This is a genomic window from Pseudomonas sp. MM213, from assembly GCF_020423045.1.
GTDB classification, from domain to species: domain Bacteria; phylum Pseudomonadota; class Gammaproteobacteria; order Pseudomonadales; family Pseudomonadaceae; genus Aquipseudomonas; species Aquipseudomonas migulae.
This window is the reverse complement of the sequence record NZ_CP081943.1, coordinates 2008581-2123923: the sequence shown is the minus strand read 5'-3', so window position 1 is coordinate 2123923 and position 115343 is coordinate 2008581. Positions and strand designations below refer to the sequence as shown.

Genomic DNA, 115343 nt, shown 5'->3' with positions numbered 1-115343 from the left:
ATGTGGCGAATTTTATCCATGCGTTTTCTGAATGGCTCGATGATTTTATAACGTTGGTTGTATCACTACAGGCCTTATAGATTCTAGCTCTGGCGAGCGTTTTCCGGAAACGTCCATGCGATTACAGCATGCGCTCGCAGAATGACAGTCAATGAGGTGAGGCATGACCAATGAATGTGGCTGGATTGCGCAGGCGGGAAGTTCAGCCGCTCGCGGTCCTCTCAAAGGCACGGTAAAAGCCGACTGGCTGATTATCGGTGCCGGTATCACCGGGCTGAGTGCCGCGCACTCGCTCGCGCAATTGCACCCTCAGGCGCGGATCGTGATCGTCGATCGGCAACGCGCGGCGCAGGGCGCTTCGGCGCGCAACTCAGGCTTCGTCGTAGGTCACGAACACCCGACCAGGGACGAGTTGATCGGCAACCACGGGTTCGCCGGTTATGAAGTGGACACCGCGATTTCACGGGCTGCCAGCGACGAAGTGCGCCAACGCATCGCCCGTCACGGTATCGAATGCGACTTCAGGGATTGCGGTTACTTCTTCGCGGTCAGCGACCCAGGCAAGTTGACCGATGTCGAAGGCAAACTGGCGACGCTACGCGCCGTCGGCGCTTCTGCTGAGTTTCTGCAAGGTGAGCAACTGAGCGAAAAACTCGGCACCCGGCACTACCAGGCCGCGATCTGGTGCGGTCAGGGCAACGCGCTGCTGCAACCGGCGAAATACGTGAAGGGCTTGCTGGATGCACTGCCGGACAACGTGACCGTGTTCGAGAACACCGACATCACCGGCCTGGAGCGTCTGGGCAAAGGGCGAATTCGCGCCAATGGCATCGCTGGCAGTATCGAGGCGCCGCAAGTCCTGGTGTGCCTGAACGCGTTCATTCCCCGGTCGGGCATAGAGGACAGCGGAACCTTCCCGATGGAACTCAGCGCCAGCCTTACCCGGCCGCTCAGCGATGAAGAGTTCCAGTCCATCGGCGCCGTCGAACCGTGGGGCGTGCTCTCCACCCGGCCGCTCGGCGCCACGGTGCGCCTGACCCCGGACCGTCGCGTGATGATCCGCAACACTGCGGAGTACCGCTCTCGTGACCTGACCGACAGTGAACTGCTGCATCGGCGCAAACACCATGTGCTCGGCTTGCAACGGCGCTTTCCGTTTTTGGGCGAGCAAGACATCCAGTACACCTGGACCGGACATTTGAGCGCCTCGCGCACCGGGCAACCCTTTTTCTGCAAGGTCGAAGAGGGCGTGTATGCGGTGGCTGGCTGCAATGGTTCGGGCGTTGCGCGCGGCACGCTGTGGGGGCGATTGCTCGCCGAAATGGCCTCGGGCACCTGCTCGCCGATCCTCGAATCGGTCATGCGCAGGGCGCAACCGGGCTGGCTGCCACCAAAGCCCTTGCTCGATATCGGTGCCATGCTTCGCATGCGCGTGGAGGCGATCAGGGCCAGAACAGAAATCTAGAAACCCCGGCGATCAAAAAACAACAAAAGCTCATCAATAAGGTGATTGAACATGCGCGCGAACACAATTCCCCTGATGGTTGTACTGACCACGTTGTCGGCCGCCACGTACGCCGACGAAGTCGTCAATATTTCCAACTGGAACGGCTACATCGCCGACGACACCCTGACCAGCTTCACCCAGGCAACCGGGATCAAGGCGACTTACGATATCCACGACAGCAACGAAGTGCTGGAATCGAAGCTGATGACCGGCAACACCGGCTACGACGTGGTCAGCCCTTCGAACCATTTCCTGTCGCGCCTGATCAAGGCCGGGGCCATTCAGAAACTCGACCGGAGCCAGCTGCCGAACTGGAAAAACCTTGACCCGGCGTTGATGAAAAAACTCGAGGTCAATGACCCGGGCAACCAGTACGGCTATCCGTACATGTGGGGCACGGCGGGGATCGGTTACAACGTCGAGAAGATCAAGGCGATCTTCGGCAACACCGATGTCACCCATTCCTGGAAGCTGTTTTTTGAAGAAGAAAACATCAAGAAACTCAGCCAGTGCGGCGTGGCGATCATCGATAACCCGACGCAAATCCTGCCAATCACCCTCAATTACCTGGGCCTGCCGCCCCATAGCCACGAACCGGCGGACTACAAGAAAGCCGAGCAGGCGCTGCTGAAAATCAGGCCGTACGTGCAGTACTTCCATGCGTCCAAGTACATCAGTGACCTGGCGAACGGCAATGTCTGCGCGGTGATCGGCTTCAACGGCGACATCGTTCAAGCTGCCGCCAGCGCCAAGGAAGCGAACAACGGCATCGACATCGCTTACTCGATTCCTGATGAAGGCTCGACCCTGTGGTTCGACATGGTGGTCATGCCCAAAAGCGCGCCGCACGAGAAAAACGGCTACGCCTACATGAACTATCTGCTGACACCGCAAGTCATTGCCAACATCAGCAACAGCATCCACTACGCCAACCCCAACCTCACTGCGGATCAGTATGTGACCCCGGCCGTGAAGCAGGACCTGGCGATCTACCCGCCGAAGAGCGTGCTGGACAAGCTGTTTACCGTCGAGGAACTGCCGGCGGCGATTGCGCGGCTGAGCACGCGTCTGTGGACCAAGTTGAAAACCAATACCTGAGGTTGATTGCCCCTTCCTTGACTGTGCGAGTCAGGGAAGGGGCGGTATCAGCGGGTCAATCCCGGTCAATGGCGCTCAAAAGTCATCCAGCAATCCTGCAACTGCTCCCACCGCGACGGCCACCATTTTGAGTCCGTGCAACGCGCCGCGCATCCATGCAGGCGTCTTCCTGAAATGAACTGATTCACTGTTGTATGCCGCCATTCCAACCATGGCCTACGCTTATCCCGAGATGGCTGTTCAACGATCCGGATTTATGTCCGGACCGACGTTCAGCCGGCGCCCCATAAAAACAAAAGTCCCGGGAGAAAACGCATGTTCGCATCGTTACGTCGATCCACCCTTTGCCTCGCGGTTGTCGTCACTGCCGCTGTGCTCACAACGCCTGCCTTTGCGCTGGAAACCGTCAAGTTCATGGCCCCAGGTTCGGTGGGTGGCGGTTATGACCAGACCGCACGCGTGCTGGGCAAAGCCTTGGTTGAAGCCAATGTGGCCAAATCCGTCACCTTCGAAAACAAGGGCGGCGCGGGGGGCACGCTGGGGCTAGCGCAGTTTGCCAACAGCACCAAGGGCGATCCGGATGCGCTGCTTGTGATGGGCGCGATCATGGTTGCTGGCATTGAGCAGAACAACCCGCAGATTACCTTGAAGGATGTGACGCCGATTGCCCGGCTGTTTACCGAATACAACGTGATTGCGGTGCGCAAGGAATCCGAATTCAAAACCCTGGACGACTTGCTGAAAGCCTTCAAGGAAAAACCGACCAGCATTGCCTGGGGCGGGGGCTCCAAGGGCTCGATCGATCACATCGGTATTGCTGAACTGGCCGCGAAAATGGGCGTCCCGGTCAACAAGGTCAATTACGTTGCCTTCGCCGGCGGGGGGGAAGTGGTTGCCCAGGCGTTGGGCGGGCAGATCAAAGTCATCACCGGCGGTTATGCCGAACTTGGCCAATACATCAGGAGCGATCAGTTCCGTGTACTCGCCATCGGCGCACCGGAGCGCGTTGCAGGCATCGACGCCCCGACGCTTAAAGAAAGCGGGTATGACGTGATCATCGGCAACTGGCGTGGTGTTTACGGTGCCGCGGGCCTCACGCCCGAGCAGCGCAAGGAAGTCACCGACGCCGTGGTGGCGGCCGCCAACAGCAAAGTCTGGAAAGACAACATCGAAACCAACAAATGGTCGCCCAACATCCTCACCGGTGACGAGTTCGGCAAATTCGTCGATGCGGAGCACGTGCGGCTGCGGGCAATGCTGGTGGAAGTGGGGCTGGTCAAGCCATGAGTCAATCGCGTGCAATCGTGCCGGTGCAACTGGCGATTGGCGTCGGTGTGCTCGCCATTAGCGCCATGCTGGGCTACGGCGCCTTCCTGTTTCCCGAGGAGATGGGGTTCGTCATCCTGGGCGCGTACGTCTATCCCTACGCCGTGGCGGTATTCCTCGCGGGCGTGGGGGTGGTTCTGTGCTTTCAAGCCGTCACCGGCGGTTTTCGCGAACTGGCCGATCACGATGACGAGTCCGCCAAAGTGGTGCCCGGCGGCAAAGCGGGGGTGGCCTGGGTGACGGGGGGGCTGCTAGGCGTTGCCGTGCTTATCAATCTCATTGGCTTTGTCCTGTCGGCCGCGCTGTTGTTTGCCTGTTCGGCGCGGGGTTTCGGCAGTCGTCATCCGCTGCGCGATCTCGCCATCGGCATTGCCCTGACGCTCCCGATTTACTGGCTGTTCAATGCAGGGCTGGGGGTTTCCCTTCCGCCGCTTGTCAACGCCTGGATCTGATTCAGGCCGCAGGAGATCAACAGGGTGGATATTCTCGCAAGCCTGGCAATGGGGTTTTCCTCGGCCCTGACGCCGATCAATCTGATGTGGGGGTTCATTGGTTGTCTGCTCGGCACCGCCATCGGCGTCTTGCCGGGCATCGGGCCGGCGCTGACCGTGGCGCTGTTGCTGCCCATTACCGCGAAGGTCGATCCCACCGGCGCGCTGATCATGTTCGCCGGCATCTACTACGGCGCTCAGTTCGGCGGCTCCACGACCTCCATTTTGCTCAATACCCCAGGGGAATCGTCTTCCATGGTCACGGCCCTGGAAGGCAACCTCATGGCCCGCAATGGCCGGGCGGGGCCGGCCTTGGCCACGGCGGCCATCGGGTCCTTTGTGGCGGGCACTATCGCCACGGTTCTGCTGACCTTGTTCGCGCCCATTGTGGCGAAACTGGCACTGAAGTTCGGGCCTGCGGAGTATTTCGCGATTCTGGTGCTGTCGTTCACGACGGTGTCTGCGGTGCTCGGGGCGTCAATGTTGCGCGGCTTTGCATCCCTGGGGATTGGCTTGACCATCGGTTTGATCGGGCTGGACTCGACCTCGGGTATCGCTCGTTACACCTTGGGCGTACCGGAACTGGTCGATGGCATCGAAGTCGTGCTGGTGGCGGTCGGGCTGTTTGCGGTGGGCGAGGCGTTGTACAGCCTGCTGTATCAGAAAGAAGAGGCCTCCGGTCGACACCGCATGTCCTCGTTGTGGATGACGCGCGCCGACTGGAAACGCTCGGTTCCCGCCTGGCTGCGAGGGACGCTGATCGGTTTTCCCTTCGGTTCGATTCCGGCCGGTGGTGCGGAGATCCCGACGTTCCTGTCCTATTCGACCGAGCGCAAACTCAGCAAGTATCCGAAAGAATTTGCCGCCAACAAAGGCGAGGGCGCCATCGAGGGCGTCGCCGGCCCTGAAGCGGCGAACAACGCAAGCGCCACCGGTTCGTTGGTGCCGTTGCTGACGCTTGGTATCCCGACTTCCGCCACGGCAGCCATCCTGTTGGCGGCGTTCCAGAACTACAACCTGCAACCGGGGCCGCTGCTGTTTGAAACCTCGGGTGCACTGGTCTGGACCCTGGTGGCCTCGCTGTACATCGGCAACGTCATCCTGCTGGTGCTGAACCTGCCGTTGGTGGGGCTCTGGGTCAAACTGCTGCAAATCCCCCGGCCCTATCTGAATGCCGGGATCCTGGTGTTCGCCACCATCGGCGTGTATGGCATGCGTCACTCATCTTTCGACCTGTTGCTGATGCTGGCGATCGGGTGGGGCGGGGTGTTGATGCGGCGGTTCGACTTCCCCGTCGCGCCGGTGATCGTGGGCATGCTGCTGGGACCGATGGCGGAGAAACAGCTGCGTAACGCGTTGTCGATCAGCGAGGGCGACTGGACGGTGTTTCTGACACAGCCAATCTCAGCTGCGTTTCTGGCGTTGACGTTGCTGGTGCTGGTGGTGCCGCATCTGCTGCATGCCAGGGGCATCAAGTTGCATGAGGATGATTGAGCGTGTGCGGTGGCGACCTGATTCTGCGGGTGTACTCGTTCCCCTGTAGGAGCCGGCTTGCTGCGGGCGGCGTTCCGACGATGGCGGTGGGTCAGTCAACTATTTATTGACTGGACGGACGCCTTCGCCAGCAAGCCGGCTCCTACAGTTGATTTGTGTCATGGTCGAGTACCGCGTCCGCATGAAGTTGCCGCCCCCCCGTTGTTTTTGCTGATGAATACATTCGCATCAACGTTATGTCCGTTAGGCGATATCTACTGGCTTGTTAGCGTTAGTCGGTAATCGGCAGGCGCGTTAGAGTCGACCCACGCCCCTCGCCACCACCGGATAATACCGATGACCCGCCCCCGTTTTTTACCCGACAACTTCACCCTGACCCTGATCGGCGTGGTGATTCTCGCCAGCCTGCTGCCCGCCAGTGGTCAGGTCGCGGTCGGTTTTGGCTGGCTGACCAACATCGCCATTGCCCTGCTGTTTTTCCTGCATGGCGCCAAACTGTCGCGTGAATCGATCATCGCCGGGGCCGGTCACTGGCGCCTGCATTTGCTGGTGTTCAGCCTGACGTTTGTCCTGTTCCCCTTGCTTGGGCTGGCACTCAAACCCTTGCTGTCGCCGATGATCGGCGCCGACCTGTACATGGGCATGCTTTACCTCTGCGCGCTGCCCGCTACGGTGCAGTCAGCGATTGCGTTCACGTCCCTGGCGCGCGGGAATATTCCTGCGGCGATTTGCAGTGCGGCGGCCTCCAGCCTGTTCGGGATTTTCCTCACGCCGTTGCTGGTGACTTTACTGCTGAATGTGCACGGCGAAGGCGGCTCGACGCTCGATGCAATTCTGAAGATCAGCGTGCAACTGCTGCTGCCGTTCATTGCCGGACAGATCGCCCGACGCTGGATCGGCGCCTGGGTTGCGCGCAACAAGAGCTGGCTGAAATTCGTCGACCAGGGCTCGATCCTGTTGGTGGTTTACGGCGCGTTCAGCGAGGCGGTGATCGAAGGGATCTGGCATCAGATACCACTCTGGGAACTGGCCGGACTGGTGGTCGCTTGCTGCATTTTGCTGGCGTTGGTCTTGCTGGCGTCCACCGTGCTGGGCAAGGCGTTCGGCTTCAATCAGGAAGACCGCATCACCATCCTGTTCTGTGGTTCGAAGAAGAGCCTGGCCACCGGCGTGCCGATGGCCCAGGTCCTGTTCGCCGGCAGCACCATGGGGGTGTTGATCCTGCCGTTGATGCTGTTCCACCAGATTCAACTGATGGTCTGCGCCGTGTTGGCGCAGCGCTATGCCAATCGCAAGGAAACCATCCCTGAACTCATGGCTCAGGTTGATCCTTGATCTCCGGTCGGGCTGACAACTACTGCCCGTCCACCAGCCGAGGCAGCCCCAACGGGTTGAAATCACGCAGTGCCTCAGGCAACAGCGCGTCCGGAAAACCCTGGTAAGCCACCGGCCGCAGGAAGCGTTCGATCGACGTCATGCCCACCGAGGTGAAGCGACTGTCCGAGGTCGCCGGAAACGGTCCGCCGTGAACAGTGGCGTGCGTCACCTCTTGCGGATGGGCGAAGGCGTTGACGACGATGCGCCCGGTTCTGCGCTCCAGCACCGGCAACAGGCGCCGGGCCAGTGGCAAGTCAGTTGTTTCGAGGTGCAGGGCGGCGCTGAGTTGGCCTTTGAGCGAGCGGGCAATGGCGAGCAGTTCAGCCTCGTCCTCGACGGTCACCAGCAGCGCCGATGGGCCGAAGACTTCCTGCGACAGGGCGGCTTCCTCGAGGAAGCGTTGGCCGGTGACCTCCAGCAACGCCGATTGGCCGTCAACGTCGGCGCTGGCGGCCGTGCCTTCGGCGATGCGCTGCGCACCGGCGTTTTCCATCGCGGTGAGACCGTTCAGGTAAGACGCATGGATCCCCGGTGTCAGCATCGTGCGGGCTGCAGCCTCGCTGACGCGCTGCACCATGGCGGCGCGCAGCGCTTCAAGGCCGGCGCCTTTGATCGCGATCAGCAGCGCGGGCCTGAGACAGGCTTGCCCGACATTGACCAGCATGCGCTCGATAAAGCCATCGCCGATCTGCGCGCCGCGCTCGGCCAGGGCTGCGGGCAGGATGAACGTGGGGTTGATGCTGGTCATTTCGGTAAACACCGGGATGGGATCGGGCCGCAGCTGCGCACGCCGATACAGCGCCATGCCGCCTTGTTCCGAACCGGTAAACGTCACGGCTTTAATCAAAGGATGATCGACCAGCGCTTCGCCGATGGTGTTGCCGCTGCCGCGTACCATCGAGAAAACCCCCTCATGCAACCCGTGCTCCTGCACGGCCTTTTGGATGGCCCGAGCCTGGATTTCCGAAGCACCCGGATGGGCGTTGTGTGCTTTGAGGATGACGGTCGCGCCGGCGGCCAATGCCGAAGCGGTGTCGCCACCGGCCACGGAATAGGCAATCGGAAAGTTGCTCGCACCGAAAATGGCCACCGGGCCGATGGCCATTTTCTGCAGGCGATGGTCCATGCGCGGGCGAGGTTGACGATCAGGTTGTGCCGGATCGATGGCCAGTTGCAGGAAGCGGCCTTTGCGCACGACCTCCGCGAACTGACGGAACTGGACGGCGGCTCTGCTCGCTTCGCCCTCAAGCTGAGCTTCCGGCAGGCCCGTTTCGAGCGCGGCCCGTGCCGCCAGCTCCTTGCGGGTGGCCTCAAGATTGTCGGCAATGCTCTCGAGAAACGCCGCGCGCCGTGCGAGCGACGTATGGCTGTAACTGTCGAACGCTTCGTCGGCGAGCGTTGCTGCCTGGTGGACTTGCGCGACGCCGCCGAGGGCAAAATCCGGTTCGATCAACGTGTTGGTCGCGGGGTTGAGCGCTTTCATCGTTCCTTCGGTGGCCGCGACATCGTGGGTCCCGATGATCAGGTTTCCTGTCAGTTTCATCATCGGTTATTCCTGCCCTGCGAGGGCGGCGACGAGTTCGTCCGTGGTCACAATCGAATGGGCAAACGTGGGGCCGTTCAACTCGTGGGCGGCATGCATCATTTCCGGGCGGAAGGCGGCGGTCGCATCGCGCACCAGGGTGACGTGGTAACCCATTTCCGATGCATAGCGGGCGGTCGCTTCGATGCAGGTGTTGGCCAGCAGACCGACGATGATCACGTGGGTGACGCCTTTTTGCTTGAGGCGAAAATCCAGGTCGGTGTTGGCGAAACCGCTCGAACCCCAATGCTCCTGCACAACGATGTCACCGTCCTTTGGCGCAAAATCCGGATGCCATTCGCCGCCCCATTCCCCGCGAGCAAAGTGGTGCATGTGCATGATCTTGCACTGGGTCGGCGTTGGATGGTCCCAGCCCTCGTAGTCGCCGTGTTCCCAGCGATGGTGCGGTACGATGACGACCGGAATGTCGAGGGCGCGAACCGTGCGGTCGAGCGTGCGCAGGTTGTCGAGCAGGCCGACTTGCTCGGCGATCGGCTTGATCAGGGGAAAGACCTTGCCGCCTTCCGAGAGGAAATCGTTGTACGGATCGACCAGCAGATAGGCGATCCTGTTGAGCGGATAAAGGGCGTTCGACATGACGATGTTCTCCACAAAAGTTGAGTGACCGGTGCCGGGGACTTGCCTGGGCATCTTGTTGATATGATAATCATAGTTACAGAGAAAGAGGCAAGCCCGTATGTCGACCAACATTGCTGCTCCCGACACTCTATGCCCGATTGCGCGGGCCGAAACAGTCGTGGGCGACCGCTGGACCGTGCTGGTCCTGCGTGAGTTGTTCATGGGAAGTCATCGATATGACGAGATCCAGGCGCAGACCGGCGGCACCCCGCAAATGGTCGCTACACGCCTGAAAAACCTGGAAGCCGATGGCCTGGTAGAACGCCGCCTCTACAACGAACGGCCACCGCGCTACGAGTACCACCTCACCGCGAAAGGGCAGGCCTTCTACTCGGTGGTGTTGGCACTGCGTGCCTGGGGCGAAACCTGGTGCAAGTCGCCGGAAGAAGGGTTGGCGGTGGTGTACACCCACAAAACCTGTGGCGAGCCCGCCGGGTTAGGGCCGCTGTGCGCACATTGCGGTGAGCTGTTGCGCCGCGAAGAGTTGATCAGTGAGCAGAGCGCGGCATACCGCGCAGAGAGGCAGGCGCGGCGTGAGGCGTTCAAGGGCAGTCGAAGCGCGTAGCCACCCGACAGAAAAAGCAGCACGTTGGCGTGCTGCTCTGTGGCGGGTTATTCCGCAGCGAGTGCTGTACGGGCAACTTCGGCGAAATAGTGCGCCCCCGTGGCCAGCACATTGTCGTTGAAGTCATACCTGGCATTGTGAAGCGGAGTCCCCCCTTCATCCGCTGTGTCACCGTTGCCGATAAACACGAAATTGCCGGGTACGACCTGCAGGAACGCGCCGAAATCCTCTGAAATCATCATCGGCTGGATGTCCGCATTCACCCGGTCCGGGCCAACAATTCGGGTCGCCGCTGCGACAGCGATGGGGGTGCACTTTTCCCAGTTCACGGTGGGCGCGAATTCATGGGTGTATTCGAACTCGCACGATGCGCCGTGGAGCCTGCAAATGCCTTCGCAGATGTCTCGCATGCGCCTTTCCAGCATGGCCTGGACTTCGGGCGCGTAGCTGCGCGTGTCGCCCTTGATGACGACGTGGGTTGGAATCGCATTGCGGATGCCGTCGGTGATGAACTCTGTGCAGGAAATCACGGCCGGAACGCTCGGGTCGAGGTTGCGGGAAATCACCGTTTGCAGCGCCAGCACCACCTCGGAAGCGATGACGATCGGGTCAACCCCCATGTGCGGTCGTGCCGCGTGCGTGCCCTGGCCCTTGATACGGATAACGAAGTTGTCCTCACTGGCCATGATCCCTCCAGAGCGCGTCGCGATTGTGCCGGCAGGCAGCCCCGGCATGTTGTGAGCGCCGTAGATCGCATCCACCGGGAAACGATCAAACAGGCCATCAGCGATCATCGCTTTGGCGCCACAGCCGTGTTCTTCGGCGGGCTGGAAAATGAAGCGTACCGTTCCGTTGAAATCACGAGTGGTGGTCAGCAGCCTGGCGGCGCCGAGGATCATGGACATGTGGCCGTCATGACCGCAGGCATGCATTTTTCCTGCGGTTACCGAGGCGTGATGCCGCCCCGGAGCATCTTCGTGAATGTGCAGTGCATCCATGTCGGCCCGAAGCCCCACCACCGCCGGACTGTCTCCGACCTTCAAACTGGCGACCAGGCCTGTGCCGCCAATGCCCCGATGCACCTCAAGGCCCATCGACGCGAGCGCATCAGCCACGTAGTCGGAGGTGTGGATTTCCTCGAAACCGACTTCTGGATGTTGATGGAGGTGGTGACGCCAGCTGACCAGCTGCGCGTGAAACTCGTGGTCGTCGATCACTGCATGGGCTCCTGCGTTCTGTTGATCACACATTTTTTTGTAGTTGCCATTGGTGCTGACGGGCAGTGACCGCTTGCGCGGATTCACCCACCAGACGCTCGTAGACCGACGGGGCCGTCGCACCCTCGGTACTGATGATGAGCACTCGGGAGTCTCGGTCGATGCCGACCGTTTTGGCGGTCGCCGAATCGCGTAGCAGGATTTGAAGCGCTGCCAGGCCGGCCACCGCCGACTCACCGGCCACCACAGGAATGTCGGTCGGACTGCCGTGAGCCAGCTGCTGCATGGCAGACACGGCGTCGTCGTCGCTGATGGTCATAAAGAAATCTACGCACGGTTCGAGGAATCGCCAGGCGAGGGGAGAGGTTTCGCCGCAGGCGAGGCCAGCCATGACCGAGTCCACCGAGCCTGTTGCTTTGGCGGGCAGGCCCTGAACCGCACTTTGGTACAGGCAATCCGCTTGCCGGGGTTCGACCATGACGAAGACGGGACGCTGTTCCTGGTAAATTTCCCAGAGGTAACTGCTGATGCCCGCTGCCATTCCTCCCACCCCCCTTGCAGGAACACGTGGGTGAAAGGGCAGGTCGCCTGGGCCTTGCCCGTGGTTTGCTCGATCAACTCGGCGGCGATGGTGCCGTAGCCTTGCATCACGTCGCGAGGGACGATCTCGTAGCCCTCATACGAGGTGTCCGACACCACGGGCCAACCGTTTTGCTCTGCCACGGCGGCGGTATGTTCCACCGACTCGTCGTAGTTACCTTCAACCCGGATGATGCGGGCGCCATACGCGGCAATGGCCGCCTCGCGCTCCGTACTCACGTTGGCATGCAAAACGATGACGCATTGGCAGCCGACGCTTTGTGCCGCAGCCGCCAGGGCTCGCCCGTGATTGCCGTCAGTGGCACTGATGACCGTGAAATCATGCAGGCGCTGCCGATATTGACCGGTGATGAGCCCTTTGGGATCAAAGGATTCATGGGGCATCAGCCGCAGAATCAGCCGGATCAACGCGATCGGTGCGCCGAGTGCCTTGAAGCTGCCCAGGGGTGAACGTGTCGATTCGTCCTTGACCCAGAACCCGGCCACGCCGAGTTCTTCAGCCATGCCCGGAAGTTCCCACAGCGGTGTCGCCTTTTGGTTCAGGTGTTCCCAACTCGATAGCCAGTCTCGTGACTCATGGGCCGCGTCGACACTCATGATGTCCTGAAGGTGTTTTGGGTAGGTGCTGCGAGAGGCGCGTGGGTTAGCGAAAAACATAGCGGTTCCTTGTAACGCTGGAGAAAAGGCGTGCGCGTTTTGGCGAGTTCCAGGGGCAGTCATGCCGTGGTCGTTCTGTAACGCCCCAAAAATTGCCGAACGCGTTCACTGTCTGAGTTGGTAAAGAATTTTTCCGGTGCGGCTCTTTCAATGATCTGTCCTTTTTCAATGAACACGACCTCGTTGGAGACGGCGCGGGCAAATTCCATTTCATGGGTCACGATGACCATCGTGAAACCGTCCTCGGCCAGTGAGCGCATCACCGCCAGGACTTCCCCGACCAGTTCTGGATCGAGCGCAGATGTCGGTTCATCGAACAAGATGACTTGCGGGTTCATCGCCAAGGCTCGCGCAATGGCAACCCGCTGTCGTTGGCCTCCTGACAACGACCAGGGATAAGCATCGTGCTTGTGCGACAGGCCGACTTTCTCCAGCAGCGCAACCGCCTGATCGTTGGCCTCTTTGCGACTGACACCCATGACGTGAATAGGCGCCTCGGTGACATTCTGAAGCACCGTCAGATGGGGCCAGAGATTGAAGCTCTGGAACACCATGGCGGTTCTTGCGCGCATCGCCGCCAGTTCGCGATTGGACATGGCTTTGCCGCCGCCACTTTTAACGCCCATGCGATCACCGCCGATGTAGATTTCACCGGTATCAGGCACTTCCAGCCAGTTGATGCAACGCAACATGGTGGATTTGCCTGAGCCGGAAGAGCCCAGAATGCTGACAGTCTGTCCTCGCTCGACCTTGAGGTTGATGCCGCGAAGCACCTCAATGCCGGCGAAGTGTTTATGCAGGTCGCGGATTTCAACGACCGGGGCGGACTTATTCATGGACCAATCCTCTTTTCTGCGCTCGGCGACCCAGGCGACGAAGTAATGCCTCAACCAACAGGGTGATGGACCAATACAGTGCGATCACGAATATGAAGGGCGGCAACGGAACAAAATATTTGGCTTGTACAGCAGAGGCCGCAGCCGTCAGATCCATCAATGTGATGATCGACAGGAAGGCGGTGTCCTTCAGCAGGCAGACCAATTGGTTGCCAAAGAGCGGCCCGGAACGCATCACCATTTGCGGGAGGAGAATCCTCCAGTACATGTTTGAGTTGACGAAGCCGTGGGCATAGGCCGCTTCCGCCTGGCCTGCGGGCAGCGCGGTTCTTGCCGCCCGCAGGATCTCGGCGAAATAGGCACCGTGATACGTAATCAGGGCAATGAAACCCGCCGACCATACATCCAGGCTGATACCCAGGTTGGGAAGCCCGTAGTAAAGGAGGTACAGGAAGATCAGGAAGGGCAGCATTCGCATCAGGTCCAGCGCCCAGCGAACAAGCCGTCGAAACAGGTTGTCCTGTCCTTCCAGCAGGAAAGCGATAACGCAGGCCAACATAAATGAGCAGGCAGACGACACGCCAAAGAGTATGAGTGTGTTCTGCAGCCCGGCCGCGAACACGTCCAGGTTGTCCCACAGCATTTTGATTCCGTTCATGGGAGCCCCTACATGGCCAGGCGCTTGGCGCGCGAGTCTGCAATTCTCTGGAAGCGGACAAGTCCACCGATGATCACGATGTAAAGCAGGCCCGCCGCGAGGATGGGAGGAAGCGGATCGTAAGTGACGGCAGCGATCCGATTCGTCACGCGCGTCAGGTCCACAATGCCGATCATGGCGATCGCGGGACTGCTTTTGACCAACAGGGACATTTCGTTCACAAGCCCGGGAAGGCTGGTGGTCAACATCTGCGGGAGCATGATGCGGCGAAGTGTCAGCCCCGTGGTCATGCCGGCGGCTTTTGCCGCTTCCAGTTGTTCGCGCGAGAAACTGGTCAGGGCGCTGCGCCAGATCTCGGCGTTGAACGCCGTGGTGTTGAGGGTCATGGCCGCAATGGCCACCACCCGGGCGTCGACTTCCCAGCCGATGGAGGGCGCAATCACAAACAGAAACAGCACCAGCGTGACCATCGGTGTCGCTCTGATCAAACTGACATAGACCGCGAGGGCCTGGCTCAAGACCGGGATTTTTGCCGCCCGCAACATGGCAACAACCAGCCCCAGAATGATGCCAAGCACGATAGAAATGCCGGACACCCAAAGGGTCGTCCAGGCCGCGTACACAAGCGTGATCCAGTCACTGCTTTGCATTGAAAACATCCTTCGAACAAGTCTTTTGGCCGTCGGCTACCTGCCGGGTCAAAAGAACAATCTACTGACCTGACCATCGCTGACACTTCTTGCGCCAACGATGGCGGCTCTCAGGTTATTTCGCGGTCAGTTGAGTGAACTGTGGCGCAGAGGTAATTGGCTCGCGGGGCAGGTCATCGAACGACTGTCCGAGCCATTTTTTCTGCAGTTCGGCGAGCTTGCCGGTGTCACGCAAGTGGTTCACAAAACCACTCAGGTAATCGAGCAGTTCCTTGTTGCCCTTGGCCACTGGCCAGGCGATGTAGCCCATGCTTGAAGTGGCCTCGCCAACGGCGAACACCTGTGGACGTTCCTTCACCAGCATGTTGGCGGGCACGATCGAGTTCACAACGTAGTCGAGCCGGTGGTTCGCCAGGTCGGCATACGCCTCCGGGTAGGATTGGTACTGCACGATCTTGCCAATGGAACCGCCGGAGGCTTTGAGCTTTGCATCCAGCTGCGTCAATCGGGCCAGTTGCGCACCACCGGCCTGCACGCCGACGATCAACCCGGAAAGGTCCGAGACGCTTTTGATGCGGTCATCGTTTGCGCGCTTGATGTAATGCGAGACCTCAGGGGCGACCGGTGCCACGAAGTCAAAGGCGCCCAGGCGCTCCTCCGTAACACCGGCGCCAGTGATGGCGGCGTCGTACTTCCCTGAGGTGATACCCGCCAGCAGGCCGGTCCAGGGCATGATGTCCTGATTCACTTTGAATTGAGCGTACTTGCGCAGCTCCGCGATAACGTCCTTATGGAAACCCTCGGACTCACCGTCCTTTATAAATTCGAAAGGGTAATAACTGTCTTCGGTTGCAACGTTAAGTGTGCCGCGAGTGTTTATCTCTGCCAGGCTGGCTGCACTCGCTGCGCCGGTAATACCGAGGCTGAAGATAAGACTGGCTGCGCCAACGATAAGAAAACGACCGGCCTTTGAAATGATACGGCGGTCAACTCGACTTTCTTGAGCACTGTTCATCGTGAAACTCCCATCGGTTAAGTGGTGGGGCAGTACCAAACTAAAAGCTGCGATTGGGGGTGAGATGGCGTTAGTCATGCTTTCTCCGTTTTTATTGTTTTCGGCGGGTGGAGCGCAGCCCTTGCCTGACAAGCAGGTGGGATAAAACGATGCTAATGCTCAGGGGGCGCACGATTGCTCGAAAATCGCGGCGTCAAACGCACCATCGTTGCGTTTTCAGCATTTTGTTGCGCGGCGCTCAGGTCAAGTGCGTTGGTACAAGGGCTTGTGCGCAACGAATGAGCGTCCAGGTGCCTTTTCTGCTGTAATGGCTGGGCCCCCGGTGAAGGAGTTCCCCTATGCAGCTAGATGCCTATGACCGCAAAATTCTCAACTTCCTTCAGGAAAACAACCGGATTTCCCAGCGGGAACTGGCTGAGGGCGTGAACCTGTCTCCCTCGGCAGTCAATAGAAGAATTACCGCCCTCGAAGCGGCGGGAGTGATCAGATATAACGTGAGCATTGTCGACCCGGCAGCGGTCGGCCGACCGATCACCGTTATCGTCGAAGTTAAACTAGAGAATGAAAGACTTGATTTGCTGGATGAGATCAAGCGGCGCTTTGTGAGTTGTCCGCAAGTTCAGCAGGTTTATTATGTGGCGGGGGATTTTGACTTTTTGCTGGTGTTGAATGTACGAGACATGAGTGAGTACGAACAATTAACCAGAGAGTTGTTTTTCTTCGGAAACATCAAGCAGTTCAAAACGTTTGTCGCGATGCAGAATAATAAAAGAACGTTTGCGATACCTTTGGAAATTGAATGACCCTGAAACGGCCCTCCCTGCGACAGCAGCCGGAAGGAGGGCGTTGATGATCGATCGGCGGTGTTAGAACTCCGGCGTGTATTTCACGCTGAACATCACGTTGCGTGGTTCACCGTAGTTGTTGTTGCCGTTGATCTGGTTGTAGGCCGCCGTGTAGTAAGTCTTGTCAAACAGGTTGTTGGCGTTCATCGCCAGCTCGATCTCCGAGGAGAGTTGGTAACCGACACGGGCATTCCAGACGGTGTAACCCGGTACGTTGACGACGTGGTCGTAACCCAGCGTATGGCTTTGGGTCGTGAAGCCCAGGCCGGTACTCACACGGCTCCAGTCGCCACTGAACTGGTAGTTACCCCAGACGCGCAGCATGTGTTTCGGCGTCCACCAGCTGAAGACTTTGCCTTCGTTGTCCGGGTCCTTGAGGTACTTGGTGGTGTTGTAGGTATAACCGGCAAACAGTTGCAGACCGTCCAGCACTTCGCCGCTGATTTCGGCGTCGAGACCCTGGCTGCGTACTTTGCCGGATGCCTTCGAGCAGTACCAACCGTCGCAGTTTTGCCCACCGTCCATATCGAGCGTGGCGCGGTTTTCCTGGTCGTAACGGAACAACGCCAGGGACGTATTGACCCGGCCCTCCATCAACTCGCCCTTGAGACCCAACTCGTAGTTCGTACCGATGATCGGTTTGATTACCGAGCCGCTTGTACTGCGTTCGGTTTGCGGCGTGAACACGTCGGTGTAGCTGGCATAGACCGCCCATTCGCGACTCAAGTCATAGACGATACCGGCGAAGGGGGTGACTTCACCGTTTTCGTTGCTGGTGCTTTCAGGATCGGCGGTAATGCTGGTCGCGTCCTGGCGCCACGCTTGATAGCTGTAGTCGTACCAACTGACCCGTGAGCCGAGCACGAGGGTCAGCGGATCAATCGGTTTGACCCGCCAGCTGCCGTAGAGGCCTTTTTGGCGGATGTCATATTTGCTCGGTGTCCCACGGCCACCGGGGCTATTGAGCAAACCGTCGTAGCTGATTTCGGGACGGTTGTGATCAATGTCGAAGATGGTGTCGGCACTGTTATTGAAGGTTCGGGCGAATTTGTCGTCTGACGTGTATTTGGAATAGTTGCCGCCCACCATGATTTCCTGCTGCATGGACAAGGCTTCGAATTTGCCGTTGAGGTTCATGTCCAGAGCAACTTTGGTGGAGTCCATGTCCGTCACGAAGTCAGCGTACTGCACGCCGCTGCCATCGGCATTGATGCCGTTGCCACTGGATTGCACCCGTTGGTTTTTCGCTTTATTGGTTTCAGTCATGCGCACGGCGCCGACCTTGAAGGCCCAATCGTCGTTGAAACGGTGTTCCAGGTCGGTGTAGAGCGTGGTGACATCGATGTCCGAATGGTTCCACTTCGCCCCGGTGTACGTGCTGCGCGGCAGGTCGATGGGTTTACCGCCGGCGTAGCGGGGGAAGCCGCGCACGTTCGAGCGCGATTCGCCGTCGGACTGGCTGACTGCCAGGCCCAGGGTGGTGTCTTCACGCAGGTCGAAGTCCAGCGCGCCGTACAGCGAGGTGGTCTTGTACCATTCGGAATCGACGAACGAGTGGCTGTCGTCCTGGTCGGCAATGAAGCGCCCGCGCACGGTGCCGGCCTGGTTCAGCGGCCCGCCGGCGTCCAGTTGCAGACCGTAGTGGTCCCATGAGCCGGCCTTGCCGGTGAGGGTCACTATCGGTGCGGCCTGGCCGCGTTTGCGTACCAGGTTGACCGCGCCGCCAGGGCTGCCGGTGCCTTGCAGCAGGCCGGACGCGCCACGTAGCACTTCCATGCGATCGAAGAAAATCAGGTCCTGCGTGGCCCAGTTGCCCAGCGAGTAATAGTTGCGCGGAATCGGCACGCCGTCGTATTGCCAGTCATCGATCTGGAAACCACGCGAGCTCAGGATCAGGCCTCTGCCTACGCCTTGAGCACCGACCAGGCCGGTGGTCTTGTTGGCCGCGTCCTTGAGATCGACGATATCCTGATCGTCCATTTGCTTGCGGGTCATCACCGTGACCGACTGCGGGATTTCCTTGAGGGTGTGGGTGCCCTTGCCGATGGTCACCGCCCGCGCAGCGTAGGAGCCTGAGCCTTCGGTGGTGGCGTCGGTGCTGCGTTCGACGATGTTGGTCACGCCCAGCTGCAACGCTGCGCTGTTGTCCGGGGCTGGCTCGACGCTGAAGTTACCTTGCCCGGTCACTCGCAATTGCAGGCCGCTGCCCGACAACGCCTTTTGCATCGCCTGTTCCGCAGGCATCTGGCCGACCACTGCCGGGGCTTGTTTGCCCTGCACCAGCGAAGGCTCCAATGAAACGATATGGCCGCTCTGGCTGGCGATGGCATTCAGCGTGCTGGCGAGTGGGCCGGCCGGTAGGTTGAACATCAGGTCTTGCGCCTGCGACAGGGCAGGGCTCGCCAGGGTTGCCAGGGCGACAGCGGCGGAAAGGGCATGGGGCCACGGGTTGAACACAGCGTTCTCCTGAAAATGTGGAAGTGTCAGGAGATAGGTGGGACGAGAAATGAAAACCGGACACGAATGAGAGTTATTTTCAAAAAAATTTATCAGCGCGACTCTTTTGCACGTATCAGCGTCAACCATGGGCTGTAGCGATCCACGCGAATCGGCAGGGTTTCCGCCAGGGCCGTGAACACCCGATCCGGATCGTTCAACGGGAATACGCCCTGGACGCGCAAGCCGCGAACCTCGGGAGCCACGCGGACAAAACCCCGGCTGTACGGGCGCAGCGCATCGACGACCTGTTCCAGGGGATCGTCCAGCACGTTCAATCGCCCGCTGAGCCAATCGGCGCGATGACGCTGATCGCCGGCCACCGGGACAATTTTCCCTGCATACAACAAGGCCGATTGACCTTCCTGCAGGTCAAGTGTCGTGCCGTCGAACAGACGGGCTTCGATGGAGTGTTGCAGCACCACAACGCGAGTCGCGTCTTGTTCCTGAGCCACCAGGAAACGGGTGCCCAGTGCCCGTATTTCACCTTGAGCGGTGCGCACCCGCAGCGGACGCAGGGGGTCGGCCGCTACCTGAATCACCAGCTCGCCGTGGCGCAGAATCACCAGCCTTTGCTTGTCATCGAAGCGCAGGTCCACCGCGCTGTTCGCGTTCAGACTCAGGCGGCTGCCGTCGGCTAGCGTGAAGTCCTGACGCTGGCCACGGCCGGTGTGCAGATCCGCCAGCAGCGAGTCACCCAGCGGGCTGCGGATGCCGAGCCACGCGCCGCCGCCCAGCAGGCCCAGGCCCGCGATCACGCGGAGCGCATCGCGGCGTGAACCGTGGGGCTGCAACAGTAGTTGCCGCGCTTCGTTGGCTTGACCAGGCAGGCGCCGATCCAGGGCACGAATCGTGTTGAAGGAACCGCCAAGGCGTTCCTGCAAGGTGGCCCAGGCCCGGGCGTGTGCGGGGTCCATCGCCAGCCATGCGTTGAACCGTTCTTGCAGTGCGGCATCGGGCTTGCCGGCACGAAGGCTCACCATCCAGTCGATGGCCTGCTCGCTGACCGGATCAAGGCGCGGCGTGCTCATGGCGTCAACTCGCTCAGGTAGCACTGACGCAATGCCTGTTTCATGTAGCGGCTGACCGTGCGTTCCGAAAGCCCCATTTTGTGGGCAATCGCCACGTAGCTCAGACCGTCCAGCTGGCTGTAGAGGAACGTGGCTTTGACGACCAGTGGCAAGCCGTCGAGCGCCCGGTCGATCGCGACCAGGGCTTCGATCAGTTGCAACTGTTCTTCAGGGGAGGGGGCAAACGCCTCGGGCAGCGTGGACAGGCGTTCGAGGTAGGCCAGTTCCAGCTTGCGCCGGCGATGACGGTCAAAGATCAGTCGTCGGGCAATGGTCGACAGGTACGCGCGAGGTTGTTCGATGCTGTCGGGGTCTACCCGGGCCACCAGCATCTGGCAAAACGTATCGGCGGCGGTGTCCTCAGCGTCCGCGTGATTGCGCAGGCGCCGCTGGATATGCTGCAGCAGCCAGCGATGATGGTCGCTGAAAAAGAAGCCCAGCTTGCTGGTCGGAGGAACTTGCACCGGTTGGCTTTCCAGATGTTAGTGTGAATCGTTCTCAATACTACCTTTGAGAGGATCGCCACTGCAATCTCTGACTTCGCTGGATGCCATCCGGCCAACGCTGCCTCGACCTGGATAGGGGAGGCGGTGAGGTGTACGCGTCTTACGATCCGGGCGATGTCGAAGACGGCTCAATCATCAACCGGATCTGTTTGCTCAGAAGGCCGCTCGTTATCGGGCTCGGCGGCCGTTTCTGCGCTTGGTCGAAGCTTGAACCGGCAGACGTTACCGCCGCGCACCATGCATTCCGTGTGATCGACTTCTGCGCCGCCCAGCGTGCCGATCAAGGCCAGGTCCAGTTCACAGACCACCGGATGGGCCTCTGCGAGTCGGTGAAAAACGCAGTTGTGCGCGACGATTTCCGGGTCACCGCTGGAGCGAAAGAACACCTCCGACTGGTATCCCGCCTGGTTCATGTGTTGCACGATCCTGGCTTCGTCGACCACCTGTGATTCACGATCCAGCGCCAGTTTTCGGCCCATGCTGCGCATCAGCGTGGCCAGCGCTTCGGGACCGATGATGCCGGCCACTTCATCGATCAGCACACTCGCCAGCATCTGATACTGGCGAGGAAACTGCTCCTTGGCATGGTCGGTGAGCCGGTACAGTTGCTCTGGACGCCGGCCCGTCGGCCGGGTTTCGCCCCGCAACACCAGGCCGTCACGCTCAAGCGCCGCCAGATGCTGGCGAATCGCAGTGCGCGTGACGGCCAGTTGTTCGGCCAACTCGTCAATGCTCATGCCGCTCGCATGGTGCAGCAGCGCATTGAGCAGGTCTTGCTGTGTCCGGCCCAGTCCTTCCAGCATGGTGTGTCCTCGCCCGACGTCAGAACTTGTCCGGGAACTGCTTGACCAGTGCCGCCGTCAGCGCGTCGGCCAGCGCCAGGATATGGCCACGCATCATGTGCCAGGTCCGCGCTTCGCCCGCGTAATCGTGTGCGGCGAGTTCATCGATCTGCGCGACATGATGACCCCCGTGAGCACCGAGCATGGCAACCAGCGTGGCTTCAGGCAAGTTGGGGTTGGCTTTGGCCAGGAACGCGGCAATCGCCTTGGCATTGCTGGTCAGGTCCGCGACGGCGGCTTGCTTGCCTTTGCCGTCTTTGGCGACCGTTGCATCGCTATAGTGCTTCACCGCGCCCCAGTGGCCGGCCAGCAATTTGAGCAACTGATCGGCAGCAGGCTGACCGTAGAGCGGGGCGATGCTATTGGCGATTTTGGTCGCATTGTCGACCACCTGATCGGCGGCGACTTTGGCTTGCTGCTTGTCGGCAGCCTGATTGGCGATGGCGTAGTTTCTGATCCAGAACACATGTTCGACCCACAGGTCGCGCAAGGCCAGGCGTGTGGTCAATGCAACGCTGTCAGGCGCAGCCGTTGAGGCGGGCGGCGTCTGACTCCAGACCGGTTGAGCACAGAACGCCAACAGCATTAAAGCCAGGATCTTGATATTCATGACGGCACCCTCGGGAAGTGGGATTGTTCGACAATATCAATTTAAGCATAAAAATATGTTTTTATCGGGCGCACGCCCCGCGCGCAGATCAACGGTCATTGTAGGAGCGAGCCCGCTCGCGATGAACGTCAACGATGACGCAGTTTGCCTGAATCAACGCGGCGCTTATGGGGGCATCGCGAGCGGGCTCGCTCCTACACAACCCAAATCAGAACTTGAACGCCTGACGCCCGACCAGCAGCCAGTGGCCTTTCTGTTTCTGCCAGATCTGGAAGTTCTCGATTTCGGTCGGAATCACTTCAGTGCCTTTCAGCGCCTGTGCCGAGAAATGGTTGCGAACCAACGCCACGTCACCGGACAGGGTGATGGTCTGGTTTTGCATTTCGAGGGTCTTGAAGGCGCTTCGACCGGTTTCGATGTCGGCGATGTATTCCTGCTTGTTCTGGATTTTCCCGCTGGAATGCCCGTAGGTCAGGTTTTCGGCGGTCAGAGCGTTCAGTTCGGAAATGTTCTTTTTCAGCATGGCCTGGGTCAGGTGGTCGACAGCCTGGGCCACGTCTTTTTCAGCGGCGGACGGGGCGGCCGCGACATAGCCACTGAACAGGCACAGAAATCCAACCACCAATTTCGCTTTTTTCATGGGTGTTTCCTTGTTGTTGTGGGTGATCGAGTGATGAACATAAAGATCATTCATCAGTCGTCGTACAACCTAGCATGCGCTGAGAAAAAAACGAACATGGCCAGGGGGAATTACCGCATGTCGTAAAAACCGCACGAACGCAAACAGCCCTTCAATTGCGCTGTGGCGCAGTCAATAACCTGTTCAGAAACCATGCGCGAATGGCCGCACCCACTGACAGGAGACCCACAGAGTGTCGATAAATTTACGATTGCTCTTGCTGATCGGCACCGGCCTGCTCACGGCCGTGATCATTAGCCTGGTCAGTTACCTGGGAAATTCGCAAATGGCGACCGCAGTGAATGACAACGAGGTCAGCATGACCGCGCTGCGCAATCACCTCGAAGCCGACATGATGCATGACGCGTTACGCGCGGATGACCTGTCGGCGATGGCGGGGAAATTGTCGCAGTCGGTGGATCGGTTTCGCCTCTGAAAATGAACGCGACCCTGTAGGAGCCGGCTTGCTGGCGATAGGAGCAACGCGGTTTGACGGGATACCGCGTTGTTAGCATCGCCAGCAAGCCGGCTCCTACAAGTATTTGTCGGTGACGGCACCCTCGACGACGGATGATCTGTCAGCGCTGGCGGGGAAATTGTCGCAGTCGGTGGACCGGCTTCGCCTGTGAAAATAAACACGCCCCTGTAGGAGCCGGCTTGCTGGCGATAGGAGCAACTCGGTTTGATGGGATACCGCGTTGTTAGCATCGCCAGCAAGCCGGCTCCTACAAGTATTTGTCGGTGACGGCACCCTCGGAGGCGCTGGACACCGTCTTCGCATACTTCGCCAACACCCCGCGTTTGTACCTGGATTCCGGTCGCACCCAGCGCGTTTTGCGCTCGGCCAGTTCGGCATCGGAAACGCCGACCGTGATCTGCCGGGTTTCGGCATCGATGGTGATTTTGTCGCCATCTTCGATCAACGCAATCGGCCCGCCATCAAACGCTTCCGGCGTGATATGCCCCACCACAAAACCATGGGAACCCCCGGAAAAGCGGCCATCGGTAATCAGCGCAACATCCTTGCCCAACCCCTTGCCCATGACCGCCGACGTCGGCGAGAGCATTTCGCGCATGCCCGGGCCACCCTTGGGCCCTTCATAGCGAATCACGATCACATCGCCCGCTTTCACTTCGCCATTGAGAATCCCGGCCAGCGCACCTTCTTCGCCGTGGTAGACCCGCGCCGTACCTTCAAAGCGCAAACCTTCCTTGCCCGTGATCTTGGCCACCGCGCCGGTGGGCGAAAGGTTGCCGCGCAGCACCACCAGGTGCGAGTCCTTTTTCACCGGCTGGTCGAAGGGCAGAATCACGTCCTGGCCTTCCGGATAATCCGCCACGTTTTCGAGGTTTTCCGCGAGGGTCTTGCCGGTCACCGTCATCGCATCGCCATGCAACATGCCGGCCGCGAGCATGCGCTTCATCAGCGGTTGAATGCCGCCGATGGCGACCAGTTCGCTCATCATGTATTTGCCGCTGGGGCGCAGGTCGGCCACCACTGGCGAGACTTTGCCCAACTCGACGAAATCATCCAGCGTCAACTCGACATCCACCGCGTGCGCCATGGCCAACAGATGCAGCACCGCATTGGTGGAGCCGGCGAGGGCGATGACCACGCGGATCGCATTTTCGAAGGCTTTGCGGGTCATGATGTCGCGAGGTTTGAGGTCCAGCTTCAACAACTCCATGACCTGCTGGCCGGCGCGGAAACTGTCCGAGGCCTTGTCGCTGCCGACGGCATCCTGAGAGCTGGAACCGGGCAGGCTCATGCCCAGCGCTTCAATGGCCGAGGCCATGGTGTTGGCCGTGTACATCCCGCCGCAGGAACCGGGGCCGGGAATCGCCACTTCCTCGATCTGCTTGACCTGGATTTCGTTGATGTCGCCACGCGCATTCTGGCCCACGGCTTCGAACACGGAAATGATGTCGGTGTGGCCGGCGCCGGGCCGAATCGTCCCGCCATAGACGAAGATGGAAGGGCGGTTCAGCCGCGCCATGCCGATCAGGCAGCCCGGCATGTTCTTGTCGCAACCGCCCACGGTCACCAGGCCGTCGAAGCCTTCGCAACCGGCCACGACCTCGATGGAATCGGCAATCACCTCGCGTGACACCAGCGAATACTTCATGCCTTCCGTGCCGTTGGCGATGCCGTCGGAAATGGTGATGGTGTTGAAAATGACGCCCTTGGCCCCGGCGGCATTCGCGCCTTTCTCGGCTTCGACCGCCAGTTTGTCGATGTGCATGTTGCACGGCGTGACCATCGCCCACGTCGAGGCGATGCCGATCTGCGGCTTCTTGAAGTCCTCGTCGGTGAAACCCACGGCCCGCAGCATCGAGCGACCGGGCGCACGCTCCACGCCATCGACCACTTGAGAGGAATATTTGCGCAGATCGTTTTTATCGCTCATGACTGCTCCTCACCGGTTCATCGAAAAAACAGGTTGAGTATAGTGGCCCCGGCGCGCGTGTTCGGACTATCAGGTCGGGAACAGACGCGCGGGTTTGCTCCGGCGTGATATTCTTCACCTCAACTTGGTTTGACCTATTCAGTTTGCGTGTCCTCGAGACGCGCCAACAGAATCACTGTCGCTCAAGTAGCTGAAGCCAATAAAGATAAAAAGTCAGTTCAGTAGGGACATATAAACTGAGGTCGATGGATCACGTCGGCCTTGTGTGCCCACCCTCCGGATCTCATGTGCGAGCCCCCACGACATTTGCCTGAATGCCGTGTGAAACAAGGGTTTCGTCGTGAGGATGGAAGGGCGGATGACGTTTTATCAAAGGTGCTACAAGATGTTTAAGAAAATGAACACGGCCCTGCTGGGGCTGGCTTTGTCGATGGGGATCACGTCCGCTCACGCGGAAGAGGCAAAGAAAGTCGATGTGCTGCTGATCGGCGGCGGCATCATGAGCGCGACCCTCGGTGTATGGCTCAATGAGCTGGAACCTGGCACCTCGATGGAAATGATCGAGCGCCTCGACGGCGTCGCCCTGGAAAGCTCCAACGGCTGGAACAACGCCGGTACCGGTCACTCCGCCCTGGCCGAGTTGAACTACACCCCGGAAGACGACAAGGGCAATGTCTCGATCCCGAAAGCCGTTGAAATCAACGAAGCGTTCCAGATCTCCCGTCAGTTCTGGGCCTGGCAGGTTCAGCAAGGCGTGCTGAAAAACCCGCGTTCGTTCATCAACTCCACACCGCACATGAGCTTCGTGTGGGGCGATGACAACATCAAGTTCCTGAAAAAGCGCTATGAAGCCCTGCAAGCGAGCCCGCTGTTCGCCGGCATGCAGTACTCGGAAGACCCGGCGCAGATCGCCAAGTGGGTTCCGCTGATGATGGAAGGGCGCGACCCGAACCAGAAAATCGCGGCCACCTGGTCCCCGATCGGCACCGACGTGAACTTCGGCGAGATCACCCGCCAGTTCGTTGCGCACCTGCAAACCACCCCGAAATTCGACTTGAAACTGTCTAGCGAAGTGCAAGACATCACCAAGAACGAAGACGGCACCTGGCGCGTCAGCTACAAAAACCTGAAAGACGGCAGCAAGTCCGAAACCGACGCCAAGTTCGTGTTCATCGGCGCGGGCGGCGGTGCCTTGCACCTGCTGCAGAAGTCCGGCATTCCTGAAGCCAAGGAATACGCAGGCTTCCCGGTCGGCGGCTCGTTCCTCGTCACCGAAAACCCGACTATCGCCGAGCAACACCTGGCCAAGGCCTACGGCAAAGCCTCCGTTGGCGCACCGCCGATGTCGGTTCCGCACCTGGACACCCGTGTCCTGGACGGCAAGCGCGTGATCCTGTTTGGCCCATTCGCGACCTTCAGCACCAAGTTCCTCAAAGAAGGCTCGTACCTGGACCTGCTGACCACCACCACCACGCACAACGTGTGGCCAATGACCAAGGTCGGCATCAAGGAATACCCGCTGGTCGAGTACCTTGCCGGTCAGCTGATGCTGTCTGACGAAGACCGCCTCAACGCCCTGAAAGAATACTTCCCGAACGCCAAGGCTGAAGACTGGCGCCTGTGGCAAGCCGGCCAGCGCGTGCAAATCATCAAGCGTGATGAAGCCGCCGGTGGCGTGCTGAAACTGGGCACCGAAATCGTTGCTTCCGCTGACGGCACCATTGCCGGCCTGCTGGGTGCTTCGCCAGGTGCTTCGACTGCTGCGCCGATCATGCTGACCGTGCTGCAGAAAGTGTTCAAGGACAAGGTCGCTTCGCCGGCCTGGCAGGAAAAACTGCACCAGATCGTGCCGAGCTACGGCACTCAGCTGAATGGCAGTCCTGAGAAGGTTGCACAAGAGTGGGCTTACACCGCCAAGGTCCTGCAACTGACCCCGCCACCGGCGATCGGTCAAGTAGCGGCCCCGGCAGCTGCCCCGGCTGAAGCGCCAAAAGCGCCGAAGGCAAACGCTGCAACTGATATGGCTCTGTAACTAGACGCCCAGTCAAAAAGCCCACTGCACCGGTGACGGTCAGTGGGCTTTTTTGTGTCTGGAATTCGGGGCTGGCGGGTAGCTTTCGCGTGCCCTCACGCAACTTGCAAAAGCAATGCGAATGGGGCTAGATCGCCTGCAAACGGCCATTCACCACAGGGATCTGTCTATGCCGCTGAGTTTCCATAAGATGCACGCCAATGGCGACGACTTCGTGGTCGTGGACGCGCGAAACTCGGCCAATCCAGTGACAAGCGCCCTGGCTCGGCGAATGGGGGATCGCCACCGCGGCGTCGGTTTCAATCAACTCGCCGTGGTGCTCGATTGCGAGGACGCCGATGCGCGATTGATGTTCTGGAATGCCGATGGCTCCACGCTGGATGTGTGTGGCAGCGCAACGCGGGGGGCTGCGGACAGGCTGATGCGCGAATCGAATTCGACGTCGATAACGCTCCGCACCAACCGGGGGCTGCTCACTTGCCAACGAACCTCTAACGGCAACATTTCCGTCAGCATGGGGCCGCCGCTGTTCGGCTGGTCGGATGTTCCTCTGGCTCATGAAATGGATACGTTGGTTCTGCCCCTTGATGGCGGCCCGGCGGCGTGCAGCATGGGCAATCCACATTGCACCTATTTTGTGGATGACCTGACGGCGATTGATATTGCGGCCATCGGACCGACCCTTGAAACCCACCCGCTGTTTCCGCTCAGGACGAATGTGCACTTCGTTCAGGTCATTGACCGCAAGCATATTCGGTTGCGCATTTGGGAGCGTTGGGGCGGGATTCCGCTGGGTTCAGGTTCGTGCTCTTGTGGCGCTGCGGTTAACGGGATTCGTCGGGGGTTGTTGGACGATACCGTTGAGGTTGAATGTGATGGCGGGAGTGTCACGGTTCAATGGGATGGTGTGGGGCCGGTGTTTCTTATTGGACCGGTGGAGGCTGTTTTTTCGGGGGCAATTGCAGATAGCTTGTTGAAAGATTGATTACTGCTTTGTCGTGAAAGACGGAGGAGCCCCCATTGGGCTTCGAAGCAGAGCTGAGTGGGCCCATTCACTCATCTTCATACATGAGCTCCAAGGCCTTGATCCACTCGTCTGTAGCTTCAAATTTTGCGTAATACGCCTGTCTTTCTGTGTCACTCAATTGAGTGAAGAAGGGGAGGAAGTAGTTGTCGTTGTAGTAACCCTGGGTGCCTTGAATATGGCCTCCCCACCAGGAAGAGTTGTAGCCTTCGAACGAGACCCAGGGAGGCGGTACGGAGAATTTTTCACGAACGATGAGATCCAAAAAACCAGCGCTATTGGTGACAAGTCGTACAGTTGACGGCTGCACCGATCATGCTGACCGTGCTGCAGAAAGTGTTCAAGGACAAGATCGCTTCGCCAGCCTGGCAGGAAAAACTGCACCAGGTTGTGCCGAGCTACGGCACCCAGTTGAATAGCCATCCTGAGAAGGTTGCAGAAGAGTGGGCTTATGACTCAGCCACTAGCGATCACTTAGGTAACAGCCCCGGCTGATGCGCCGAAGGCTAATGCTGCTAGCGATATGGCTGTGTAAGTAGAAGCGTAATCGGAAAGCCCACTTGATCGGTGACGGTCGAGTGGGCTTTTTGGTTTTTGCGGTTTAGTGTTTGCGGGGGGAGCTGGAACGCAGAGCGGTCGCTCGGGCAGGGCAGCAATCGGCCAAAAGTAGCCAGTCATTACCGGCAGAGAACGGCCATAAGCCGATGTTCAGAGCACAGAAATAGACCCCTCCCCATTTCCGACGATCCCCATTTACCCCAGGTCGGGTTAAAGCTACCGCCATCACTGCCGATAATCCAATCCATGGATTTGCGTACCGCCGGTACGACTGTGATGACTGACCTTGCGACCAAAGTGCTCTACTTTCCGGACGCGTCATTTAAGGAAAAGTGATTGTGATCATTGGTATCGACCTGGGCACCACCAACAGCCTCGTGGCTGCCTGGGACGGCGAACATGCCCGGATACTCCCCAATGCCCTGGGTAACCTTCTCACGCCTAGCGTCGTTGGCCTCGACGACCATGGCCAACTGGTCGTCGGGGATATCGCCCGCGAGCGGTTGCACACCCACCCGTACCTCACCGCGTCTCTGTTCAAGCGCTACATGGGCAGCGCCCGGGAAACGCTACTTGGCGCACGCGCCTACCGCGCGGAAGAACTTTCGGCGATGCTGCTGCGCAGTCTCAAGACCGACGCCGAGCGCGCGTTGGGCGAGCCTGTTCACGAAGCGGTGATCAGCGTACCCGCGTACTTCAGCGATGCTCAACGCAAGGCGACGCGCATTGCTGGCGAACTGGCGGGGCTGAAAATTGAAAAACTGGTCAACGAACCCACCGCCGCCGCCTTGGCCTACGGCCTTCAACAGCGAAACGAAGCGACCTTTCTGGTGTTCGACCTCGGCGGTGGGACCTTTGACGTATCCATTCTGGAGCTGTTCGAAGGCGTCATGGAAGTCCGCGCCAGTGCGGGAGACAACTTCCTCGGCGGTGAAGACTTCGATGACCTGCTGGTGGAGCATTTCATCGCTAAAATCGGCGCCGCTGACCTGCCAGACACCAGCCTTCCTGCCATTGCACAGCGGTTACGGCGTGAAGCGCAACGGGTTCGCCATGCCTTGGGCCAGGTGCAGACCGCACGCTTTACCCTTCGCGAGCAAACGCGTGAGTGGAGTATTGAACTGACCCAGGGCGAGCTTGCTGACATCGTTCGCCCATTGCTGGACCGCTTGCGTGCTCCGATCGAACGTGCAATGCGTGATGCCCGGATCAAGGTCGCGGACCTGAACGAAATATTGCTGGTGGGCGGCACGACACGCATGCCGCTGGTGCGCAAGCTGGTGGCGTCCCTGTTCGGGCGAATCCCGGCGATGCAGCTCAACCCGGACGAAGTGGTCGCGCAGGGTGCGGCCATTCAGGCGGCACTTCAGGCTCGCCATGCCTCCCTTGAAGAAGTGGTGCTTACCGATGTCTGTCCCTACACGTTGGGCATCGAGACGTCGGTACAGCAAGGTGGAGGTTTCCAAAGCGGTCATTACTTGCCGATCATCGAGCGCAACACTGTGGTGCCGGTCAGTCGGTCCCGTACCGTGTCCACCCTCAGTGACAACCAGAAAGTGGTCAATCTGGGTATCTATCAGGGCGAAAGCCGGCTGGTGAGCAACAATATTTTCCTGGGTGAGCTGGAAATCCCGGTTCCGCCGCGCAAGGCCGGTGAAGTCACCCTGGATGTGCGCTTCACCTACGACAACAACGGCTTGCTCGAAGCTCAAGTGCATTTGCCGATCAACGGCGACACCCGCCGGCTAGTGATCGAGAACAACCCAGGTGTACTGCCTCCCGAGGAAATTGCCCGGCGACTGGCCGCCCTCGAATCGTTGAAGGTGCACCCCCGGGATCAGCAGATCAATACCCTGCTGTTGGCCCGGCTGGACCGTTTGTACCAGGAAAGCCTCGGTGATGGCCGGGAGCATATTGCCGGGCTGGCGAACTATTTCCAGCAGATGCTCGATACCCAGGACGAACACCAGATACGTGCAGCCCGCAGTGAAATCACTCAGCGTCTTGCTCATTTCGAACGGGAGGGTTAAGCCACCATGAGCCACTGGAAATTGCTCGACCTTACCCCGGACGCGGACGAACGCAGCATCAAGCGCGCCTATGCGCGGTTGTTGAAAAATCACCGCCCGGACGAAAATCCCGATGAGTTTCAGCGCCTGCGCGAAGCCTATGAAACCTCGCTGGCCGAAGCTCGCTGGCGTGCGCAGGTTGATGAGGAGGTCGTTGATGCGCCGTCAGCCGTCAGCGCACCAACCCCGGAATACTCCTCACTGGTCAGCCCCTTGGAGCGCGTTGACTCCCAGATCGCCGTCAGCCCTCCAGAACCGTCCCTGGAGCAAATGAAGCAATGGTTGGCCGAAGGTAAAGACCGTCAGGTAATGGACGCGTTGCGCCACTGGCTTGCCAGCGACTGGCTGATGCCTTTCGAGCATCGCGAGCAATTCGAGCAGAGCGTATTGGATTGGCTCGAATCGACTGCGCAATGGTCGCCTGCCTTTTTCGATGGCGTCTGCCAAGCCATGGGGTGGGACGAAGCCCAGGGTAATTTACCGTGCGAGTACTGGCGCTGGGACCGCCTGACCCGGCGATGCGACATGCACGTCATGGAAGAATCCGTACGCAGCGACCTAGCCAGATTCGACGCCGATAAAATTCATGGGCAGGCCGCCGCCTTGCTGTTCAAACCCATGAGTGACGGCCGCCGTCGTGGATTGGCCGACTACTTCTCCAGCCTCGACTGGCAACGTTTTGCGCAGATTGCGCAATCCATCGAATACCAGTACCCCGAGTTGCCTCAACGTCTCGGGCTAAAACCACTGGACAACTGGCGGGATTGGTTGCCGCCCGGAAGCTTTCGAGGGGTGTACCTTTTCCTGTGGCTCGCGTTGTCCGTTGTAGTTATGCCTTCGATACTTGCCGGAACTGCAAAAAGGGAAGGACTGGCCAGTCTGCTGGTCATGCCGCTGTTCCTTCCGATAGTGATTTGGTTGGGCATGAAGGCCTATAGGATATGGTCCCTCGTGGCAGTGTCTGCGGGGTCGCTGGATGTGCTGCTCAGCCGTGGGTTACTCCCGCGCCGTTGGTATCGGCAAGGCGCCGGGCTCCTGATACTCCGCCACATACTCCCCAGTGCCATGCCCGCCGCCCTGTCAAGCTTATGGTCCGGTCATGTGCCATGGATGCAGTGGGGCAGCCCGGTGGTGGTGTTTCTGGGCACGCTTTATTTCACGAATATGGCGCTGTGCGGCGGGAAGGTCTCGATGTGGACTCGAGCGCTACAAGCGATCAGACACAAGGTTGGGCAGTTACTTTTGCGAGTACTGCAGCGCGAAGTCTTCGTGGTTTTGATCATCATGCTGGTGATGGGTGTTTCGACCTATTCGCGCATGAAGCCTGGTCTTTAGGAGATGAACCCAACTCTCGACACGGCAGCCAACGGACACCTGACATTCAGTTTCAATGAGTTGTCAGACTCTGGTTGGCTATCGCTAGCTGAAAACCTGGTCAAACTCCAAGGGTTCAAACGATTGGGTTCACACGTCCTGGGCGTTGATGAACAAATTCACCAAAGTTTCCAGAGTGCCGAGTTCTGCCTCGCAGCCGGCTGGGACAATTGATCTGGGCATTACTTGCTTTCAGACTCAGTGGCGGGCGATGTATTTCTGCAAAAGCTATTCGACCAACTGCGCGTTTTACAGGCGACTCAAGTCATTCATCCCACAAATTGGGAGTGCGTTTCTGAGCATTTGCAATTGACTGGAATGGGTAGATTGCAGTCCTTCGCGACAGGCTGCAATCGGCCAATAGCTGCCTCTTGAGAGTAGGGAAAACGCCTAGCGCATATGGGAGCGATGGCATACTTCGCCGGCGCAACGCGTCCGCCCAAGAACTGGACCGCCTCCCATCCAAAACGCGGCTCGCTTCCGTTTGCCCCTTCGCATACTGCCGAAAAACCAGATAGGAAACCCGCTATGCCACGCACCTTTTTTTTCGCTGCGCTTATCGCTGCTACCTCGCTGCTTCAGGGCTGCGCCAGCGCCCCGTCCTTAGAAGGGCAACCGTTCTACCAGGCACCGGCCGAGGTCAGCGCAAACAGCGCAACGGTCTATTTCCTGCGGCAACCGAATACAGTCGGGGCTGGGGTGGCTGAAAATATTGAAGTGGATGGTCTGCACGTTGGGATGCTCCCTTCCGGTGGTTTCTTCACGGTCACGCTGCTGCCTGGCACGCATGCAGTACAAGCCAAACGGCAAAACTTTCTAGCTGGCGATCTGGGTGATGGCAGCTTCACAATTACTGTCGAGAAGGGCAAAACCTACTTCATCGCCAATCAAACCAGCACGGTTCCCTATCGAGACAACTGGGCTGTCACTGAGGTTAAGGATGGTTCATTCCGGCTCGAGAAGTTCTATTTCCGCTGGGCCAATGTTCCCCAAAACGATGCGGAGAAAATGCTCAAAACCACTCGGCGTGTGCCTAGTGAAAAGTTGCAGTAAAGGACAGCTACTGGCCAATTTCTGCCTGTGCTAACAGGCAGCAACCGGCCAAAAGCAGACGAACGCTGCCTTGGTCGCTATCCTGCTGAGGTGTTTGTCGACGAAGCTAAATTATTCGAAAAGGATCCCGCGCCATGGAAAGCAATGTCGCGTTTCAGACTTCAGCCACTATGGGATCAATCGCTAGCGCCTTCCCGCCCCCTCTGAAATTGCAGACAGATGGCGTGGGCTTGGTTATGGGCAATACCAGCTTTGCTACCCATCAGGGCATAGAGGTCAAAGTAGGTGAAGATCACTTGGTCATTCCTTACCGAATTCACCACGAAGGCAACGAACTGTCTGGTAAGGCACTGAATGGAACGCAAAGCATAATGTACTCGTGCCTTTTAACCAGGCACCACGATGGCCATGTGCGCCAGCGTCAACTTGAACGTGTCCTCCCGGTCTCCGAACCTTGGGTTGTTCCATTTGTTTTTCAGCTGACTGGCGAGTATGTAATCGAGATTCTCGACGCTTGTGAGGCCCAGTTCCGAATGCTTGACCCTATGCTTTACGGCACCTTCATTCGGGACAATCCGAAGTATTTTCAGGCCACACGAGACCGCATGATTAGCTACTGGGATTGCTATTATCGGTGGCTGTACCAGCGTAGGTCTGATTATGTCGGGTTCCGACTTTTTGACCGGTTTCAAGAATTTGCTTCGCGTTTGTGAACACCTGATTGGCGTATTAACAGGCAGCTTTGGGTCGATTGCAGCCTTTCACAATTGGCATAATCTGCCTGCCACTGACGAGATGTGGCGCCGGCATAGGGGGGTAGCAACTACTCCTTCCCAGCCTTGATTCTGGAGTTTGGAAGGTGGCTTGGCTGGACGCACCAGGGGGTCATGCCCCCACATCATTGATCAGTTGGCGCCAGACATCCTTTGCCTTCTGCTCAGAAGTAAAGACTTGTATTTTTGGATGCCAGAACTCCCCCTCATATACGATGCATTCCAGAGTGGAGTCCTGGAACGTAAAGACATAGTGAATGGCATCCTTTAGAAACCGCTGTTTATCATGTCGCGGATGAATAGCGTTTCTCTGCTCAAGCTCTGCCAGCCAAGGCGAATTATCTATACGGTGAATTTGATAATGCTTGAGACCAAGTCCAATAAGCGGATGGCCGCCCAATGCCTCGTCGTTTGGTGAGCCGAACTTAATTTTTTTAACAAGCGGAAAATGGATTACAGCTATTTCTTCCCCTGCGGTGCAATACCGCAAACATAGCTGCGTGTCCGTGGCGAACACGATGGGTTCGGGCGATGTACTTGGTTGTGGCCAGGAGTCGAGCAGCACTACGGTCGCGAATGGCATGAGGAAGCCTTGTGAAGAAATAGGGACTAAAACAGAGTGGGAAAAGGGGACAGATTTATTTATTCGCGCTCACAAGAAAACTTGCTTCGGCCGAAATCAACCCCTACAGATTCGGCGCCTAACTCCATCGAAATTTCCTACAACCTATTAGGCTTGCACCTAGGAAGCAACCTTACTAACCTCCCTCTGCCGCTGCCAATACAGCGACCGGGTGTGGTAGCCCGTCTTTCTCATAGGAGCCCAGTTCATTGGAGTTCCAAATGCTCGACGAAAACGTTAACCCATCCGAAACTTCTGAATCCCCACCCCGCAAACCCGCCGAGGCCGAGCGCCGCCCAAACCCGATCTTCGCCGTCGTCCCCACCGCAAGCACTGAAACCTTGTTGGTTCACGCCTGCGAAACACTCGCTTCTGCAAGCGTTATGGCCAGTGAGCTGGCGTTCATACTCGAAGGCCCCAAATGCAATTTGGCACTGGGCATTCAGCAGATGATTGCGTTAGCGGAATTGACGGTGAATCGGGTGCTGGATCAGGTTGACCCGCAGGAGTAGGCGAGGGCGTTGATATAACGTGATGCGCCAACAGAAGCTCTGCCCCATTTAGTCGGGGCAGGGCTTTTTTTGTTTTTGGATTGAAGCCACAGCATCAGAGATCGCCAACCCTGCGTCTTCATCACTCGGAAAAGAATGAGTTAGGATCATCAAAGCCTAGAAACGGAACCTCTCAACCAAAGGACGCGACACTCATGGAAACCCCCTTTTCTCAAATCAGCGAGCGTTTGAACAATCGCCGGTTTACCGTCGCGAATAACGCTCAAGGGCTGTCCGGTGCCGGCACCGTGTTTCACTACCACGTCGAGGGGAATGCCATTTCGAGCACTTACCAGGGCGGACGGATACGCATCGGTCATCAAGTCGGGCGTGTGACAGGTCCCGATACCATTGAGCTGCTTTTTCAGTGTTTGACGGCGGATGGCGAGATGCTTGCCGGCTGGTCTCGTGGCACGGTGGGCGTTGATCACGCAGGGCGTACCACTCTGGCCTTTGTTTGGGGTTGGTTGTCGGGCGCGACGGGTGGTGGGGAGTCGAGCTACGTCGAGCTTACGGCGTAGCGGTTAAGGTTTATGATCATTGCGTCGACACCCGTGCGGCAGTCGCTCCGACTCGTTCAACAGTCCGATCCGTAATCAATAACGCGCCACTTTCATTGAGGAGAATGACCGTTCATGACGACGCAAACCGAAACCGCCATCCTGGCCGGTGGTTGCTTCTGGGGTATGCAGGATTTGCTGCGACGTTACCCCGGCGTGCTGTCCACACGGGTGGGTTACTCGGGAGGCGATGTGCCGAACGCGACTTATCGCAACCACGGCAATCACGCGGAAGCCATCGAGATCGTGTTCGATCCGCAACAAATCAGCTATCGCCAGATTCTCGAGTTCTTTTTCCAGATTCATGATCCGACCACCCAAAATCGCCAAGGCAACGATGTCGGCGCGAGCTACCGATCTGCGTTGTTCTACCTCAGCGATGAGCAGAAAGAGGTTGCCGAAGACACCGTGGCCGATGTCGAAGCTTCCGGCCTTTGGCCCGGCAAGGTGGTCACTGAAATCACCCCGTCCGGGCCGTTTTGGGAAGCGGAACCGGAACACCAGGATTACCTCGAACGGCTTCCCGACGGTTATACCTGCCACTTCATCCGACCCAACTGGAAATTGCCCAAACGCGGGTAATCAAGTACAGGGGCGGCTCGAATGAGCCGTCTCTGTTCAGCCGCTTTGAGGCAGGTTCAAACCCGCTTCAACACACTATCCCCCGCATCCTTGGGCAACCTGATCACATCAACCAACGCCAACAACCCCAACACCGCCACACCCACAAACGCCACTCGAAAGTCAGTAACCTGCGCCTGCAACTCATGGCCTTGCACCGACATCGACACTCGCAACAACAACGCAGCAACCGTCACCCCCAACCCCATGGCCAGTTGAAAGAACATGCTGAATAACGCCGACGCTTCGCTCATGCGTGCCTTGGGTACGTCGGCAAAACCGATGGAGTTGTAGCAAGTGAATTGCATGGATCGCGACAAGCCGCCGATAAATAGCACGGCGGCAATCACGGCAAAGGGTGTCTGTGGGGTGAAGAAGGCACAGGCGACAATCGAGATGACGCCGATGACACCGTTGATCAGCAGGACTTGGCGAAAGCCATAACGCTGCATGATCGCCGTGGTGAACGGCTTCATCGCCAGGTTGCCGGCGAACACTGCGAGCACCAGCAGGCCGGCGTCGACGGGCGATAAGCCGAAGCCAACCTGGAACAACAGCGGCAGCAAAAACGGCAAGGCGCTGATGGCCAGGCGAAAGAGTGATCCGCCGAAGAGGCTGACCCGGAAGGTGTTGATGGACACGGTGCCGAGCGGCAAAAGCGGGTGGGTGTGATGTCGGCAGTGGTGCACGGCCCACACGGCGAGGATCATGCCGGCGATCACTAGCGCGAGTCCTGCGTACATGGCGTTGCCGTGCTGGCTGCCCAGCCATTCCAGACCGCCCAGCAGCGAGGCGCAGGCGCCGGCCAACAGGGCGAAGCCTTTGCCGTCGAACGGGCGGACGTGTTCTTCGCGTCCTTCGGGCACCAGCCACAGTGCGGCAAATAGCGCCAACGCACCGAGCGGCAGGTTGACGTAAAAGATCCACGGCCATGATGCGTGGGTGACGATCAGGCCGCCCACGATTGGCCCGAGAATGGGCGCTACCAGGCCGGGCCAGGTAATCACCGCGATCATTTTTACCAGGTCTTTTTTGTCGGTGTTGCGCAGCACGGCCAGACGTCCTACCGGCACCATCAGTGCGCCGCCGATGCCCTGGAGCACGCGGGCGAACACGAACATTTCGATGTTCTGGCTGAGCCCGCACAGGAGCGAGGCGAGGGTGAAGACGATGATTGCGCCGGCAAACACTTTTCGCGCACCAAAGCGGTCGGCGATCCAGCTGGACAGCGGGATGAAGATCGCCACGGCAAGAATGTAGGCAGTGATGCCGATGTTCATGTCGACCGGCGTAATGCCGAACGCGCTGGCCATGGTGGGCAACGCGGTGGCGATGACCGTCGCGTCGAGGTTTTCCATGAAAAAGGTCACCGCCACCACCAGCGCGATCAGCCGGGTTTGCAGGCGCAGGCCAGACTCGGCTGTGACACTTGAATCTGGCGTGGCGGGTGACTTCACCGATGTGATCCTTTTTCGAGGCCATTCAAACAAAAAACAACGCCACGAGTTTTACCATTCCGGGACCACTCAGTCTCTAGCTCCGAGGCTTGAGACGCTCGACGATTGCCTTGCCCACGTCCAGCGCGGAACCCGGGTTTTGGCCGGTCACCAGTTCGCGGTCGATGACGACGTTGGAGGCCCACGGCGAGGTGTTGCTGCGATAGACGCCGCCCGCGTGTTCCAGCGCTGTTTGCGGATAGAACTTCATCGCGCCGCCATTCAACAAGCCCTTGGCCAATTCCTCTTCCTGATTGCTGATGACGGTGAATTTGTAGCCGGCGTAGGTCCAGCCTTTGGTGGAGGCTTTGCCAGCGGTTTCGAGTTGTCGGGTGAATGCGACGGGATCGGCCAGGGTCGACAGCAGGGCAATCGGGCCGTGGCAGACGAGGGCGGTGGTCTTGCCGTTGTCATGGAAGTTGTTCAGCAGTTTTCCCAGCGCGGCGCTGTGCAGCAGGTCTTGCATTGGCGCGTGGCCGCCGGGGACGTAGACGGCATCGAAATGCTCGTAGCCGATCTGTTCGACCCGCGCCAGGCTGATGACTGGCGACTCGCCTTTTGAAGTGACTTTTAGCTGATCCAGCAACGCCTTGTGCGCCTGTAAGGCCGCCACGTCATTGTTGAAATACATCTTGTCGTTGGACGATTGGTCCAGTGTCGGCGCCTTGCCGGTCGGCGTGGCGAAGGTGACCGAGTGCCCGGCATCGAGCAGCAGTTTCACCGGTTGCATCAGTTCGTTCAGGTAGAAACCGGTGGCGAATACCTTCTGGTCCTTGAGGTCGAGGTGGTCGGAATCGGACAGCACGATCAGGACATTGCTGGCCTGTGCGTTGAAGGCAGCCGCGGAAATGGTCATGGCGAGGGCGAGTCGGGCAATAGGGCGCATGGGAGCTTCCGAACAGTGAGGTGATCGATCGGCGGTCGCCGGATCGTTGATTCACTATATTCATGCCTGTATGGGCGATAAACTCGCTGCGAAGGAAATCACTTGTTCTTTGGAGGTAAGAGTGACCCGTCGATTCGATTATCTCGCGGACGTTGAAGTGTTCGTTACCGTGGTGGAAAAGGGCTCGTTGAGCGCCGGGGCGGTGTTTCTGGCGACCACGCCGTCGGTGGTCAGCCGGGCGATTTCGCGCCTGGAAGCGCGCCTCGGCGTCCAGCTGTTGCGGCGCACGACCCGGCGTCTGAGCCTGACCGAGGCGGGCCTGCTTTACCTTGAACAATCCCGCGCGGCGTTCGGGTTGATCGATGATGCCGAACGAACGATCCAGGGGCAGGAAGGCGAGTTGACCGGGCGTGTGCGGCTGAGTGTGCCGACGACCTACGGGCATTACCGGTTGCCGCCATTGCTGTGCCGATTTACCCGGCAGTACCCGCAAGTGCGCATCGAGTTGAGCATCAGCAATCGCAATGTGGATTTGGTGGCGGAAGGGTATGACCTGGCGATTCGTCTCGGGCAATTGCCGGACAGCGGCCTGATCGGACGCAAGCTGGAGGACGCGGGTTTGTGCCTGGTCGCCGCGCCGGACTACCTGAAACGTGCCGGCACACCGCGCAGTGTCGACGAGCTGGCGGCGCATGCCTGCCTGCCGTTTGTGATGCCCAGCAGCGGCCGCGTCGGGCCCTGGCTGTTTCGCGAAGAGGGGGTTGATCGGGAGTGGATACCTGAGGCGAATGTGCAGGTGTCCGACGACGTGCTGGGCATTGTGTCCCTGGCCGAGCATGGCATGGGAATCTGCCAGAGCTACGATTTCATCGTTCGCGAGCGCATTCAAAGTGGACGCCTGGTGCCGCTGCTTGAACAGTCGGGCGGACGCTCCCGACCGTTCTCGGTGATCTATCCGCCCCATCGCCAATTGTCAGCGACCGCGCGGGCCTTGATCGACTTTCTGACCCGGGAAGTGGCCGAGCCAGCCGGCGAGCCGTCCCGGTAGGTTTCAGCGTACTTGATGCACCGCAGCGCCCGGATCGCCAGCAAGCCGGCTCCTACAGGTTTTGCGTAAACCCTCAATCCCGAACACACCCACAATTTGTAGGAGCCGGCTTGCCGGCGATGGCGATCTCACGGACGCCATCGCCAGCAAGCCGGGCTCCTACAGGTTTTGCGTAAACCCTCAATCTCAAACACCCCCACAATTTGTAGGAGCCGGCTTGCTGGCGATGGCGATCTCGCGGACGCCATCGCCAGCAAGCCGGGCTCCTACAGGTTTTGCGTAAACCCTCAATCCCGAACACACCCACAATTTGTAGGAGCCGGCTTGCTGGCGATGGCGATCTCACGGACGCCATCGCCAGCAAGCCGGGCTCCTACAGGTTTTGCGTGACCCCTCAATCCCGAGCACACCATCAAACCTGTAGGAGCCGGCTTGCCGGCGATGGCGATCTCACGGACGCCATCGCCAGCAAGCTGGCTCCTACAGGTTGGATGGTGTCTCGCCCGGGGTCTTGTTCTGATCCGTATTTTTCTGCGCTATCTGCATCTGTCATGTACTCGGCCTGCGCCCCACAATGGCCGCACGGTCCGCAGTCGCGGTAGCCACTGAACCGCAAACTCATCATGTAGGAGGCCCCATGCCCAAGATGGCCATTTTTCTGGGTGGATTTCTGCTGTTAACCATTTTGATCGGTGCCTTGGCCACGATCTCTCCGACCTGATTCCTTCCTTCAATGCGCAATAAGCACAACGCCTCCACTTGGGAGGCGTTGTTGTTTCAGCGGTACCGTTTATTTACAAGAATCCATCGATGAACCCCGTAACCTGTAGGAGCCGGCTTGCCGGCGATGGCGTCATCACGGCCGCCACCGCTTCGCCAGCGAGCTAGCTCCTACAGGTCAAAACGATCCAGGTTCATCACCTTCGTCCACGCCGCTACGAAGTCTTTGACGAATTTCTCCTTCGCATCACTGCTGGCATACAGCTCGGCCAAGGCCCGCAGTTGCGCATTCGAGCCGAAGACCAGATCGACCCGCGTCCCGGTCCATTTCACTTGGCCGGTTTTGCGATCGCGCCCTTCGAACTCCTGATTGGCGTCCGACACCGGCTTCCATTCCACCCCCATGTCCAGCAGGTTTTTGAAGAAGTCGTTGGTCAACGCCTCCGGTTGCTGGGTGAACACGCCGTGTCGGGTTTGTCCGACGTTGGTGTTCAACACCCGCAAACCGCCCACGAGCACAGTCATTTCCGGTGCGCTGAGGGTCAGTTGTTGCGCCTTGTCGATCAACAGGTGCTCGGCCGTTACGCGGTAGCGGGTTTTCAGGTAGTTGCGGAAACCATCGGCGATGGGTTCGAGGAAGCCGAAGGATTCGACGTCCGTCTGCTCTTGCGAGGCGTCCGTCCGTCCCGGTGTGAACGGCACCGTCACGCTGTGACCGGCATTTTTTGCGGCTTGTTCGACACCGGCGCTGCCGGCCAGCACGATCAGGTCCGCCAGCGAGATTTTCTTGCCGCTGTTGTTGAACTCACGCTGAATGCTTTCCAGTTTCGCCAGCACGCTCGCCAGTTGTTCGGGTTGGTTGGCTTGCCAGGAATTCTGTGGCGCCAGTCGCAGGCGTCCACCGTTGGCGCCGCCACGTTTGTCGGAGCCACGGAAGCTTGACGCCGCCGCCCAGGCCGTTGATACCAGCTGCGAGACACTCAGGCCAGAGGCGAGGATTTTGCTCTTGAGTGCAGCGACGTCACTGTCGTTGACCAAGGCATGGTCGACCGGCGGAATCGGGTCTTGCCACAACAGTTCTTCGTTGGGCATTTCCGGGCCGAGGTAGCGCGAGAGCGGGCCCATGTCGCGGTGGATCAGCTTGAACCAGGCGCGGGCGAAGGCATCGGCCAACTGATCCGGATTGGCCAGGAAGCGCCGGGCAATCGGTTCATAGATCGGGTCCAAACGCAGCGCCAGGTCCGAGGTGAGCATGGTCGGGTTACGCCGCTTGGACGGGTCGTGTGCATCCGGAATGGTGCCGGCCCCGGCGCCGTTTTTTGCCACCCACTGGTTTGCGCCTGCCGGGCTTTTGCTCAATTCCCACTCGAAGCCGAACAGGTTTTCCAGGTAGTTGTTGCTCCACCGGGTGGGCGTGGTGGTCCAGGTCACTTCCAGCCCGCTGGTGATGGTGTCCGGGCCTTTACCGGTGCCGAAGCTGTTTTTCCAGCCAAGGCCCTGGGCTTCGAGACCGGCGGCTTCCGGCTCGGCACCGACGTTGTCGGCAGGGCCGGCGCCGTGGGTTTTACCGAAGGCGTGGCCGCCGGCGATCAGGGCCACGGTTTCTTCATCGTTCATGGCCATGCGGCCGAACGTTTCGCGGATGTCCAGGGCCGAAGCGACGGGATCGGGATTGCCTTCCGGACCTTCCGGGTTCACATAGATCAGGCCCATCTGCACGGCGGCCAGTGGGTTTTCCAGATTGCGCCCCTCATCGGTACGGCTGTCTTCATTTCTCCCGGGCTCGGCCACCAGTGGAACATCGCCGGGTGCTTGCACGGGTTTTTGCGCTTTGTCGTAGCGAACGTCACCGCCCAGCCATTTGTTTTCCGAGCCCCAATAAACGTCTTCATCGGGTTCCCAGACGTCTGCGCGGCCACCGGAAAAACCAAAGGTCTTGAAGCCCATCGACTCCAGCGCGACGTTACCGGTGAGGACGATCAGGTCGGCCCAGGAAATGTTGTTGCCATACTTTTGCTTGATCGGCCACAGCAGCCGGCGCGCCTTGTCGAGGCTGACGTTGTCCGGCCAGCTGTTGAGCGGGGCAAAGCGTTGCTGACCGGAACCGGCACCGCCACGACCGTCACCGGTGCGGTATGTGCCGGCGGCGTGCCAGGCCATGCGGATGAACAGCGGCCCATAGTGACCGAAGTCTGCTGGCCACCAGTCTTGTGAGTCGGTCATCAGTGCCGTCAGGTCGCGCTTGACCGCGGCAAAGTCGAGTTTTTTGAACGCTTCGGCGTAGTTGAAGCCCTCGTCCATGGGGTCTGACAGGGACGAGTGCTGGTGCAGGATCTTCAGATTCAGTTGGTTCGGCCACCAGTCACGGTTGGTGGTGCCACCGCCTGCGGCATGATTGAACGGGCATTTCGATTCGTTTGCCATGTGCGAGCTACCTTTGGTCGTGTTCATCCGGCTATCGGGCCCGGGGCGGGCGTTAAATAGCAACGAGCGGAATCAAGGACATAGGCTGCAGGGCCAGCAGTTGGATCAACTGATTGTGGTGACCACACGGGAATTCTGAACAGCGGCAATCAGGTTGCCAGCGCGGTGGCCCACGGGTGGCCTAGTCAAGCTTCGGGCTCATTCCTGTCTCCTTTTCAGCGCTAATCCGGCCGGCTTATGGCGCCAGCGCAGACTAAGGTTAGACCTGAGTCGGGAAGTCAGCTAATAGGGCGAGTGTTGGGGCGTGATAGACGTACTCTTTCAATCTGGCGCCCGGAAACATTTCAAGGCCTCGGTTGTTTGCGCTACTGGCTGGGTGCCACAATACTTCTTTGACGAAGCATCATGATCAGGCGGATCAAATGGAAGGACTCGGACCCCGGTATGACCCGGATGCTTTGATAGCAGCGCAGGTACGCACTGATCGCCTGCACCAGTTGTTCCATCAGTCGGTGACGGCGATTCCGGGCAGTGTCCTGGCGGCGATCATGCTGTGCCTGCTGTGTTGGGAGCGCTTCGATCACCACGTCATTTTTTGGTGGATGGGCATTCTGACGGCGTCGACCTCATTGCGCGTCTCGATGTTCATCGCCTATTTCCGCAGCGACAAAAGTACGCGCACACCTGAGCAATGGGAGTGGAAATACTGGAGCACGCTGGTGTTGTCTGCCGGTATCTGGGGCGCAGGCGCGCTGGCATTGATGCCCCCGGACGATATTCTGGCTCAGTCACTGGTCATGCTTTTTACCGTCGGGATGTCGGTCAGTGCGGTGTCCTGCTATTCGGCCTACCGATACATGACGCTGGTGTCCATTGGCCTGGTGTTGTTGCCGTGCACGATATGGCTGTTGTTCCAGCCGTCAGCGATGCAAGTCGGCATGGCGCTGGCGGTGCTGGTGTTTGCCTCCTTCGTGGCCAGCGCCACCCGCAAACTCTCCGATGCGGTGGAAACCGCCTTTCGATTGACCCGTGAAATGGAACAGGCGCACCGCATTTCCAATCTTGCCGCGCAGACCGATGAGCTCACTGGCCTGAGGAATCGCCGGGCTTTTTCGAGCACGCCCAGCAGTTGCACAGTTACTGCAAAAACAATCAGCTGCCGCTGTGCGCCGTGATGCTGGATATGGATCACTTCAAACACATCAACGACACCTATGGCCATCAGGTCGGGGACCAGGTGCTGAGTCAGATGGGCCTGGTCATCAGCACCTCGTTTCGTGAAACGGATGTCTACGGCAGGCTGGGGGGAGAGGAGTTCGCCATTCTGCTCCCGGACACCTCGATTGAAGAAACCCTGAACATTGCCGAGCAACTCATCCGCTCGATTGCCGAATTGATGACCGGGCCGGTGCATTGCATAACGGCCAGCCTCGGTGTCGCGTCGATGGACGCCTCCGACCTTGATTTGCACAGCTTGATGAACAACGCCGATAAGGCCCTGTATCGAGCCAAGGCCCGTGGCCGAAACCAGATCGCCGTTTCCGAGTGATGCCGTGCAAGGCTTGTGACCTCGCGGTCATTCAAGTTGCACCGGCAGAGTGCGCTTCTATATAGTGGCAAAATAATATCAACTATAAATAATTTGCCAGCAGGGCTGCATTCACACCGTTGGGCGCTCCGTGCTGGTTGACGAATCGCGCACTTGAGAATGTCCATGCCTAATCGCTCTCTGCACTTCAAGCTGTTCTGGACGGCCCTGATCGGGACCGTCGTCGTCATGGCGCTGCTGCTGGGCTCCATCGCCTATATCGCTTATGGCTCCTCCATCAAAGAAACCGCCGAGCTGGTCGACACGGTCGTCAAGGCCAATGCCAAGGAAGTGGAAGTCGAACTGGGTGTCGGTTTTACCGTCGCCGAATCGCTGGCCAGTGTCGCAACGGCCATGCAGCAACAGCACGTTGATCGCAAGACCGCCGATGCCGTGACCCGCCAACTGTTTGAAGCCAATCCGCAACTTTTGGGCCTGGGGCAGTATTGGGAAACCAACGCCTTCGATGGCAAGGACAGCGAATTCGCCAACCAGCCGAATCACGACGCCACCGGCCGTTACCTGACCTACTGGAACCGTGCGAGTGGCTCGGTGAAATCGGAAGCGCTTAGCGGTTATGCCCCGGAAAATGCCGATAACCAATACTACTATCAGCCGCTGCACAGTCGTCAGCCGTGGGCTTCCGAACCGTTTGCCTACAGCACGGGCAGCGGCCAGAAAGTCATGATGGTGTCGATCATGGCGCCACTGTTGCAGGGCGGCAAAGCCCTGGGCGTGGCGGGTGTCGATATCCCGCTTGAAAGCATCAATCGCCAACTGGCGAAAATCGATGCCTACAAAGGTTATGGCGCTCTGGTGTCGAGCAACGGCCTGTACGCCAGCCACCCTGATGCGAAGCGTTTGAGCCAGCCGGCCGACGATTTGCCGACGGCGGCCAAAGAGGCGATCAAGGCCGGTCAGCCGTATGACTTCCAGCGCGATGGCTGGGGTTATGTGTTGCAACCGGTGCGCATCGGCAAAGCACCGAACACCTGGGCGCTGATGGTGGCGTACCCGCTGGCCGAAGCCATGGCGGGCATCAATCAGTTCCTCTGGACCGCCGTCGTCATCGGCCTGGTGGCGCTGTTGGCATTGGCCATCGTGCTCTGGCATTTGCTGGCGTGGCACATTCGTCCGCTGTCCGGCCTGACGGTCGGCATCCAGGCCTGGGGCGGCGAGTTGGGCCTGAGATTTGAACAACGCAGCGGCGATGAAACCGGCAAACTGGCGGGCGCGTTCAACCAGTTTATCCAGCGCCTGGGGGATCTGGTGGGGTCGATTCGCCACAGCAGCGGCGCCCTGATGCAGATCTCCAATCACCTGGGCGATACCACTCAGGCCGTTGCCGACCGGGCGACGTCGCAGCACACCGCAACCGAAGAAATGGCCAGCGGCGTCACCGCGCTGGCGCACTCGGTCACCGAGATGTCGCAGCAAGCCGAAGACGTGGAGCAACTGGCGCGCAACACCGAAGAGCTGACCAAGCATATCTCCGGCGATATGAACCAGACCCTGGCCGGGATCACCCACATCGACCAGACCATGGACGACGTTGCCGGCACTGTGGGCGACCTGGAAAAACGCTCGCAGCAGATTGCCGGGATCATCGCGGTGATTCGCAGCATCGCCGACCAGACCAACCTCCTGGCCCTGAACGCTGCAATCGAAGCCGCACGGGCAGGGGAGCAGGGACGCGGATTCGCCGTGGTGGCGGACGAAGTGCGGCAACTGGCAGAACGCACCAGCCGCTCGACCGGTGAAATCGGCGAGATGATCGGCGCCATCGGTTCGGATGTGCGCAACACCGTTGCCAACGTCCAGCAAGTCGGCGAAGCGGTGCGTCTGGGCGTGGTGCAACTGACCACCTCGGCGCAAGGTGTTGATCAGATTCGCCAGCATGCCCAGGACATTCTGACGCGCATCAGCGAAGTGGCGCGCCAGACCCAAAGCCAGGCCGCCACCGGTGAGCAATTGTCTGTCGCCATCCAGGGTGTCAGCCGCATCTCCGAGCAGAACGATCACGCGATCCGCAGCCTGCTCGATCAGTCGCTGCAATTACGCGATCAGGCCGGGTCGTTGAACCAGCAACTGACGCAATTCAAGGATTGAGATCAACCGTCGGAGGGATGTGATCCCCTGTAGGAGCCGGCTTGCTGGCGATGAGGCCCTTAGGTTTTGCAGTGAATTCGAGGCCGCCATCGCCAGCAAGCCGGCTCCTACAAAGTTTTTGCGGCAGACCGGAATGATGTGAACAACACGTCCCTCTGTAGGAGCCGGCTTGCTGGCGATGAGGCCCTTAGGTTGTGCAGTGAATTCGAGGCCGCCATCGCCAGCAAGCCGGCTCCTACAAAGTTTTTGCGGCAGGCCTGAATGGTGTGAACAACGCGCCCCCTGTAGGAGCCGGCTTGCTGGCGATGAGGCCCTTAGGTTTTGCAGTGAATTCGAGGCCGCCATCGCCAGCAAGCTGGCTCCTACAAAGTTTTTGCGGCAGACCGGAATGATGTGAACAACACGTCCCCCTGTAGGAGCCGGCTTGCTGGCGATGAGGCCCTTAGGTTGTGCAGTGAATTCGAGGCCGCCATCGCCAGCAAGCTGGCTCCTACAAAGTTTTTGCGGCAGGCCGGAATGGTGTGAACAACACGATCCCTGTAGGAGCCGGCTTGCCGGCGATGAGGCCCTTAGGTTTTGTAGTGAATTCGAGGCCGCCATCGCCAGCAAGCTGGCTCCTACAAAGGTGTTGTGGCAGGCCGGAATGGTGTGAACAACGCGCCCCCTGTAGGAGCCGGCTTGCCGGCGATGAGGCCCTTAGGTTTTGTAGTGAATTCGAGGCCGCCATCGCCAGCAAGCTGGCTCCTACAAAGGTGTTGTGGCAGGCCGGAATGGTGTGAACAACGCGCCCCCTGTAGGAGCCGGCTTGCCGGCGATGAGGCCCTTAGGTTTTGCAGTGAATTCGAGGCCGCCATCGCCAGCAAGCCGGCTCCTACAAAGGGTTTTGTGGCAAGCCTGAATCCAGGTCGGGATCTTCCGGCTCCCTCGGTTAAAGCAGCGGAATGCTGTAGTTCACGATCAAACGGTTCTGATCCTGATCACGGCTCGCTTCGCTGTTGGACTTGCCGTTGCGCCAGCCAAACCCGACTCCTTTGAGCGCGCCGGATTGAATCGTGTAGTCCAGGCCGAAATCCCGTTCCCATTCCTTCTGGGTGTCGCCGGTGACGGTCTTGATGTTATCGCCGCTGAGGTAGATGACCGAAGCCTTCAAACCAGGCACACCCACACCGGCAAAGTCATACGCATACTGACCGAAAGACGTGCGTTCGCCCGCGCGGGTGAAGGTCTGGATCAGGCGGTCGGTGTACAGGTACAGGCTGGCGCCGCCGGCACCTTTATCGGGCAGGTTGCCCTGGCTGAGCTGGGTGAAGTTGCTACCGCTGGAAACGCTTTGATAACCGGCGGTGAGTGCATGGGCACCGACGGTGTAGATCAGTGCGGCGCTCCAGGTCCGGTTGTCGATTTCGCCATCGGCGCCTTCGGTGTAGCCGCTGATTCGGTAGCCTGAGGTGCCCGAACTGTTGGCACCGGACGAATCGGTCTTGAAGTAGCGCAGGTCGGTTTTCAGCGATTGATTGTCCGAGATCGCCAGCGTGTGCAACAGGCCAAAAAACTGCTGGGTGTAATAGTTGTCGAGGTTGGCGTAGTAATACTGGGCGGTCAGGTCCTTGGTGATTTTCCAGTCGCCGCCAGCGAAGTCGAATGCGTTGCTTTCGCGGGTGCCGCCGGTGGCCGCCAGGCCTGTCCGGTCGCTTGAGCCACGGCCCGTCGCATGTTCGATGCGGCCACCCGTGAGGGTCAGGTCCTTGAACTCGCTGGAAGTGATCTGGCCGCCGTCGAATGTCTGTGGCAGCAGGCGCCCGTCGTTGGACACCAGGATCGGCAGTTTCGGCATCAGCGTGCCCAGGCGCAGCTCGGTTTTCGAGACTTTGACCTTGCCGGTCAACCCCAGCCGGCTCCATTCATCGACCGCGCTGTTGTCGCTGTCCGACGGAATCATGCTGCTGCCGACGTGGCGTCCTTTGCCGCTGTCCAGCGTGATCCCCATCAGCCCGAGCGCATCGACACCAAAGCCGACCATGCCATCGGTGTAACCCGACTTGAAGTCGAGCATGAAACCCTGCGCCCATTCCTCGGTTTTCGACGGCGCGGCCGGGCCGTCGCGGTTGTCGTTGTTGAAGTAGAAATTCCTCATCCCCAGAGTTGCCTTGCTGTCACTCAGGAAATCGGCGTGGGCCTGGGTGCTCAGTGCAATGGCGCCCAGCGCCAGGGTTACAACGGTGTTCTTGTTGCTCATGTAAATCGCCCCTTTTTTTGTAGTTTTTGAATTCAGGAGGGTGGCTCCCGCCGCGACAGGCGGGAGCGTGATGCCTGGATCAGATACCCAGCACGTTGGCGCCGATGCATGGGTCAATGCCGCGCTCCAGGCGACGCTGGTGGACGATCACGGTGATTTCCATCGAGCCGGTGGTGACTTCGAAGTCGAGGATGTGGCCGCCATACGCCTGGAACGTGGCGTCACCGGCCACGCCGTGCATATGGATCGAAGGCTGTTCGTTTTTCCAGGCGACCGAGCCGGTGATGCTCGCCATCTCGACACCGTTCAAGAGCTTGGCGTCGAAGTCCTTCTTGTCCTTGTTCCAGAAACCGAACTTGACGTTGCCGAAGCCGATACCGGTGATGGACGCGCTGGGGATCTTCTCGGCGATGGCCAGTTTGGTCAGCTCCTTGAACGCGTTGTCGCCCGTGCGCAGGACCATGAGGTAACCGGTGGGGGTTTTGGTGTAGCGCGGTGTGGCTTCAGTGGGGCATTGCATCGGCGCGGTCGTCGCGGTGGGAGTGGTTTCGGCAAAGGCCAATTGAGCACCTGCAATGTTGATCATCACGGCGGCGGACACGGCCAGCATCAGTTTGCACAGGCGTTGTTTCGGGTGACGTTGGACTTGCATGAGACTTCCTCTGTTTTTGTTGTTGTGTGGGTGTTGCGGTTTTCGGGACGAGCGAATCCGACGCCTGTAGTTCAACAGGCGCGGAAGTTGTCGCTAAACGTGGGTGTTAGTTGAAGCCGTGTGACTTACAGCGCATCGCGGCTGCTGACGCCGTCAACCAGTCGGGCGATGTCCAGCGGGTTGCTGTTTTTCAGGGCCTCCGGCAACAGGCTGTCGGGGCAATTCTGGTAACACACCGGCCGCAGGAAACGATCGATCGCCAAGGTTCCGACCGAGGTGCCGCGTGCATCCGACGTCGCCGGGTAAGGGCCGCCATGCACCATGGCGTCGCAGACTTCCACGCCAGTGGGATAACCGTTGAACAGCACGCGCCCGACTTTCTGTTCCAGCAGGGCCAGTACATCGCCGAGGGTATCGAGCTCCGAATCCTCGGTAATCAGCGTGGCGGTCAACTGCCCGCGCAAACCGTGCAATGCCTGCATCAATTCGCTGTGGTCGGCGACTTCAACGACGAGGGTGGTCGGGCCGAACACTTCTTCCTGAAGCAGCTCATCGCCATTGATCAGCAGGCTCGCATCGGCCTTGAACACTTGCGGCCGCGCCTGATTGCCCTGTTGCTCGCTGCCGGCCAGGTGCGTGATGCCGGGGTGAGCGCGCAGGTTGTCGAGGCCATGGCAATAGCTTTTCAAGGCGCCGGCGTTGAGCATCGTTTGCGCCGGTTGTTCGCTCATCAATCCGGTAAAACGTTCGAGGAATGCCGTGAATTCCGCCGAACGAATGCCCAGCACCAAACCGGGGTTGGTGCAGAACTGGCCCGCACCCAACACCACGGAAGCGCTCAGCTCGGCGGCGATTTTTTCACCGCGTGCCTTGAGTGCTTCGGGCATCAGCAACACCGGGTTGATGCTGCTCATCTCGGCGAACACCGGGATCGGCTGAGGGCGCGCCGCCGCCATGTCACACAAGGCGCGACCGCCACGCAACGAACCGGTGAAGCCGACCGCCTGAATGGCCGGATGCTTGACCAGCGCCTCACCGACGCTGCCGTAGAGCAGGTTGAACACGCCTGCGGGCATTCCGGTTTTGCGCGCTGCACGGGTGATCGCATCGGCGACGTAATCGGCAGTTGCCATGTGGCCGCTGTGGGCCTTGAACACCACCGGGCAACCGGCGGCGAGGGCGGAAGCGGTGTCGCCGCCGGCAGTGGAGAAGGCCAGCGGAAAGTTGCTGGCGCCGAACACGGCGACCGGACCGAGCCCGGTGCGGTACTGACGCAGGTCGGGACGCGGCAGTGGCTGACGGCCCGGCAGGGCACGGTCGATGCGCGCACCGTAGAAATCACCCCGACGCAGCATCGTGGCGAACAGGCGCATCTGGCCGCTGGTGCGTGCCCGTTCACCTTGAATGCGCCCGGCGGGCAGGGCAGTTTCCTGGCACACCAGGGCGATGAACGTGTCATCCAGTGCATCGAGTTCTGCGGCGATGGCATCGAGGAACCCGGCGCGGCGGGCGGCCGACAGGTTACGGAAAGTCGGGTACGCCGTGGCCGCGGCTTCTGCAGCGGCATTCACTTCCTCGGCTGTTGCCTGATGGAAGCGAAAGGGCAGTGCTTCGCCAGTGCTGGCGTCGTGGCTTTGCAGGGTGTGCGTGCCGTTGGCCGAGCGTGTGCCGGCGATGTAGTTGTGGCCTGAAACTTCAAACATGTTGGACTCCTGATGAGCTGTTCAAATCGGGTCAAGCGAGCCGGTAGATGCGTCGGGCGTTGTCATGAAACAGCGCAAGCCGATCTTCGAGAGAGCGGTCCCGGACAATGGTTTTGAAACCGTCGAACACTTCGCTGAGGCTGTTCACCACGCCATCGACCGGGTAATTGCTGGCAAACGCGCAGCGGCTGACGTCGAAAATCGATATCGCGTCGTTCACCACCACGCGGTTCGCCTCGATCGGCCACGCCTTGCCGGGAATGCAGATGCCGGAAATCTTCAGCACGACGTTCGGTTCCTTTGCCAGCAGGGCGAGGTTTTCACGCCAACCGGCCAGACCTTCTTCGGAGCGGTCGGCGGGCAATGCGGTGTGATTGACCACGATGGACACGTCGGGAAAATCCCGGGCCAGCTCGGCGGCTTCCGGCAGATGCCACCATGGCGCCTGCAATTCGAAGTGCAGGCCGTTTTCGGCCAGTTGGGCATAGCCATCGCGCCAGCGCGGATCGCGCATCGAACCGGGGGCGATAAAATCTTCGCGCCAGGCTTCACGGCTGGTCACTGTCGGTTTGTGGCGTATGCCGCGCACCAGCGGGTGATCGCCGTACAGGCGCAGCAGATCAAAAGCGTCTTCACGATCCAGCCAGGCCTGCGCGACCATGGCGCCCAGGGTGGACTCGGTTTTCGCCAGCGATTCGACAAACCGCACTTCATCGGCCGGTGTCGCCGGGTCCCACTCACCTTCGATCACGACCGTTTGCACGACGTGATGGCGGCCGGTCAGCCGGTGATAGTCGGCGGGCAGGAAATTGCGGCAGATCGACGAGTAATCGCCATAACGAAACGGTCGCAACGGCCGGTCGTTCAGCCATGGGTAGTAATGGGTTTCGATATCGAAATAGTGTTGATGCGCGTCGACGATGGGCAAATCCGCATCGTCGCCGCTGGCCAGAAAACGTGCGCGCCAGTCGATGGCCGACAGGTTATCCATGCTGCTCCTCCAATCGATAAAAGCGTCGGGCGTTGCCGGCGAACACCGCTTCCTGCACCGCACGCCCCATGGGGGCGAGCATCGCGGCCATGCCATCGGCAATCGTGTCGTAGGAAGCGCGCAGCCCGGCCACCGGAAAATTGCTGGCGAACATGCAGCGCTCGGGGCCGAAGATTTCCAGCGCGGTCAGGACCACAATCCGGTTGTCGTCATAATTCCAGGGCGAATCTTTAAGCCCGAACTCCGACAGCTTGATGTGCACGTTCGGCTGCAAGGCCAACGCCTCCAGGCCTTTGCGCCAGCGCGCCATGCCTTGTGGGCTGCGGTCCCAGGCGAAACCGGTGTGGTTGAGCGCAATGCGGATCTGCGGAAACATCGCCGCCACTTCAGCCGCTTCGACCAGGTGCCACGGCGGCACCCGCAGGTCCCACGACAGATCGTGCTCGGCCAGCCGCGAAAAGCCTTCCAGCCAGTTCGGGTCCTGCATGGTGCCCTTGGCACCGGCCACCGATACGTCCGGCGATGCCGAAGTCACCGGTTTCGAACGGATGCCTTTCACCAGCGGCCTGGCGGCTTGAGCGGCGAGAATCTCTGCACTGTCTTCGCGATCGAACCAGGCATGGGCAACGATGGCATTCGGGAAGCCGTAACGGGCGTTCACTTGTTCCAGCCAGCGTGTCTCGGCGACTTGCTCATCGCGTGCACGCTCGGCCTCGACGTGCACCGTGCCGACCAAGCGTTGATTTTCGGTCAGGGCGAGGAACTGTTCCGGCAGGAAATCACGGCACAGGCTGTGATAGTCGCCGAGGAAGAATTCCTCGTGATACTCGTCCTGCAACCACGGATAGCGCCCGTTGCCCAAGTCCCACAAATGGTGATGGGCATCGACGACCGGCAGCGCATCCCCGGCCGCCAGGTTCGGCATGCCGTTGCGTTCGTGAAGGGTGATCATGACGGCGACCCTGACTCAGCGCGACGCGGAGAATTGCGAAGGGCTGAGCACGCCGTCTTCGACGTCGCCGGCAGCCGCTGCCTCGGCTTTGGCCTGGACGCGGCTGCGCAGTTTGGCGACGTTCACCACCACACGGGTATGCGCTGCTGTCGCCACCAGCTCGACGTCATCGCGCACTTCGACATTGAAGGTGACGCTGCGACCTTCGATGCGAGTGACCGTGGCGACAATGTTCACCGACATGCCCAGCAGCGTGGCGCCGACGTGACGGATATCGACCGCCGCCCCCACGGTGTTTTCACCCTCGTCGAGGAAGGTCAGCAGGTAATCGAGGCAAGTCTGTTCAATGTCGTCGACCAGGCGCGGCGTGGCGTAGATGCGCAAGTCTTCGCCCAGAAACGAAATGGTGCGTTGTTTGTCGACGATCAGTGGGCGCTCGGTGGCGGAGCCTGGGTGCAGAGTGGAGAAATTCATACAAAACCTCGTGTTTGAGTGCTGACAGTCAAAGGTTGATTCAGGCAGACGGCAGGAAACCGATGGAAATCCACGGCACGGCGATCAGCACCGCCAGCGCGACGACCAGGGCGCCGAGATACGGCCAGACCCGGCGCATGGCGCCACTTGGGTCGACCTTGGCGATGGCGCACGCGGCGTAGAAACCGACGCCGAATGGCGGGGCGAACAAGCCCAGGCCCATGGCGAAGATCGCGACCATGGCGTAATGCACGTCGTTGATGCCCATGGCTTTGGCAATCGGGAACAGCAGCGGGCCGAACAGCACGATGGCCGGGATGCCTTCCAGGAAACTGCCGAGCAGGATGAACGCCACGGCGGAGATGATCAGGAAGCCCATCGCGCCCCCCGGAACGGTCGCCATCACTTGCGCCAACTGGTGCGAAAAGCCCGACTGGGTCAGCGCCCAGGCCATGGCGGTGGCGCTGCCGATGATGATCAGGATCGCGCCGGACAACGACGCGGTGCTGACCAGAATCGGATACAAGCGGCGCCAGTCGAAGCAGCGGTAGCACAGCAGACCGACGATGAAGGTGTAGGCCACGCCGATGGCGGCGACTTCGGTCGCGGTGGCGACGCCTTCGACCACCGCAGTGCGGATCACGAAGGGCAGGGCCAGCGCAGGGATCGCGAGCAGCAGCGAGTGGCCGATTTCCTTGCCCGAGGCGCGTTTGCCGGTAGAGGCCTCACCTTTGCGGTTCTTCCACCAGATGACGGCTGCCATCGCAATCGCGCCCACCACCGCCGGCATGAAACCGCCGGTGAACAGTGCGGAAATCGACACGCCGGTCACCGAACCGATGGTGATAAGCACCAGGCTCGGCGGAATGGTTTCCGACATCGCCCCGGAGGCGTTAAGCATCGCCACCAGTTCGTTTTCGTCCTCGCCGCGCTTCTTCATTTCCGGGAACAGCGCCGGGGCGATGGCTGCCATGTCGGCTGCCTTCGAGCCGGAAATACCGGAGATCAGGTAAATGGCACCGATCAGCACGTACGACAAACCGCCGCGCACATGGCCGATCAGCGAGCACAGGAAACGGATCATCGCCCGCGCCATGCCCATGGCTTCGATCAGCGCACCCAAAAACACGAACAGCGGGATGGCCAGCAGGATCAGGCTCGCCATGCCTTCGTCCATCCGCCCCACCACCAGCGTGAGTGGTGTGCTGGTCATGGTCGACAGGTACGCCACCGTAGCCAGGCCGAACGCGACCATGATGGGGACGCCGATGACGATCATCGCCATCACGCCGACCATGAAGAAGATCACCAGGTTCCAGTTGCCCATCAGCAACATCGAGCCTTCGGCCACCCACAACAACGCGCCGAGGGATGCGAGCATCGCCACCGAGACCGAGAAGTCGATCAACCGTGCGCTGGTCAACAGCCGGGCGACGCAGGTCATCAGCATCAGGCTCAGGCCGACGGCGATGGCGGAGACGCGAAAGGCGTTGGGGATTTCGAGGGCGGCGGTGGTGATGATCCACTCGTCGCTGACGTACTCCCAGGCCGGGGTAAACAGCAGCCCGATGAAGGTGATGACGATCACTGCGCCCAGGGTGTCGATGAACGCCCGTTTTTCCATGGGCAGCCGCGAGATGAACGAGGTCAGCCGCATGTGTTCGCCGCGTCGCATCGCCACCACTGAACCGAGCATCGCCAGCCACAGGAACAGCAGCGAAGCCAGTTCGTCGCCCCAGACAATCGGCTGGTTGAGCACATAACGCGAGAACACGTTGCAGAAAAGCAGCGTGACTTCGATGACCACCAGCAACGCCGCGCTGCCCTCGGTCAGCCAGCGCAGACCGGTGTCCAGCGCGCGGCCGAGACGAAATGTGGTTTGGTGTGGGCTGAGTCCTTCAGCGGGAGCAACATCCGTCATTGGCAGTTCATTTTTCATGACTTTGTCTCCGGCTTAGGACAGTTGACCCGCGTATTGCTCAAGCAAGCTCCAGGCTTCCGGGCCGTACTTATCCTTCCATTGGGTGTAGAAGCCTTTCGATTGCAGGTCTGTCCTGAACAGTGTGCGGTCGACTTTGTTGAAGGTGATGCCGTGGGCGGTCAGCGACGGCTCCAGGCTGGAGTTGAGGTCGATCACCTGTTGGCGCTGAACCAGCGCGGCGGCGTTGATCTGCCGGGAGACGATTTCCTGCACGTCCGCCGGCAGTTTCGGGAAGGTCTTTCCCGAGGCGACGATCCAGAAACCGCCCCAGATGTGGTCAGTCATCGAGCAATATTTCTGCACTTCATAGAAGCGTGCGGACTCGACCACCACCAGCGGGTTTTCCTGGCCGTCGACCACTTTGGTCTGCAAGGCCGAGTAGGTTTCGTTGATGCTGATGCCGGTCGGCGACGCGCCCAGGGCGCTGAACATCGACGTCCACAGCGGGCTGACCAAGACGCGCAGTTTGAAGCCGGCGAGGTCTTGCGGCGTGTTGATCGGCCGCGTCGAACTGGTGATCTGGCGGAAGCCGTTGTTCCAGACTTTTTCCATCGGGATCAGGCCGACCTTCTCGGTCTTGGCGCGCACGTACTCGCCCAGCTTGCCGTCTAGCGCAGCCCAGACACTGTCGTAGTCCTTGAACGCAAACGGCATGCTTTCAATCGACATGGCCGGCACCAGCGTCGAGAGAATTGCACCCGGCAGTGGAATGAAATCGATTGCCCCGGCGCGCACCTGGGACAGCATGTCGGTGTCGCCGCCCATGGCGCCGTTGGCGTACACCTGCAAGTCCACCGCGCCGTTGGTTTCGGCCTTGATCGCCAGCGAGGCGGCCTTCATCTGTTGGTTCAGCGGATGGGTGTCGGGCAGGCTGCTGGTGTAGCGCAGCACGATGGGTTTGGTCGCGGCGAAGACGCTGGAAGGCAGCAGGTTGGCGGCGAAAGCACCACCCACGGTGACGCCGGCAGACACTAGAAAGGATCGGCGGCTGACGGACTCGGTCAAGATACGGCTCATGATGTTCACCTATTGTTTTTGTTGTAGTTGTTCTAAAAAGCAACGCGAACGCTGCTCCTTGTGGGAGCGAGCCTGCTCGCGATGGACCTGAGGGCGTCGCGTTTATCCAGCCAAAAACGCGTTTTCGTTAACGTCCATCGCGAGCAGGCTCGCTCCCACACAGTTCGGTTCAGGAGGCGAGTGCGACCACCGCCTGGGTGCGAATCAACTCGTCGATTTCGTTTTCCGCATACCCGCTTTCCTTCAGCACTTCGCGGGTGTGTTCGCCGAGCAGCGGTGCAGGGCGGCTGGTCGGTGGCGCGGCGTTGTCCATGTCGGAGAAGTGAATCGGCAAGCCCATGCCGCGCACCCGGCCTTCGGTCGGGTGTTCGGTCTCGACGACCATGCCGCGTGCCTTGGTTTGCGGGTGGGCCAGCGCGGCGGCGATGTCGAGGACCGGCCCGGCAGGCAGGCCGAGGCTGTCGAACAACACCATCCATTCATCCGTGGTGCGTGCGACCAGCACTTCGTTGAGGATTTCCACCAGCGCCAGGCGATGCTCCATGCGCAAGGCGTTGCTGGCGAAACGAGGGTCGGCTTTCAATTGCGGAACGGCCAGCGCCTCGACCAGTCGCTCGTAGTTGGCCTGGTTGGCGGCGCCGATGTTGATCCAGCCATCCGCCGTGCGGAACACCTGATACGGCGCGCTGGTGGAGTTCGCCGAACCCATTTTTGGCAGGATGGTGCCGTCGGCAAAATACGCCGCTGCTGGCCAGTACATTTGTTGCAGGCCGGCTTCGAACAGCGAGGTGTCGACCATCTGCCCAAGGCCGGTTTTCTGTTTTGCGGCATACGCGGCGCAGATGCCGAGGGCGGCGAGGATGCCGGAGTTGATGTCGGCCACCGGCGAACCGGCCTTGACCGGCTCGCGCCCGGCTTCACCGGTCATGCTCATCATGCCGCTCATGCCTTGGGCGATCAGGTCGAAACCGCCTTTCTCGCCGAACGGCCCGCTGCGACCGTAACCGGAAATCGCGCAGTAGATCAGCCCGGGGTTGAGGGTTTTCAGGGTTTCGTAACCGAGGCCGAATTTTTCCATGGTGCCGGCGCGGTAGTTTTCCGTGACCACGTCGGCGTCCATCAGCAGGCGGCGCAGAACGTCGCGGCCGCCCTCGGTTTTCAGGTTCAGGCCGATCCCGCGCTTGTTGCGGTTGACCACCATGAACGAAGCGGATTCACCGCTGGCCATGATCGGCGAGAAGCGGCGCGAATCATCACCGTCCGGGACTTTCTCGACCTTCACCACGTCAGCGCCCATGTCGGCCAGCATCATGCCGCACACCGGGCCGGACATGATGTGAGCCAGTTCTACCACGCGCATTCCTGTCAGCGGTCCCATGTTATTTGCCCTCGAATTGTGGTTTGGCTTTGGCGATGAACGCGTTCAGGCCGATCTGAAAATCGTCGGTGTCGTAGCAGGCGTAACTGCTGTCGATCTGCTCGACGGTGGGGGCGATGCCCGCTTCCAGTTGTCGTGCCGCCTGGCGATGCCAGCGGGCGACGAGCGGGGCGCCGTTGATGATGCGTTTGGCGGTGGCGAGGGTTTCGGATTCGACTTCGGCATCCGGTACGACGCGGGTCACGAGGTTTTTCACGTAGGCGTCGTTGGCGTCGAGAATGCGGCCTTCAAGGAGAATCTCCAGGGTCGTCGAGCGTCCCGCCAGCGCCACCAGCCCGGCCATTTCGTCATAGGACATGACCAGCCCGAGCTTGCCGACCGGCGCGCCGAAGCGGCTGGACGTGCCACAGATGCGCAGGTCGCAGAGTGCGGCGATTTCCAGGCCACCGCCGACGCACACGCCGTGGATCATCGCGATCACCGGGTGCGGGCAGTCGGCAACTGCGCGCATCGCCGCTGAAGTGACTTCGGCATAGTGTCGGGCTTGTGCCTGGTTGGCGCGCACGCTCGGAAACTCGCCGACATCGGCGCCGGCGGCAAAGGCCTGTTCGCCCGCACCGCGCAACACCACGCAGCGCACGCTGAGGTCGGCGGACAGTTCGGTCATGACGTCACCCAGGTCTTGCCACATGGACAGGGTCAGGGCGTTCATCTTTCCCGGATGACTGAGGGTGACGATGGCAATGGCGTCTTGCCGTTCGATAAGGACGGTGGGCTTCATGATTGTTCCGCTGCCGTCGATGCTCGGGGGGGTGAGATCGACGACGCGGATGCCTCCTGATTTATTGTTGTTGGGCAGCGGCTGCTTACAGCGATTGTTCAAGCATCGACAGGTAGTCCGCCGAGGATGCTTCGCGCGGATTGGTCTTGTGGCTGTGATCGTGCAAAGCGCCCTCGACGATGCCGGCGAACAGGCTTTCATCGACGCCGATCTGGCTCAGGCGGGTCGGCAGGCCCAGGCGTTTGGTCATGTCTTCGATGGCTGCGCCGATGTTCGCGTCGGCCTCAAGGCCCATGGCATGGCGCAGTCGTTCCAGTTTGCGCTCGTCACGGACAGTCGGGGCGTTGGCGTTGAAGTGCACGACCGCCGGTAGAAAAATCGCGTTCAAAGTGCCGTGGTGCAGTTTCGGATTGATGCCGCCCAAGGCGTGGGAAAGGCTGTGCACGCAGCCCAGTCCTTTCTGGAAGGCCAGCGCGCCTTGCATGGACGCGCTCATCATGTTCATCCGCGCTTCGCGATCACCGGGTACGGCGGTCGCGCGTTCGATGTGTTCCCAGGCGCGCCACAAACCGTCGAGGGCGATGCCGTCTGCGGCAGGGTTGAAGGCCGGGGCCATGAACGTTTCGATGCAATGCGCGATAGCGTCCATGCCGGTGGCGGCGGTGAGCATGGGCGGCAGACCGAGGGTCAACTCCGGATCGCAGATGGCCACGCGAGGCACGACATAGGGGGAGATAACGCCGACCTTGCGACCATCGTCGAGGATAAGGATGGCGCCGCGACCCACTTCGCTGCCGGTGCCGGCCGTGGTCGGAACCGCAATCAGCGGCGCGGTGGCCGAGGTGATGCGATCCAGTCCGCCTTCAATCACCGCGAAGCTTTGCAGAGGACCGTCGTGGGTGGCGCAGACCGCGACGCCCTTGGCCAGATCGATCGATGAACCGCCACCGACAGCGATGATGCCGTTGCACTCGCCGAGGTGGTAATGGGCCACGGCTTCACGCACGGCGTGCTCATTCGGATTGGGCGGGGTGGCGTCGAAAATTGTCGGTGCGCGGTCACCACCGAGGGCGGCGATGACTTTGTCGACGATGCCGGCATTGCGCACGCCGACGTCGGTGACGATCAGCGGCCGGGTGATGCCGGCGCGCTCGGCTTCGGCGGCCAGGTGCTGCAGGCTGTCATAGCCGAACTGGATTTTGGTGACGTAATTGATGAGTGACATGATTCACCACAAGTTATACAGGATTGTTATTGTTGCAACCGGTCTGGGGCAGGAGGGCTTTCGCGCTCTGGTCAAACCCATTGCGTTGCCTGGCTGTGGGGTGGACTATAGGGCCGTCTTGGCCAGCCTCGATACTGACAACTTTCGATACCTCTATAACTTTTAGTTAACCCTGATGACGCCCTCACTGAACTCGATCATGTCCCGCCTGCACGTCAAGCAGCTCCGTTTGCTGATCGCCCTGGATGAGCACGGCTCCTTGCTGGGCGCGGCCAAACAGGTCGCGCTGACCCAGCCCGGCGCGAGCAAGGCGCTGCAAGAAATTGAAACCACTTTCGGCACTGCGCTGTTCACTCGCACTAACCGCGGGCTTGAGCCGAACGATGCCGGGCGTTCGGTCATCCGGTACGCGCGGTTGATCCAGACTGACCTTGCGCACCTGCGCGAAGAGATCATCGGCATCATGAGCGGCGAGGGCGGACGTGTGTCGGTCGGCACCATCATGGGCGCCGTGCCGCTGCTGACCACGGCGATCAGCCGGGTGATCGCCGACAACCCGAAGCTGTCCATCGAGATTGTCGAAGACACCAGCGCCGCGCTGCTCAGCCAGCTCGATGCCGGGCGCCTGGACCTGGCGATCTGCCGTACCACCATCAGCACCACCCCCTACTTGTATGAGAGCTCGACCTTCGTCGAGGAAACCCTGGCGGTGATCGCCAGCACCCAGCATCCGTTCGCCTATGCCCGCCAGTTATCGTTGAAAGACCTGGTGGATTACCGCTGGGTCGTCTATCGCGCCAACATGCCGATGCGCCTGCTGCTGGAGCGGGAGTTTCATGAGGCCGACCTGCGTTTCCCGGTGCATTTGCTGGAAACCACCTCGGCCTTCGCCACTCTGTCGCTGCTCCAGGAAAACCCGACCCTCGTCGCACTGGTGTCGACCGACGTAGCGAAGTTCTGCTCCGGCTACGGCTTCACCACCACGCTGCCGCTGCCGATCACCTCACGCAGCGAACCCTATGAACTGGTGTCGCGCAAAGGCGTCCCGGACTCGCCGGCGGCCAGGCTGCTGCGCGAGGCACTGCTGAATCCCGCCTGACTGCCGGCGATGACGGCCTTGGAGTCGATGTAAACCTTACGGGCCCCATCGCCAGCAAGCCGGCTCCTACAGTGGATCGTGTTGTTCACCTTTTCGTGCCTGCCACTGAACCCTTGTAGGAGCCGGCTTGCTGGCGATGACGGCCTCGCAATCGATGCAAATCCTACGGGCCCCATCGCCGGCAAGCCGGCTCCTACAGTGGATCGCGTTGCTCACCTTTCCCGTGCCCACCACCAAACCCTTGTAGGAGCCGGCTTGCCGGCGATGGCGGTCTTGAAATCGATGCAAACCTTACGGGCCCCATCGCCGGCAAGCCGGCTCCTACAGTGGATTGTGGTGTTCACCTTTCCGGTGCCCGCCACCAAACCCTTGTAGGAGCCGGCTTGCCGGCGATGGCGGCCTTGAAATCGATGCAAATCCTACGGGCCTCATCGCCGGCAAGCCGGCTCCTACAGTGGGTTGCGTCTTTGTCAGGGATAGTGCCCGGCATTGGACGTCTGCATTCGTGCGATTCAGGCAAAATTGATTTGTGGCGGGCGCGGTGTTTGAAACGAATCGGCGCCGCGATACTCGACGGGATTTTGCCTATTCCTGAATTGGCCCACGGATGGCCATTGCGAGGTTCGAACCATGACTGTCTCCCGCCGACTGGCGCTCTTGATGACCGCTGCCGCGTTGCTCACCGCGTGTGGTGAATCTTCCAAACTGCCGCCGCAGGCCAGTGTCGGCCCGAGCCCGCAGTTGCCTGAGCCCACGACCACGCTGATCCCGACGTTGAAGGTGTCCAAGGCCATCGGCTGGGCCGGCAGCGACAAGCCGAAAGCGCCCGCCGGTTTCACGGTGACGGCCCTGGCCGAAAACCTCGACCACCCGCGCTGGATCTACAGATTGCCCAATGGCGATCTGTTGGTCGCCGAAAGCAATCACCCGCCAATGCCTGAAGGCGCCACTGACGGTGGCAGCGGTCCGCTGGCCTGGGCGCGGCGCACCGCGATGGGTTTTGTGATGGGCCGTGTCGGCGCCGATGCGCCCAGCGCCAATCGAATCACCTTGTTGCGCGATGCCGACGGTGACGGTCACGCAGAACTGCGCACGGTGTTCATGAGTGAACTGACGTCACCCTTCGGCATGGCGTTGGTGGGCAACGAGCTGTTCATCGCCAACGCCGACGCCCTGGTCAAGGTGCCTTACAGCGAGGGGCAAACCGAGATCACGGCGACGCCGGTGAAAGTCACCGATCTGCCTGCCGGTATCAACCATCACTGGACCAAGAACGTGCTCGCCAACCCTGAGGGCACCAAGCTGTACGTCACCGTGGGCTCCAACAGCAACGTTGGCGAAAACGGTCTGGAGGCCGAAGAAGGGCGGGCGGCGATCTGGGAAGTTGACGTTAAAAGCGCCGACAAGCGTCTGTTTGCCAGCGGCCTGCGTAACCCCAACGGCCTGGCCTGGAAACCCGGTTCGAGCCAGTTGTGGACCGTGGTCAATGAGCGCGATGAAATCGGCAGCGACCTGGTGCCGGATTACCTGACGTCGGTAAAAGACGGCGCGTTTTACGGCTGGCCATGGAGTTACTACGGCAACCACGTCGACACCCGGGTTGAGCCGCCGCGCCCGGACAAGGTGGCCCAGGCCATCGCCCCGGATTACGCGTTGGGCACCCACGTCGCACCGCTGGGCCTGGCGTTCTCAGACTCGCGCGGCATGCCCAGCGCTTTCGCCAATGGCGTGTTCATCGGCGAACACGGCTCGTGGAACCGCAATCCGCAGGCCGGCTACAAGGTGGTGTTCATCCCGTTCAGCGACGGCAAGCCTTCAGGTTTGCCGGTGGATTTCCTTACCGGTTTCCTCAATGCCGAAGGCGAGGCGCAAGGGCGTCCGGTGGGCGTAGCGCTTGATCAGAGCGGTGCGCTGCTGGTGGCGGACGATGTCGGTAACAAGGTGTGGCGCGTGGCGGTGGCCAAACCGGGTCAATAAAGCGGGATAGGGCCCGGTCACCGCGCAAGTTGCGCGGCTGACACGGGCTATCAAAGAGGTATCTGCGGCGTCGAGACCACTTGGCGCAAGCCCATGAACGAACGAATCTGCCGTACGCCGGGCAGGTACAGCAACTGTTCCGCGTGCAGGCGGTTGAAACTGTTGCTGTCCTTGGTTCGTATCAACATGAAGTAGTCGAATTCCCCCGTCACCACATGGCATTCCATGCAGCCGGAAACCTTTTGCGCCGCCGCTTCGAAGGCAGCGAAGGATTCCGGCGTCGAGCGGTCCAGCACCACGCCGATCAACACCACCATGCCCGCATCCAGCGCGTCATTGTCCAGCAACGCGACGATGCCCTTGATCAAACCCGCCTGCTTGAGGCGTTCAACGCGGCGCAAACACGCCGGCGCACTCAGTTTGACCTTCTCGGCAAGCGCCACATTGGAGATGGAAGCGTCGCGTTGCAGCGCCTTGAGAATGGCGCGGTCGGTGCGGTCCAGCGGGTGTGGCTCCGGGCTGGGTGTGCCGGTTTTCTTGTGGGTATTTGTTGCGTTCATATGGATTTCTACGCAATAAAAAGTTGTTGGAAGTTATATGTGGAGATTTATGTTTCTTTAATGCATTGAAACTTGCAACACATATTTTTGGCTTTGTTCTTAATATTGAACTCATCGAAGCCCCTCTGAAAGAACCTGGAATGCAGCCTGTTTGCCTTTCGGTCTGGCGCTTGGATATCCAATAATCAAGGAGCAGAGTCATGAACCTGAATCGTTTCAAACGCTATCCGTTGACCTTCGGTCCTTCGCCCATCACCCCCTTGAAACGCCTCAGCGAACACCTGGGCGGCAAGGTCGAGCTGTATGCCAAGCGTGAAGACTGCAACAGTGGCCTGGCCTTCGGCGGCAACAAGACGCGCAAGCTCGAATACCTGATTCCCGAGGCCATCGAGCAGGGCTGCGACACCCTCGTGTCCATCGGCGGGATCCAGTCGAACCAGACCCGCCAGGTCGCTGCCGTTGCCGCACACCTGGGCATGAAGTGCGTGCTGGTCCAGGAAAACTGGGTGAACTACTCCGATGCCGTGTATGACCGCGTTGGCAACATCGAGATGTCTCGCATCATGGGCGCAGATGTACGACTGGACGCCGCCGGGTTCGACATCGGCATCCGGCCCAGCTGGGAGAAGGCGATGAACGATGTGGTGGAACGCGGCGGCAAACCGTTTCCGATCCCGGCGGGTTGTTCCGAGCATCCGTATGGCGGTCTCGGCTTCGTCGGTTTCGCCGAGGAAGTCCGCCAGCAGGAAAAAGAGCTCGGCTTCAAGTTCGATTACATCGTGGTCTGCTCGGTGACCGGCAGCACCCAGGCGGGCATGGTGGTCGGGTTTGCCGCCGACGGCCGTTCGAAGAATGTCATCGGTATCGACGCTTCGGCCAAACCGGAAAAAACCAAGGCACAGATCCTGCGTATCGCCCGGCACACCGCTGAATTGGTGGAGCTGGGGCGCGAAATCACCGAAGAAGATGTGGTGCTCGACACACGGTTCGCCTATCCGGAATACGGTTTGCCCAACGACGGCACGCTGGAAGCCATCCGCTTGTGCGGCAGACTTGAAGGCGTGCTGACCGACCCGGTGTACGAAGGGAAATCCATGCACGGGATGATCGAAATGGTTCGCCGTGGCGAGTTCCCTGAAGGCTCGAAAGTGCTTTACGCACACTTGGGCGGGGTGCCTGCGCTGAATGCCTACAGCTTCCTGTTCCGAAACGGCTGATCACAAACCTGTAGGAGCCGGCTTGCCGGCGATGGCGGCCTCGAAATCGATGCAAAACTCACGGACCTCATCGCCGGCAAGCCGGCTCCTACAGTGGATTGTGTTGTTCACATTTTCGTGTCAGTCACCGAACCCTTGTAGGAGCCGGCTTGCCGGCGATGGCGGCCTTGAAATCGATGCAAAACCAACGGGCCTCATCGCCAGCAAGCCGGCTCCTACGGTGGATTGTGTTGTTCACATTTACGTGTCTGTCACCGAACCCTTGTAGGAGCCGGCTTGCCGGCGATGGCGGCCTTGAAATCGATGCAAAACCAACGGGCCTCATCGCCGGCAAGCCGGCTCCTACAGTGGATTGTGTTGTTCACATTTTCGTGTCTGTCACCGAACCCTTGTAGGAGCCGGCTTGCTGGCGATGGCGGCCTTGAGATCGATGCAAAACCCACGGGCCCCATCGCCGGCAAACCGGCTCCTACAGGAAAGGGGACAACGTTCAATCGCCGGGAGTAGCGCCATGCATGCGATATCGCAATCCGCCGTCTGGATCAAGGAACCCTCGGCGGATGCCGGGGTGGTCATCGTGACCAGTGCCGCGTTGCCCAAATACATGATCGACCAGCTGCACGTGGCCATCGACGACTGGGATCAGGTGGCTTACCTGGCCGTCAAGCAATGCAGGGCATTGATGCTCGACTGGTTGCGGGTCGGGTCCAGCCCCGAGCAAGCGTGTGATGCCCGCCAATTGCTGCGCGGCGTGTGCAAAAGCAGTTTTTTACTGGACGTCGAAGTCGGCACGGTGCCGGGCCTGACCTGGCTGGGATCCGTCTGCGGTCACTCGCTGCGCGTCGTCGACCTGGGAACCGTCGCCTCAACCCACGCAGCGATGGATCAACAGGTGGAAGCCGTTTTGTTGGCGACCCGGAGTCTGGCGAAAAGCGTGCTGCAGGAGCGCTACGTCATTTAGCAGATGTCTTCGCCCGCTCAATCAAACACACCCAATAAGAAAGGCAACGCCTATGAGCCGATCTGCCGACCGTCGTAATAACGCCAGGAAATGGATGCGCGAGCCCTCAAGTGGCACGCGCATTGTGGTGATCACTGCTGGACTGGGCAGTGAACATCTAGAGTTGATTCACCACAGTTTCAGTTGCTTTGAAAACATTGCACTGATGCAGGTCGATGTCGCGCCGATGAGCGCAGGAATGTTTGAAGCGCACACATCCACCTGTGATTACTGCCTTGTCGTGGCTGGCGAGCTGGATAAGCGCTTTTTACGCGATTTGCCCAAGCGCAGAATCAATATTTACCCGATAGCCCGGGATGCCCGGACCGAGCGCTCCGTCATCGAAGCGGTCGAGCAGGTCAAAAGCCTGGCCCGAGCAAACCCTACACCGCGCATTGATAACGAATCAGCCTTTTGCAGGAGATGCCCATGAACCCGTCCGATCTTCATGCCCAGTTACCCGGCCAGACCACGGAAGATGCCGAGGAAATCGCTGAATGGCGCGATGCCTTGCTATCGGTCATCGCCCACGGCGGCGCCGGGCAGGCCCGGCAGATCATGGACATGCTGGTGACGCTGGCCAGCACCTGCGAGATGAATTGGCGGCCCCGTCACGGCACACCCTACATCAACACCATCAGCGTTGAGCAGCAGCCCGTGTTCCCGGGGGATCTGGCGCTCGAAGAACGCCTGGCCTCGATCATGCGCTGGAACGCGTTGGTCATGGTGGCGAGAGCCAACCAGGCCTACGGGGAACTCGGCGGCCACATCGCCAGTTACGCGAGTGCCGCCGATTTGTTTGAGGTGGGCTTCAACCACTTCTTCAGGGCGCGCACAGAAACCAGCGGCGGCGATCTGGTGTTCTACCAGCCGCACTCGGCGCCGGGGGTCTATGCACGGGCTTTTCTGGAAGGTCGCCTCGAAGAGAAGGACTTGCAGCATTACCGGCAAGAGATCGGCGCGCGCGCCAATGGTGCCCGGGGTTTGTCGAGTTATCCGCATCCGTGGTTGATGCCGGACTTCTGGCAGTTCCCGACCGGCTCGATGGGCATCGGTCCGATCAGCTCGATCTACCAGGCGCGTTTCATGCGTTACCTGGAACACCGTGGCCTGCAAGACACCGCCGGGCGCACCGTTTGGGGGGTGTTCGGCGACGGTGAAATGGATGAGCCGGAAAGCATGTCGGCCCTGACGCTGGCGGCACGCGAAGGGCTGGATAATCTGGTGTGGGTGGTCAACTGCAATCTTCAGCGTCTGGACGGTCCGGTGCGGGGCAACGGTCGCATCATCGACGAGCTGGAGGCGCTGTTCGGTGGGGCCGGCTGGAACGTCATCAAACTGGTCTGGGGCTCTGACTGGGACGGACTGTTTGCCCGGGATCACGACGGTGCGCTGGTCAAGGCCCTGTCCGCCACGGTCGATGGTCAGTTCCAGACGTTCGCCGCCAAGGACGGGCGTTTCAACCGCGATCAGTTTTTTGGCCAGAACGAAGCCCTGGCACATCTGGCCCAGGGCCTGACCGATGAACAGATCGACCGCCTCAAACGCGGTGGCCACGACGTGGTGAAGATTTTTGCCGCCTACCAAAGCGCGATGCGCGAGGGCAGAAAACCCACGGTGATTCTCGCGCAGACCAAGAAAGGCTTCGGCATGGGCGATGCCGGGCAGGGCAAGATGACCGTGCACCAGCAGAAGAAACTCGACAAGGACGCGTTGATCGCCTTCCGCAACCGTTTCAATTTGCCGTTGACCGATGAACAGGCGACCTCGCTGAGCTTCTTCAAACCCGACGACGACAGCGCCGAAATGCGCTACCTGCATGAGCGTCGCCGGGCATTGGGCGGCTATATGCCGTCGCGGCCCACCACGTCGACGTCCTTGGCCGTGCCCGACGTCAACAGTTACGCCGGGTTCGCCATTGCCGCCGAAGGCAAGGAAATGTCCACCACCATGGCCTTCGTGCGGATGCTCAGCGGTTTGCTCCGGGATAAACAACTGGGGCCGCGCATCGTACCGATCGTGGCCGATGAAGCGCGCACGTTCGGCATGGCCAGCCTGTTCAAGCAGATCGGAATTTATTCCAGCGTGGGCCAGCGTTATGAGCCGGAGGACATTGGTTCGATCCTGAGCTATCGCGAAGCCCTCGACGGGCAGATTCTCGAAGAGGGCATCAGCGAGGCCGGGGCGATCAGTTCCTGGGTAGCCGCCGCGACCAGCTATTCGGTGCATGGCCTGCCGATGTTGCCGTTCTACATCTACTACTCGATGTTCGGCTTCCAGCGCATCGGCGATTTGATTTGGGCGGCGGCGGACCAGCGGGCCCGCGGGTTTCTGCTCGGCGCCACGGCGGGGCGCACGACGCTGGGTGGCGAAGGTTTGCAGCACCAGGACGGCAACAGTCACCTGATGGCGGCGATGGTGCCCAACTGCCGGGCCTACGATCCGGCGTTCGCCGGCGAGTTTGCGGTGATCCTCGATCACGGCATGCGCCAGATGCTGGAACGTCAGGTCGACGAGTTCTACTACGTCACGCTGATGAACGAAAACTACCCGCAGCCCAACCTGCCCGAGGGCGTCGAACAGGCAATTATCAAAGGCATGTACCTGTTCGCCCGGCATGAAGTCGAGGACGCACGCGGCAGCGTTCAGTTGTTGGGTTCCGGCGCGATCCTGCTTGAAGTGATCGCGGCAGCCGAGTTGCTGGCCAGCGACTGGAACATCGACAGCGAGGTCTGGAGCGTCACCAGCTTCACCGAACTGGCCCGCGAGGCCCGTGAGGTGGAGCGCTGGAATCGCCTGCATCCGGGACAACCGGCGCGGCGCAGCCACGTTCAGGAATCGCTCAACGACAAGGCACCGATCATTGCCAGCACCGATTATGTGCGCGCCTTGCCCCAACTGATCGCCAGCTACGCGCCGGCGCGTTACACGGTGCTCGGCACCGACGGTTTTGGCCGCAGTGATACCCGCAGCCGGTTGCGCGCGTTTTTCGAAGTGGACCGCCATCAGATCGTCTTGAGCGCCCTGACGTCACTGGTTCAGGACGGGCGCCTCGATGCCGGCGTGTGTGCCGAAGCGATTGCGCGCTACGGGATTGATGTTGACGCCATCGCGCCTTGGGACGCTTGAAGCCGGGCTTCAGGTCGAGTCGAATTTTCAGGAAATGGTCATGAAGAATGTGCATGAAGTGCGAATGCCCGACATCGGCGATGCCAAGGATGTCGGTGTCATCGAAATACCGGTCAAGGCGGGCGATGCGGTGGTCGAAGGGCAGACCCTGATCATTGTCGAGACGGACAAAGCGTCCATGGAAATTCCATCGCCGCACACGGGCGTGTTGCAATCGTTGGTGGTCAGTCTGGATGACAAAGTCAGCGAGGGATCGCCGATTGCCTTTATCGAGAGTGAAGGGCTATCGGCGGCGCCGGCGCCGCGCATCGAGCCGGTTGCAACGGTCATAGAACCTCAGCCGATTGCCTCGCCAGGGTTGCTCATCGAAGCGGTTGATCCGCCAACGGACTTGCCGCTGGCATCGCCGTCGGTTCGCAAGTTTTCTCGAGAATTGGGTGTTTCGCTCAAGGCCATTCAGGGCACGGGCCTGCGTCGCCGCATCACCAAGGACGACGTGTTGGCCCATGTGAAAGGCGCACTGACGGTAACTGAAACCCGTGCCCAGCCGTTGGGCGGATTGCTGCCCTGGCCGGTGGTGGATTTTGCCAAGTACGGGCCGGTGGAAACCCGGCCACTGTCGCGCATCCGTAAAATCAGCGGGGCCAATCTGCATCGCAATTGGCTGATGATTCCCCACGTGACCAATCACGACGACGCGGATATCACGCAACTCGAACAGTTTCGCGTGCAGGTGAACAAGGAAAAGGCCGGCAGCGGGGTCAAGTTGACGTTGCTGGCGTTGTTGATGAAAGCCTGTGCGGGCGCGTTGAAAAAATTCCCGGAGTTCAATGCCAGTCTCAACGGCGACGAATTGGTGTTGAAGGGTTATTGCCACATCGGTTTTGCCGCCGATACACCCGAAGGGTTGGTCGTCCCCGTCATCAAGGACGTCGATCAGAAAGGGGTGCTGGCGATTGCCCGGGAAATGTCGGCGCTGGCTGAAAAGGCGCGGGCGGGCAAGTTGAGCGCTGCCGAGATGAGTGGCGGCTGCTTTTCAATCTCGTCGTTGGGCGGCATTGGCGGGACGTATTTCACGCCGATCATCAATGCGCCGGAAGTCGCGATTCTCGGGGTGGGCAAAAGCACGGAGCGACTTGCGCTGGAGGGCGGGCAGGTTGTGACGCGCAACATGCTGCCGTTGAGCCTGAGTTGGGATCATCGCGTGATCGATGGCGCGGCGGCGGGGCGTTTCAACGCCTATCTGAGCAGTGTGCTGGCGGATTACCGCAGGCTGGTTCTGTGAACGGGGGGAAGGTTTGTCGGGTTCGTTCAGCCACTTGAACATACAAATTCCCCGGTCGCGGACACAATGCAGATACATGAGTGCGGTTTGATGAGGTCGTCCAACACCACAAAGAGGCTTTTGCCATGTTCCGCAAACTGCAGCTTGCCGCCAGGTTCCTCAGCCAGAGCACGCGCCTGATGGTGGGCGTTCCGGATTACGACAACTACGTCGCGCAGATGAAGCTGAATCATCCGGACCAGCCGGTCATGAGTTATTCAGCATTCTTTCGCGAACGTCAGGAAGCACGCTACGGCAAACGCAGCTGCACGACGCGGTGCTGCTGAACGCCGATTGAGCGGCGGCTGCCGAAAAGCCTCGTCCACGCTGAGAGGACGGGGCTTTTTTACGTTTCAGGGTCGGCAAACTGTCCGCATGCAGCCACTTCAAACCGGAGCCTGCAATCAGTAATCTGTCACCCCGATATTTGGATGGAGCCAAATCATGCCACTCACCCACCGCCCCGTACGCGCTGAAGATGTTCTGGCGATCTGCAACTTCCCGAAAACCCCTGAAGAACTGTTTTTCATGTTTCCGAAGGCGCAGTACCCGCTGACGGACGACCAGCTACTGGCATCGATTGCCCAACGTTCTGACTCAACGGTGGTTGAAGAGAACGGTTCCGTGATTGGTTTTGCGAACTTTTACAAGTTCGAGCGTGAGGGCGTGTGCACGATAGGCAACGTGATCGTGTCCCCCAAGGCCCGGGGGAAAGGCGTGGCAAAATTTCTGGTGGAAACGATGGTGGGGCTGGCGATTGATCGTCACCAGGCCAATGAAGTGCAGATTTCGTGTTTCAACGAAAACACCGCGGGGCTGTTGCTGTATCCGCAACTCGGTTTTGTACCGTTTGAGATCCAGGAGCGGTTATCGCCGGATGGTCGTCGGGTCGCGCTTTTAAATATGAGATTGCTCACCCAGGCGCGCCCCGCGGGCATCCCATGCGCGTAGACAAGGCTTGCCCCGTGGTTATACGCAACATCGAGCGGCTGGAAATTTTAGCGTTCCGGCATCCGCTGGCAGGTCTGCAACTGGTCAAGGGAAGCGTGGAGCCGGGAGAGTTGACGGGCACCGCGGCTGTCCGGGAGTTGTTCGAAGAGGCGGGTATCAGGGGCGAAGTAATACGGGACCTGGGCACCTGGAATTCGACGATCACAGGACACACGTGGGCGTTTCACGAGTGTCGCGTGGAGCAGAACCTTCCAGATGCCTGGCGTCATTTTACAGCGGACGATGGAGGTCATGAATTCGCGTTTTTTTGGCATCCATTGGCGAGCAAGCCCAGTGACGAATGGCATCAGGTTTTCAAGGACGCTCTGGGGTTCTTGAGTCGGCGTCTTTGTTGAAAACAGGGCGCTTGTAGGGGCCTCATCGCGAGCAGGCTCGCTCCCACAGGAATTGCTGGGCTTGCACAAAAAATGTAGGAGCGAGACCGGCTTGCCGGCGATGAGGCCCTTACAAACGCAAACAATCGCGCCCCGTGCTCAGCTGCCGCGTGACTAGACTAACCAGGGTTATCGAACGGCAGGGGCGACAACCGTGGCGCTACTCTTATGGACTCATTGATCACAGCTGCAGCGCGGGCACTCGCGGCGGGTGATCCGCTCGGTGCGCTTGACCGGGTGGCGTTGCGTGACGATGCGCCCGCGCTCGCGTTGCGCGGCATCGCCATGGCGCAGCTCGGCGATCTGGTTCGGGCGAAAGCGCTGGTGAAAAGCGCCGCGCGTGCATTCGGGCCGAAAGAGCCGTTGGCACGGGCGCGCTGCGTGGTGGCCGAGGCCGAAATTGCGCTGGCTTCGCGTGACCTGGGCTGGCCAGTGAAGGCGCTCGAAACGGCACGCCTGACGCTTGAGGCCCACGGTGATCGAGTGAACGCCGCTCACGCGCGGTACTTGCAGATTCGGCGATGGGTGCTGATCGGTCGGCTCGACGAGGCGGACGTTCTGTTGGCCGCGCTGGATCCCGCACCGTTGCCGCCGGTGCTGCGCGCCGCCCATGAATTGGTGGTGGCGGGGATTGCCATCCGCCGCCTGCAATCGCAAACAGCCCGGCTTGCCCTGGCGAGGGCCGAACATGTCGCACGCGAGGCGGGTGTCCCGGCGCTTATCGGCGAAGTCGAAAACGCCGTTAACGTCCTGAATTCCCCGGCGGCGCGCCTGATCGCCCATGGCGAAGAGCGGCCGTTGTGGCTGGATGAAGTTGAAGCCGTGCTCGGCTCGACCGCGTTGGTGGTGGACGCCTGCCGTTATGCCGTGCGTGGCGTTGGTATGTCGGTTTCCCTCGCCAGGCGCCCGGTGTTGTTCACCCTCGCTCGGGCGTTGGCCGAAGCGTGGCCGGCGGACGTATCGAGGGAAACCCTGATCCGCCGGGCGTTCCGCCTGAAGCTGTCGGACGAGTCCCATCGAGCGCGCTTGCGTGTCGAAGTCGGGCGCTTGCGTGCGGCGCTGAAACCCTTGGCGGGCGTCATCGCCACTCAACGCGGGTTTGCGCTGGTGGCGCTGGTTTCATCTGACGTAGTGGTGTTGGCGCAACCGGTCGAAGAACGACACGCGGCGCTGTTTGCCTTGCTCGCCGACGGCGAATCCTGGTCGAGTTCGGCGTTGGCGTTGGCGCTCGACACCAGCCAGCGCACGGTGCAGCGCACACTCGACGTGCTGGCGGCGGCCGGCAAAGTGCAGCCATTCGGACGTGGCCGGGCGCGGCGCTGGATGACCCCGCCGGTACCGGGTTTCGCGACGACCTTGTTACTCCCGGCGCCACTGCCGAGTGACTAGGATGAACGCCACGACCCCCTGAAGAGGTAACCGAGATGAAACACTCAACCGCAGAAATCCTCCGTGAATATGGCCCGTTCGCCGGTGTCGACAGCGTGCATGGCGTGACCTGGGACGGTGAGCGCGTCTGGTTTGCCAGTGGCGAAAAACTCATCGCCCTCGACCCGGCCAGCGGCAAGACCCTGCGTTCAATCGACGTCAGCGCCGATGCAGGCACGGCCTTCGACGGCCAGCACCTGTTCCAGATCGCCGCCGACCGCATCCAGAAAATCGACCCACAGACCGGCAAAGTGCTCAACACCATCCCGGCACCGGGTGGCGGCAACGACTCCGGGCTGACCTGGGCTGAGGGGACGCTGTGGGTCGGCCGCTATCGCGACCGGAAGATCCACCAGATCGACCCCGAGACCGGCGCGATTTTGCGCACGATCGAGTCCAACCGCTTCGTTACCGGCGTGACCTGGGTTGACGGGCAACTGTGGCATGGAACGTGGGAAGGGGATGAAAGCGAGCTGCGCCGCGTGGATGCCAAAACCGGGGAAGTGCTGCACAGCATCAAGATGCCGACCGGAGTCGGCGTGTCGGGACTTGAGTCCGATGGCGGCGATCAGTTCTTCTGCGGCGGCGGTGGCAGCGGGAAGGTGAGGGCGGTGCGGCGGCCAGCGTGACGCATCACGCTGGCCGTGGTGTGACCGGCCTCAAGGCGCTCCAAACAACATCGTCCAGTAAACCCCTTGGTCACTGCGCGCGTCCGTCGCGTAGGCGGCGCCCACTTGGGTGAACAGCGGGCTCATCAGGTTGGCGCAATGTCCGGGGCTGGCGAGCCAGCCTGCCATTGCCTTGCTCGGTGAGCCTTGGCCCGCGGCGATGTTTTCGCCGATCTGGCGGCCACGGAATCCGGCAGCCCGCGCCCGGTCGGCAGGCATGTCGCCGTCGGGATCGCGGTGTGCGAAGTAATTTCCATAGGCCATTGCCTTGCTGTGGCCCTGCGCCGCTGCCCCGAGGCTGGCATTCCAGGCCAGTGGCCGGGCGGCGGCAAAGCGCTGGCGCCCACAGAGACGCGGTTTTGCCCGCGCGGCGTTGACCTGGGCGAGCAACGCCTTGCTGACGGCTCGCGCGTCGTTCATTTGACTGTCCAGCACCGGCCGCGCCAGCACCACTTGCCATTCGCTGCGGCTGCGGCTGACGCCGATATCGGCGTATTGGCTATCCAGCAATGCCGAGCAGTAATCGCTCTGCAGCAGGTCGAAGGCCTCTTCGGCATCTTGCGCGCCGACCACGCGCAGGCTACGCACGGTCACTGCCTGATAACCGGATGCTTTCAACCGGTCCCGCAAGCCGCCGCCGTAGCCGACCGGCAAGGCCAGATTCGATTTCAGCGCCAGCGGTGCCAAGCGTTGGGCGGGACGCCGCTCGCAGCGCTGTGGGTGGGCGCGGTAATCGTTGATGGCTTCCACCAGTTGCCGTTCCGCGCCGGCGTGGGCGGGGCGGGTGGTAATAGAAAGCAAGGTAAACAGGCACAGCGAAGTCAAGCGCAAGGCGTGGGCGGTTTGGCGCATGGAGGGACAGCTCTGAAGAGATGGCAGCGGTTAGGGGAGGAATTGGCGCCGCTGTAAGACTGGGGAGTTGAAACAAGGTTCACGGGGCAGGAGCGCATATTTACCGCCGACTTCGTGTGTCCGACGGACGTACCTTCACCGCTACATCTTCAGGTGCAAGGATTGCCGGCGATGGCGATTTTACGGACGCCTTCGCGGGCAAGCCTTGCTCCTACAGGGTTGGTGTCGTTCACAAAATTGTGTTTCAACTCAAACCCGTAGGAGCGAGGCTTGCCCGCGAAGACGGCAGCACAAACACCGACGAAATCAGCTCAGCCCTCACAACCCCCAGCCTTCACGAACAGCCGTGCGAATCCCTTCCAGCAACATCGCAAACGCCGGGTTGTCATTGTTCTCGCGCCAGATCAGATGCAACTCGCTCTGCACACCTTCCCCCAGGTCGATATCGCGAAACACCACGTTCTTGAACACCACGCTGCTGGCACACCGTGGCACCAGCGCCAGGCCCATGCCGGCGTTGACCAGCGCCAGAATGGTCAGCGACGAACCCAGCCACTGCACGTATTCCGGGGCGACGCGGGCCGAGCGCAGCATGCCGGTCAGCAGTTCGTTGAACGGTGGGTAGGCGGCGTGGGAGTACATTAGAAACGGTTGCGCATCGAGGTCTTTGACCGACACGGTTTCGGCGCTGGCCAATCGATGATGGCTGGGCACGGCCAGGACAAACGGCTCGCGCACCAGGCACTCGGTGGCATATCCCGGTTCCAGCAACGGCGCGCGGACGATCCCCAGGTCGATACGGCGGGCGCGCAGGGCTTCGTGCTGCTGGTAGGTATTCATCTCCGACAGGTCGATTTTCACGTGCGGTTGCTTGAGGCGGGCTTCGGCGATGACCTTGGGCAGGAATTCATACACCGCACTGCCGACAAAACTGATGTTGACCGTGCCGATATCGCCCTCGGCAAAACGCCGGGCGGTGGCAGCGGCTTGCTGCGCGCGTTCAAGCAGGTTCTGCGCTTCGATGAAGAAGGCGCGGCCAGCGGCGGTCAGGGCGACGCTGCGGGTGGTGCGGGTGAACAGCTCGACGCCCAGGTGATGTTCCAGCAGCTGAATCTGTCGGCTGAGCGGCGGCTGGGTCATGTTCAACCGTTCGGCGGCGCGCCGGAAGTTCAGTTCGGTGGCCACCGTGGTGAAGCAGCGCAGTTGGGTCAGTTCGAACATTGATCTAATCCAGGTATCAATCGAATGCCAAGTTAGATTAGACGGGATCAATGTCGGCGTCCATGATCGGCGCGTCCCTAAAAAAACAATGAACGGGAGTCGCCCCCTTGAATACCCTCCAGAGTCCGCCCGATCCAACTGTGCTCGCCCGCGCAGCGGCCAAGGTGAAGCGCCATGTGCTGCCGCTGTTCGTGGTGATGTTCATCGTCAATTACATCGACCGGGTCAACATCGGCTTCGTGCGCAGTCACATGGAAACCGATCTCGGCATTGGCGCCGCGGCCTATGGCCTCGGTGCCGGGCTGTTCTTCATCGGTTACGCAATCTTCGAAGTCCCCTCCAACCTGCTGCTGCAACGCTACGGCGCCCGCGCCTGGTTGACGCGCATCATGTTCACCTGGGGCGCAGCGGCCATGGCCATGGCGTTCGTGCGCGGCGAAACCAGTTTCTATGTGCTGCGCTTCATCCTCGGTGCGGCCGAAGCCGGGTTCTTCCCCGGCATCATTTATTACTTCACCCAATGGTTGCCGTCGACCGAACGCGGCAAGGCCATGGCGATCTTCCTCAGCGGCTCGGCCATTGCCTCGGTGATTTCCGGGCCGGTGTCCGGTGCGCTGTTGCACGTCAGCGGTTTCAGCCTGCACGGCTGGCAGTGGATGTTCCTGATCGAAGGCTTCGCCTCGATCGTGCTCTGCGGGTTTGTCTGGTTCTGGTTGCAGTCCCATCCACGCCAGGCGAATTGGCTGAGCGAGGAAGAAAAGGACGCACTGGTGGGCGCCATCGCCCTCGAACAGCAGGCCCGCGAAGCCACGCAGACGGTCAAGCCGTCGATGTTCAAATTGCTCGCCGACAAGCAGATCGCACTGTTCTGTTTCATCTACTTTTCCATTGCCCTGACGATCTACGGCGCGACGTTCTGGCTGCCGAGCATGATCAAGAAAATGGGCAACCTCGGCGACTTCCAGGTCGGCCTGTTCAACTCGATTCCGTGGATCATTTCCATCGTCGCGATGTATGGCTTCGCCGCCATGGCCAGCAAATGGAAATACCAGCAGGCCTGGGTCGCCTTGACCCTGGTGATCGCCGCATTCGGCATGTTCATGTCCACCACTGGCGGGCCGGTCTTTGCCTTCGTCGCCATCTGTTTTGCCGCGATTGGTTTCAAGGCCGCCTCGGCGTTGTTCTGGCCTATTCCGCAAGGCTATCTGGATGCGCGCATCGCTGCGGCGGTGATCGCTTTGATCAATTCTATCGGCAACCTCGGCGGCTTCGTCGCCCCGACAGCGTTCGGTTTCCTCGAACAAAAAACCGGCTCCATCGAGGGCGGTCTCTACGGGCTGGCGGCCACCTCGCTGGTGGCGGCGGTGGTGATCTTCTTTGCCCGCACCGCCCCGCGTGGTGATCCCATTCGCGTGTTGAGCGGCCAACCTAGCGACATCGCAGCGTCAGAGAAATCAGTCAGTCATCAAGCCTTGAGCTCAGGTCCAAAGGGAGCAGCCTCTTGAAAATCAAACGAGTCACCGTCACCCCCATCGCTTTCCGTGATCCGCCGCTGCTCAACGCCAGCGGGATTCACGAGCCGTTCGCGCTGCGTTCGATCATCGAGATTGAGAGCGACAATGGCTACATCGGTCTCGGTGAAAGTTACGGCGATGCGCCGGCGCTGTTGATCCAGCAGCAACTGCAATCGCAATTGATCGGTCTCGATCCGTTCGACCTCAATCAACTGCGGCGCATCGTCCAGGCCACCGTGGCGGCGCACAAACCGGCGAGCATTGCCGGTGCGGAATTGGCACCGGGCTCCCATGCCAGCAAAGCAGTGAGCAATGCGTATTCGGCATTCGAAGTGGCGTTCCTGGATTTGCAGGCGCATTCGTTGAACGTGCCGTTGGTGGACTTGCTGGGCGGGGCGATTCGCGACGAGATTCCGTTCAGCGCCTACCTGTTTTTCAAGTACGCGCAGCATGTCGATTCGCCGTACAAACCGGACAGTTGGGGCGAGGCGCTGAACGAAGAGCAGATCGTTGCCCAGGCACGGCGGATGATCGAGGCCTACGGTTTCAAGAGCATCAAACTCAAGGCCGGCACGCTGCCGCCGGAGCACGAAGTGTCGTGCATCAAGGCGCTGAAAAAGGCCTTCCCCGGTTACCCGCTGCGCATTGACCCGAATGGCAACTGGTCATTGGAAACATCGATTCGCATGGCTGAGTTGCTGGGCGATGACCTGCAATATTACGAAGACCCGACGCCGGGCCTCGACGGCATGGCCGAGCTGCACAAACGCACCGGGCTGCCGCTGGCGACCAACATGGTGGTCACCGACTTCGACGAGTTCCGGCGTAGCGTGGCGTTGAACAGCGTGCAGATTGTCCTCGCCGATCACCATTACTGGGGCGGGCTGCGCGACACGCAGGCGCTGGCGAAAATGTGCGACACCTTTGGTCTTGGCGTGTCGATGCACTCCAACTCGCACCTGGGCATCAGCCTGATGGCGATGGCGCATGTTGCGGCCGCGGTGCCCAATCTGGATTACGCCTGCGACACGCATTACCCGTGGCAGGAGCCGGATGAAGAAGTGATCAAGGGCGGCAAGCTGCCGATCGTCGATGGCTGCGTGAAAATCACGCGCGCGCCGGGGTTGGGTCTGGAACTGGATCACGATCAACTGGGCAAGCTGCATGACCAATACCTGACCTGTGGCATCCGCCAGCGCGATGACGTGAAGCAGATGCAGCGTTACAAGCCGGACTGGAAAGCGGTCAAACCGCGTTTTTGAACTCGGTCAGCAGGCGTTCTATCTGCGCCAGTTCCCAGGTGCTGAGCAGACTGACCGGGTCGGTGCCGTAACGTTGCCAATTGTCGAACAGGCCCTCGCGGCCGTCCGGGCTCAGGCAGCGTTGGCAGCGGCGCAAGTGGTTGTCGTCGACGTCGAGGGTCAGTTGCCAACCCTCGATGTCGACTTGCACCAGGCCGGATGCGGAAGGTTCGCCTATCAGCCGCAGGGGACGAACCTCCAGGGCGGCGTCGCGCAATAGCTGGTAAATCTCGCGGGTGGTCAACGGTGGCACGGGTGTCTCCGGTGGGCTCAAGTAAAAAATCGACAACGACACCCATCCTGTAGGAGCCGGCTTGCTGGCGATAGCGGAGGGTCAGCAAAAAACAGGTTGGCTGACCCACCGCCATCGCCAGCAAGCCGGCTCCTACAGGGGGTAGTGTTCGGCAGGCTTATGGGGAAATGATCCCGTGGTCGATGGCGTATTTGACCAGCGCCGCCGGTTTGTCGATGTTGAGTTTGCGGCGGATGCTCAGGCGATGGGTTTCAACCGTGCGCACGCTGATGTCGAGGTCGCGGGCCATTTCCTTGTTGTTCATCCCCTGGGCCATTTTGTACAACACCTGGCTTTCACGCGGCGTCAGCTCGTTGTCGGTACTTTTATCAGCAATGAGCCGCTGGGCAATTTCCGCGCTGTAGAACGTGCCGCCGCTGGCAATGGCTTCGATGGCGGCGATGATTTCCCGTGATGGCGCGTTCTTCAGCACATAACCGCTGGCACCCGAACGCACGGACTCGCTCACGTATTCATAATTGTCGTACATGCTCAGCACCAGCACTTTGAGCGACGGGTACTGGCTGCGCAGCAACCGGGTCAGCTCCAGTCCGTTCATGTCCTTGAGGCTGATGTCGACCAGCAACAGGTCAGGCTGGCAGCGTCCGACCATCTCGATGGCGTCCGCGCCATTCTCGGCTTCACCCACCACTTCCAGCGGGGCCATGACGGACAGCAGCGCCTTGATCCCGTCGCGAACCAGGGAGTGATCGTCGACCAGGGCGACGCGGATCGGGGAGGGCAGGTTAATCACGGGCATTCACTCTTATTGTCTGATCAGCGTTTTGTGCCGGGCATTTTCATGGGCAGCAGCACGTCCAGCTCACTTCTTCCCGGTACCGAGATCAGCTCGAACCGGCCGCCAAAGTGCTCGACACGTTCACGGATATTACGCAGGCCGATGCCGGCATGGCCACGTTCGACCTGGGCGACGTTGAAGCCGATACCGTCATCGATCACCGTCAGCCGGATGGATTCTTCAGAACCGTGCAGGTTGATGGAAACGTTTTTTGCCTGTGCATGGCGTTCAATGTTGGTCAGGCCTTCCTGCACAATGCGAAACAACGAAACCGCCGCGCCATCGACCAGATGGCAGTCGAATTCGTTGTCGTTATAGGTCACTGTGAGGCCGCTGCGTTGCTCGAATTCCTCGGCAAGTTGACCGATGGCCGCCGACAGCCCCAGGGTGTCGAGCAAGGATGAGCGCAGGTCGTGGGAGAGGCTGCGCACCTCGCCAATCGCCTCGCCGAGTCGTTCCGTGGCCTCTCTTAAAATACTCAAACCCTTGTCTTGTCCATTTTCCAGCACATGGCTGGCGAGTTCGAACTGGAACTTGATGGAGACGAGCACCTGACTGATGCCGTCGTGCAGTTCACGGGAAACCCGCGAGCGTTCTTCCTCCTGCAAACTGACGATTCGCTGGGTCAGGCGTTGCAGTTTTTTGTCGGCCAGACGGTGCTCGCTGACGTTCAGTGTCATGCCGCTGGCAAACACGAACAGCACGGCCACGAGCGCCACCGCGGCAATCGCCAGCATGGTTTTGCGGATGCCCTGGGCCACCTCGTCACGCGCCTGCTGGGTCGCGCGTTCGACGTCCTCAAGGTATATGCCGGTGCCGAGCATCCAGCCCCAGCGATCCAGCATCACCACGTAGGCGAGCTTGTCGGTGACCTGGCCGGAAGACGGCTTGTTCCAGGCGTAGCGTTGAAAGCCTTCGCCCGATTGCGCACTTTTGAGCAATGCCTGAATCACCGGCAGGCCGTGCGGGTCCTTCATGTCCCACAGGTATTGGCCGACCAGTTCCGACTGCCGCGCGTGCATCAGGCTGCGACCTTCGCGGTCGTACACGAAGAAGTAGCCATTGATGCCAAAGCTGAGTTTGCGCAGCTCTTCCAGCACGCGTTGCTGGGCGTGTTCGTCACCGTGGCCGTCGTCATACAGCGGCGCGATCAGGCTTTGCGCCATTTCCACGTAGTTTTTCAGTTCGGCGCGCTTGCTCGCCAGGATGCTGTCTTCGATCAGTTGCGCCTGTTGATCACCCACCTGGCGGTTCAGGGAAATCACCAGCCCGCAGATGACAGCGATTGCCAACACCAGCGGCAGAATCCCGAGCGCGACGATTTTGTGTTTGAGCTGCATCTGGGCTCCTGTCCGGATCGGGGGAAGGCGAAGGCCGGCATCATATGCCAAAGATGCGCACGTCCAGTAGCGCTGCTGGACGGAATGACCGGACAACGCCGAATTGTAGTAGCCGGCTTGCTGGCGATGGCGGCGTGACTGATACACCGCGTCGCCTGGATCGCCAGCAAGCCGGCTCCTACAGGTTTTGCGGTTTCTACGTAGAACTACGTAGAGAGCGCGTACGTAGTAACGCGGATTTATTTGTAGACGGCATGCGCGGATATTGGGCCAGCTCCGCACAGCGGACACAATTATAAAAATTACCGCCGCAGTCACAAGCTGTCGGCAGGAGACACGCTATGCCCCGTCTGGCTAAACACCTCGCCTGGTTTGCCGTGGCTGTTCTGGGAGCGTTTGCGCTGAGTGTCGTGGCCCTGCGCCGCGGCGAAGCGATCAACGCCCTCTGGATCGTAGTCGCAGCCGTCGCCATCTACCTCGTCGCATACCGCTACTACAGCCTGTTCATCGCCAACAAGGTGATGCAACTGGACCCCAATCGAGCCACTCCCGCCGTACTCAATAACGATGGTCTGGACTACGTTCCGACCAACAAACACGTACTCTTCGGTCACCACTTCGCAGCCATCGCCGGCGCAGGTCCGCTGGTCGGTCCGGTGTTGGCGGCGCAGATGGGCTACTTGCCCGGCACACTTTGGCTGATCGCCGGTGTGGTGCTGGCCGGTGCGGTTCAGGACTTCATGGTCCTGTTCATGTCCACCCGCCGCAACGGTCGTTCCCTGGGCGATATGGTCCGTGAAGAAATGGGCCGCATCCCCGGCACCATCGCGCTGTTCGGCTGCTTCCTGATCATGATCATCATCCTCGCGGTGCTGGCGCTGATCGTGGTCAAAGCCCTGGCCGAAAGCCCTTGGGGCATGTTCACCGTGATGGCGACCATCCCGATCGCGATGTTCATGGGCATCTACATGCGCTACATCCGTCCGGGTCGCATCGGTGAAATCTCGATCATCGGCGTGTTCCTGCTGCTGGGCTCGATCTGGCTGGGCGGGCAGATTGCCGCTGACCCGGTCTGGGCCAAGGCGCTCACCTTCACCGGCATTCAAATCACCTGGATGCTGATCGGCTACGGTTTCGTTGCCGCGGTACTGCCGGTGTGGCTGATTCTGGCACCGCGTGACTACCTCTCCACGTTCCTGAAAATCGGCACCATTGTGGCATTGGCGATCGGCATTCTGATCACCATGCCCGAGCTGAGAATGCCGGCACTGACCCAGTTCATCGATGGCACCGGTCCGGTGTGGAAGGGCGGTATGTTCCCGTTCCTGTTCATCACCATTGCCTGTGGCGCGGTATCGGGTTTCCACTCGCTGATCGCTTCCGGCACCACGCCGAAGCTGCTCGCCAGTGAAGGTCATGCCCGCTACATCGGTTACGGCGGCATGCTGATGGAATCCTTCGTCGCCATCATGGCCATGGTTGCGGCATCGGTGATCGATCCGGGCGTGTATTTCGCCATGAACAGCCCAGCGGCGATTGTCGGCGCGGATGCTGTTTCGGTTGCGCAGACCGTCAGCAGCTGGGGCTTTGCAATTACCCCGGAAGCGCTGCAAGCAGTGGCCAAGGACATCGGTGAAACCACCATCCTGGCCCGTGCCGGCGGTGCACCGACCCTGGCGGTCGGTATCGCGCAGATCCTGCACCACGTCCTGCCGGGTGAAAACACCATGGCGTTCTGGTACCACTTTGCGATCCTGTTTGAAGCGCTGTTCATCCTGACCGCAGTCGATGCCGGTACCCGTGCCGGTCGCTTCATGTTGCAGGATTTGCTCGGCTCCTTCGTGCCGGCGCTGAAACGCACCGAATCCTGGACCGCCAACTTGATCGCCACCGCCGGTTGTGTGGCGATGTGGGGTTACTTGCTCTATCAAGGCGTGATCGATCCGCTGGGTGGCATCAACACCTTGTGGCCGCTGTTCGGCATCTCCAACCAGATGCTGGCCGGTATCGCGCTGATGTTGGCGACGGTTGTGCTGATCAAAATGAAACGCCAGCGCTACGTCTGGGTGACCATGCTGCCAGCGGTCTGGCTGCTGATCTGCACCACCACCGCCGGTTTCATCAAGCTGTTCGACGCCAACCCGGCCATCGGCTTCCTCGCGCTGGCCAAGAAGTACAGCGATGCCTTGGCCAACGGTCAGGTACTCGCCCCGGCCAAGAGCATCGAGCAGATGCAGCACGTGATCTACAACGCCTACACCAATGCGACGTTGACCGCGCTGTTCCTGTTGGTGGTGTTCAGCATCCTGTTCTTTGCCCTCAAGGTCGGCATTGCCGCGTGGGGAACCAAGGAGCGCACGGATAAAGAAGCGCCATTCCAGGCCCTGCCGAATGCGTGATCGAGGAGTGCAGCATGTTCAATGACCTGAGTCGCCTCGGTAAATACCTCGGTCAGGCCGCGCGCCTGATGGTCGGCATGCCCGACTACGATACTTACGTCGAGCATATGCAGACCAAACATCCGGACAAACCGGTGATGAGTTACGAGGTGTTCTTCCGGGAACGCCAGGAAGCGCGTTACGGAAGCAAGGCCGGGCCAAAGTGCTGTTGACCCGGTTGTCGGGTTAACAGCAATCCCTGTGGGAGCTAGCCTGCTGGCGATGGCGGCTGAACATTCAACATCACTGTTGATTGACAGTCCGCCATCGCCAGCAGGCTAGCTCCCACATTGTTTTGCGCAGTAATTTTCAGGGTTTACGTTCGATGAGGGTTCGCCCCGGTTCATTGCGGCACACAAGCTTGTCCCGATAGTTGTCACACAGCGATTTCAGCACATCACTCGCGCAAGCCCCGCTGATCCGCCGATCAATCGCAAAACCCGCCACGTCGCCCTTCAGTTGAATATCTACCCCCGACACCGTCTCCAATCGCTGTTTGATCGGCGCTTCTGCTGTTTGCACGGCCTCGCGGAACATTGAACTGTGCAAATGGCCGCACGTCCAAGCCATTAAGCCGGTTTGAGCATTTCAATGTTTCTGGAGGCGGGTGATGTCGAGGCGGGCGCTGATTCGGTTTTTTGCGGTTTATCTGTCCGCTTTCCTGGTGTTCGGATTGGGCGTGGCCGCGGCGTCTCCCTGGATTGCCACTCACATTCTTCTGAAGTGGATGCTATAACCCGGCACTCGCCTCGACGCCAACGGACAGACACATGATTGAAGAGGGACTTTCGCTACTGATCGATTACGGCACTTATCTGCTGCCCGGTTTTAGCCTCTGTGCTCTCTGGTTCTGGTTGACGCCGAAGACGCAACCCGGTTTGCGTATTGCGATCCTGCTGCTGACCTTCGTCCTGCTGCGCGATGTGATGACACCGCTGCGTTTATGGTCCCTGAGTGGCGATGTGCAGATCGGCTTTGTTGCGAATCCGTTTGTCCTGGCCGTGCTGGGTGCACTGTCGTTGGCGATCGTCGCCGCGCTGGCAAGGATCGCCCCACAGCTTTGGCAACTCGTCGTCTGGAAGCAGGGCAATCTGGCCGCAGGGCTTGCGCTGGGTGTTGCTGCCGGGTGTGCGATCGGCGTTCCGCTGCGGCTCTATCAAGGCATCGGTGTAGGCGAAATAGCCGGCTACTGGCCCTGGTTGATGGGCATGGTCGTGCTGGCCTACGGCGGGAATGCCTTGGAAGAAGTGCTGTTTCGCGGGTTCCTGCAAGGTCACCTCGAACACCACACCTCTGCGATACGAGCCGCCTTGATCAGCGCTGTCGCCTTCTCGGCCTGCCATTCGTTTCTGGCACTGAGCGTCACCCGGATTGGCTGGCCGATTCTACTGTTCACGTTGCTGGAGGGGCTGGTCTGTGCTTTCGTCCGCATGCGCTACGGCGTGATCGCCGCCACCGCTGCACACGGGACGGCGATATTGCTCATCGCCGTTCCCATGTGATTGATCAGCATTGGGGGTTGCTCAGGGGTTGCAGATTTCGGCTCGGTGCTCAAGCGAGTCTTTTCGGTTGAGCGACAGCAGCCAGATCAGCGGCAACTGCGCAAGGATCACGGTCACGACACCGGCCCAGGGCGTGAGAGCCATTTGCCCATTGGCGACCAGGGCACTGCCGCTGGTTTCGCCCAAGGCGATACCCAGGTTGAAGGCCGAAATGTTCAGCGCCGAAGCGAACGCCACGGCGTGCGGGGTATAGCGTTCGGCGGTGGCCAGCATGCCGGCCTGGGCGGCGGGAGAGAGACCGAACGCCAGCGCGCCCCAGAAAAACAGCATCACTACCATCGGCAGTGGATAGGGCAACAGCAGTGCGACCGCCGCCAGCACGAGTGTCAGTAGCACAAAGATCATTCGCAGCGCCGATTGCCAGCCCATCGAGGCCGCGAGTCGGCCCCCGACCAGATTGCCGACCAGGGTCGCAACGCCGAACACGACCAACAACAAACTGGCGGTCGCGGTGGAAAAGCCGCTGATGTCGGTGAGGATCGGGGTGATAAAGGTGAAGGCGGCAAAGCTTGAACCAAAACCCAATACGGTCACGGCCATCATCGCCAGAATGGCCGGGTGCCTGAGTGCCGCCAACTGAGTGAGAGCTTTGCCCGACGACGGTGTCGGCACGTTCGGCAACCACCGCGCACTGGCTATCAAGGCCAGGGCGGCCAGCAGCGCGACCGCATAAAACGGCAGCCGCCACCCCATTGCGTTACCCAGGATGCTGCCAATCGGCACACCGATGACCATCGCCAGCGTCAGGCCGGCGAACATCACTGCAATGGCTTTGCTTGCCTGTCCCTTTGGCGCCAGGCTGGCGGCGACGGTGGCACCGATGGCAAAAAAACTGCCATGAGCAAGCGCGGTGATGATGCGTCCTGCCAGTAACCAAGGGTAATCGGTGGAGAGCGCTGCCAGCAGATTCCCGCCCAGAAACAACGCAATCAACGCCAGCAGCACCGGTTTGCGCGGCAGGCGCGCCAGTGCCAGAACGGTCAGCGGCGTGCCCAGTGCCAGGGCCAACGCGTACAGCCCGACCAGGCTCCCCGCACGCGCCAGTGGGATGTCGAGGTCAGAGGCGATAGCCGGGAGAATGCCGACGACAATGAACTCGGCCATTCCGATAGCGAAAGCGGTCACCGCCAGCGCCACCACGCCAGGGTGAATACGTTGCGTGGTCGGATTCATGGGCGACCCGCTGCCTGCAGGGCAATCACCTGATCCGCCTCGACGGTCGCCCCGGCAACGCCAACGGCGCCGATGACCTTGCCGTGTTCATCACGCAGCACCACGCCACCGCCAAAGCTGATCAGGCCGCCGTTGGTAGCCTCCAGCGAGTAAATGGCTCCGCCCGGTTGCGCTTCCATACCCAGTTCGGCGCTGTCGGTGCGAAACAACGCCGCCGTGCGTGCTTTTTTCAGCGAAACATCGATGGCGCCTGGCACAGCGTCATCCATGCGCACGAAATGGCGCAGAAGTCCGGCATCGTCGACCACGCTGATGCAGACGGCGAAACCCTGATCACGCGCCTGCGCTTGTGCACGGTTAATGACCTGCTGGGACAATTGCTCAAACATTCGGGACTCCATTGAATAAAACGACAGGAACGCGATGATCCCGACGATTGCTTTTCAAGGGAATATGCCCCAGGCCATTGGCGGTTAAAGTTTGAGCATGTCGAACATTTCGCGCATGGCGTGGTTCGCCAACGTGCACAACGCTGTCTTGGGCAGGCGTGAGGCGGGCGCGGCAACACCGAGCGCCGCCACCACGCGACCTTGCAAGCGCAGGGGCAGGGCGACGCAGTTAAGCCCCGGCTCGGCTTCTTCAAGGTCTAACGCGTAGCCATGGGTGACGATACCGGCCAACTCGATTTCCAGTTCCGCAGGTAGCAAGTCCGCTCGACGCAGGCTGCGCCGCAGGTCCTCGTCAAAGGCCAGGAATATTTTACCGATGGCCGAGGTGGTCAGCCCGGCGCGACGCCCGCGCGGGCTTGCAACACGCAAGTTGCCGCTGCCTTCCAGGGCATCCATGTAGAGGTATTCGCGGGTGCCACAGGGCGCTGCGAGGAAACAGGTTTCGCCACTGCGTTCGGCCAGCGTGCGCAGCGCAGGGGCAAAGGCTTCACGCAGCAACGGATCGGCGTCGTTCAACGGTTGAGCGATTTCGCGCAGGCGCAAACCCAACGCATAGTGGGTGCCACGGCGGGCAATGTAGCCCATGGCGGCCAGTGTATTGAGCAGGCCGTGCAAGGTGCTCTTGTGCAGTCCGGATTGCGCCGCAAGGTCCACCAAGCGGATTTCGCCCTCCGCCGCTGCGATGGTTTCAAGGATCATCATCGCGCGCTCGACGGACTGTATGCCTTTGTTCTCGTTGATCATGTGAGGGACGTTCGTTGGCCAGTAATGAGTCTGAGGTCCACGAGGAATAGTGCCTCGTGGTTCGGTGAAAGCCCATGAGTCGCAGGATTATCCACGCTGACAGGATTGGGCAGCAGTCCTGATCATCCGGGGGGCTTGATGCTGGCGTGAAGGTGGCCGGAGCGATTGGCGGGGAAAGTTTGATGATGTCGGAGTTTAGCGCGGGTGATTGTCTGCGCCGGTCGCAAAACACCCGCACCCCGCAGAACATTTGTGGGAGCGAGCCGGCTCGCTCCCACAGGAATTGGCGTTCTTCAACGCCTATTGCGATCAGACCTCGCTGATGTTGACCCAGCGCTGTTCCCGCGCCGCCAGTCGAATCGCCGTCGCCAGTCGCTCCACTTCAAAGGCTTGCTCGAAATCGGTGCCGGCTTGTCCGTGGCCGGCCAAGGCCATGATCAGCTCATGCACTTCCAGCGTCTTCAACTCGTTGTAGCCCAACTGATGCCCCGGCGCTGGACTGAACGCTGCGTAACCGGGCAAGTCCGGTCCGGCGAGTAAACGTTGGAAACCGTCCTGGCCGGCGCGGCACAGGCGTAACTCATTCAAACGCTCCTGATCGAACGCCAGGGTGCCTCGGGTACCGCTGATCTCGAAGCTCAGATGATTCTTGTAGCCGTGCTTGAGCCAACTGCTGCTGAAGGTGCCACGGGCGCCGCTGGCAAAGCGCAGCAAGGCATGGGCGTGATCGTCGACAGCAATGCTGCGTTGATCCTGGCTACCGGCCGTGACCGGGCGCTGGCGGTGCACGGTCTGGGAATCGGCGCACACCGCTTCGACATTACCCAGCAGATGGCGCGCCATGGCGAGCAAATGGCTGCCCAGATCCGCCAATGCCCCGCCGGCATGCCCGGCCTCACAGCGCCACGACCAGGGGGACGCTGGATCGGCCATGAAATCTTCGCTGAATTCGCCTTGAAAACTGATGATCTCGCCGAGCTCGCCGCTCAGAATCAACTCACGTGCCAGGCCAATGATCGGGTTGTGCTGGTAGTTGTAGCCGACACGGGTGACCACGCCGGCATCCTTGGCCGCCACGTGCATGGCATTCGCCTGTTCAAGGTTTACCGCCAGCGGTTTTTCGCAGTATACGGCCTTGCCGGCGGCAAGAGCGGCCATGGCCATCGGGTAGTGCAGATGGTTGGGGGTGGTGATGGCGATCAGGTTGACCTTGGGGTCATCGATCAATTGCTGCCAGTCGCCATGGGCCTGCTCAAAGCCCCAGGCAGTGGCGCAAGCTTGTGCACGAACGGGATCGGCGTCGGCCAGGGCGGCGAGGCGAAGCGTGAAGGGCAGTTCGAATGCCGCACTGACGTTGCGAAAGGCCAGGGCATGGGCACGGCCCATGAAACCCGTGCCGATAAGTCCGATTCCGAGTTCGCGCATGACAGGATCCTTTGGATTCTTGTTTTCAGAGATCCAATTTATAGAATAAATATTCTCTTGTTTCAATTTTTAGAATAAATATTTACACGTGATCGCTGAGTCGCCGTACGCGCAGCCGTAATACCCGTGTCCGGGTCAGTCGTCGAACCCGACCTGTTCGTGAATCTCATCGACCTTCAACTCCAGTCGATAGGCCACGGCGATAAACAGCGCCTGGCACAGGCACAGGGTCGCACTCAATGAACGGAACGCAAACGAACTGCCTTCGTTGACCAGCAGCAGGGTGTTGGCGCGCTTGGCCAGGGGCGAGAGATTGCTGTCGGTGATGATCAGGGTTTTCGCCTGATGATGCTGGGCGATGCGCAGGCAGTGCTGGGTTTCCTTGCCGTATGGCGTGAAGCTGATGGCGATCACCAGGTCATTGGCGCGCACGCTGCGCATCTGCTCGCGGTAGCTGCCGCCGAGCCCAGACACCAAATGAATGCGCTTGTTGGTGTGTTGCAGGTTGTAGACCAGGTAATCGGCTACCGCGAACGAACGACGCACGCCGACCACGTAGATGTTGTCGGCGTTGACCACCAGGTCCACGGCCTTGTCGAAGGCCTGGTCATCGAGTTCCAGCCCCAGTCGCTCGATGCCCGACAGGGTCGCGTCGATGCACTCGCGCGCCAGGTCGCCGCCGCTGGCTTTCTGTGACTTGTTGGCGATCATGCTGCGAATGCGCTGCTGGTAGTTCTGTACCGGCGTGGTTTTGTGGGTATACGCCTCGCGGAACAATGCCTGCATTTCGCTGAAACCGCTGAAGCCGAAACGCTGGGAAAACCGCACGATGGCCGACGGGTGCACTTCGCACTCGCGAGCGATGTCGCTGATGCGGTCGACCATGATCCGGTCGCTCTGCTGGCTCATGTAACTGGCAATGCGTTTGAGCTGGCGCGGCAGGCTTTCGTATTCATTGGTGATCAGCTGCAGCAGGCGCTCGGCATTGATCGGGGGGCTGACAAGATCGCTCTCGGGCGTGCTCTCGGTCGTATCCGGCTGATCGGTGCGGGACATAAGGAATCCTTCTGGCTTGTTCTTGGCTTGTTCTTACTAGCGACGATGTTTCACCGCGTCCCAGGACAATAGGTTGGCTGTGCGCAGTCTACAGGGTAGGCCCGAACAAAATCATGAGCTTGCAGTAGTGTGAGGCTTGCTGAAACGATGCACCGCGTCTGGAGTGCTTGTAATGAAGCTTATTGGAAAAAATATTCCACGTAAAAATTATTTGGAATAATTATTGATTATTCGGTCCCGGTCGTTTTAGTCTGCATCCACCAAGAGTGTTCGGCACGGTCATCGTCCTGAACACAGGCTGATAAAAATAACAGGAGCCAGCATGGGCCAGACTCGTTTTGCCAGTGGACGCCAATTGGATCTGATTTGCCTGGGGCGACTGGGTGTCGACCTCTATGCGCAGCAAGTCGGGGCGCGGTTGGAGGATGTGAGCAGCTTCGCCAAATACCTCGGTGGATCGTCCGCCAACATCGCTTTCGGCACTGCCCGGTTGGGACTCAAGTCGGCGATGCTGAGCCGGGTAGGGGACGACCACATGGGGCGTTTCCTGGTCGAATCCCTGGCCCGCGAAGGCTGCGACACCAGCGGTATCAACGTTGATCCGGAGCACCTGACGGCGATGGTGTTGCTCGGCCTCAAGGACCGCGAGACCTTTCCTTTGGTGTTCTATCGCGAAAACTGCGCCGACATGGCGCTACGGGCCGAAGACATCAGCGAAGCCTTTATCGCCTCCAGCAAAGCCTTGCTGATCACCGGCACGCATTTCTCCACCGACGGCGTCTACAAGGCGAGCATCCAGGCGCTGGACTATGCCGAAAAACACAACGTCAAACGGGTTCTGGACATCGACTACCGCCCGGTCCTGTGGGGGCTTGCCGGCAAGGCCGATGGCGAAACCCGGTTCATTGCCGACCAGAACGTCAGTCAGCATGTGCAGAAAATCCTCCCGCGTTTCGATCTTATTGTCGGCACCGAAGAAGAGTTTCTGATTGCCGGTGGTTCCGAGGACTTGCTCACCGCGCTGCGCAACGTCCGTCGATTGAGCGACGCGACCCTGGTGGTCAAGCTCGGCCCGCAAGGCTGCACGGTGATTCACGGGGTGATCCCGGAGCGTCTGGAAGATGGCGCGATTTATCCCGGCGTGCGGGTCGAAGTGCTGAACGTACTAGGGGCCGGTGATGCCTTTATGGCCGGCTTCCTCAGCGGTTGGCTGGAGGATGCCAGCGACGAGCATTGCTGCCGGTTGGCCAATGCCTGCGGTGGCCTGGTGGTGTCACGCCATGCCTGCGCCCCGGCGATGCCGACCCGTGCCGAGCTCGATTATCTGTTCAACAGTCCGGTGCCGATTACCCGGCCGGATCAGGACGCCACGTTGCAACGCCTGCATCAGGTCAGTGTGTCGCGTAAGCCGTGGAAGCAACTGTTCATCTTTGCCTTCGACCATCGCTGGCAACTGGTGGAACTGGCGCAAAAGGGCGGTCGCGACCTCGGCGTCATCAGCGAACTCAAACAGCTCTTTATCAAAGCCGTGGAACGGGTCGAACGCGATTTGCGCGAGCAGGGCATCGAGGCCGATGTCGGGCTGCTGGCGGACCAGCGTTTCGGCCAGGACTCGCTGAACGCGGCCACCGGTCGTGGCTGGTGGGTGGCGCGGCCGGTCGAGATACAAAACTCCCGTCCACTGGCCTTCGAACACGGGCGTTCGATCGGCAGCAACCTGATTGCCTGGCCGCAAGAGCAAATCATCAAATGCCTGGTGCAATTTCACCCGGACGACGAGCCAATGCTACGCCTGGAGCAGGAAGCGCAGATCAAGGGTTTGTACCAGGCGTCGCAAGTCAGCGGTCATGAACTGCTGCTGGAAATCATCCCGCCCAAGGATCATCCCTCGACGCACCCGGACGTGTTGTATCGCGCGCTCAAGCGCCTCTACAACCTGGGCATCTACCCGGCGTGGTGGAAGATCGAAGCCCAGAGCGCCGAGGAATGGAAGCAACTCGACGAGCTGATCCAGGAGCGCGATCCGTACTGCCGAGGCGTTGTGTTGCTGGGCTTGAATGCCCCGGCGGCGACATTGGCCGAAGGCTTTCAACAGGCGAGCCAGAGCCGGACCTGTCGCGGTTTTGCCGTGGGGCGAACTATTTTCCAGGAGCCAAGCCGTGCGTGGCTGGCCGGGGAAATCGACGACGAGGCGCTGATTCGACAGGTGCAGGGCACGTTTGTCGAATTGATCGATGCCTGGCGCACCGCCCGCGCTTGACGCGACACCGCGTTATCGTTGTTCGCGGGCAAGCCTCGCTCCTACAGATCACCGTAGCTTCCCGCAGGAGCGAGGCTTGCCCGCGAAGGCGGCCTCAGATTCAACGGAAATTCAGAAAACAATAAAAGGTGCAGCCATGCCCGCTATCCGAATTGGCATCAACCCGATCTCCTGGAGCAACGACGACCTGCCGTCCCTCGGTGGCGAGACGCCGCTGAGCACCGCCCTCGGCGAAGGCAAGGAGATCGGCTACGAAGGCTTCGAACTCAACGGCAAATTCCCCAAGGACGCCAAAGGCGTTGGCGATGTGCTGCGCCCGTATGACCTGGCGCTGGTGTCCGGCTGGTATTCCAGTCGCCTGGCACGCCGCTCCGTGGCCGAGGAAATCGACGCCATTGCCAGCCATGTCGAGCTGCTGGCGAAGAACGGCGCCAAGGTGCTGGTTTACGGTGAAGTCGCCGATTCCATTCAAGGGCAACGTATTCCTCTGGTCGAGCGCCCGCGTTTTCACACCAAACAGGCGTGGCAGGAATACGCTGACAAACTGACCGAGCTGGCGCGCTTCACCCTGTCGCAGGGTGTACGTCTGGCGTATCACCACCATATGGGCGCCTACGTCGAATCCCCGTCGGACATCGACACCCTGATGGCGTTGACCGGCAGTGAAGTTGGCCTGCTGTTCGATTCGGGTCATTGCTACATGGGGGGCGGTGAACCCTTGCAGGTGCTGCGCAAACACGTCTCACGCATTTGCCACGTGCATTTCAAGGACGTGCGCAAACCGGTAGTGCAGTTGGCGCGCAACAATCTGTGGAGCTTCCCGGACTGCATCATCAACGGCACCTTCACCGTGCCGGGAGATGGCGACATCGACTTCGCCGAACTGCTCGACGTGCTGCTGGCGGCCGATTACCAGGGCTGGCTGGTGGTCGAGGCCGAGCAGGACCCGGCGGTGGCCCCGAGTTACGTCTATGCCAAAAAAGGCTTCGACACCTTGCGTGCGCTGCTCGACGAGAGGACGACACGATGAGCCTGCTGGTCAAAAGCAATGCCCGTGGCCGGACCATGGTCGAGTTGGGCAAAGGTGAACTTGAATACGTCGGTTTCGCCGCTTACCGCTTGAGCCTCGGCGAAACCCTGCCGGTCTCTGCCGGTGACAAGGAGCTGTGCCTGGTGCTGCTCAGCGGCCGGGTCGGCATCAAGGGTGAAACGCCGGGGCAGGGCGTGTTCGACTGGGACAACCTTGGGGATCGCCAGTCGGTGTTTGAAGACAAATCCCCGTTCGCCGCGTACTTGCCGCCCGGCAGTCAGGCTCGGATTGTTGCGTTGAGTGATGTGCAGATTGCCGTTTGCGCGGCGCCCGGTGCGCCAACCGAGAACCTCGGCCCACGGCTGATCAAACCCGAGACCATGAAACGCAGCGTGCGCGGCAAGGGCGCCAATACCCGCTACGTCTGCGACATTCTGCCGGACACCGAGCCGGCCCATTCGCTGCTGGTGGTGGAAGTGCGCACGCCTTCGGGGCACTCGTCGAGCTACCCGCCGCACAAGCACGACACCGACGACCTGCCGCACCAGAGCTTTCTCGAAGAAACCTATTACCACCAGATCAACCCGCCCCAGGGCTTCGTGTTCCAACGGGTCTACACCGACGATCGCAGCATCGATCAGGCCATGGCCGTGGAAAACAGCGACCTTGTGGTCGTGCCCAAGGGTTATCACCCGGTCAGTGTGCCGTACGGCTACGAGTCGTATTACCTGAACGTGATGGCGGGCCCGAAACGCGTCTGGCAATTCCATAACGATCCGCAGCACAGCTGGCTGCTGGATCTCTGAATTCCAACCTCTGCACGGAGAACAAGCACAATGAGCGACGCCCAGGTTGTAGGTCATTACATCGATGGTCAGGTGCAAGACAGCGGCAGTGAAAGGTTCAGCAACGTCTTCAACCCGGCCACCGGCAGCGTTCAGGCGCGGGTCGCGCTGGCCAGCCAGAAGACCGTGGAACAGGCTGTCGCCTCGGCCCTGAAAGCCTTCCCGGCCTGGTCGGAGCAATCGTCCCTGCGGCGTTCGCGGGTGATGTTCAAGTTCAAGGAGCTGCTCGACCGCCATCACGATGAGCTGGCAGAAATCATCAGCCGCGAACACGGCAAGGTCTTTTCCGACGCCAAGGGTGAAGTCACCCGCGGCATCGAAATCGTCGAATACGCCTGCGGTGCACCGAACCTGCTGAAAACCGAGTTCAGCGACAACATCGGCGGCGGCATCGACAACTGGAACCTGCGTCAGCCGCTCGGTGTTTGCGCCGGGGTCACGCCGTTCAACTTCCCGGTGATGGTGCCGCTGTGGATGATCCCGCTGGCGCTGGTCACCGGTAACTGCTTCATCCTCAAGCCGTCCGAGCGCGATCCTTCCGCCAGTTTGCTGATGGCTCGCCTGCTGACCGAAGCCGGCTTGCCGGACGGTGTGTTCAACGTGGTCCAGGGGGACAAGACGGCGGTCGACGCCTTGCTGCAACACCCGGACATCGAAGCGATTTCGTTTGTCGGTTCAACGCCGATCGCCGAGTACATCCACCAGCAGGCGACCTCGCGTGGCAAGCGTGTACAGGCGCTGGGCGGGGCGAAGAACCACATGATCGTCATGCCCGATGCGGATCTGGATCAAGCGGCGGATGCCCTGATCGGCGCCGCTTATGGTTCGGCCGGTGAGCGCTGCATGGCGATTTCGATTGCCGTGGCAGTCGGTGATGTCGGTGACCGACTGATTGCCAAATTGTTGCCGCGTATCGATCAGTTGAAAGTCGGCAATGGCCTGCAGGGTGACACCGACATGGGGCCATTGGTGACCGCCGAACACAAGGCCAAGGTTGAAGGCTTCATCGATCAGGGCGTGGCCCAGGGCGCGCATCTGATCGTTGACGGGCGCAACTTCAAGGTGCCGGGTGCCGAGAATGGCTTCTTTGTCGGCGCGACGCTGTTCGACAACGTCACGACCGGGATGAGCATCTACCAGCAGGAAATTTTCGGGCCGGTGCTGGGCATCGTTCGCGTGCCGGATTTCGCCAGTGCCGTGGCCCTGATCAACGCACATGAGTTCGGCAACGGCGTGTCGTGTTTTACCAGCGACGGCGGGATTGCCCGTGCCTTTGCGCGCAGCATCAAGGTTGGCATGGTCGGCATCAACGTGCCGATTCCGGTACCCATGGCCTGGCATTCGTTCGGCGGCTGGAAGCGCTCGCTGTTCGGCGACCACCATGCCTACGGCGAAGAAGGCATCCGCTTCTACAGCCGCTATAAAAGCGTGATGCAGCGCTGGCCCGACAGCATCGCCAAGGGCCCTGAATTCAGCATGCCGACGGCTAAATAATTCACCTGTGCGGAGAACAACAATAATGAGCAAGCCGCTGCGTTTCGCCTTGAACCGTATGGTCGCCCCACGCTTGTGCCTGCCTGCGTTCATCGAGTTGGCGGTGACCCTCAAGGCCGACGCCATTGAGATCCGCAACGACCTCAAGGGCATCGAGATCGAGGATGGGACCGCGCCCGGGCACGTCCGGGAGTTGTGTGCGGCCCAAGGCGTCACCGTGCTGTCGATCAACGCGTTGTATCCGTTTGATGTGTGGAATGACGAACGCCGTGCGCAGGCGTTGAAACTCGCCGCTTACGCACGTGATTGCGGCGCGCAAGGGTTGGTCATGTGCCCGTTGAACGACCGGGCCGATCCGCGCAGCGAGGCCGAACGCGCTTCGGGCCTGCGCACGGCGTTGAGTCAGCTGGCGCCGATCCTGCGCGATCACGGCATCCTCGGTTTCATCGAACCGCTGGGCTTCGAAGAATGTTCGCTGCGGCGCAAACGCACGGCGGTCGATGCGATCAAGGCCATCGGCGGGCTGGATGTGTTCCGTCTGGTGCACGACACCTTTCATCATCACCTGGCCGGTGAACAGGAGTTTTTCCCTGAGTTGACCGGGCTGGTGCACATCTCCGGCGTCGAGGATTCCGAAGCGCCGTTGGCGACCATCCGCGATGGCCATCGGGTGCTGGTGGGCAAGGGCGACATTCTCGGCAACGCGGTGCAGATCGAGACCTTGCTCGGCAGCGGCTACAGCGGCTACCTGTCGTTCGAACCGTTTGCCGACAGCGTGCATGGGCTGGTGGATATCGAGCAGGCGATCGGCGCGAGCATGGATCACCTGCAAAAATCCCTGGGCTGAGGCCAACGCGGTTCAAATGTGGGAGCGAGCCTGCTCGCGAAGCGGCGGCACAATCAATATTGATGTCGCCTGACACAACGCTTTCGCGAGCAGGCTCGCTCCCACAAGGGTTTCTTCGTGTATTGAAGGATCAGATATGACCACTACAAGACTGACCATGGCCCAGGCCCTGGTGAAATTCCTCGATAACCAGTACATCGAGGTCGATGGGGTTCAGAGCAAATTCGTCGCCGGGATATTTACCATCTTCGGCCACGGCAACGTGCTGGGTCTGGGGCAAGCCCTGGAGCAGGACAGCGGCGACCTGATCGTCCATCAGGGCCGCAACGAACAAGGCATGACCCACGCCGCCATCGGGTTCGCCAAGCAGCATCTGCGACGCAAGATCTACGCCTGTACTTCGTCGGTGGGGCCTGGCGCGGCGAACATGCTGACCGCTGCCGCCACCGCGACAGCCAACCGCATTCCCTTGCTGTTGTTGCCGGGTGATGTCTACGCCTGCCGTCAGCCAGACCCGGTGCTGCAACAGATCGAGCAGTTCCACGACCTGAGCATCAGCACCAACGATGCGTTCAAGGCCGTGAGCAAATACTGGGATCGCATCAACCGTCCCGAGCAACTGATGACCGCCGCAATTCACGCCATGCGCGTGCTCACCAACCCCGCTGAAACCGGTGCCGTAACCCTGGCCTTGCCGCAAGATGTGCAAGCCGAAGCCTACGACTACCCCGATTACTTCCTGCAAAAACGCGTGCACCGCATCGAGCGCCGTCCGGCGACCGAAGCGATGCTCGACGATGCCGTGGCGTTGTTCAAAGGCAAGCGCAAACCGCTGATCATCTGCGGCGGCGGGGTGAAATACTCTGGCGCCAACGCGGCGTTACAGGCCTTTGCCGAGCGCTTCGATATTCCCTTTGCCGAAACCCAGGCCGGCAAAAGCGCGGTGGTCTCCAGCCATGCCCTGAACGTCGGCGGCATCGGTGAGACTGGCTGTTTGGCGGCAAACCTGTTGGCCAGGGATGCAGATCTGATCATTGGTATCGGCACTCGTTACAGCGACTTCACTACCGCGTCGAAGTCCTTGTTCCAGCATCCTGAAGTGCAATTCCTCAACCTCAATATCAGCCCGTGCGACGCCCTGAAACTCGACGGCGTACAACTGCTGGCGGACGCCCGAACCGGTTTGCGGGCACTGGCGGAAGCGCTGGGCGACTACCGCTCCGATTGGGGTGATCAACCCCGTCAGGCCAGGGCGCAGCTGGATGAGGAAGTCGATCGCCTTTATCAGATCGAATACCAGACCCAGGACTTCACCCCGGAAATCAACGATCACCTGGACCCGGCAGTGTTGCGCGAATTCATCGAGTTGACCGGCTCGTGCCTGACCCAGAGCCGCGTACTCGGCGTGCTCAATGAAACCCTCGCGGATGACGCGGTGATCGTTGCCGCCGCCGGCAGCCTGCCGGGTGACTTGCAGCGCAGCTGGCGCAGCAAAGGCGTGAACACCTATCACGTCGAGTACGGATATTCGTGCATGGGCTATGAGATCAATGCCGCATTGGGGGTGAAACTCGCCGAGCCTGAGCGCGAGGTCTATGCGCTGGTGGGCGATGGCTCCTACATGATGTTGCACTCGGAATTGGCGACCTCGATTCAGGAGCGGCGCAAGATCAACGTGGTGCTGCTCGACAACATGACCTTCGGCTGCATCAACAACCTGCAGATGGGCAACGGCATGGACAGCTTCGCTACCGAGTTCCGTTACCGCAACCCGCAAACCGGCAAGCTCGACGGCGGTTTCGTGCCGGTGGATTTCGCCATGAGCGCGGCGGCCTATGGCTGCAAGACCTACAAAGTGAACACCGTTGAAGAGTTGCACGCCGCGTTGGCGGATGCGCGCTTGCAGACCGTGTCGACCCTGATCGATATCAAGGTCCTGCCCAAAACCATGATTCACGGCTACCTGTCCTGGTGGCGGGTCGGCGTGGCGCAAGTCTCCACCAGCGCCCGCACCGATGCGGTGGCCAAGACCCTGAACGAACGACTGGCCAAGGCCCGTCAGTACTGATTGCCCTGAAACGAACAAACAGGAGTGTTTATATGTCTTTGAAGCTTGGCGTCATCGGCACCGGGGCCATCGGCCAGGACCACATCCGTCGTTGCAGCCAGACCTTGCTCAACAGTCAGGTGGTCGCGGTCACCGACATCAATTTGCAGCAAGCGGCCAAGGTCGTTTCCGATCTGAAACTGACTGCCGAGGTCTATCCCGACGGTCATGCGCTGATCAAGGCGCCGGAAGTCGAAGCGATCCTCGTCACCTCCTGGGGGCCGAGCCACGAAGCGTTCGTATTGGCAGCGATTGCCGCGGGCAAACCGGTGTTCTGCGAGAAACCGCTGGCGGTCACCGCCGAAGGCTGCCGCAAGATCGTCGAGGCCGAAGTGGCCCATGGCAAGCGGCTGGTGCAGGTCGGTTTCATGCGTCCGTACGATGAAGGGTATCGCGCGTTGAAATCAGTGATCGACAGTGGCCAGATCGGCGAACCGTTGATGCTGCATTGCGCTCACCGTAACCCCACGGTGGGCGAGAACTACAAGACTGACATGGCGATCACCGACACGCTGATCCATGAGCTGGACGTGCTGCGCTGGTTGCTCGACGACGATTATGTTTCGGTGCAGGTGGTGTTCCCGCGCAAAAGCAGCAAGGCCCTCGCGCATTTGAAAGACCCGCAGATCGTTCTGCTGGAAACCGCCAAGGGCACGCGCATCGACGTGGAAGTTTTCGTCAATTGCCAGTACGGCTACGACATCCAGTGCGAAGTAGTGGGGGAGACCGGCATCGCGAAACTGCCGGAGCCGTCCCAGGTTCAATTGCGTAGCGGGGCGAAGTTGTCCAACGCGATTCTGATGGACTGGAAGGATCGCTTCATCGCGGCGTACGACGTCGAGTTGCAGGCGTTCATTGATGGTGTAAGGGCCGGGCAGGTGGGTGGGCCTTCGGCGTGGGATGGCTTTGCTGCCGCTGTCGCCGCTGATGCGTGCATCGAAGCGCAAAACAGCGGGGCGATCGTCAACGTCGCACTCCCTGATCGCCCCCGCTTCTACGGCTAACAATTATCCCCTGTGGGAGCGAGCCTGCTCGCGATAGCGGTGTATCAGGCGACATCAATGTGGAATGTACCGCCGTCATCGCGAGCAGGCTCGCTCCTACAGGGTTTGCGTTCTTTCAGGGGAAATACGTGTATGCGCATCGGACTTGTCGGTTACGGCCATGGCGGCCGGTTTTTCCATGCTCCGCTGATCAGCAGTTTGCCAACGGCGACCTTCGTGGGCGTGGTTACCCGCTCCCCCGAGCGCCGACAATTGCTGGCCGCGGAGCATCCCGGCGTGCCAGCCTTCGACAGCATCGGCCAATTGGTGGAAGCCGGAATCGATGTGTTGGTAGTGTCGACACCACTCAAGGGCCGCCCGGCACTGGTGCTCGACGGCATTGAGTACGGTGTGGCAGTGGTCAGTGACAAGCCGTTCGCTGCCGATGCGCAACAGGCACAAACCCTGATTACCATGGCCGAGCGCCAGGGTGTGCGGCTCAGCGTCTATCAGAATCGGCGCTGGGATTCGGATTTCCTCACCGTACGCAAACTCATCGAGTCCGGCGCGCTGGGCCAGGTCACCCGTTTTGAGTCGCGGATCGAGCGCTACTCGCCGCAGTCGGTGAACAACGGCAGTGGCGGCGGCTTCCTGCGGGATCTGGGCAGCCATCTGGTGGATCAGGCGTTGTTGCTGTTCGGTCCGGTGACACGGGTCTATGCCGAACTGGATTACCTGGAGAAAGGCCAGACGTTCGATAACGGCTTTTTTATGTCCCTGACTCACGCCAGCGGTGTGACCTCGCACCTGGGTGGCAGTTGCCTGCAAAACACCCCCGGCCCGCGCTTTCGGGTGACCGGCACACAAGGCTGTTACAGCGTCGATGGTCTGGACGGGCAGGAGGCGTCGGCGCTTGCCGGGCTCTCGCCTAAAACCGAAGGCGAACGCTGGGGCGTGGAGGAGCACCGACGCTGGGGCTGGTTCGAACAGGGCGAAGAGCGCGAACGGGTTCCCTCCGAGCGGGGCTGTTGGAATCAGTTCTATTTACAGCTACAAACCGCGTTGCAGAGCGGTGGCCCACTGCCTGTGGACGCCCGTGATGCACTGGCGACCACCCGTGTGCTAGACGCCGCGCGGCTGAGTTTCAAGCGCCATCAAGCGGTGGAGTTGAGCCCGTTCGAAAGCCATGGAATAAAATCAGAATAAAATTCTAAAATTGGTTGATATAGAAAATATTTTCCAATAAAGTCATTTCCAGCGAGCTGCCTCGCGTTATGTTTCAACACTTTTCCTGCTTGTCCGCTTACTGAAATCGTCACGCCTCATCCATAAAACCAACAAGAATGTGGAGAAAGACTTTTCATGAAGACCAAGATCCGTTTTGCCTCACTTGCCCTGTCCCTGATGGTCGCCAGCGGCGCTGTGCTGGCCGATGTGAAGATCGGCGTCAGCATGTCCCAGTTCGATGACACCTGGCTGACCTACCTGCGTGAATCCATGGACAAGAAAGCCAAGTCATACCCTGACGGCGTCCAGCTGCAATTCGAAGATGCCCGCAGCGACGTGGTCAAGCAACTGAGCCAGGTCGAAAGCTTTATCAGCCAGAAAGTCGATGCCATCGTGGTCAACCCGGTGGATACGGCCGCAACCAAAAAAATCACTGAAGCCGCCGTGAAGGCCGGTATTCCGCTGGTCTATGTCAACCGCCGCCCCGATGACCTGAACCTGCCCAAAGGTGTGGTGACTGTCGCTTCCAACGACCTGGAGGCCGGTGAAATGCAAATGCAGTACCTGGCCGACAAGATGGGCGGCAAGGGCGATATTGTGATTTTGCTGGGCGACCTCGCGAACAACTCCACCACCAATCGCACCAAGGGCGTCAAGGAAGTACTGGCCAAATACCCGAACATCAAGATCGAGCAAGAGCAGAGCGGTATCTGGCTGCGGGATAAAGGCATGACCCTGGTCAACGACTGGCTGACCCAGGGCCGCAAGTTTGACGCGATCGTCTCCAACAACGACGAAATGGCCATTGGCGCCGCGATGGCCCTGCAACAGGCGGGCGTCGAAAAAGGCAGTGTGTTGATTGCGGGTGTCGATGGTACGCCGGACGGTTTGAATGCCGTGAAGAAAGGCTCGCTGGCGGCTTCGGTGTTTCAGGACGCCAAGGGGCAGGCCGACGGCTCCATCGATACTGCAGTGAGAATGGCGAAAAACGAGCCGGTCGAGTCGGCTGTCTGGGTGCCGTTCCGCCTGATCACACCGCAAAACGTTGACCAGTTCAAATAGTCCGTCCGTTCAATAACAACAATAAGTACGCAAGGTGGCGAGCGCGACCTTGCTGATGGAGTACCTGATCATGTTCGCTTCAGCGACTGCTTCGAGCACCCCTTTGAAAGGTGCCCAGCCCACTGCAACACCTGTCGATGAGCCGTACCTGCTGGAGATCGTCAACGTCAGCAAGGGTTTTCCCGGTGTAGTGGCGTTGTCCGATGTGCAGCTGCGGGTGCGCCCCGGTTCCGTGCTGGCGCTCATGGGCGAAAATGGCGCCGGCAAGTCCACCCTGATGAAAATCATCGCCGGCATCTACCAGCCAGACGCCGGCGAACTTCGCCTGCGGGGCAAGCCGGTGGTGTTTGAAACGCCGCTGGCGGCGCTTCAGGCCGGGATCGCAATGATCCACCAGGAACTCAACCTGATGCCGCACATGAGCATCGCCGAAAACATCTGGATCGGTCGTGAGCAGCTCAACGGCTTCCACATGATCGACCACCGGGAAATGCACCGCTGCACGGCGAAATTGCTGGAGCGCCTGCGGATCAACCTCGACCCCGAAGAGCTGGTCGGCAACCTGAGCATCGCCGAGCGGCAGATGGTCGAGATCGCCAAAGCCGTGTCCTATGACTCCGATATCCTGATCATGGACGAACCGACTTCGGCCATCACCGACAAGGAGGTCGCTCACCTGTTTTCGATCATTGCCGACCTGAAAAGCCAGGGCAAAGGCATTATCTATATCACCCACAAAATGAACGAAGTGTTCGCTATCGCCGATGAAGTGGCGGTGTTCCGCGATGGCGCCTACATAGGCCTGCAGCGGGCCGACAGCATGGACAGCGACAGCCTGATTTCGATGATGGTCGGTCGTGAATTGAGCCAGTTGTTTCCGGTGCGCGACGAGCCGATTGGCGATCTGTTGCTGTCGGTGCGCGACCTCAAGCTGGATGGCATCTTCAAAGGCGTCTCTTTCGACCTGCATGCCGGGGAGATCCTTGGCATTGCCGGGTTGATGGGCTCCGGACGGACCAACGTGGCCGAAGCGATTTTCGGCATTACCCCGAGCGATAGTGGCGAGATTCGCCTCGATGGCGAAGTGGTGCGCATCAGCGATCCGCACATGGCGATCGAGAAGGGTTTCGCACTGTTGACCGAGGATCGCAAGCTCAGCGGCCTGTTCCCATGCCTTTCGGTACTGGAGAACATGGAAATGGCGGTGCTGCCGCACTACGCCGGCCACGGCTTCATTCAGCAGAAAGCCTTGCGGGTGTTGTGCGAAGACATGTGCAAGAAGCTGCGGGTGAAAACCCCTTCACTGGAGCAGTGCATCGACACCTTGTCCGGCGGCAATCAGCAGAAGGCCTTGTTGGCGCGCTGGCTGATGACCAACCCGCGAATCCTGATTCTCGACGAGCCGACCCGCGGTATCGATGTCGGCGCCAAGGCCGAGATTTACCGACTCATCTCCTACCTCGCCGGCGAAGGCATGGCGGTGATCATGATTTCCTCGGAACTGCCGGAAGTGCTCGGCATGAGCGACCGGGTGATGGTCATGCACGAGGGCGAACTGATGGGCACCCTCGACCGCAGCGAAGCGACTCAGGAACGAGTGATGCAACTGGCCTCGGGCATGTCCTCGGTTCATTAATGATGCGGGTGGTGGCTACGGCCGCCGTCGATGACGCAATAGAAAGGTGAGTGGCTATGAACGCGATACTGGAAAACAAACCGGCAGCGGCACCGGCCAAGAGTCGCCGGCGCTTTCCGACCGAGCTGAGCATCTTCCTGGTGCTGATCGGGATCGGCCTGGTATTTGAAATGTTCGGCTGGATCGTGCGCGACCAGAGCTTCCTGATGAACTCCCAGCGGTTGGTGTTGATGATCCTGCAAGTGTCGATCATCGGCCTGCTGGCGATTGGCGTGACCCAGGTGATCATCACCACCGGCATCGACCTGTCGTCGGGCTCGGTGCTGGCCTTGTCGGCGATGATCGCTGCCAGCCTGGCGCAGACCTCGGATTTCACTCGGGCGGTATTCCCGTCGCTGACTGACTTGCCGGTGTGGATTCCAGTGATTGTCGGGCTCGGCGTCGGGCTGTTGGCGGGGGCAATCAACGGCAGCATCATTGCCATCACCGGGATTCCTCCGTTCATTGCCACCCTGGGCATGATGGTCTCGGCCCGTGGCCTGGCGCGTTACTACACCGAAGGCCAGCCAGTGAGCATGCTGTCGGATTCCTACACGGCGATCGGTCACGGCGCGATGCCGGTGATCATTTTCCTGGTGGTGGCGGTGATCTTCCACATCGCGCTGCGCTACACCAAGTACGGCAAATACACCTACGCCATTGGCGGCAACATGCAGGCGGCGCGTACGTCGGGTATTAACGTCAAACGCCATCTGGTCATCGTCTACAGCATCGCCGGGTTGCTGGCGGGACTGGCGGGCGTGGTGGCTTCGGCCCGTGCCGCCACCGGGCAGGCCGGGATGGGCATGTCCTATGAGCTGGATGCGATTGCCGCAGCGGTCATCGGCGGCACCAGCCTGGCGGGCGGGGTGGGGCGCATCACCGGCACGGTCATCGGCGCACTGATCCTTGGGGTGATGGCCAGCGGGTTCACTTTCGTCGGGGTCGATGCCTACATCCAGGACATCATCAAGGGCTTGATCATCGTGGTCGCAGTGGTTATCGACCAATACCGCAACAAGCGCAAACTCAAGCGCTGACATTGACTGCAAGCAGCGGGGGCCAGCTCTGGCTCTCGCTGCCATGTCCGTTGCCGCCTTGTCTCGCAAGCCGCGCATGTGGAGGTTGGTCAGGTAGTGATTCAAGTAGAGATAGTCTGTCGCAAAATTTTACACAGGGGCCCTCTGTCTGCGGCGAGTAGGTTCCAATTTTCTTATTAAGTAATTGTAATTTAAGGAGTTTATGTCTTTGGCGTGAAAAGTGCTGGTGATTGATGTCAGGGGGCCAGTACTGCTTGCTGAGCTGACCCGATCCACGTTGCCGTCGGGTTCCGCCGTCAATGCGCGCATCGTCGGACCTCAACCAGTATCTCCGCAAAAGGACTGCTTCAATGCCTCTTGACCGACTTTCCATCCAATGGAAGATCACCTTGCTGACCGGCTTCTGTCTGGTGGCTATCGTTGCCATGCTCATCGGCATCTCGCTCTACCGCATGGGGGCCGGGACCACGCTGGTCAAGGCGAGCAGTGCGCAGATGCTCGAAGCATCGGCCCGCGAACGCATGCAAGGGGAGGGCAAGGTTCAGGCGTTGACCATCCAGCGTTACTTCATGTCGGCCTATCAGGACGGCCTGAACTTATCCCGCGAAGTAATGCGCCAGCGGCGCCAGGCGCAGAAACTGAATCTGGACGGTCAGTCCCTGCGTGATTCGCTCAACCAGCAGATCAAAGAGGCGTTGCAGGCCAACCCGCAACTGCTCAGCCTCTACCTGGTGTTCGAACCTGATGCGCTGGGCGGCGACGATTCCGCCTTTGCCGGCCATGCCGAAACGGGCAGTAACGAACAAGGTCGCTTCGCCACTTACTGGGCACAGCGCGGTGCAAGCCTGAATACCCTGGCGGTGACCGAAGACATGATCAGCGACGCCACGCCCATGCTCGACGGCAGCCCTTTCAATACCTGGTTCAACTGCCCCAAGCAAAGCCTTAAGCCCTGCTTGTTGAATCCCTACTTTGATGACGCTTCGGGGCAGAAGACGCTGATCACCACCTTGACTTTTCCGGTCATCGAGAACGGTCGCATGATCGCGGTGGTCGGCATGGACATCAGCCTGAGCAATCTTCAGCAGTTGGCGACGGCGGGCAGTCATGGCCTTTATCAGGGGCAGGGCGCCATCAGTATCCTCAGCCCGGCCGGCTTGCTGGCCGGTCACAGTGTGGACGCCGGCCTGCTCGGCCAGAGCCTGTCCAAGGCCTACCCGGGCGAAGCGGCCGAGCTGCTGGACTTGCAACGCCAGGGGCAGGGGCATGAGCAGCAGACGAACGACCATTTGCAGGTGCTGGCACCGCTGCAACCCATTCCAGATGCCAAGCCCTGGGCCGTGTTGCTGGACGTGCCCATGACGACCCTGCTGGCGCCGGCCATGGCCTTGCAGAACGATCTGGACGTGCGCAACACCCAGGGAACCTGGCTGGAGCTGCTGCTCGGGATAGCCGCCGCCATCGCCGGTCTGCTCCTGGTGTGGCTGACCGCGCGTGGCGTGACCCGACCGATCCTTGGGGTCGCCAGCATGCTCAAGGACATCGCCAGCGGTGAAGGCGACCTGACCCGTCGCCTCGACTACTCGCGCAAGGACGAGCTGGGCGAACTGGCCGGTTGGTTCAACCGCTTCCTCGACAAGCTGCAACCGGTGATTGCCGACGTCAAGCGTTCGGTGCAGGACGCCCGCAGCACCGCTGACCAGTCCGCGGCGATCGCCAGCCAGACCAGCTCCGGCATGCAGCAGCAATATCGCGAAGTGGACCAGGTGGCCACGGCCTCCAACGAGATGAGCGCCACCGCCCAGGATGTCGCCCGCAGCGCGGCGCAGGCCGCTGAAGCGGCGCGTGGTGCCGATCTCGCCACCCGCGAAGGCCTCGGCATCATTGGCCACACCACCAGCGCCATCGATGCCCTGGCGCGCGACATGAGCAGTGCCATGGCGCAGGTCGAAGGCCTGGCGGCCAACAGTGAACAGATTGGGTTGGTGCTGGAGGTGATCCGCAGCATCGCCGAGCAGACCAACTTGCTCGCCCTCAATGCCGCCATCGAAGCTGCGCGTGCCGGTGAGGCCGGGCGCGGCTTTGCGGTGGTTGCCGATGAGGTGCGCAACCTGGCCAAGCGGACCCAGGACTCGGTGGAGGAAATCCGTCAGGTCATCGAAGGTTTGCAGAAGGGGACCCGCGAAGTCGCCAGTGCAATGAACAGCAGCTACCAGCAAGCACAGGGCAGCGTCGTACACGTCGAACAGGCGGTCGCCGCCTTGCGTCGAATCGGCGAATCGGTATCGGTCATCTCCGACATGAACCTGCAGATTGCCAGCGCCGCCGAGGAGCAGAGCGCCGTGGCCGAAGAGATCAATACCAACGTGGCGACCATCCGCGATGTCACCGAATCCCTGTCGGGGCAGGCCGAGGAATCGGCCCAGGTGAGCCAGGCGCTGAACCGCCTGGCCAACCATCAGCAGGGGCTGATGCAGCAATTTCGGGTCTAGTCTGGTTCAGGGCGTGGGTGAAGGCCATTTATGCGATTCACCCTCGCATTCCTTGCACCAGGCTAACGCAACAGATGCACGGTCAAACCGACGAGCGCGCAGGCCATCAGCACCTGAATGACGCCCCGCTTGAAGCGGAACAAGGCAACCGCCGCCGCAATCGCGATCAGCGCGGAGGGCCAGTCGAGGTTGCCGCTGAAGCCTGTTGGCCAAAGCACGTGATAGCCGAAGAAGCACGCCAGATTGAGGATCACTCCAACCACGGCGGCTGTTATGGCGGTAAGCGGTGCCGTGAACTTGAGTTCGTTGTGGGTCGACTCCACCAGCGGGCCACCCGCGAGGATGAACAGGAACGAGGGCAGGAAGGTGAACCAGGTCACCAGCGAGGCCGCCACGGCCCCGGCCATAAACACCTGATCGGCTCCGAACACTTGCGAGACATAGGCACCGACAAAGCCGACAAAGGCCACGACCATGATCAGCGGCCCCGGTGTGGTTTCCCCCAGCGCCAGCCCGTCGATCATCTGTGTCGGGGTCAGCCAGCCATAGTGTCCGACCGCGCCCTGGTAGACATACGGAAGCACGGCATACGCACCGCCAAAGGTCAGCAACGCGGCTTTGGTAAAGAACCAGCTCATTTGAGTCAAGGTGCCTTCCCAGCCGAAGAGGAGGGTCAAGATGCCCATCGGCAATGCCCAGAGCGTGGCGCCGATAAGTGCGAGCGACGCCAGTTTCAGCCAGTTAAAACGGGCATGCTCAGGGGTGGGGGTGTCGTCATCGATCAAGGCTGGCCCGAAGGATTTTTTGGCGGAACCATGGCCCCCGGTCCTGAATTTCTCGGGCGCCAGACGCCCTCCGACATAGCCGATCAAAGCGGCGCTCAGCACGATCAGCGGGAATGGAACGTTGAATGCGAAGATCGCGGTAAATGACGCCGCCGCTATCGCCCACAGCCAATTGTTCTTCAGTGCCCGAGAGCCGATCCTGTGTGCCGCTTGCACCACGATGGCCGTCACGGCGGGCTTTATCCCATAGAAGAGCCCGGCCACCACGGGCATTTCGCCGAACGCGATGTACATCCACGACAACGCAATCAGGATGAACAGCGAGGGCAACACAAACAGTGCGCCTGCAATAACTCCTCCCCATGTCCGATGCATCAGCCAGCCAATGTAGGTCGCCAACTGCTGAGCCTCAGGCCCGGGCAGCAACATGCAGTAGTTGAGGGCATGCAAAAATCTGCGTTCCGAAATCCAGCGCCGCCGTTCTACCAACTCCTGGTGCATGATCGAGATCTGTCCTGCCGGCCCGCCGAAACTGATGAAGCCGAGCTTTAGCCAGAACCAGAACGCCTCACGCAAACTGACCGGCTGAGGCCTCGACAGATTCTCGTCAACGTCCAATGTGGAAACCTTACTCATCGGGTTGTTCCTCTTTCACAAATTCGTCGAGCAGGCCGTCGAAGATGGCGCTTGCCGCAGCGAGCAAGTAGTCGTCATGGGAAATGGTTTCACGCAGCCCTGCCAGCACCCGTTCGAGAGCTGATGCAGGCAGGGCGAAATCGTCCTCAAGCGGCGCTATCCAGCACCGAGCCTTGTTGTACGAACCGGTCGATCAACCACCTTGCCGCAGGGCCCGGTGGCAGATCCGTACGGTAGATGACGTCGAAGGTATATTGGCCGCTTTTGTATTCCGGTATGTTCAATTGCACGAGCCGGCCGCTCTCCAGATCTTCCTGGACCATCGGCAACGGCATGTTCCCCCAACCGATGCCTTCACGCAGCAGCATGTGCTTGGCACCCAGGTCCGCCAGACGCCAGGTGCGGTTACTGAGCACGGCGAAATCCTTGCCTTTGGTCAGAAGCGAGCGATCGGACAACACCAGTTGCGTGAACTCTCGCCCGGCACCGGGCACATTCGAGTCGCTTGAAGCCAGTGGATGATTCGGGGCTGCCACCGGAATCAGCTCCACGCTGCCGACGCCAATTCTTTCGATACCGTCGATGCCTTCGTTCATCGGCCCACTGACGCCGACGATTGCACCACGGTTGATCACCAGTTCCGTAACGGCGCCGAGCGCTTCCATATGCAAGTGCAGGGCAACCGTAGGAAATTCTTCGCGAAAGGATTTGAGTGCGTCGACCACGCGCTCCGGGGGAAGCATCACATCGAGCACCACGTGGACTTCGGCTTCAAGCCCCTGAAGCAGCCCTTTCACTTTGGCGCGTAAACCATGAATGCCATTGGCGATGGTCCGGGCTTCGGCCAGGACGGTGCGGCCGGCGTCGGTGAGCTGCGGCTTGCGTGTGGTCTGACGGTCAAACAGCGACACGCCGAGCTGCATTTCCAGGTTGGCAATCGAGTAGCTGATGACCGAAGTGGCTCGATGCAGCTTTCTGGCAGCCGCTGCAAAACTGCCAACTTCAACGACCGTCAGGAACACGCGCAGTTGGTCCAGTGTCGGTGTTCCGGGATCAGAAATCATGCGTGTTTCCTCGAACGTAATGGCCAATATTATCCCGGTATTGCTAACCGTTTCATCAGCCTGGATTGCCTGCCCGGCTTGCGCTTTCAACCCGACCCTCAGGGAAACTGAAACGCCGGACAGATAAGCGCAAAGCCCCGACAGGGTGAGCAAGGCTCCTAAAGAGTGGCGGGTCGCAATCGGCGACAGTTGAGTCGTCGATTGCGACACCCCCATACGTTCAGGCGTATGCGCAGCGGCTGGAATTATTCAGCTGCGCTCTTAACAGGAGAAACAAGATGACTGATTTCATTCCTACCCCCAACGAGATCGCCGGCAAAGTCGTGATTGTGACGGGCGCCGCCAGCGGTATCGGCCGTGCCATCGTCGAGCTGTTTCATGCCCGTGGCGCCAGGATCATAGCCGAAGACATCAACCCTGAAGTGAATGCACTTGAGCGCCCGGGGCTGGTGCCTTTGGTGGCGGATATCACGGTCGATGGCTCGGCTGAACAGGCTGTTGCACTGGCCGTTCAACACTTCGGCACGCTCGATGTGCTGGTCAATAATGCGGGACGGATCATCTACAAACCTCTGGTCGAGATGACCCGCGAGGACTGGAGCTGGCAGATGGAGACAAACGTGACGGGTGCATTTCTCCATTCCCGCGAAGCGGCGAAAGAAATGATGAAGAAAAAGTCAGGCGCTATCGTCAATATTGCCTCCTATGCCTCTTACTTTGCCTTCCCCGGTATTGCGGCCTACACCGCGTCGAAAGGGGCACTGGCGCAGCTGACCCGGACCCAGGCGCTGGAAGCGATAGAACACGGTATCCGGGTCAACGCGATTGGCGTGGGTGACGTGGTCACCAATCTGCTCAATCACTTCATGGAAGACGGCCCGGGTTTCCTGCAAGAGCACGGGAAATCCGCCCCCATTGGCCGTGCCGCCTCGCCCGGGGAGATCGCCGAAATCGTGGCATTCCTGGCCTCCGAGCGCGCCAGTTTCATTGTCGGCTCGGTGGTCATGGCCGATGGCGGCATGAGCATTCCCGTGGGCAGTTGATGGGTCGGGTTTACCTGCGGCACGGTACACGCCGTGCCGCGTTCTTCATTTGCGGTAGTGACTAGGCAGGACGCCGACTTCCCGTTTGAACGCTTGAGAGAAATGGCTGGCGCTGCTGTACCCGACTTCCAGTCCGGCATCGATGATGCTCATGTCGGTTTCAATCAGCAGTTGCCTGGCTTTGGTCATTCTCAACCTGATGAAGTAGCGCGAGGGTGAAAGCCCCGTGGCGCGTTTGAACAGGCGGCTGAAGTGGTACTCGCTCATGCCGGCTTCGTCGGCCAGGTTACCCAGACAAAACGCCTCACTCAATGACCTCTCCATCGCGTTCAGCACACGCTTGAGCTTGAAGGCCGGCAGGGCGTTGCGCTGCACGATGTTGTCCGCTTGCGTATCAAGATACCGGCGCGCCAGATGCACGGCGATGCACTGGGCGATGCCTTGCATCAGCAGGGGGCTGGATTCTCCCTGGGTAGTCAGTTCAACTCTGAATTGTTCGAACAGCACTGACAGCGCTTCATCTCGACCGCCGGATATTTCCCGCAGGCAAATCGCACCGGTGACCTCTTTGTGGGTTTCCTGGATTGCACGTTCAAGCAATGGCAGACCGAGGTAAATGTGCATCACCACGAAAGGCTCCGCACTGTTCACGTGCCAGCGCATTTCGTAGGGCACAGCACTGGTGGTCAGGAAAAAATCACCCTTTGTCACCTCACTCGCCAGCCACTCTTTGCCGGGCTCCCGTTCTTCAATGGTGGCGCTCCCGCACAGCACCCAGACAATCAGCGGTTCAGCCACGGCGGGAACGACAAAGCTCTGTTCAATCCTTTCCCGGGTAAAGATCTGCACCAGCACATCGTTGGAAAAAACATCTTCGGAGGCGGCCAGGCGCTGACCGCGAATGTGCGATTCCAGGCCTGTTGCAGAGGTTCGCTCAACGATTTGCACGATTGAACTCCCTGTTGATGGGGTGAATTACTTGCCTATTTATTCGAATCTAATGATCTAAATTAGTCGGCTATTCAGATGAGAGGACAAGACGCAAAATTTCTTCACAGCAGCGATTCATGGCGAGTCGCACAAACTTTGAAGGAAATACCTCATGACTACTTCTGCAAACATCGCTCATTCCACCGGCTCTGAACAGAGCCGCCGCGACGTGACCCAAGCCTCGGCTTCGTTGATCGGTCGCGTACTGCTCAGCGCAATCTTCATTCTCTCCGGTTTTTCGAAACTGGCCGCTCCCGCGATGATGGTCGGCTACATCAGCTCCGTGGGTCTTCCGCTTCCGGAACTGGCGCTGGCGTTGGCGATCATTGTCGAAGTCGGTGGTGGCCTGGCACTGATCGCCGGTTACCGCACTCGCACCGTTGCCGCTGTACTGGCCGTGTTCAGCGTATTTACCGCACTGGCTTTCCATAACGCACTGGGCGATCAAAACCAGTTCATCCACTTCTTCAAGAACATCGCGATGGCCGGTGGCCTATTGCAGGTCGTGGCTTTCGGTGCCGGTCGCTTCAGCCTCGACGCTCGCCGTCGTTGAACCGGTAAGTCGCAGCCCGTTATCCCGACAGGATCAGGCAAGTTGTCAGAAGGATCTGACTAACTGGCTGCCCACCGTTATCCCTAATCTGGACTGGCAGCGAGACACCGCTCTCGCGTCACCAGCCACTCAAGTGAGGGATTAGGGTCATGTCGAATATCTCGAAAAAAGTCGTTCTGATTACGGGCGCGAGCAGCGGAATAGGTGAGGCGACAGCGCGCCTGTTGGCCAGTAGCGGTGCACATGTCGTGCTCGGGGCACGTCGTACGGAGCGCCTCGAAATACTCTGCGCGCAGATCAATTCCAGCGGGGGAAGTGCCCACTTTCAGGCATTGGATGTCACCCGTCTGACCGACGTACAAGCGTTCGTGGATTTTGCGTTGAATCTGCATGGCCGGGTCGACGTATTCGTCAATAACGCCGGGGTCATGCCGCTGTCGAAACTCGAGGCGCTGAAGGTCTCGGAATGGGATCAGATGATCGACGTCAATATTCGTGGCGTCTTGCACGGTATCGCGGCAGGTTTGCCGTTGATGCAAAAACAGAAATCAGGCCAGTTCATCAACATTGCATCGATTGGCGCCTACACCGTCAGCCCAACGGCGTCGGTCTACTGCGCGACGAAGTTTGCAGTGCGCGCCATATCTGAGGGATTGCGTCAGGAGGTCGGCGGGGACATTCGTGTCACGGTGATTTCACCCGGCGTAACCGAGTCCGAGCTGGCCGAGAGCATTTCCGATGAAGGCGGGCGTGCCGAGATGCGCGAGTTCCGCAAGATCGCCATCCCGGCAATGGCCGTCGCTCGCGCTATCGCTTACGCCATCGAACAGCCTGCCGATGTGGATGTCAGTGAGCTGATTGTCCGTCCGACTGCCAGCGCGTACTGAACCGAGGACTTGAACATGACGGTAAAAAAATCCGCTGATCAGGACAAGTACGTCGGTATGTGGGTCACGGCAGACGGGCTCATCCGCCATGAGCTCTTGCCGGGTGGCCGGTACGATGAAGCCCGGGGCCGGAAGGCGAGTGCCTACCAGGGGCGGTATTGGCTGGAAGGTGACCACATGGAGTACGTCGATGACACCGGGTTCACGGCTGATGGCGACTTCCGCGACGGGATTCTGTACCACGCGGGCATGATTCTTTATCGCGAGGTGTAGAGGCCTGGCAGCGCGATGCCAAGGCCTGCCACGGCGGCCTTGCGCAGCGGCGTCGCCACGTGCACCCGTGCGCTGGGCTCGTTGCTGCCCGTCATCAACTGCCGCTTATGAAGCGGCAGCTTTTTTATGCCTTGAAGGCTCCACAAAATTCACCTGGAGCCAGCTTTCAAGACTTCATCCCTGCACTTAGTGACGATCCAGCCACACCGTCTGCGCGTTGCAGAATTCCCGCACGCCGAAGTGCGAAAGCTCGCGACCAAAACCGCTCTTCTTCACGCCGCCGAAGGTGACGCGCGGATCGGAGGCGCAGTAACCGTTGATGAATACGCCACCGGTTTCCAGTTCGCCGGCCATCTGTTGGGCACGTTCTACGTTGCCGGTGTAGATAGTCGCAGCGAGGCCGAATTCACTGTCATTTGCCAATTCCAGCGCGTGGGTGGCATCGCGTGCGGTGATGATCGACGCGACCGGGCCAAACAGTTCCTGCTTGAACGAGGTCATCTGGTCGGTGACATCAGCGAAAACCGTTGGCTCGTAGAAGTTGCCGGGGCCTTCTGCTTTCTTGCCACCCAGCAACAATGTCGCGCCTTCTTCCAGGGTATCTCGCACCTGTTGATCCAGTTCATCACGCAGATCAAAGCGGGCCATCGGGCCGACGTACGTGGTGGCGGCGAGTGGATCACCGACCACCAGTTTGCGCGTGGCTTCGACGAACTTGCGTGTGAACTCCTCGACGATGCCTTGCTCGACAATCAGGCGTTTGGCCGCTGCGCAGACTTGCCCGGTGTTTTGATAACGGCCAATGACGGCGGCTTTCACCGCATCGTCGAGGTCGGCATCGTTGAGCACGATAAAAGGGTCGGAACCACCGAGCTCCAATACACATTTTTTCAACGCTGCACCGGCCTGCGCGCCGATGGCCATGCCGGCCCGCACGCTGCCGGTGAGGGTCACCGCTGCAATGCGTGAATCTTTGATCGCCGTGGAAACGCCGTCCGGCGTGACGTTGATGACTTCGAAAACCCCTTCAGGGAATTCGGCTTGCTTGAAGGCATCCAGCAACAGGTAAGCGCTGCCCATCACGTTGGGTGCGTGTTTGAGCACGTAGGTGTTGCCGGCGAGCAGTACCGGAACGGCGCCACGTAGTACCTGCCAGATCGGGAAGTTCCACGGCATTACCGCGAGAATCGGGCCGAGCGGGCGGTATTCAATGCGCGCTTTCCCGCCCTCAACCAGTGTCGGTTCAGCGTTGAGCATGGCCGGGCCGTGCTCGGCGTACCATTCGCAGAGCTGCGCACATTTTTCGATTTCGCCACGGGCCTGACTGATCGGCTTCCCCATCTCCAGGGTGATCATGGTTGCCATTGCTTCTGCGTTGTTGCGCAAGACGTTGGCCAGGGCGATCAGCCGTTGCGCGCGTTGCGCCACCGGTGTGCCGCGCCAGACACGAAACCCGGCCGCAGCGCGTGACAGTGCGGATTGCAGCGCCGCATCGGATTCAAAAGGGTAGTGGCCGATCTGCTCGCCGTTGGCGGGGTTGATCGAAATGGCATGGGTGAGGCTGGAAACATGGGTCATGGCACCGTCCTGCGGGGTGGGGATGGGTTCAGACTACGGTGGTATTTGTTTTCTGGAAACTGAATAATACTGATCGTACCGTTCACGTTTGGAGAATGACTTGGATCTGGTTCAGCTCGAAATTTTCAAAGCTGTCGCCGAGCACGGCAGCATCAGCGTGGCCGCTCAGCATATCCATCGGGTGCCGTCGAACCTGACGACGCGGATCAAGCAACTGGAGCAGGATCTGGGCGTGGACCTGTTTATCCGCGAGAAAAGCCGCCTGCGGCTGTCGCCGGCCGGTTGGAGTTTTCTCGACTATGCCCGACGCATCCTCGACCTGGTCCAGGAGGCCCGCGCGACGGTTGCCGGGGAAGAGCCGCAAGGATCGTTTCCCCTCGGTTCGCTGGAGAGCACGGCGGCGGTGCGCATTCCTGAGTTGTTGGCCGCCTATAACCAGAAGCACGCCAAAGT

The 115343-nt window shown here is 60.1% G+C and carries 99 protein-coding genes and 8 pseudogenes (2 of these 107 cut by a window edge); 58 read left to right on the top strand and 49 right to left on the bottom strand.

Annotated elements, in window-relative coordinates; genetic code table 11:
* Positions 1 to 20: the start of a LysR family transcriptional regulator gene (locus K5R88_RS09600; protein ID WP_226299855.1), read on the bottom strand. The gene continues 883 nt to the left of window position 1, outside the view; only the first 20 of its 903 coding nucleotides appear in the window; the start codon lies at positions 18 to 20; its stop codon lies off the left edge, out of view.
* A gap of 143 nt (positions 21 to 163) precedes the next feature.
* On the opposite strand from K5R88_RS09600, the gene K5R88_RS09595 reads away from it, so the two are divergent.
* The 6 genes from K5R88_RS09595 (at position 164) to K5R88_RS09570 (ending at position 7251) form a co-directional block, all read left to right on the top strand.
* Positions 164 to 1465 carry an NAD(P)/FAD-dependent oxidoreductase gene (locus K5R88_RS09595; RefSeq protein ID WP_226299854.1) on the top strand — a complete coding sequence of 434 codons (1302 nt, stop codon included), beginning with the start codon at positions 164 to 166 and terminating at the stop codon, positions 1463 to 1465.
* A gap of 51 nt (positions 1466 to 1516) precedes the next feature.
* A complete protein-coding gene (locus K5R88_RS09590; RefSeq protein WP_223449464.1) occupies positions 1517 to 2605 on the top strand; it encodes a polyamine ABC transporter substrate-binding protein in 1089 nt (362 codons plus the stop codon).
* A 315-nt stretch (positions 2606 to 2920) separates the two neighbouring features.
* Complete coding sequence (locus K5R88_RS09585) at positions 2921 to 3892, top strand: Bug family tripartite tricarboxylate transporter substrate binding protein (RefSeq protein ID WP_223449463.1); 972 nt, start codon at positions 2921 to 2923, stop codon at positions 3890 to 3892.
* Positions 3889 to 4383 (top strand): tripartite tricarboxylate transporter TctB family protein, encoded by a 495-nt coding sequence (locus tag K5R88_RS09580; RefSeq protein ID WP_008032439.1) that lies wholly within the window; start codon positions 3889 to 3891, stop codon positions 4381 to 4383. Before K5R88_RS09585 ends, K5R88_RS09580 begins: the two co-directional genes overlap by 4 nt.
* 24 nt (positions 4384 to 4407) lie before the next feature.
* Positions 4408 to 5916, top strand: a complete 1509-nt coding sequence (locus K5R88_RS09575; protein WP_223481179.1) for a tripartite tricarboxylate transporter permease — start codon at positions 4408 to 4410, stop codon at positions 5914 to 5916.
* 336 nt (positions 5917 to 6252) lie between these two features.
* Positions 6253 to 7251, top strand: coding sequence for a bile acid:sodium symporter family protein (locus K5R88_RS09570; RefSeq protein ID WP_008032437.1), 999 nt, complete (start codon positions 6253 to 6255; stop codon positions 7249 to 7251).
* Positions 7252 to 7270: 19 nt separating this feature from the next.
* On the opposite strand, the gene K5R88_RS09565 is transcribed toward K5R88_RS09570, so the two are convergent.
* On the bottom strand, positions 7271 to 8836 hold the full coding sequence (locus K5R88_RS09565; protein ID WP_226300254.1) for an aldehyde dehydrogenase (NADP(+)): 1566 nt from the start codon (positions 8834 to 8836) through the stop codon (positions 7271 to 7273).
* A 6-nt stretch (positions 8837 to 8842) separates the two neighbouring features.
* The gene (locus K5R88_RS09560) at positions 8843 to 9472 is read right to left on the bottom strand and encodes an isochorismatase family cysteine hydrolase (RefSeq protein WP_226299853.1); all 630 of its coding nucleotides are present in this window, start codon (positions 9470 to 9472) and stop codon (positions 8843 to 8845) included.
* A gap of 100 nt (positions 9473 to 9572) precedes the next feature.
* On the opposite strand from K5R88_RS09560, the gene K5R88_RS09555 reads away from it, so the two are divergent.
* Complete coding sequence (locus tag K5R88_RS09555) at positions 9573 to 10079, top strand: winged helix-turn-helix transcriptional regulator (RefSeq protein WP_008042728.1); 507 nt, start codon at positions 9573 to 9575, stop codon at positions 10077 to 10079.
* Positions 10080 to 10126: 47 nt separating this feature from the next.
* Here the strand turns inward: K5R88_RS09555 and K5R88_RS09550 are convergent, their stop codons facing one another.
* From K5R88_RS09550 to K5R88_RS09525, 6 genes and pseudogenes are all read right to left on the bottom strand, one after another.
* Positions 10127 to 11296: a M20 aminoacylase family protein gene (locus K5R88_RS09550; RefSeq protein ID WP_226299852.1), complete on the bottom strand. Its 1170-nt coding sequence runs from the start codon at positions 11294 to 11296 to the stop codon at positions 10127 to 10129.
* A 25-nt stretch (positions 11297 to 11321) separates the two neighbouring features.
* Positions 11322 to 12553 (bottom strand): annotated as a pseudogene (locus tag K5R88_RS09545) (diaminopropionate ammonia-lyase).
* Positions 12554 to 12612: 59 nt separating this feature from the next.
* Positions 12613 to 13389, bottom strand: a complete 777-nt coding sequence (locus K5R88_RS09540; protein ID WP_008032422.1) for an amino acid ABC transporter ATP-binding protein — start codon at positions 13387 to 13389, stop codon at positions 12613 to 12615.
* A complete protein-coding gene (locus K5R88_RS09535; RefSeq protein ID WP_008032420.1) occupies positions 13382 to 14047 on the bottom strand; it encodes an amino acid ABC transporter permease in 666 nt (221 codons plus the stop codon). The genes K5R88_RS09540 and K5R88_RS09535 overlap by 8 nt, the downstream gene beginning before the upstream one ends.
* Positions 14048 to 14055: 8 nt before the next feature.
* Positions 14056 to 14697: an amino acid ABC transporter permease gene (locus tag K5R88_RS09530; RefSeq protein WP_008042731.1), complete on the bottom strand. Its 642-nt coding sequence runs from the start codon at positions 14695 to 14697 to the stop codon at positions 14056 to 14058.
* A 115-nt stretch (positions 14698 to 14812) separates the two neighbouring features.
* Complete coding sequence (locus tag K5R88_RS09525; protein WP_223414155.1) at positions 14813 to 15790, bottom strand: transporter substrate-binding domain-containing protein; 978 nt, start codon at positions 15788 to 15790, stop codon at positions 14813 to 14815.
* Between the two features lie 260 nt (positions 15791 to 16050).
* On the opposite strand from K5R88_RS09525, the gene K5R88_RS09520 reads away from it, so the two are divergent.
* Positions 16051 to 16515 carry an Lrp/AsnC family transcriptional regulator gene (locus K5R88_RS09520; RefSeq protein ID WP_226299851.1) on the top strand — a complete coding sequence of 155 codons (465 nt, stop codon included), beginning with the start codon at positions 16051 to 16053 and terminating at the stop codon, positions 16513 to 16515.
* A 63-nt stretch (positions 16516 to 16578) separates the two neighbouring features.
* Here K5R88_RS09520 and K5R88_RS09515 read toward each other — a convergent pair whose 3' ends face one another.
* From K5R88_RS09515 to K5R88_RS09490, 6 genes are all read right to left on the bottom strand, one after another.
* Entirely contained in the window at positions 16579 to 19014 is a 2436-nt protein-coding gene (locus K5R88_RS09515; protein WP_226299850.1) for a TonB-dependent siderophore receptor, read from the bottom strand.
* A 92-nt stretch (positions 19015 to 19106) separates the two neighbouring features.
* Entirely contained in the window at positions 19107 to 20084 is a 978-nt protein-coding gene (locus K5R88_RS09510; RefSeq protein WP_226299849.1) for a FecR domain-containing protein, read from the bottom strand.
* Positions 20081 to 20587, bottom strand: coding sequence for a sigma-70 family RNA polymerase sigma factor (locus K5R88_RS09505; RefSeq protein ID WP_223437405.1), 507 nt, complete (start codon positions 20585 to 20587; stop codon positions 20081 to 20083). Before K5R88_RS09505 ends, K5R88_RS09510 begins: the two co-directional genes overlap by 4 nt.
* 170 nt (positions 20588 to 20757) lie before the next feature.
* Positions 20758 to 21432 carry a helix-turn-helix transcriptional regulator gene (locus tag K5R88_RS09500; RefSeq protein ID WP_226299848.1) on the bottom strand — a complete coding sequence of 225 codons (675 nt, stop codon included), beginning with the start codon at positions 21430 to 21432 and terminating at the stop codon, positions 20758 to 20760.
* A 19-nt stretch (positions 21433 to 21451) separates the two neighbouring features.
* Positions 21452 to 22081 (bottom strand): hypothetical protein, encoded by a 630-nt coding sequence (locus K5R88_RS09495; protein WP_207286402.1) that lies wholly within the window; start codon positions 22079 to 22081, stop codon positions 21452 to 21454.
* 208 nt (positions 22082 to 22289) lie between these two features.
* A complete protein-coding gene (locus tag K5R88_RS09490; RefSeq protein ID WP_207286403.1) occupies positions 22290 to 22721 on the bottom strand; it encodes a nuclear transport factor 2 family protein in 432 nt (143 codons plus the stop codon).
* Positions 22722 to 22953: 232 nt separating this feature from the next.
* Here K5R88_RS09490 and K5R88_RS09485 point away from each other — a divergent pair.
* Positions 22954 to 23175, top strand: a pseudogene (locus K5R88_RS09485) (hypothetical protein); the annotation flags it as partial.
* A gap of 310 nt (positions 23176 to 23485) precedes the next feature.
* Here the strand turns inward: K5R88_RS09485 and ilvD are convergent.
* Positions 23486 to 25168 carry a dihydroxy-acid dehydratase gene (gene ilvD, locus K5R88_RS09480; RefSeq protein WP_008042755.1) on the bottom strand — a complete coding sequence of 561 codons (1683 nt, stop codon included), beginning with the start codon at positions 25166 to 25168 and terminating at the stop codon, positions 23486 to 23488.
* 385 nt (positions 25169 to 25553) lie between these two features.
* Here ilvD and mqo point away from each other — a divergent pair, with 385 nt between their 5' ends.
* Together mqo and dapF are read left to right on the top strand one after the other, a co-directional pair.
* On the top strand, positions 25554 to 27200 hold the full coding sequence (mqo, locus tag K5R88_RS09475; protein WP_207286405.1) for a malate dehydrogenase (quinone): 1647 nt from the start codon (positions 25554 to 25556) through the stop codon (positions 27198 to 27200).
* A gap of 169 nt (positions 27201 to 27369) precedes the next feature.
* Positions 27370 to 28185: a diaminopimelate epimerase gene (gene dapF / locus K5R88_RS09470; RefSeq protein WP_226299847.1), complete on the top strand. Its 816-nt coding sequence runs from the start codon at positions 27370 to 27372 to the stop codon at positions 28183 to 28185.
* A gap of 67 nt (positions 28186 to 28252) precedes the next feature.
* On the opposite strand, the gene K5R88_RS09465 is transcribed toward dapF, so the two are convergent.
* Entirely contained in the window at positions 28253 to 28489 is a 237-nt protein-coding gene (locus K5R88_RS09465) for a hypothetical protein (RefSeq protein ID WP_226299846.1), read from the bottom strand.
* A gap of 35 nt (positions 28490 to 28524) precedes the next feature.
* Between K5R88_RS09465 and K5R88_RS09460 the strand changes: the two are divergent.
* The 5 genes and pseudogenes from K5R88_RS09460 to K5R88_RS09440 all read left to right on the top strand — a co-directional run.
* Positions 28525 to 28677: pseudogene (locus K5R88_RS09460) on the top strand (malate:quinone oxidoreductase); the annotation flags it as partial.
* Positions 28678 to 29120: 443 nt separating this feature from the next.
* Positions 29121 to 30812, top strand: coding sequence for an Hsp70 family protein (locus tag K5R88_RS09455; RefSeq protein ID WP_226299844.1), 1692 nt, complete (start codon positions 29121 to 29123; stop codon positions 30810 to 30812).
* A 6-nt stretch (positions 30813 to 30818) separates the two neighbouring features.
* Positions 30819 to 32186, top strand: coding sequence for a J domain-containing protein (locus K5R88_RS09450; RefSeq protein ID WP_226299843.1), 1368 nt, complete (start codon positions 30819 to 30821; stop codon positions 32184 to 32186).
* A 567-nt stretch (positions 32187 to 32753) separates the two neighbouring features.
* Positions 32754 to 33278 carry a DUF2846 domain-containing protein gene (locus K5R88_RS09445; RefSeq protein WP_226299842.1) on the top strand — a complete coding sequence of 175 codons (525 nt, stop codon included), beginning with the start codon at positions 32754 to 32756 and terminating at the stop codon, positions 33276 to 33278.
* A gap of 134 nt (positions 33279 to 33412) precedes the next feature.
* Entirely contained in the window at positions 33413 to 33991 is a 579-nt protein-coding gene (locus K5R88_RS09440; protein WP_225602546.1) for a hypothetical protein, read from the top strand.
* A gap of 172 nt (positions 33992 to 34163) precedes the next feature.
* Here the strand turns inward: K5R88_RS09440 and K5R88_RS09435 are convergent, their stop codons facing one another.
* Positions 34164 to 34634, bottom strand: coding sequence for a hypothetical protein (locus K5R88_RS09435; protein WP_226299841.1), 471 nt, complete (start codon positions 34632 to 34634; stop codon positions 34164 to 34166).
* Positions 34635 to 34894: 260 nt separating this feature from the next.
* Here K5R88_RS09435 and K5R88_RS09430 point away from each other — a divergent pair, with 260 nt between their 5' ends.
* The 3 genes from K5R88_RS09430 (at position 34895) to msrA (ending at position 36366) form a co-directional block, all read left to right on the top strand.
* Complete coding sequence (locus tag K5R88_RS09430; protein ID WP_008024162.1) at positions 34895 to 35185, top strand: DUF6124 family protein; 291 nt, start codon at positions 34895 to 34897, stop codon at positions 35183 to 35185.
* Between the two features lie 194 nt (positions 35186 to 35379).
* On the top strand, positions 35380 to 35745 hold the full coding sequence (locus K5R88_RS09425; RefSeq protein ID WP_223437902.1) for a hypothetical protein: 366 nt from the start codon (positions 35380 to 35382) through the stop codon (positions 35743 to 35745).
* A 114-nt stretch (positions 35746 to 35859) separates the two neighbouring features.
* Positions 35860 to 36366: a peptide-methionine (S)-S-oxide reductase MsrA gene (gene msrA, locus K5R88_RS09420; protein WP_226299840.1), complete on the top strand. Its 507-nt coding sequence runs from the start codon at positions 35860 to 35862 to the stop codon at positions 36364 to 36366.
* A gap of 56 nt (positions 36367 to 36422) precedes the next feature.
* Here the strand turns inward: msrA and K5R88_RS09415 are convergent, their stop codons facing one another.
* Positions 36423 to 37862 carry a DHA2 family efflux MFS transporter permease subunit gene (locus K5R88_RS09415; protein WP_226299839.1) on the bottom strand — a complete coding sequence of 480 codons (1440 nt, stop codon included), beginning with the start codon at positions 37860 to 37862 and terminating at the stop codon, positions 36423 to 36425.
* 76 nt (positions 37863 to 37938) lie between these two features.
* Positions 37939 to 38787, bottom strand: coding sequence for a type 1 glutamine amidotransferase domain-containing protein (locus K5R88_RS09410; RefSeq protein WP_226299838.1), 849 nt, complete (start codon positions 38785 to 38787; stop codon positions 37939 to 37941).
* A 121-nt stretch (positions 38788 to 38908) separates the two neighbouring features.
* On the opposite strand from K5R88_RS09410, the gene K5R88_RS09405 reads away from it, so the two are divergent.
* The gene (locus K5R88_RS09405; protein WP_226299837.1) at positions 38909 to 39835 is read left to right on the top strand and encodes a LysR family transcriptional regulator; all 927 of its coding nucleotides are present in this window, start codon (positions 38909 to 38911) and stop codon (positions 39833 to 39835) included.
* 891 nt (positions 39836 to 40726) lie between these two features.
* On the opposite strand, the gene katG is transcribed toward K5R88_RS09405, so the two are convergent.
* The gene (katG, locus tag K5R88_RS09400; RefSeq protein ID WP_226299836.1) at positions 40727 to 42979 is read right to left on the bottom strand and encodes a catalase/peroxidase HPI; all 2253 of its coding nucleotides are present in this window, start codon (positions 42977 to 42979) and stop codon (positions 40727 to 40729) included.
* A gap of 422 nt (positions 42980 to 43401) precedes the next feature.
* Here katG and K5R88_RS09395 point away from each other — a divergent pair.
* From K5R88_RS09395 to K5R88_RS30885, 3 pseudogenes are all read left to right on the top strand, one after another.
* A pseudogene (locus tag K5R88_RS09395) lies at positions 43402 to 44528 on the top strand (diguanylate cyclase).
* A gap of 159 nt (positions 44529 to 44687) precedes the next feature.
* Positions 44688 to 45767: pseudogene (locus tag K5R88_RS30890) on the top strand (PDC sensor domain-containing protein); the annotation flags it as partial.
* Positions 45768 to 46139: 372 nt separating this feature from the next.
* Positions 46140 to 46676 (top strand): annotated as a pseudogene (locus K5R88_RS30885) (methyl-accepting chemotaxis protein); the annotation flags it as partial.
* 928 nt (positions 46677 to 47604) lie between these two features.
* Here K5R88_RS30885 and K5R88_RS09385 read toward each other — a convergent pair.
* The 11 genes from K5R88_RS09385 to K5R88_RS09335 form a co-directional block, all read right to left on the bottom strand.
* A complete protein-coding gene (locus K5R88_RS09385) occupies positions 47605 to 48912 on the bottom strand; it encodes an OprD family porin (protein ID WP_207284624.1) in 1308 nt (435 codons plus the stop codon).
* 79 nt (positions 48913 to 48991) lie between these two features.
* Entirely contained in the window at positions 48992 to 49564 is a 573-nt protein-coding gene (locus K5R88_RS09380; protein WP_207284623.1) for a PPC domain-containing DNA-binding protein, read from the bottom strand.
* 125 nt (positions 49565 to 49689) lie between these two features.
* Complete coding sequence (locus K5R88_RS09375; protein ID WP_226299835.1) at positions 49690 to 51267, bottom strand: aldehyde dehydrogenase (NADP(+)); 1578 nt, start codon at positions 51265 to 51267, stop codon at positions 49690 to 49692.
* A gap of 31 nt (positions 51268 to 51298) precedes the next feature.
* Positions 51299 to 52258 carry an amidohydrolase family protein gene (locus K5R88_RS09370; RefSeq protein ID WP_226299834.1) on the bottom strand — a complete coding sequence of 320 codons (960 nt, stop codon included), beginning with the start codon at positions 52256 to 52258 and terminating at the stop codon, positions 51299 to 51301.
* Positions 52251 to 53210, bottom strand: coding sequence for an amidohydrolase family protein (locus K5R88_RS09365; protein WP_192228377.1), 960 nt, complete (start codon positions 53208 to 53210; stop codon positions 52251 to 52253). Before K5R88_RS09365 ends, K5R88_RS09370 begins: the two co-directional genes overlap by 8 nt.
* A 15-nt stretch (positions 53211 to 53225) precedes the next feature.
* Positions 53226 to 53684 (bottom strand): thioesterase family protein, encoded by a 459-nt coding sequence (locus K5R88_RS09360; protein ID WP_008033805.1) that lies wholly within the window; start codon positions 53682 to 53684, stop codon positions 53226 to 53228.
* 40 nt (positions 53685 to 53724) lie between these two features.
* Positions 53725 to 55623 (bottom strand): TRAP transporter large permease, encoded by a 1899-nt coding sequence (locus K5R88_RS09355; RefSeq protein WP_226299833.1) that lies wholly within the window; start codon positions 55621 to 55623, stop codon positions 53725 to 53727.
* A gap of 15 nt (positions 55624 to 55638) precedes the next feature.
* A complete protein-coding gene (locus tag K5R88_RS09350; protein WP_008033809.1) occupies positions 55639 to 56682 on the bottom strand; it encodes a TRAP transporter substrate-binding protein in 1044 nt (347 codons plus the stop codon).
* 169 nt (positions 56683 to 56851) lie between these two features.
* A complete protein-coding gene (locus K5R88_RS09345) occupies positions 56852 to 58060 on the bottom strand; it encodes a CaiB/BaiF CoA transferase family protein (RefSeq protein ID WP_008033811.1) in 1209 nt (402 codons plus the stop codon).
* A 1-nt stretch (position 58061) separates the two neighbouring features.
* Positions 58062 to 58841, bottom strand: a complete 780-nt coding sequence (locus K5R88_RS09340) for an enoyl-CoA hydratase-related protein (RefSeq protein WP_226299832.1) — start codon at positions 58839 to 58841, stop codon at positions 58062 to 58064.
* Between the two features lie 85 nt (positions 58842 to 58926).
* On the bottom strand, positions 58927 to 60066 hold the full coding sequence (locus K5R88_RS09335) for an iron-containing alcohol dehydrogenase (RefSeq protein WP_226299831.1): 1140 nt from the start codon (positions 60064 to 60066) through the stop codon (positions 58927 to 58929).
* 175 nt (positions 60067 to 60241) lie between these two features.
* Here K5R88_RS09335 and K5R88_RS09330 point away from each other — a divergent pair, with 175 nt between their 5' ends.
* Positions 60242 to 61165, top strand: a complete 924-nt coding sequence (locus tag K5R88_RS09330) for a LysR family transcriptional regulator (RefSeq protein WP_008033815.1) — start codon at positions 60242 to 60244, stop codon at positions 61163 to 61165.
* Between the two features lie 630 nt (positions 61166 to 61795).
* Positions 61796 to 63142 (top strand): PQQ-dependent sugar dehydrogenase, encoded by a 1347-nt coding sequence (locus tag K5R88_RS09325; RefSeq protein WP_226299830.1) that lies wholly within the window; start codon positions 61796 to 61798, stop codon positions 63140 to 63142.
* Positions 63143 to 63192: 50 nt separating this feature from the next.
* Here K5R88_RS09325 and K5R88_RS09320 read toward each other — a convergent pair whose 3' ends face one another.
* Positions 63193 to 63702 (bottom strand): Lrp/AsnC family transcriptional regulator, encoded by a 510-nt coding sequence (locus tag K5R88_RS09320; protein ID WP_192228374.1) that lies wholly within the window; start codon positions 63700 to 63702, stop codon positions 63193 to 63195.
* A 200-nt stretch (positions 63703 to 63902) separates the two neighbouring features.
* On the opposite strand from K5R88_RS09320, the gene K5R88_RS09315 reads away from it, so the two are divergent.
* The 10 genes from K5R88_RS09315 (at position 63903) to K5R88_RS09270 (ending at position 73814) form a co-directional block, all read left to right on the top strand.
* Complete coding sequence (locus K5R88_RS09315; protein WP_008045265.1) at positions 63903 to 64919, top strand: 1-aminocyclopropane-1-carboxylate deaminase; 1017 nt, start codon at positions 63903 to 63905, stop codon at positions 64917 to 64919.
* 511 nt (positions 64920 to 65430) lie between these two features.
* Complete coding sequence (locus K5R88_RS09310) at positions 65431 to 65880, top strand: transketolase (protein WP_226299829.1); 450 nt, start codon at positions 65431 to 65433, stop codon at positions 65878 to 65880.
* Between the two features lie 52 nt (positions 65881 to 65932).
* Complete coding sequence (locus K5R88_RS09305) at positions 65933 to 66352, top strand: hypothetical protein (RefSeq protein WP_223435164.1); 420 nt, start codon at positions 65933 to 65935, stop codon at positions 66350 to 66352.
* On the top strand, positions 66349 to 69048 hold the full coding sequence (mdeB, locus tag K5R88_RS09300) for an alpha-ketoglutarate dehydrogenase (RefSeq protein ID WP_207284614.1): 2700 nt from the start codon (positions 66349 to 66351) through the stop codon (positions 69046 to 69048). Before K5R88_RS09305 ends, mdeB begins: the two co-directional genes overlap by 4 nt.
* A 40-nt stretch (positions 69049 to 69088) precedes the next feature.
* Complete coding sequence (locus tag K5R88_RS09295; protein WP_226299828.1) at positions 69089 to 70333, top strand: dihydrolipoyllysine-residue acetyltransferase; 1245 nt, start codon at positions 69089 to 69091, stop codon at positions 70331 to 70333.
* A gap of 125 nt (positions 70334 to 70458) precedes the next feature.
* Entirely contained in the window at positions 70459 to 70659 is a 201-nt protein-coding gene (locus K5R88_RS09290; protein WP_008033844.1) for a YbdD/YjiX family protein, read from the top strand.
* A gap of 157 nt (positions 70660 to 70816) precedes the next feature.
* Positions 70817 to 71323, top strand: a complete 507-nt coding sequence (locus tag K5R88_RS09285) for a GNAT family N-acetyltransferase (RefSeq protein ID WP_223480279.1) — start codon at positions 70817 to 70819, stop codon at positions 71321 to 71323.
* Positions 71314 to 71718, top strand: coding sequence for an NUDIX hydrolase (locus tag K5R88_RS09280; protein ID WP_226299827.1), 405 nt, complete (start codon positions 71314 to 71316; stop codon positions 71716 to 71718). The genes K5R88_RS09285 and K5R88_RS09280 overlap by 10 nt, the downstream gene beginning before the upstream one ends.
* 207 nt (positions 71719 to 71925) lie before the next feature.
* Positions 71926 to 73146, top strand: a complete 1221-nt coding sequence (locus K5R88_RS09275; RefSeq protein WP_226299826.1) for a helix-turn-helix domain-containing protein — start codon at positions 71926 to 71928, stop codon at positions 73144 to 73146.
* Between the two features lie 35 nt (positions 73147 to 73181).
* A complete protein-coding gene (locus K5R88_RS09270; protein ID WP_226299825.1) occupies positions 73182 to 73814 on the top strand; it encodes a Vgb family protein in 633 nt (210 codons plus the stop codon).
* 30 nt (positions 73815 to 73844) lie between these two features.
* Here K5R88_RS09270 and K5R88_RS09265 read toward each other — a convergent pair whose 3' ends face one another.
* Both K5R88_RS09265 and K5R88_RS09260 read right to left on the bottom strand, forming a co-directional pair.
* Entirely contained in the window at positions 73845 to 74705 is an 861-nt protein-coding gene (locus K5R88_RS09265) for a CAP domain-containing protein (protein WP_008036363.1), read from the bottom strand.
* A gap of 318 nt (positions 74706 to 75023) precedes the next feature.
* Positions 75024 to 75926, bottom strand: a complete 903-nt coding sequence (locus K5R88_RS09260; protein ID WP_008033861.1) for a LysR substrate-binding domain-containing protein — start codon at positions 75924 to 75926, stop codon at positions 75024 to 75026.
* A gap of 107 nt (positions 75927 to 76033) precedes the next feature.
* Between K5R88_RS09260 and K5R88_RS09255 the strand changes: the two genes are divergently transcribed.
* Both K5R88_RS09255 and K5R88_RS09250 read left to right on the top strand, forming a co-directional pair.
* On the top strand, positions 76034 to 77431 hold the full coding sequence (locus K5R88_RS09255; protein ID WP_226299824.1) for an MFS transporter: 1398 nt from the start codon (positions 76034 to 76036) through the stop codon (positions 77429 to 77431).
* Positions 77428 to 78702: a glucarate dehydratase family protein gene (locus tag K5R88_RS09250; RefSeq protein WP_226299823.1), complete on the top strand. Its 1275-nt coding sequence runs from the start codon at positions 77428 to 77430 to the stop codon at positions 78700 to 78702. Before K5R88_RS09255 ends, K5R88_RS09250 begins: the two co-directional genes overlap by 4 nt.
* Here the strand turns inward: K5R88_RS09250 and K5R88_RS09245 are convergent.
* From K5R88_RS09245 to K5R88_RS09235, 3 genes are all read right to left on the bottom strand, one after another.
* On the bottom strand, positions 78686 to 78994 hold the full coding sequence (locus K5R88_RS09245; protein ID WP_226299822.1) for a DUF7693 family protein: 309 nt from the start codon (positions 78992 to 78994) through the stop codon (positions 78686 to 78688). The two genes, K5R88_RS09250 and K5R88_RS09245, sit on opposite strands and share 17 nt — an antisense overlap.
* A gap of 157 nt (positions 78995 to 79151) precedes the next feature.
* Positions 79152 to 79784, bottom strand: a complete 633-nt coding sequence (locus K5R88_RS09240; protein ID WP_017339266.1) for a response regulator — start codon at positions 79782 to 79784, stop codon at positions 79152 to 79154.
* A 26-nt stretch (positions 79785 to 79810) separates the two neighbouring features.
* A complete protein-coding gene (locus tag K5R88_RS09235) occupies positions 79811 to 81172 on the bottom strand; it encodes a cache domain-containing protein (RefSeq protein WP_192228366.1) in 1362 nt (453 codons plus the stop codon).
* A 341-nt stretch (positions 81173 to 81513) separates the two neighbouring features.
* Between K5R88_RS09235 and K5R88_RS09230 the strand changes: the two genes are divergently transcribed.
* On the top strand, positions 81514 to 83571 hold the full coding sequence (locus K5R88_RS09230) for a carbon starvation CstA family protein (RefSeq protein ID WP_226299821.1): 2058 nt from the start codon (positions 81514 to 81516) through the stop codon (positions 83569 to 83571).
* A gap of 14 nt (positions 83572 to 83585) precedes the next feature.
* The gene (locus tag K5R88_RS09225) at positions 83586 to 83783 is read left to right on the top strand and encodes a YbdD/YjiX family protein (protein WP_007900300.1); all 198 of its coding nucleotides are present in this window, start codon (positions 83586 to 83588) and stop codon (positions 83781 to 83783) included.
* 136 nt (positions 83784 to 83919) lie between these two features.
* On the opposite strand, the gene K5R88_RS09220 is transcribed toward K5R88_RS09225, so the two are convergent.
* Positions 83920 to 84147 (bottom strand): hypothetical protein, encoded by a 228-nt coding sequence (locus K5R88_RS09220; RefSeq protein ID WP_226299820.1) that lies wholly within the window; start codon positions 84145 to 84147, stop codon positions 83920 to 83922.
* Between the two features lie 233 nt (positions 84148 to 84380).
* Here K5R88_RS09220 and K5R88_RS09215 point away from each other — a divergent pair, with 233 nt between their 5' ends.
* Entirely contained in the window at positions 84381 to 85112 is a 732-nt protein-coding gene (locus tag K5R88_RS09215) for a CPBP family intramembrane glutamic endopeptidase (RefSeq protein WP_226299819.1), read from the top strand.
* A gap of 21 nt (positions 85113 to 85133) precedes the next feature.
* Here the strand turns inward: K5R88_RS09215 and K5R88_RS09210 are convergent, their stop codons facing one another.
* The 5 genes from K5R88_RS09210 to K5R88_RS09190 form a co-directional block, all read right to left on the bottom strand.
* Positions 85134 to 86345, bottom strand: coding sequence for an MFS transporter (locus K5R88_RS09210; protein WP_226299818.1), 1212 nt, complete (start codon positions 86343 to 86345; stop codon positions 85134 to 85136).
* Complete coding sequence (locus tag K5R88_RS09205; protein WP_008039127.1) at positions 86342 to 86734, bottom strand: GlcG/HbpS family heme-binding protein; 393 nt, start codon at positions 86732 to 86734, stop codon at positions 86342 to 86344. Before K5R88_RS09205 ends, K5R88_RS09210 begins: the two co-directional genes overlap by 4 nt.
* Before the next feature lie 84 nt (positions 86735 to 86818).
* The gene (locus K5R88_RS09200; RefSeq protein WP_226299817.1) at positions 86819 to 87538 is read right to left on the bottom strand and encodes an IclR family transcriptional regulator; all 720 of its coding nucleotides are present in this window, start codon (positions 87536 to 87538) and stop codon (positions 86819 to 86821) included.
* A 309-nt stretch (positions 87539 to 87847) separates the two neighbouring features.
* Entirely contained in the window at positions 87848 to 88963 is a 1116-nt protein-coding gene (locus K5R88_RS09195) for a Gfo/Idh/MocA family protein (protein WP_192228363.1), read from the bottom strand.
* 135 nt (positions 88964 to 89098) lie between these two features.
* Positions 89099 to 90019, bottom strand: coding sequence for a MurR/RpiR family transcriptional regulator (locus K5R88_RS09190; protein ID WP_008039123.1), 921 nt, complete (start codon positions 90017 to 90019; stop codon positions 89099 to 89101).
* Positions 90020 to 90341: 322 nt separating this feature from the next.
* On the opposite strand from K5R88_RS09190, the gene K5R88_RS09185 reads away from it, so the two are divergent.
* The 13 genes and pseudogenes from K5R88_RS09185 to K5R88_RS30875 all read left to right on the top strand — a co-directional run bounded on the left by K5R88_RS09185 (position 90342) and on the right by K5R88_RS30875 (position 107081).
* Entirely contained in the window at positions 90342 to 92279 is a 1938-nt protein-coding gene (locus K5R88_RS09185; RefSeq protein WP_226299816.1) for a bifunctional 5-dehydro-2-deoxygluconokinase/5-dehydro-2-deoxyphosphogluconate aldolase, read from the top strand.
* A gap of 136 nt (positions 92280 to 92415) precedes the next feature.
* Complete coding sequence (iolE, locus tag K5R88_RS09180) at positions 92416 to 93309, top strand: myo-inosose-2 dehydratase (protein WP_226299815.1); 894 nt, start codon at positions 92416 to 92418, stop codon at positions 93307 to 93309.
* Positions 93306 to 94115, top strand: a complete 810-nt coding sequence (gene iolB / locus K5R88_RS09175) for a 5-deoxy-glucuronate isomerase (protein ID WP_226299814.1) — start codon at positions 93306 to 93308, stop codon at positions 94113 to 94115. Before iolE ends, iolB begins: the two co-directional genes overlap by 4 nt.
* 30 nt (positions 94116 to 94145) lie before the next feature.
* Positions 94146 to 95648: a CoA-acylating methylmalonate-semialdehyde dehydrogenase gene (locus K5R88_RS09170; protein WP_226299813.1), complete on the top strand. Its 1503-nt coding sequence runs from the start codon at positions 94146 to 94148 to the stop codon at positions 95646 to 95648.
* Positions 95649 to 95673: 25 nt separating this feature from the next.
* Positions 95674 to 96495 (top strand): TIM barrel protein, encoded by an 822-nt coding sequence (locus tag K5R88_RS09165; RefSeq protein WP_226299812.1) that lies wholly within the window; start codon positions 95674 to 95676, stop codon positions 96493 to 96495.
* A gap of 136 nt (positions 96496 to 96631) precedes the next feature.
* A complete protein-coding gene (gene iolD / locus K5R88_RS09160; RefSeq protein WP_226299811.1) occupies positions 96632 to 98563 on the top strand; it encodes a 3D-(3,5/4)-trihydroxycyclohexane-1,2-dione acylhydrolase (decyclizing) in 1932 nt (643 codons plus the stop codon).
* 32 nt (positions 98564 to 98595) lie between these two features.
* Entirely contained in the window at positions 98596 to 99606 is a 1011-nt protein-coding gene (locus K5R88_RS09155; protein WP_223449423.1) for a Gfo/Idh/MocA family protein, read from the top strand.
* A 132-nt stretch (positions 99607 to 99738) separates the two neighbouring features.
* Positions 99739 to 100791, top strand: coding sequence for a Gfo/Idh/MocA family protein (locus K5R88_RS09150; protein ID WP_192228358.1), 1053 nt, complete (start codon positions 99739 to 99741; stop codon positions 100789 to 100791).
* Positions 100792 to 100947: 156 nt separating this feature from the next.
* Positions 100948 to 101874, top strand: a complete 927-nt coding sequence (locus K5R88_RS09145; RefSeq protein ID WP_008039109.1) for a sugar ABC transporter substrate-binding protein — start codon at positions 100948 to 100950, stop codon at positions 101872 to 101874.
* 70 nt (positions 101875 to 101944) lie between these two features.
* Complete coding sequence (locus K5R88_RS09140; RefSeq protein WP_008039108.1) at positions 101945 to 103510, top strand: sugar ABC transporter ATP-binding protein; 1566 nt, start codon at positions 101945 to 101947, stop codon at positions 103508 to 103510.
* A 56-nt stretch (positions 103511 to 103566) separates the two neighbouring features.
* A complete protein-coding gene (locus tag K5R88_RS09135) occupies positions 103567 to 104589 on the top strand; it encodes an ABC transporter permease (RefSeq protein WP_008039101.1) in 1023 nt (340 codons plus the stop codon).
* 299 nt (positions 104590 to 104888) lie between these two features.
* Positions 104889 to 106175, top strand: a pseudogene (locus K5R88_RS30880) (PDC sensor domain-containing protein); the annotation flags it as partial.
* 150 nt (positions 106176 to 106325) lie between these two features.
* The gene (locus K5R88_RS30875) at positions 106326 to 107081 is read left to right on the top strand and encodes a methyl-accepting chemotaxis protein (RefSeq protein WP_442963912.1); all 756 of its coding nucleotides are present in this window, start codon (positions 106326 to 106328) and stop codon (positions 107079 to 107081) included.
* 62 nt (positions 107082 to 107143) lie between these two features.
* Here the strand turns inward: K5R88_RS30875 and chrA are convergent, their stop codons facing one another.
* The 3 genes and pseudogenes from chrA to K5R88_RS09115 all read right to left on the bottom strand — a co-directional run bounded on the left by chrA (position 107144) and on the right by K5R88_RS09115 (position 109566).
* Positions 107144 to 108502, bottom strand: a complete 1359-nt coding sequence (gene chrA, locus K5R88_RS09125; protein ID WP_223435184.1) for a chromate efflux transporter — start codon at positions 108500 to 108502, stop codon at positions 107144 to 107146.
* A pseudogene (locus K5R88_RS09120) lies at positions 108495 to 108629 on the bottom strand (chromate resistance protein ChrB domain-containing protein); the annotation flags it as partial. The pseudogene K5R88_RS09120 and the gene chrA, both read right to left, overlap by 8 nt.
* A 19-nt stretch (positions 108630 to 108648) precedes the next feature.
* Positions 108649 to 109566, bottom strand: a complete 918-nt coding sequence (locus K5R88_RS09115) for a LysR family transcriptional regulator (protein ID WP_008024727.1) — start codon at positions 109564 to 109566, stop codon at positions 108649 to 108651.
* Between the two features lie 278 nt (positions 109567 to 109844).
* On the opposite strand from K5R88_RS09115, the gene K5R88_RS09110 reads away from it, so the two are divergent.
* Positions 109845 to 110609 carry an SDR family NAD(P)-dependent oxidoreductase gene (locus K5R88_RS09110; RefSeq protein WP_008039092.1) on the top strand — a complete coding sequence of 255 codons (765 nt, stop codon included), beginning with the start codon at positions 109845 to 109847 and terminating at the stop codon, positions 110607 to 110609.
* Positions 110610 to 110654: 45 nt separating this feature from the next.
* On the opposite strand, the gene K5R88_RS09105 is transcribed toward K5R88_RS09110, so the two are convergent.
* Positions 110655 to 111557 (bottom strand): helix-turn-helix domain-containing protein, encoded by a 903-nt coding sequence (locus K5R88_RS09105; RefSeq protein WP_226299809.1) that lies wholly within the window; start codon positions 111555 to 111557, stop codon positions 110655 to 110657.
* Positions 111558 to 111711: 154 nt separating this feature from the next.
* On the opposite strand from K5R88_RS09105, the gene K5R88_RS09100 reads away from it, so the two are divergent.
* The 3 genes from K5R88_RS09100 to K5R88_RS09090 all read left to right on the top strand — a co-directional run bounded on the left by K5R88_RS09100 (position 111712) and on the right by K5R88_RS09090 (position 113312).
* Positions 111712 to 112152 carry a DoxX family protein gene (locus tag K5R88_RS09100; protein WP_008024732.1) on the top strand — a complete coding sequence of 147 codons (441 nt, stop codon included), beginning with the start codon at positions 111712 to 111714 and terminating at the stop codon, positions 112150 to 112152.
* Positions 112153 to 112301: 149 nt separating this feature from the next.
* The gene (locus K5R88_RS09095; RefSeq protein ID WP_192228354.1) at positions 112302 to 113039 is read left to right on the top strand and encodes an SDR family oxidoreductase; all 738 of its coding nucleotides are present in this window, start codon (positions 112302 to 112304) and stop codon (positions 113037 to 113039) included.
* A 15-nt stretch (positions 113040 to 113054) separates the two neighbouring features.
* Positions 113055 to 113312, top strand: a complete 258-nt coding sequence (locus tag K5R88_RS09090) for an Atu4866 domain-containing protein (RefSeq protein WP_223449418.1) — start codon at positions 113055 to 113057, stop codon at positions 113310 to 113312.
* Positions 113313 to 113498: 186 nt separating this feature from the next.
* Here the strand turns inward: K5R88_RS09090 and K5R88_RS09085 are convergent, their stop codons facing one another.
* A complete protein-coding gene (locus K5R88_RS09085; protein WP_226299808.1) occupies positions 113499 to 114890 on the bottom strand; it encodes an aldehyde dehydrogenase family protein in 1392 nt (463 codons plus the stop codon).
* A gap of 100 nt (positions 114891 to 114990) precedes the next feature.
* On the opposite strand from K5R88_RS09085, the gene ptrR reads away from it, so the two are divergent.
* On the top strand, positions 114991 to 115343 hold the 5' end (the start) of the coding sequence (gene ptrR / locus K5R88_RS09080; protein ID WP_008024741.1) for a putrescine utilization regulator PtrR. Its footprint extends 529 nt past the window's final position; the window shows 353 of its 882 coding nt (coding positions 1-353); it begins with the start codon at positions 114991 to 114993; its stop codon lies beyond the right edge, outside the window.

Excerpts from the sequence above, each read along its gene's own strand:
- K5R88_RS09595 (WP_226299854.1), top strand. The coding sequence starts at position 164 with ATGACCAATGAATGTGGCTGGATTGCGCAGGCGGGAAGTTCAGCCGCT.
- K5R88_RS09590 (WP_223449464.1), top strand. The coding sequence starts at position 1,517 with ATGCGCGCGAACACAATTCCCCTGATGGTTGTACTGACCACGTTGTCG.
- K5R88_RS09585 (WP_223449463.1), top strand. The coding sequence starts at position 2,921 with ATGTTCGCATCGTTACGTCGATCCACCCTTTGCCTCGCGGTTGTCGTC.
- K5R88_RS09580 (WP_008032439.1), top strand. The coding sequence starts at position 3,889 with ATGAGTCAATCGCGTGCAATCGTGCCGGTGCAACTGGCGATTGGCGTC.
- K5R88_RS09570 (WP_008032437.1), top strand. The coding sequence starts at position 6,253 with ATGACCCGCCCCCGTTTTTTACCCGACAACTTCACCCTGACCCTGATC.
- K5R88_RS09565 (WP_226300254.1), bottom strand. The coding sequence starts at position 8,836 with ATGAAACTGACAGGAAACCTGATCATCGGGACCCACGATGTCGCGGCC.
- K5R88_RS09560 (WP_226299853.1), bottom strand. The coding sequence starts at position 9,472 with ATGTCGAACGCCCTTTATCCGCTCAACAGGATCGCCTATCTGCTGGTC.
- K5R88_RS09555 (WP_008042728.1), top strand. The coding sequence starts at position 9,573 with ATGTCGACCAACATTGCTGCTCCCGACACTCTATGCCCGATTGCGCGG.
- K5R88_RS09540 (WP_008032422.1), bottom strand. The coding sequence starts at position 13,389 with ATGAATAAGTCCGCCCCGGTCGTTGAAATCCGCGACCTGCATAAACAC.
- K5R88_RS09535 (WP_008032420.1), bottom strand. The coding sequence starts at position 14,047 with ATGAACGGAATCAAAATGCTGTGGGACAACCTGGACGTGTTCGCGGCC.
- K5R88_RS09530 (WP_008042731.1), bottom strand. The coding sequence starts at position 14,697 with ATGCAAAGCAGTGACTGGATCACGCTTGTGTACGCGGCCTGGACGACC.
- K5R88_RS09525 (WP_223414155.1), bottom strand. The coding sequence starts at position 15,790 with ATGACTAACGCCATCTCACCCCCAATCGCAGCTTTTAGTTTGGTACTG.
- K5R88_RS09520 (WP_226299851.1), top strand. The coding sequence starts at position 16,051 with ATGCAGCTAGATGCCTATGACCGCAAAATTCTCAACTTCCTTCAGGAA.
- K5R88_RS09510 (WP_226299849.1), bottom strand. The coding sequence starts at position 20,084 with ATGAGCACGCCGCGCCTTGATCCGGTCAGCGAGCAGGCCATCGACTGG.
- K5R88_RS09500 (WP_226299848.1), bottom strand. The coding sequence starts at position 21,432 with ATGCTGGAAGGACTGGGCCGGACACAGCAAGACCTGCTCAATGCGCTG.
- K5R88_RS09495 (WP_207286402.1), bottom strand. The coding sequence starts at position 22,081 with ATGAATATCAAGATCCTGGCTTTAATGCTGTTGGCGTTCTGTGCTCAA.
- K5R88_RS09490 (WP_207286403.1), bottom strand. The coding sequence starts at position 22,721 with ATGAAAAAAGCGAAATTGGTGGTTGGATTTCTGTGCCTGTTCAGTGGC.
- ilvD (WP_008042755.1), bottom strand. The coding sequence starts at position 25,168 with ATGAGCGATAAAAACGATCTGCGCAAATATTCCTCTCAAGTGGTCGAT.
- mqo (WP_207286405.1), top strand. The coding sequence starts at position 25,554 with ATGTTTAAGAAAATGAACACGGCCCTGCTGGGGCTGGCTTTGTCGATG.
- dapF (WP_226299847.1), top strand. The coding sequence starts at position 27,370 with ATGCCGCTGAGTTTCCATAAGATGCACGCCAATGGCGACGACTTCGTG.
- K5R88_RS09450 (WP_226299843.1), top strand. The coding sequence starts at position 30,819 with ATGAGCCACTGGAAATTGCTCGACCTTACCCCGGACGCGGACGAACGC.
- K5R88_RS09445 (WP_226299842.1), top strand. The coding sequence starts at position 32,754 with ATGCCACGCACCTTTTTTTTCGCTGCGCTTATCGCTGCTACCTCGCTG.
- K5R88_RS09440 (WP_225602546.1), top strand. The coding sequence starts at position 33,413 with ATGGAAAGCAATGTCGCGTTTCAGACTTCAGCCACTATGGGATCAATC.
- K5R88_RS09435 (WP_226299841.1), bottom strand. The coding sequence starts at position 34,634 with ATGCCATTCGCGACCGTAGTGCTGCTCGACTCCTGGCCACAACCAAGT.
- K5R88_RS09430 (WP_008024162.1), top strand. The coding sequence starts at position 34,895 with ATGCTCGACGAAAACGTTAACCCATCCGAAACTTCTGAATCCCCACCC.
- K5R88_RS09425 (WP_223437902.1), top strand. The coding sequence starts at position 35,380 with ATGGAAACCCCCTTTTCTCAAATCAGCGAGCGTTTGAACAATCGCCGG.
- msrA (WP_226299840.1), top strand. The coding sequence starts at position 35,860 with ATGACGACGCAAACCGAAACCGCCATCCTGGCCGGTGGTTGCTTCTGG.
- K5R88_RS09410 (WP_226299838.1), bottom strand. The coding sequence starts at position 38,787 with ATGCGCCCTATTGCCCGACTCGCCCTCGCCATGACCATTTCCGCGGCT.
- katG (WP_226299836.1), bottom strand. The coding sequence starts at position 42,979 with ATGGCAAACGAATCGAAATGCCCGTTCAATCATGCCGCAGGCGGTGGC.
- K5R88_RS09385 (WP_207284624.1), bottom strand. The coding sequence starts at position 48,912 with ATGAGCAACAAGAACACCGTTGTAACCCTGGCGCTGGGCGCCATTGCA.
- K5R88_RS09380 (WP_207284623.1), bottom strand. The coding sequence starts at position 49,564 with ATGCAAGTCCAACGTCACCCGAAACAACGCCTGTGCAAACTGATGCTG.
- K5R88_RS09375 (WP_226299835.1), bottom strand. The coding sequence starts at position 51,267 with ATGTTTGAAGTTTCAGGCCACAACTACATCGCCGGCACACGCTCGGCC.
- K5R88_RS09370 (WP_226299834.1), bottom strand. The coding sequence starts at position 52,258 with ATGGATAACCTGTCGGCCATCGACTGGCGCGCACGTTTTCTGGCCAGC.
- K5R88_RS09365 (WP_192228377.1), bottom strand. The coding sequence starts at position 53,210 with ATGATCACCCTTCACGAACGCAACGGCATGCCGAACCTGGCGGCCGGG.
- K5R88_RS09360 (WP_008033805.1), bottom strand. The coding sequence starts at position 53,684 with ATGAATTTCTCCACTCTGCACCCAGGCTCCGCCACCGAGCGCCCACTG.
- K5R88_RS09355 (WP_226299833.1), bottom strand. The coding sequence starts at position 55,623 with ATGAAAAATGAACTGCCAATGACGGATGTTGCTCCCGCTGAAGGACTC.
- K5R88_RS09350 (WP_008033809.1), bottom strand. The coding sequence starts at position 56,682 with ATGAGCCGTATCTTGACCGAGTCCGTCAGCCGCCGATCCTTTCTAGTG.
- K5R88_RS09345 (WP_008033811.1), bottom strand. The coding sequence starts at position 58,060 with ATGGGACCGCTGACAGGAATGCGCGTGGTAGAACTGGCTCACATCATG.
- K5R88_RS09340 (WP_226299832.1), bottom strand. The coding sequence starts at position 58,841 with ATGAAGCCCACCGTCCTTATCGAACGGCAAGACGCCATTGCCATCGTC.
- K5R88_RS09335 (WP_226299831.1), bottom strand. The coding sequence starts at position 60,066 with ATGTCACTCATCAATTACGTCACCAAAATCCAGTTCGGCTATGACAGC.
- K5R88_RS09330 (WP_008033815.1), top strand. The coding sequence starts at position 60,242 with ATGACGCCCTCACTGAACTCGATCATGTCCCGCCTGCACGTCAAGCAG.
- K5R88_RS09325 (WP_226299830.1), top strand. The coding sequence starts at position 61,796 with ATGACTGTCTCCCGCCGACTGGCGCTCTTGATGACCGCTGCCGCGTTG.
- K5R88_RS09320 (WP_192228374.1), bottom strand. The coding sequence starts at position 63,702 with ATGAACGCAACAAATACCCACAAGAAAACCGGCACACCCAGCCCGGAG.
- K5R88_RS09315 (WP_008045265.1), top strand. The coding sequence starts at position 63,903 with ATGAACCTGAATCGTTTCAAACGCTATCCGTTGACCTTCGGTCCTTCG.
- K5R88_RS09310 (WP_226299829.1), top strand. The coding sequence starts at position 65,431 with ATGCATGCGATATCGCAATCCGCCGTCTGGATCAAGGAACCCTCGGCG.
- K5R88_RS09305 (WP_223435164.1), top strand. The coding sequence starts at position 65,933 with ATGAGCCGATCTGCCGACCGTCGTAATAACGCCAGGAAATGGATGCGC.
- mdeB (WP_207284614.1), top strand. The coding sequence starts at position 66,349 with ATGAACCCGTCCGATCTTCATGCCCAGTTACCCGGCCAGACCACGGAA.
- K5R88_RS09295 (WP_226299828.1), top strand. The coding sequence starts at position 69,089 with ATGAAGAATGTGCATGAAGTGCGAATGCCCGACATCGGCGATGCCAAG.
- K5R88_RS09290 (WP_008033844.1), top strand. The coding sequence starts at position 70,459 with ATGTTCCGCAAACTGCAGCTTGCCGCCAGGTTCCTCAGCCAGAGCACG.
- K5R88_RS09285 (WP_223480279.1), top strand. The coding sequence starts at position 70,817 with ATGCCACTCACCCACCGCCCCGTACGCGCTGAAGATGTTCTGGCGATC.
- K5R88_RS09280 (WP_226299827.1), top strand. The coding sequence starts at position 71,314 with ATGCGCGTAGACAAGGCTTGCCCCGTGGTTATACGCAACATCGAGCGG.
- K5R88_RS09275 (WP_226299826.1), top strand. The coding sequence starts at position 71,926 with ATGGACTCATTGATCACAGCTGCAGCGCGGGCACTCGCGGCGGGTGAT.
- K5R88_RS09270 (WP_226299825.1), top strand. The coding sequence starts at position 73,182 with ATGAAACACTCAACCGCAGAAATCCTCCGTGAATATGGCCCGTTCGCC.
- K5R88_RS09265 (WP_008036363.1), bottom strand. The coding sequence starts at position 74,705 with ATGCGCCAAACCGCCCACGCCTTGCGCTTGACTTCGCTGTGCCTGTTT.
- K5R88_RS09260 (WP_008033861.1), bottom strand. The coding sequence starts at position 75,926 with ATGTTCGAACTGACCCAACTGCGCTGCTTCACCACGGTGGCCACCGAA.
- K5R88_RS09235 (WP_192228366.1), bottom strand. The coding sequence starts at position 81,172 with ATGCAGCTCAAACACAAAATCGTCGCGCTCGGGATTCTGCCGCTGGTG.
- K5R88_RS09230 (WP_226299821.1), top strand. The coding sequence starts at position 81,514 with ATGCCCCGTCTGGCTAAACACCTCGCCTGGTTTGCCGTGGCTGTTCTG.
- K5R88_RS09225 (WP_007900300.1), top strand. The coding sequence starts at position 83,586 with ATGTTCAATGACCTGAGTCGCCTCGGTAAATACCTCGGTCAGGCCGCG.
- K5R88_RS09220 (WP_226299820.1), bottom strand. The coding sequence starts at position 84,147 with ATGTTCCGCGAGGCCGTGCAAACAGCAGAAGCGCCGATCAAACAGCGA.
- K5R88_RS09215 (WP_226299819.1), top strand. The coding sequence starts at position 84,381 with ATGATTGAAGAGGGACTTTCGCTACTGATCGATTACGGCACTTATCTG.
- K5R88_RS09210 (WP_226299818.1), bottom strand. The coding sequence starts at position 86,345 with ATGAATCCGACCACGCAACGTATTCACCCTGGCGTGGTGGCGCTGGCG.
- K5R88_RS09205 (WP_008039127.1), bottom strand. The coding sequence starts at position 86,734 with ATGTTTGAGCAATTGTCCCAGCAGGTCATTAACCGTGCACAAGCGCAG.
- K5R88_RS09200 (WP_226299817.1), bottom strand. The coding sequence starts at position 87,538 with ATGATCAACGAGAACAAAGGCATACAGTCCGTCGAGCGCGCGATGATG.
- K5R88_RS09195 (WP_192228363.1), bottom strand. The coding sequence starts at position 88,963 with ATGCGCGAACTCGGAATCGGACTTATCGGCACGGGTTTCATGGGCCGT.
- K5R88_RS09190 (WP_008039123.1), bottom strand. The coding sequence starts at position 90,019 with ATGTCCCGCACCGATCAGCCGGATACGACCGAGAGCACGCCCGAGAGC.
- K5R88_RS09185 (WP_226299816.1), top strand. The coding sequence starts at position 90,342 with ATGGGCCAGACTCGTTTTGCCAGTGGACGCCAATTGGATCTGATTTGC.
- iolE (WP_226299815.1), top strand. The coding sequence starts at position 92,416 with ATGCCCGCTATCCGAATTGGCATCAACCCGATCTCCTGGAGCAACGAC.
- iolB (WP_226299814.1), top strand. The coding sequence starts at position 93,306 with ATGAGCCTGCTGGTCAAAAGCAATGCCCGTGGCCGGACCATGGTCGAG.
- K5R88_RS09170 (WP_226299813.1), top strand. The coding sequence starts at position 94,146 with ATGAGCGACGCCCAGGTTGTAGGTCATTACATCGATGGTCAGGTGCAA.
- K5R88_RS09165 (WP_226299812.1), top strand. The coding sequence starts at position 95,674 with ATGAGCAAGCCGCTGCGTTTCGCCTTGAACCGTATGGTCGCCCCACGC.
- iolD (WP_226299811.1), top strand. The coding sequence starts at position 96,632 with ATGACCACTACAAGACTGACCATGGCCCAGGCCCTGGTGAAATTCCTC.
- K5R88_RS09155 (WP_223449423.1), top strand. The coding sequence starts at position 98,596 with ATGTCTTTGAAGCTTGGCGTCATCGGCACCGGGGCCATCGGCCAGGAC.
- K5R88_RS09150 (WP_192228358.1), top strand. The coding sequence starts at position 99,739 with ATGCGCATCGGACTTGTCGGTTACGGCCATGGCGGCCGGTTTTTCCAT.
- K5R88_RS09145 (WP_008039109.1), top strand. The coding sequence starts at position 100,948 with ATGAAGACCAAGATCCGTTTTGCCTCACTTGCCCTGTCCCTGATGGTC.
- K5R88_RS09140 (WP_008039108.1), top strand. The coding sequence starts at position 101,945 with ATGTTCGCTTCAGCGACTGCTTCGAGCACCCCTTTGAAAGGTGCCCAG.
- K5R88_RS09135 (WP_008039101.1), top strand. The coding sequence starts at position 103,567 with ATGAACGCGATACTGGAAAACAAACCGGCAGCGGCACCGGCCAAGAGT.
- K5R88_RS30875 (WP_442963912.1), top strand. The coding sequence starts at position 106,326 with ATGCAGCAGCAATATCGCGAAGTGGACCAGGTGGCCACGGCCTCCAAC.
- chrA (WP_223435184.1), bottom strand. The coding sequence starts at position 108,502 with ATGAGTAAGGTTTCCACATTGGACGTTGACGAGAATCTGTCGAGGCCT.
- K5R88_RS09115 (WP_008024727.1), bottom strand. The coding sequence starts at position 109,566 with ATGATTTCTGATCCCGGAACACCGACACTGGACCAACTGCGCGTGTTC.
- K5R88_RS09110 (WP_008039092.1), top strand. The coding sequence starts at position 109,845 with ATGACTGATTTCATTCCTACCCCCAACGAGATCGCCGGCAAAGTCGTG.
- K5R88_RS09100 (WP_008024732.1), top strand. The coding sequence starts at position 111,712 with ATGACTACTTCTGCAAACATCGCTCATTCCACCGGCTCTGAACAGAGC.
- K5R88_RS09095 (WP_192228354.1), top strand. The coding sequence starts at position 112,302 with ATGTCGAATATCTCGAAAAAAGTCGTTCTGATTACGGGCGCGAGCAGC.
- K5R88_RS09090 (WP_223449418.1), top strand. The coding sequence starts at position 113,055 with ATGACGGTAAAAAAATCCGCTGATCAGGACAAGTACGTCGGTATGTGG.
- K5R88_RS09085 (WP_226299808.1), bottom strand. The coding sequence starts at position 114,890 with ATGACCCATGTTTCCAGCCTCACCCATGCCATTTCGATCAACCCCGCC.